This is a genomic window from Bartonella sp. W8122 (assembly GCF_016102485.1).
GTDB lineage: Bacteria > Pseudomonadota > Alphaproteobacteria > Rhizobiales > Rhizobiaceae > Bartonella > Bartonella apihabitans.
The window spans coordinates 1,557,130-1,672,472 of sequence record NZ_JACFOO010000001.1 but is presented as its reverse complement, the minus strand read 5'-3'; the positions used below and the strand labels follow the sequence as shown (position 1 = coordinate 1,672,472).

General features: G+C 44.4%; 84 protein-coding genes and 4 tRNA genes (2 of these 88 only partly in view). 30 read left to right on the top strand and 58 right to left on the bottom strand.

Annotated elements, in window-relative coordinates; all coding sequences use genetic code 11:
- The 4 genes from rbbA to H3S83_RS07250 form a co-directional block, all read left to right on the top strand.
- Positions 1–2,135, top strand: the 3' portion of a protein-coding gene (rbbA, locus tag H3S83_RS07265) for a ribosome-associated ATPase/putative transporter RbbA (RefSeq protein ID WP_198239299.1). The gene continues 712 nt to the left of window position 1, outside the view; only the last 2,135 of its 2,847 coding nucleotides appear in the window; its start codon lies off the left edge, out of view; the stop codon is at positions 2,133–2,135.
- A gap of 4 nt (positions 2,136–2,139) precedes the next feature.
- Positions 2,140–3,252 carry an ABC transporter permease gene (locus H3S83_RS07260; protein ID WP_198224556.1) on the top strand — a complete coding sequence of 371 codons (1,113 nt, stop codon included), beginning with the start codon at positions 2,140–2,142 and terminating at the stop codon, positions 3,250–3,252.
- A complete protein-coding gene (locus H3S83_RS07255) occupies positions 3,249–4,433 on the top strand; it encodes an alpha/beta hydrolase (RefSeq protein WP_198239298.1) in 1,185 nt (394 codons plus the stop codon). Before H3S83_RS07260 ends, H3S83_RS07255 begins: the two co-directional genes overlap by 4 nt.
- An 86-nt stretch (positions 4,434–4,519) precedes the next feature.
- Positions 4,520–5,710, top strand: a complete 1,191-nt coding sequence (locus H3S83_RS07250) for a hypothetical protein (protein WP_198239297.1) — start codon at positions 4,520–4,522, stop codon at positions 5,708–5,710.
- A gap of 453 nt (positions 5,711–6,163) precedes the next feature.
- Here H3S83_RS07250 and H3S83_RS07245 read toward each other — a convergent pair.
- The 4 genes from H3S83_RS07245 to H3S83_RS07230 all read right to left on the bottom strand — a co-directional run bounded on the left by H3S83_RS07245 (position 6,164) and on the right by H3S83_RS07230 (position 11,196).
- Positions 6,164–6,239, bottom strand: a tRNA-Ala gene (locus H3S83_RS07245).
- A 155-nt stretch (positions 6,240–6,394) separates the two neighbouring features.
- The gene (gene torA / locus H3S83_RS07240; protein ID WP_198239296.1) at positions 6,395–8,899 is read right to left on the bottom strand and encodes a trimethylamine-N-oxide reductase TorA; all 2,505 of its coding nucleotides are present in this window, start codon (positions 8,897–8,899) and stop codon (positions 6,395–6,397) included.
- Positions 8,900–8,908: 9 nt separating this feature from the next.
- Entirely contained in the window at positions 8,909–9,574 is a 666-nt protein-coding gene (locus tag H3S83_RS07235; protein WP_198232022.1) for a molecular chaperone, read from the bottom strand.
- Positions 9,574–11,196 (bottom strand): c-type cytochrome, encoded by a 1,623-nt coding sequence (locus H3S83_RS07230; protein WP_198239295.1) that lies wholly within the window; start codon positions 11,194–11,196, stop codon positions 9,574–9,576. Before H3S83_RS07230 ends, H3S83_RS07235 begins: the two co-directional genes overlap by 1 nt.
- 1,416 nt (positions 11,197–12,612) lie before the next feature.
- Here H3S83_RS07230 and adhP point away from each other — a divergent pair.
- The 3 genes from adhP (at position 12,613) to H3S83_RS07215 (ending at position 16,991) form a co-directional block, all read left to right on the top strand.
- Positions 12,613–13,647 carry an alcohol dehydrogenase AdhP gene (gene adhP / locus H3S83_RS07225; RefSeq protein WP_077971564.1) on the top strand — a complete coding sequence of 345 codons (1,035 nt, stop codon included), beginning with the start codon at positions 12,613–12,615 and terminating at the stop codon, positions 13,645–13,647.
- 1,023 nt (positions 13,648–14,670) lie between these two features.
- The gene (locus H3S83_RS07220; RefSeq protein ID WP_198237376.1) at positions 14,671–16,716 is read left to right on the top strand and encodes a carbon starvation CstA family protein; all 2,046 of its coding nucleotides are present in this window, start codon (positions 14,671–14,673) and stop codon (positions 16,714–16,716) included.
- Between the two features lie 77 nt (positions 16,717–16,793).
- Complete coding sequence (locus tag H3S83_RS07215; protein WP_078040385.1) at positions 16,794–16,991, top strand: YbdD/YjiX family protein; 198 nt, start codon at positions 16,794–16,796, stop codon at positions 16,989–16,991.
- 703 nt (positions 16,992–17,694) lie between these two features.
- Here the strand turns inward: H3S83_RS07215 and H3S83_RS07210 are convergent.
- Positions 17,695–19,113, bottom strand: coding sequence for a virulence factor family protein (locus tag H3S83_RS07210; RefSeq protein ID WP_198239294.1), 1,419 nt, complete (start codon positions 19,111–19,113; stop codon positions 17,695–17,697).
- The gene (gene mprF / locus H3S83_RS07205; RefSeq protein ID WP_198239293.1) at positions 19,110–21,734 is read right to left on the bottom strand and encodes a bifunctional lysylphosphatidylglycerol flippase/synthetase MprF; all 2,625 of its coding nucleotides are present in this window, start codon (positions 21,732–21,734) and stop codon (positions 19,110–19,112) included. Before mprF ends, H3S83_RS07210 begins: the two co-directional genes overlap by 4 nt.
- Before the next feature lie 195 nt (positions 21,735–21,929).
- Between mprF and H3S83_RS07200 the strand changes: the two genes are divergently transcribed.
- The 3 genes from H3S83_RS07200 to glmS all read left to right on the top strand — a co-directional run bounded on the left by H3S83_RS07200 (position 21,930) and on the right by glmS (position 26,072).
- Entirely contained in the window at positions 21,930–22,718 is a 789-nt protein-coding gene (locus H3S83_RS07200) for a cytochrome c biogenesis CcdA family protein (protein ID WP_198239292.1), read from the top strand.
- Between the two features lie 15 nt (positions 22,719–22,733).
- Positions 22,734–24,092: a bifunctional UDP-N-acetylglucosamine diphosphorylase/glucosamine-1-phosphate N-acetyltransferase GlmU gene (glmU, locus tag H3S83_RS07195; RefSeq protein ID WP_198239291.1), complete on the top strand. Its 1,359-nt coding sequence runs from the start codon at positions 22,734–22,736 to the stop codon at positions 24,090–24,092.
- A 156-nt stretch (positions 24,093–24,248) separates the two neighbouring features.
- Positions 24,249–26,072: a glutamine--fructose-6-phosphate transaminase (isomerizing) gene (gene glmS / locus H3S83_RS07190; RefSeq protein WP_198239290.1), complete on the top strand. Its 1,824-nt coding sequence runs from the start codon at positions 24,249–24,251 to the stop codon at positions 26,070–26,072.
- 59 nt (positions 26,073–26,131) lie between these two features.
- Here glmS and H3S83_RS07185 read toward each other — a convergent pair whose 3' ends face one another.
- Complete coding sequence (locus tag H3S83_RS07185; RefSeq protein WP_246741721.1) at positions 26,132–27,037, bottom strand: phosphodiester glycosidase family protein; 906 nt, start codon at positions 27,035–27,037, stop codon at positions 26,132–26,134.
- A gap of 3 nt (positions 27,038–27,040) precedes the next feature.
- Positions 27,041–29,149: an ATP-dependent DNA helicase RecG gene (gene recG, locus H3S83_RS07180; RefSeq protein WP_198239289.1), complete on the bottom strand. Its 2,109-nt coding sequence runs from the start codon at positions 29,147–29,149 to the stop codon at positions 27,041–27,043.
- Between the two features lie 1,044 nt (positions 29,150–30,193).
- Between recG and dnaE the strand changes: the two genes are divergently transcribed.
- The gene (dnaE, locus tag H3S83_RS07175) at positions 30,194–33,682 is read left to right on the top strand and encodes a DNA polymerase III subunit alpha (protein WP_198239288.1); all 3,489 of its coding nucleotides are present in this window, start codon (positions 30,194–30,196) and stop codon (positions 33,680–33,682) included.
- Between the two features lie 112 nt (positions 33,683–33,794).
- On the opposite strand, the gene H3S83_RS07170 is transcribed toward dnaE, so the two are convergent.
- Complete coding sequence (locus H3S83_RS07170) at positions 33,795–34,964, bottom strand: cystathionine beta-lyase (protein ID WP_198224579.1); 1,170 nt, start codon at positions 34,962–34,964, stop codon at positions 33,795–33,797.
- Positions 34,965–35,146: 182 nt separating this feature from the next.
- Here H3S83_RS07170 and H3S83_RS07165 point away from each other — a divergent pair, with 182 nt between their 5' ends.
- Genes H3S83_RS07165 through H3S83_RS07150 form a run of 4 tightly spaced genes read left to right on the top strand, consistent with a single transcriptional unit; the run spans position 35,147 to position 39,327 of the window.
- A complete protein-coding gene (locus H3S83_RS07165) occupies positions 35,147–36,178 on the top strand; it encodes an amino acid ABC transporter substrate-binding protein (protein ID WP_078039538.1) in 1,032 nt (343 codons plus the stop codon).
- Positions 36,179–36,226: 48 nt separating this feature from the next.
- Entirely contained in the window at positions 36,227–37,402 is a 1,176-nt protein-coding gene (locus tag H3S83_RS07160) for an amino acid ABC transporter permease (RefSeq protein WP_198239287.1), read from the top strand.
- Position 37,403: 1 nt separating this feature from the next.
- The gene (locus H3S83_RS07155; protein WP_198239286.1) at positions 37,404–38,564 is read left to right on the top strand and encodes an amino acid ABC transporter permease; all 1,161 of its coding nucleotides are present in this window, start codon (positions 37,404–37,406) and stop codon (positions 38,562–38,564) included.
- A 49-nt stretch (positions 38,565–38,613) separates the two neighbouring features.
- On the top strand, positions 38,614–39,327 hold the full coding sequence (locus tag H3S83_RS07150) for an amino acid ABC transporter ATP-binding protein (RefSeq protein WP_198232035.1): 714 nt from the start codon (positions 38,614–38,616) through the stop codon (positions 39,325–39,327).
- Between the two features lie 5 nt (positions 39,328–39,332).
- Here H3S83_RS07150 and H3S83_RS07145 read toward each other — a convergent pair whose 3' ends face one another.
- Positions 39,333–40,562 carry an FAD-binding protein gene (locus H3S83_RS07145; protein ID WP_198239285.1) on the bottom strand — a complete coding sequence of 410 codons (1,230 nt, stop codon included), beginning with the start codon at positions 40,560–40,562 and terminating at the stop codon, positions 39,333–39,335.
- A 35-nt stretch (positions 40,563–40,597) separates the two neighbouring features.
- Complete coding sequence (locus tag H3S83_RS07140; protein ID WP_198224584.1) at positions 40,598–40,855, bottom strand: zinc-finger domain-containing protein; 258 nt, start codon at positions 40,853–40,855, stop codon at positions 40,598–40,600.
- A gap of 611 nt (positions 40,856–41,466) precedes the next feature.
- Here H3S83_RS07140 and H3S83_RS07135 point away from each other — a divergent pair.
- Together H3S83_RS07135 and ppx are read left to right on the top strand one after the other, a co-directional pair.
- Positions 41,467–43,695 (top strand): RNA degradosome polyphosphate kinase, encoded by a 2,229-nt coding sequence (locus tag H3S83_RS07135; protein ID WP_198224586.1) that lies wholly within the window; start codon positions 41,467–41,469, stop codon positions 43,693–43,695.
- A gap of 7 nt (positions 43,696–43,702) precedes the next feature.
- The gene (ppx, locus tag H3S83_RS07130; RefSeq protein WP_198239284.1) at positions 43,703–45,217 is read left to right on the top strand and encodes an exopolyphosphatase; all 1,515 of its coding nucleotides are present in this window, start codon (positions 43,703–43,705) and stop codon (positions 45,215–45,217) included.
- 499 nt (positions 45,218–45,716) lie between these two features.
- Here ppx and H3S83_RS07125 read toward each other — a convergent pair whose 3' ends face one another.
- Together H3S83_RS07125 and rnd are read right to left on the bottom strand one after the other, a co-directional pair.
- The gene (locus H3S83_RS07125; RefSeq protein WP_198224590.1) at positions 45,717–46,685 is read right to left on the bottom strand and encodes a 1-phosphofructokinase family hexose kinase; all 969 of its coding nucleotides are present in this window, start codon (positions 46,683–46,685) and stop codon (positions 45,717–45,719) included.
- Positions 46,686–46,751: 66 nt separating this feature from the next.
- The gene (rnd, locus tag H3S83_RS07120; protein ID WP_198239283.1) at positions 46,752–47,903 is read right to left on the bottom strand and encodes a ribonuclease D; all 1,152 of its coding nucleotides are present in this window, start codon (positions 47,901–47,903) and stop codon (positions 46,752–46,754) included.
- 149 nt (positions 47,904–48,052) lie between these two features.
- On the opposite strand from rnd, the gene aspS reads away from it, so the two are divergent.
- Positions 48,053–49,843, top strand: coding sequence for an aspartate--tRNA ligase (aspS, locus tag H3S83_RS07115; protein WP_198239282.1), 1,791 nt, complete (start codon positions 48,053–48,055; stop codon positions 49,841–49,843).
- Positions 49,844–50,628: 785 nt separating this feature from the next.
- On the opposite strand, the gene H3S83_RS07110 is transcribed toward aspS, so the two are convergent.
- Positions 50,629–51,915 carry a hypothetical protein gene (locus tag H3S83_RS07110; RefSeq protein WP_198239281.1) on the bottom strand — a complete coding sequence of 429 codons (1,287 nt, stop codon included), beginning with the start codon at positions 51,913–51,915 and terminating at the stop codon, positions 50,629–50,631.
- A gap of 135 nt (positions 51,916–52,050) precedes the next feature.
- On the opposite strand from H3S83_RS07110, the gene parC reads away from it, so the two are divergent.
- A complete protein-coding gene (parC, locus tag H3S83_RS07105) occupies positions 52,051–54,300 on the top strand; it encodes a DNA topoisomerase IV subunit A (protein WP_198239280.1) in 2,250 nt (749 codons plus the stop codon).
- Positions 54,301–54,391: 91 nt separating this feature from the next.
- Here parC and queF read toward each other — a convergent pair whose 3' ends face one another.
- From queF to lexA, 6 genes are all read right to left on the bottom strand, one after another.
- Complete coding sequence (gene queF / locus H3S83_RS07100; protein ID WP_198239279.1) at positions 54,392–54,862, bottom strand: preQ(1) synthase; 471 nt, start codon at positions 54,860–54,862, stop codon at positions 54,392–54,394.
- Between the two features lie 39 nt (positions 54,863–54,901).
- A complete protein-coding gene (gene queC / locus H3S83_RS07095; protein ID WP_198239278.1) occupies positions 54,902–55,606 on the bottom strand; it encodes a 7-cyano-7-deazaguanine synthase QueC in 705 nt (234 codons plus the stop codon).
- Between the two features lie 83 nt (positions 55,607–55,689).
- Entirely contained in the window at positions 55,690–56,304 is a 615-nt protein-coding gene (locus tag H3S83_RS07090; protein ID WP_198239277.1) for a YrbL family protein, read from the bottom strand.
- 28 nt (positions 56,305–56,332) lie between these two features.
- On the bottom strand, positions 56,333–57,079 hold the full coding sequence (locus tag H3S83_RS07085) for an arginyltransferase (protein WP_198239276.1): 747 nt from the start codon (positions 57,077–57,079) through the stop codon (positions 56,333–56,335).
- Positions 57,080–57,192: 113 nt separating this feature from the next.
- Positions 57,193–58,506 carry a 30S ribosomal protein S12 methylthiotransferase RimO gene (rimO, locus tag H3S83_RS07080; protein WP_198239275.1) on the bottom strand — a complete coding sequence of 438 codons (1,314 nt, stop codon included), beginning with the start codon at positions 58,504–58,506 and terminating at the stop codon, positions 57,193–57,195.
- Between the two features lie 417 nt (positions 58,507–58,923).
- Positions 58,924–59,643, bottom strand: coding sequence for a transcriptional repressor LexA (gene lexA / locus H3S83_RS07075; RefSeq protein WP_077971517.1), 720 nt, complete (start codon positions 59,641–59,643; stop codon positions 58,924–58,926).
- 2,825 nt (positions 59,644–62,468) lie between these two features.
- Here lexA and hpaR point away from each other — a divergent pair.
- Positions 62,469–62,957 carry a homoprotocatechuate degradation operon regulator HpaR gene (gene hpaR, locus H3S83_RS07070; RefSeq protein ID WP_078040382.1) on the top strand — a complete coding sequence of 163 codons (489 nt, stop codon included), beginning with the start codon at positions 62,469–62,471 and terminating at the stop codon, positions 62,955–62,957.
- A 97-nt stretch (positions 62,958–63,054) separates the two neighbouring features.
- Here hpaR and H3S83_RS07065 read toward each other — a convergent pair whose 3' ends face one another.
- The 15 genes from H3S83_RS07065 to H3S83_RS06995 all read right to left on the bottom strand — a co-directional run bounded on the left by H3S83_RS07065 (position 63,055) and on the right by H3S83_RS06995 (position 79,653).
- A complete protein-coding gene (locus tag H3S83_RS07065) occupies positions 63,055–63,258 on the bottom strand; it encodes a hypothetical protein (protein WP_198237348.1) in 204 nt (67 codons plus the stop codon).
- A 908-nt stretch (positions 63,259–64,166) separates the two neighbouring features.
- On the bottom strand, positions 64,167–64,784 hold the full coding sequence (locus H3S83_RS07060) for a TetR/AcrR family transcriptional regulator (RefSeq protein ID WP_198239274.1): 618 nt from the start codon (positions 64,782–64,784) through the stop codon (positions 64,167–64,169).
- A gap of 437 nt (positions 64,785–65,221) precedes the next feature.
- The gene (locus H3S83_RS07055) at positions 65,222–67,339 is read right to left on the bottom strand and encodes a TonB-dependent receptor (protein ID WP_198239273.1); all 2,118 of its coding nucleotides are present in this window, start codon (positions 67,337–67,339) and stop codon (positions 65,222–65,224) included.
- A 98-nt stretch (positions 67,340–67,437) separates the two neighbouring features.
- Positions 67,438–68,400 (bottom strand): ABC transporter substrate-binding protein, encoded by a 963-nt coding sequence (locus H3S83_RS07050; RefSeq protein ID WP_198239272.1) that lies wholly within the window; start codon positions 68,398–68,400, stop codon positions 67,438–67,440.
- 11 nt (positions 68,401–68,411) lie between these two features.
- Entirely contained in the window at positions 68,412–69,473 is a 1,062-nt protein-coding gene (locus H3S83_RS07045; RefSeq protein WP_078039515.1) for an iron ABC transporter permease, read from the bottom strand.
- Positions 69,470–70,480, bottom strand: a complete 1,011-nt coding sequence (locus H3S83_RS07040; RefSeq protein ID WP_198234182.1) for an iron ABC transporter permease — start codon at positions 70,478–70,480, stop codon at positions 69,470–69,472. Before H3S83_RS07040 ends, H3S83_RS07045 begins: the two co-directional genes overlap by 4 nt.
- Before the next feature lies 1 nt (position 70,481).
- Positions 70,482–71,282: an ABC transporter ATP-binding protein gene (locus H3S83_RS07035; RefSeq protein WP_198239271.1), complete on the bottom strand. Its 801-nt coding sequence runs from the start codon at positions 71,280–71,282 to the stop codon at positions 70,482–70,484.
- Positions 71,283–71,887: 605 nt separating this feature from the next.
- The gene (locus tag H3S83_RS07030) at positions 71,888–72,700 is read right to left on the bottom strand and encodes an MBL fold metallo-hydrolase (RefSeq protein ID WP_198239270.1); all 813 of its coding nucleotides are present in this window, start codon (positions 72,698–72,700) and stop codon (positions 71,888–71,890) included.
- Between the two features lie 10 nt (positions 72,701–72,710).
- A complete protein-coding gene (locus tag H3S83_RS07025; RefSeq protein WP_198239269.1) occupies positions 72,711–73,484 on the bottom strand; it encodes a TatD family hydrolase in 774 nt (257 codons plus the stop codon).
- A 2-nt stretch (positions 73,485–73,486) separates the two neighbouring features.
- Positions 73,487–75,034: a methionine--tRNA ligase gene (metG, locus tag H3S83_RS07020; protein ID WP_198239268.1), complete on the bottom strand. Its 1,548-nt coding sequence runs from the start codon at positions 75,032–75,034 to the stop codon at positions 73,487–73,489.
- 80 nt (positions 75,035–75,114) lie between these two features.
- On the bottom strand, positions 75,115–76,158 hold the full coding sequence (locus H3S83_RS07015) for a DNA polymerase III subunit delta' (protein WP_198239267.1): 1,044 nt from the start codon (positions 76,156–76,158) through the stop codon (positions 75,115–75,117).
- Entirely contained in the window at positions 76,145–76,798 is a 654-nt protein-coding gene (gene tmk, locus H3S83_RS07010) for a dTMP kinase (RefSeq protein WP_198232065.1), read from the bottom strand. Before tmk ends, H3S83_RS07015 begins: the two co-directional genes overlap by 14 nt.
- 30 nt (positions 76,799–76,828) lie before the next feature.
- Positions 76,829–77,995 (bottom strand): D-alanyl-D-alanine carboxypeptidase family protein, encoded by a 1,167-nt coding sequence (locus H3S83_RS07005; protein WP_370541342.1) that lies wholly within the window; start codon positions 77,993–77,995, stop codon positions 76,829–76,831.
- A gap of 49 nt (positions 77,996–78,044) precedes the next feature.
- Positions 78,045–79,181 carry a septal ring lytic transglycosylase RlpA family protein gene (locus H3S83_RS07000; RefSeq protein ID WP_246741720.1) on the bottom strand — a complete coding sequence of 379 codons (1,137 nt, stop codon included), beginning with the start codon at positions 79,179–79,181 and terminating at the stop codon, positions 78,045–78,047.
- Positions 79,182–79,577: 396 nt separating this feature from the next.
- Positions 79,578–79,653, bottom strand: a tRNA-Lys gene (locus tag H3S83_RS06995).
- Between the two features lie 526 nt (positions 79,654–80,179).
- On the opposite strand from H3S83_RS06995, the gene gpt reads away from it, so the two are divergent.
- Positions 80,180–80,677, top strand: a complete 498-nt coding sequence (gene gpt, locus H3S83_RS06990) for a xanthine phosphoribosyltransferase (protein ID WP_078039507.1) — start codon at positions 80,180–80,182, stop codon at positions 80,675–80,677.
- Between the two features lie 594 nt (positions 80,678–81,271).
- Here gpt and H3S83_RS06985 read toward each other — a convergent pair.
- Positions 81,272–81,886 carry an invasion associated locus B family protein gene (locus H3S83_RS06985; protein WP_077971483.1) on the bottom strand — a complete coding sequence of 205 codons (615 nt, stop codon included), beginning with the start codon at positions 81,884–81,886 and terminating at the stop codon, positions 81,272–81,274.
- A gap of 364 nt (positions 81,887–82,250) precedes the next feature.
- On the opposite strand from H3S83_RS06985, the gene H3S83_RS06980 reads away from it, so the two are divergent.
- Both H3S83_RS06980 and H3S83_RS06975 read left to right on the top strand, forming a co-directional pair.
- Entirely contained in the window at positions 82,251–84,035 is a 1,785-nt protein-coding gene (locus H3S83_RS06980) for an extracellular solute-binding protein (RefSeq protein ID WP_246741781.1), read from the top strand.
- Positions 84,036–84,047: 12 nt separating this feature from the next.
- Positions 84,048–84,722, top strand: a complete 675-nt coding sequence (locus H3S83_RS06975; RefSeq protein ID WP_198239266.1) for a DsbA family oxidoreductase — start codon at positions 84,048–84,050, stop codon at positions 84,720–84,722.
- A 123-nt stretch (positions 84,723–84,845) separates the two neighbouring features.
- Here the strand turns inward: H3S83_RS06975 and mfd are convergent, their stop codons facing one another.
- Both mfd and H3S83_RS06965 read right to left on the bottom strand, forming a co-directional pair.
- Positions 84,846–88,349: a transcription-repair coupling factor gene (gene mfd / locus H3S83_RS06970; RefSeq protein ID WP_198239265.1), complete on the bottom strand. Its 3,504-nt coding sequence runs from the start codon at positions 88,347–88,349 to the stop codon at positions 84,846–84,848.
- Between the two features lie 3 nt (positions 88,350–88,352).
- On the bottom strand, positions 88,353–88,646 hold the full coding sequence (locus H3S83_RS06965; protein WP_075870685.1) for a succinate dehydrogenase assembly factor 2: 294 nt from the start codon (positions 88,644–88,646) through the stop codon (positions 88,353–88,355).
- A gap of 156 nt (positions 88,647–88,802) precedes the next feature.
- Between H3S83_RS06965 and H3S83_RS06960 the strand changes: the two genes are divergently transcribed.
- On the top strand, positions 88,803–89,522 hold the full coding sequence (locus H3S83_RS06960) for an AzlC family ABC transporter permease (RefSeq protein WP_198224624.1): 720 nt from the start codon (positions 88,803–88,805) through the stop codon (positions 89,520–89,522).
- A complete protein-coding gene (locus H3S83_RS06955) occupies positions 89,522–89,836 on the top strand; it encodes an AzlD domain-containing protein (RefSeq protein ID WP_198224625.1) in 315 nt (104 codons plus the stop codon). The genes H3S83_RS06960 and H3S83_RS06955 overlap by 1 nt, the downstream gene beginning before the upstream one ends.
- 55 nt (positions 89,837–89,891) lie before the next feature.
- On the opposite strand, the gene H3S83_RS06950 is transcribed toward H3S83_RS06955, so the two are convergent.
- From H3S83_RS06950 to H3S83_RS06855, 20 genes are all read right to left on the bottom strand, one after another.
- A complete protein-coding gene (locus tag H3S83_RS06950; RefSeq protein ID WP_198239264.1) occupies positions 89,892–90,572 on the bottom strand; it encodes an ABC transporter ATP-binding protein in 681 nt (226 codons plus the stop codon).
- The gene (locus tag H3S83_RS06945) at positions 90,572–91,852 is read right to left on the bottom strand and encodes a lipoprotein-releasing ABC transporter permease subunit (RefSeq protein WP_078039501.1); all 1,281 of its coding nucleotides are present in this window, start codon (positions 91,850–91,852) and stop codon (positions 90,572–90,574) included. The genes H3S83_RS06950 and H3S83_RS06945 overlap by 1 nt, the downstream gene beginning before the upstream one ends.
- A complete protein-coding gene (gene proS / locus H3S83_RS06940) occupies positions 91,852–93,177 on the bottom strand; it encodes a proline--tRNA ligase (RefSeq protein WP_198239263.1) in 1,326 nt (441 codons plus the stop codon). The genes H3S83_RS06945 and proS overlap by 1 nt, the downstream gene beginning before the upstream one ends.
- Positions 93,178–93,454: 277 nt before the next feature.
- Positions 93,455–95,131: a ribonuclease J gene (locus H3S83_RS06935; protein ID WP_198239262.1), complete on the bottom strand. Its 1,677-nt coding sequence runs from the start codon at positions 95,129–95,131 to the stop codon at positions 93,455–93,457.
- 55 nt (positions 95,132–95,186) lie between these two features.
- Entirely contained in the window at positions 95,187–95,927 is a 741-nt protein-coding gene (locus tag H3S83_RS06930; protein WP_335617871.1) for a biotin--[acetyl-CoA-carboxylase] ligase, read from the bottom strand.
- 62 nt (positions 95,928–95,989) lie between these two features.
- Positions 95,990–97,447: an NADH-quinone oxidoreductase subunit NuoN gene (gene nuoN / locus H3S83_RS06925; protein WP_198239260.1), complete on the bottom strand. Its 1,458-nt coding sequence runs from the start codon at positions 97,445–97,447 to the stop codon at positions 95,990–95,992.
- Positions 97,448–97,461: 14 nt separating this feature from the next.
- The gene (locus tag H3S83_RS06920; protein WP_198234200.1) at positions 97,462–98,931 is read right to left on the bottom strand and encodes an NADH-quinone oxidoreductase subunit M; all 1,470 of its coding nucleotides are present in this window, start codon (positions 98,929–98,931) and stop codon (positions 97,462–97,464) included.
- Entirely contained in the window at positions 98,931–100,895 is a 1,965-nt protein-coding gene (gene nuoL / locus H3S83_RS06915) for an NADH-quinone oxidoreductase subunit L (RefSeq protein WP_077971460.1), read from the bottom strand. Before nuoL ends, H3S83_RS06920 begins: the two co-directional genes overlap by 1 nt.
- 6 nt (positions 100,896–100,901) lie before the next feature.
- Complete coding sequence (gene nuoK / locus H3S83_RS06910) at positions 100,902–101,210, bottom strand: NADH-quinone oxidoreductase subunit NuoK (RefSeq protein ID WP_075870696.1); 309 nt, start codon at positions 101,208–101,210, stop codon at positions 100,902–100,904.
- 13 nt (positions 101,211–101,223) lie between these two features.
- Positions 101,224–101,844, bottom strand: coding sequence for an NADH-quinone oxidoreductase subunit J (locus H3S83_RS06905; protein WP_077971459.1), 621 nt, complete (start codon positions 101,842–101,844; stop codon positions 101,224–101,226).
- A gap of 96 nt (positions 101,845–101,940) precedes the next feature.
- Positions 101,941–102,432 carry an NADH-quinone oxidoreductase subunit NuoI gene (gene nuoI, locus H3S83_RS06900; protein ID WP_077971458.1) on the bottom strand — a complete coding sequence of 164 codons (492 nt, stop codon included), beginning with the start codon at positions 102,430–102,432 and terminating at the stop codon, positions 101,941–101,943.
- A gap of 11 nt (positions 102,433–102,443) precedes the next feature.
- The gene (gene nuoH / locus H3S83_RS06895) at positions 102,444–103,484 is read right to left on the bottom strand and encodes an NADH-quinone oxidoreductase subunit NuoH (RefSeq protein WP_077971457.1); all 1,041 of its coding nucleotides are present in this window, start codon (positions 103,482–103,484) and stop codon (positions 102,444–102,446) included.
- A 24-nt stretch (positions 103,485–103,508) separates the two neighbouring features.
- The gene (gene nuoG / locus H3S83_RS06890; RefSeq protein WP_198239259.1) at positions 103,509–105,578 is read right to left on the bottom strand and encodes an NADH-quinone oxidoreductase subunit NuoG; all 2,070 of its coding nucleotides are present in this window, start codon (positions 105,576–105,578) and stop codon (positions 103,509–103,511) included.
- Between the two features lie 66 nt (positions 105,579–105,644).
- Entirely contained in the window at positions 105,645–106,952 is a 1,308-nt protein-coding gene (nuoF, locus tag H3S83_RS06885) for an NADH-quinone oxidoreductase subunit NuoF (protein WP_077971455.1), read from the bottom strand.
- Positions 106,953–107,054: 102 nt separating this feature from the next.
- Positions 107,055–107,714 (bottom strand): NADH-quinone oxidoreductase subunit NuoE, encoded by a 660-nt coding sequence (nuoE, locus tag H3S83_RS06880; RefSeq protein WP_077971454.1) that lies wholly within the window; start codon positions 107,712–107,714, stop codon positions 107,055–107,057.
- A complete protein-coding gene (locus H3S83_RS06875) occupies positions 107,714–108,904 on the bottom strand; it encodes an NADH-quinone oxidoreductase subunit D (protein ID WP_198224638.1) in 1,191 nt (396 codons plus the stop codon). Before H3S83_RS06875 ends, nuoE begins: the two co-directional genes overlap by 1 nt.
- A 117-nt stretch (positions 108,905–109,021) precedes the next feature.
- The gene (locus H3S83_RS06870; protein WP_198239258.1) at positions 109,022–109,633 is read right to left on the bottom strand and encodes an NADH-quinone oxidoreductase subunit C; all 612 of its coding nucleotides are present in this window, start codon (positions 109,631–109,633) and stop codon (positions 109,022–109,024) included.
- Between the two features lie 14 nt (positions 109,634–109,647).
- The gene (locus H3S83_RS06865) at positions 109,648–110,229 is read right to left on the bottom strand and encodes an NADH-quinone oxidoreductase subunit B family protein (protein WP_077971448.1); all 582 of its coding nucleotides are present in this window, start codon (positions 110,227–110,229) and stop codon (positions 109,648–109,650) included.
- Positions 110,220–110,585, bottom strand: coding sequence for an NADH-quinone oxidoreductase subunit A (locus H3S83_RS06860; RefSeq protein ID WP_198239257.1), 366 nt, complete (start codon positions 110,583–110,585; stop codon positions 110,220–110,222). Before H3S83_RS06860 ends, H3S83_RS06865 begins: the two co-directional genes overlap by 10 nt.
- A 609-nt stretch (positions 110,586–111,194) precedes the next feature.
- Positions 111,195–111,271: transfer RNA gene (locus H3S83_RS06855), tRNA-Asp, on the bottom strand.
- A gap of 237 nt (positions 111,272–111,508) precedes the next feature.
- Between H3S83_RS06855 and H3S83_RS06850 the strand changes: the two genes are divergently transcribed.
- The 5 genes from H3S83_RS06850 to lipB form a co-directional block, all read left to right on the top strand.
- A tRNA-Val gene (locus tag H3S83_RS06850) sits at positions 111,509–111,584 on the top strand.
- A gap of 703 nt (positions 111,585–112,287) precedes the next feature.
- A complete protein-coding gene (locus H3S83_RS06845) occupies positions 112,288–112,902 on the top strand; it encodes a LemA family protein (protein WP_198239256.1) in 615 nt (204 codons plus the stop codon).
- Positions 112,899–113,759: a YgcG family protein gene (locus tag H3S83_RS06840; protein ID WP_198239255.1), complete on the top strand. Its 861-nt coding sequence runs from the start codon at positions 112,899–112,901 to the stop codon at positions 113,757–113,759. Before H3S83_RS06845 ends, H3S83_RS06840 begins: the two co-directional genes overlap by 4 nt.
- Positions 113,759–114,406: a TPM domain-containing protein gene (locus H3S83_RS06835; RefSeq protein ID WP_198232079.1), complete on the top strand. Its 648-nt coding sequence runs from the start codon at positions 113,759–113,761 to the stop codon at positions 114,404–114,406. Before H3S83_RS06840 ends, H3S83_RS06835 begins: the two co-directional genes overlap by 1 nt.
- A gap of 421 nt (positions 114,407–114,827) precedes the next feature.
- On the top strand, positions 114,828–115,343 hold the 5' portion of the coding sequence (lipB, locus tag H3S83_RS06830) for a lipoyl(octanoyl) transferase LipB (RefSeq protein ID WP_370541341.1). 219 nt of this gene lie beyond the right edge of the window; the window shows 516 of its 735 coding nt (coding positions 1–516); it begins with the start codon at positions 114,828–114,830; its stop codon lies beyond the right edge, outside the window.

Genomic DNA, 115,343 nt, shown 5'->3' with positions numbered 1-115,343 from the left:
AATTGCTTGAACAGACCAAGACAAAAAACCTTGACGAAGCTTTTATAGCTCTCATGCCGACGGAAGAACAGAAAGGCCACGTCGAAGTTGTTATTCCGCCTCGCAAAGAAACCGGAAATGAAGAAATAGCGATAGAAGCTGACGGCCTTACACAGCGTTTTGGCGATTTTACCGCAGTTGATCATGTAAGTTTCCGCATTAAAAAAGGCGAAATTTTCGGATTCCTCGGCTCTAATGGATGCGGCAAAAGCACGACAATGAAGATGTTGACGGGACTGCTTCCGGCAACAGAAGGCACCGCCAAATTGTTTGGACGACAAATCAATGCCAATGATATGGAGACGCGTCGTCACGTTGGATATATGAGTCAGGCGTTTTCACTTTACGCTGAATTGACGGTTCTTGAAAATCTGCAACTTCATGCAAAACTGTTTGAAATTCCGGAGGAAAAAGTCAAGGCACGTATGCAGGCAATGATTGACCGCTTCGAGCTTAAGGATGTACTCGATGCGATGCCGGATTCGTTGCCGCTTGGTATCAGACAACGTATGTCTCTGGCCGTTGCGTTGCTGCACGAGCCGGAAATTCTTATACTTGATGAACCGACCTCCGGTGTTGACCCCATTGCTCGTGACCAGTTGTGGCAGCAACTTGGTGAGTTGTCGCGTAATGATAATGTTACCATTTTTATTACGACACACTTCATGAATGAAGCCGAGCGCTGTGACCGTATTTCTCTTATGCATGCCGGCAAAGTTTTGATTACCGATAAACCTTCGGAAATTGTAAAATCGAAAAATGCCGATACACTTGAGGAAGCTTTCATAGAATATCTGCAGGACGCTATAGATAAGCAGAATGCCGAGAAAAAAGCCAAAGTCGATGCATCTTCAACTGTCAAAAACGAGGCAAGTGAAAAATCCGCGAAAGCGGACGTTAAAAAACAAAAATCCGATGATAATGGAAATCCGGAGATTAAACGGTCGCATGGAAGCCGTTTTAAACGACGTTTCGATTTTATGCGGATGATGAGCTATGCCAACCGTGAAGCATTGGAATTGCGTCGCGATCCTATCCGCGCAACGATGGCTTTACTTGGCAGTGTCATTTTGATGTTTGTTATCGGTTACGGAATCAATACCGAAGTTGAAAATTTGACTTTTGCGGTGCTTGATCACGACCAGTCGGTTATCAGTCGCGATTATGTCCAGCAGATTTCGGGATCCCGATATTTTATCCAGAAGAAAGATATTGTCGATTATGACGACCTTGATGCGCGTATGCGCTCGGGCGAAATAAGTCTCGCTATCGAAATACCACCCGAGTTCGGGAAAGATATGGAACGGGGCCGCAATGTCGAGGTCGGTGCCTGGATTGACGGCGCAATGCCGCTACGTGCCGAAACAGTACGCGGTTATGTTCAGGGTATGCACGCCTTGTGGCTCCAGAATAAAGCTAAAACGCTACAGGGAAAAGCGGCCACTATGGGGGATTATCGCCTGGAAGTCAGATTCCTCTATAACCCCGGCATTGAAAGTCTTACTGCAATGGTGCCCGCTGTTATACCGATTTTGCTTTTAATTATTCCGGCCATGCTTGCAGCTTTATCCGTAGTGCGTGAAAAGGAAATGGGCTCCATCATCAATCTTTACGTTACACCGGTCACAAGGCTCGAATTCCTGGTTGGTAAACAACTGCCTTATATCGGGCTAGGACTTATCAATTGTATTTTACTGTGGCTGTTCGCCATTTTTATATTCAGAGTGCATTTTACGGGCGGCATTTTGACATTCATGTTGGCGGGTTTGCTTTATGTGGCATTTTCAACGGCATTCGGATTGTTGATTTCAACCTTTATGAATAGCCAGATTGCCGCAATTTTTGGCGCTGCAGTCCTCACTATACTACCCGCAACACAATTTTGCGGATTGATGGATCCGGTGAGCTCCCTTCAAGGAGCCGGTCGATTGATCGGCGATATTTATCCGACGACATATTTTATTCTGATTTCACGTGGCACTTTTGCTAAAGCACTCCAGTTCCATGACCTTGTCGGTTCATTTATTCCGCTGATACTGGCAGGTCCGATTTTGGTCATCATAGCCTCGTGGCTTACTAAAAAACAGGCGAAGTAAAGTCATGAAGTTAAATCATATTCTGGATTTGGGAATTAAAGAATTGCTCGGCGTTTTCCGTGACCCGATGCTATTGGTCCTGATTGTTTACGCATTCACAATATCCATTTATATATCGGCTAATGCGACGCCTGAAACTTTAAACAAGACACCTATAGCAATTGTTGATGAAGATAGTTCACCTTTGTCGACACGTATTGCCACGGCATTTCTTCCGCCTTATTTCATTACGCCCGAAGATATAAACCAATCCGAACTTGATTCCCGCATGGATCAGGGGATTGATACTTTCGCTGTTGATATTCCACCAAATTTTCAGCGTGATGTTCTTGCCGGCCGGTCTCCCGCAATACAGCTTGATGTTGATGCGACACGTACAACGCAGGCTCTCACCGGTTCACAATACATTCAGCAGATTGTCGACGCCGAAGTGAAAGAGTTCGTTTCGCATTACCGCACGAAAGAACCACAACAGGTTTCGCTTACCCTACGCGCACGTTTCAATCCCGAATTGGAAAAATCATGGTTCGGTTCGATTATCAATGTGATTGATAATGTGACAATGCTCTCCATCATTTTGACGGGGACTGCGCTTATCCGTGAACGCGAACATGGAACTGTCGAGCATCTTCTTGTTATGCCGGTCACACCGACCGAAATTATGATTTCGAAGGTGTGGTCAATGGGGGCAATCGTTCTCGTTGCAGCAACGTTTTCGTTGGTCGTTATTGTGCAAGGCCTGCTAAAAGTCCCGATCGAAGGGTCGGTTGCGTTATTCCTTGCGGGAACCTGCCTACATTTGTTCGCCACCACATCAATGGGCATTGCACTGGCAACGGTTGCAGGGTCCATGCCACAATTCGGCCTTTTGCTTATGCTTGTTCTGATGCCGTTACAAATCCTGTCAGGCGGTGTTACACCGCGTGAAAGTATGCCGGAATTTATACAGAATATCATGCTTGCAGCTCCGAATACGCATTTCATTATGATGGCTCAATCAATTCTTTATCGTGGAGCCGGTTTTTCGGTTGTTTGGGTAAATTTTGCTGCTTTGGCAGTGATAGGTTCTGTACTATTTGTCTTCTCGCTCAATCGTTTCAGGGCTACACTTAAATGAGAATAAAAACACTGGGCCGATATATATCGTTTTGCGTTTGTCTGATCGCCCTTATAAATTGTGGTGGTCCACGTGCTGTTTTATGGCATGGAAAAAATGCTACACCGGCAACTGTTGCGGCTCAAAATGCCGCTATTCACAAACCCGGTAAAGCCAAGGCAGTGGTTCCTGTCTATGTTGCAACGAGCAGACAAGCACAAGATGATTATTCCGAACCTTTTGGCACAAAGAGGTCGAAAAACCTGAATTACGCACGTGTTGATGTGGGAATACCACAAGAACACAAAAAAGGATTGGTTGAAACAAACGGTTATAAGCCGGATTTGAAGAAGTATTTTTCTGCGGTTAGTATGGTTAAATATAATGGCCGCGAGGAATTCAAGAAAGAGCTTAATAAAGCGCTTGATCAGAAACCTAAAGGAAAGCGCGAGATATTTCTTTTTATCCATGGCTACAACAACAATTTTGCCGATAGTACCTTTAGAGCAGCGCAATTCTCTTACGACTATTCATTAAAAGCGGTTACCGTGCATTATTCATGGCCTTCGGGCGGCTCTATCCCGCTATATGTCTACGACCGTGACAGCGCGGATTTCGCGCGTGATGGCCTCGCTGATCTGTTAACATTGCTAAGCGAAACTGATGCCAACGAAATTACTGTTGTCGCTCATTCCATGGGAAATTACGTAACAATGGAGGCGTTACGTAGCCTTTCGCTTCAAGGTAAACGTTATCCGATCGACAGAATATCAAGTTTCCTTATGGCCGCGCCGGACATTGATGTCGACGTTTTCGAGCGTCAGCTCAAGGATGTTAAAAAAATGCCACAACCGACTGCGGTTCTGGTATCACGGAAAGACAAAGCTTTGGCAGTATCAGGGCGATTGGTCGGTGGACATGCGAGAGTAGGGGATGGTTCAAGTATACCGTTATTACAAAAAAACGGTATTGCGGTTCTGGATTTGTCCGATGTTGACGGTGGTGCCCATAATGTGTTTGCTTCTTCTCCAACGCTCATGGCTCTTGCCCATGATGGTTCGCTTTCAACTTCCATGATGAAAGAAACGAGCGAGACAAACGGGCAGCGGATGATGGACGATAGTGGAAACATCTTGCGCGGCACAACCAATCTTATTTTCTACACTCCGGCGAGAATAATTTCGGCTGTAAGTCAGGATTAAGGTCGTGCAGGGTTGAAAACCCGGCACAATGATCAAAAATAGATGCTAGAGGTTTCGTTGGAGTGCAATCTTGCAGGTTGATTAAGGTGTTTTTAAAAATATACCGGTTGCTTTCACTTGCTTTCGTTCTAACAATCGCCACCTCTCTTGTAGCGCATTCAGCTTATGCGATTGATAGAGATGCTTTCGTTAAACGTTTTTCGGAAGCTTTCGGAAAATCTGTGACGGTTTCCTATGGCGCAGTTCTTGGTGATGGCGATCATGTTATACTTGATAATGTGCGGGTAACGGGTACGCCGATTTCACCGGATTCATCACTGGGTAAAGTCGAATTTTCAGGTATCAAGCAAGAAGATCATGGCGGTTTTTCTGTTGAAAAAGTGGTGATGCCGCAAATTTCCTACGTTTACGAAGGTAACACAATCAAAGTTGCCGATGTAAGCTTTAACAATGTAATACTGCCCCCGAACAAGGGCATTTATAACCAGAACATCGGTTTCCGGTACCAGAACGGGCGATTCAGCAAGTTAGAGTTGCAAGATAATTCCAAAAAACGTTTGGCGTTGCTCGAAAAAGGCTCTGTTTCTCTTCGCCCCTCTATTCGTGAAAATCCTGTTGATTTTACAATCAATATTCAGAAAATAACCGTTTTTGTTGACAATTTTCCGGATGGCTCGACCAGAAAAGACTTTATTGCGATGGGCTATAAAAATGCGACCGGACGATTGGACATCTCCGGAGCATATGGCGGTTATCTTGCTATGATGGATTTGAAACATTTCCATCTTGTGCTTGATAAAGGTGGGGTGCTCGATGTCAGCCTGAAAATGGATGGTATGACGCTTGACTCACTTTTAACCGTTGTGACACTTCAGCGCGAAAATGAACGCGGTCATATCAAGTCTACCCAAATGTGGCTTGGTATGCTTGCTCAGGTTCAGCGTTATAATTTTTATGGTGGTAAATTAAAGTTTGAAGACCGCTCCATTACCCAAAAGCTTGTTAATACCGAAGCAAAGAGAATGGGAATAAGTGCTGATGCGCTTAAAGCAAAATGGAAAACGGGTCTTCCTGGCTGGCTTTCATTTGCAAAGGACACCAATTTTGAAAATGAAGCCCAAAAAGCCGTAACAGCTTATCTGGACATGCCTCGTTCATTGGAAATTTCATCCACTCCGCTGGATAAATTACCTGTCATTATGCTTGCCATTTCAGGAAAGCTCAGTCCGAAAGAATTCGTGCGCGAGCTTAACCTTGCAATTTCGGCAAATAAATAGCCCGAAATTGGCACATAGACCATCATACTATTGACGGTCTAAGACTTAGGTAATTCGTGTTTTTCTCTTTCGACACCAAGCCGGAGCCAATTTTATATCACAAACTGTGTCAGCTTTCTTCATTGAAATAGACGGTTGTTGACTGAAGACGTCAATGAATCCGAGAAAATTTCAATCGTTATTGAACGTCGGCTGTTTTTGATCACGAATATTTTTTGAAAATAAATAGCGCGATAATTCAACAGTGAGCGAGCAATTCAAGCATGCAAATTTTTTGAGCAATGAAATTTCAAAACCTTTACAGAAAATGGATTTTATTGATTACGTGCTCAACTTATGTTTTTCGCTAACAATGCATTTGCCGAGTTATTCTTAAACCGGAAACCATTAATGATTTAGATTCCGGCATAAACGCTCAATCCTATCTGATCAATATAGTTGTAAGAGGAAAATTGGTGGAGCTAAGCGGAATCGAACCGCTGGCCTCTTGCGTGCGATGCAAGCGCTCTCCCAGCTGAGCTATAGCCCCTTGGCGAATGGAACGTCCATTACATTGTAGGCGGTATTAAAGTGCAACGCCTAGAAGATCAAGAGCGTTTTTCAATTCAGTTAAATTATCGCCTTAATTCTTTAAAAACAAACAAAAAAGGAGGCGAAATTCGCCTCCTTTTACTTTTATTGCATTCAGCCTGCTTTACGTGGCTCAACGAAGACTTCAACCGGGGGAAGTGTACCGGTGAATTTTTCGATTTCTACCACGGCAGTTTGACCGCAGTTCGCCTGAGCCAATTTTGAAGTCGATACACTGGTTGTCAAGTTATTAACGTCGCCATATCGACAGAGCGAATGAGGCTCTCTCGGATTTACCGGATCATACCAGCCGCCTTCATTGATACGGATAACACCGGGGCGGATAACATCGGTTACTTTGATGCCGACCAAAATCTGTCCACGATCATTATAGGCACGAGCAATGTCACCATCTTTCAAACCACGTGCTTCTGCATCTTTCGGGTTGATCCAGCATGGTTCTCGTCCACCGATTGCATATTTCTCTCTCAATTTGGTGCCGCACAATTGTGAGTGCAAGCGATAAATCGGGTGATTGGATGCAATGTGCAGCGGATATTTGGTTGTCGGTCCGTCAAGACGTTCAATCGGCTCCATCCAGGTGGGGTGGGGCGGGCAATCGTCATAATGCATCTTCTCGATGTTGAGCGAGTAGATTTCGATTTTTCCGGAAGGTGTGCCCAAAGCATTGAGCAGCGGATCTTCACGGAAATCGGCATAACGGACAAACTGTTTTTGCGCTTCCTTTACAGGAAAACCGAGTGCTTCTTCACTTTGCCAGAAAGTGTCGAATACGGGCATTTCCATTCCCTTGGCACGAGATTCCAGACGGGCTGATTCATAGAAGCTCTTGATCCAGTCCATTTCGTTCATGCCTTCAGTGTATTCTTCACGTTTACCAAGACGTTCACAGATATCGCTAAAAATATCGAAGTCGGAACGTGCTTCATACATCGGTTCGACAAGTTTCTTCATCGGAACAATATGGCTTAACGCATAGTCACCCAATTGTTCGATGTCGTTGCGTTCATAGGAAGTTGTTACCGGCAAAACGATGTCGGCGTGACGTGCCGAGGCAGTCCATTGGAAATCATGAACAACAAATGTATCCAGTTTTTTCCAAGCCTCCACCATTTCATTGCGGTCCTGCTGGTGCGAGAACGGATTGCCACCAGCCCAATAGACCATATGGATTTCAGGCAGAACAATGTCCGACCCGTTATACTTTATGGTTCTGCCAGGGTGAAGCAGCGCTTCCACAAGGCGACAAACCGGAATGGAATTGGATTTAGGTTGGCAAGCAGATTCGGTAGAGCCGGGGTGACAACCGGCAGGCAAATCTGTTACGGGAGCTGCAGGTCCATCGGTAATACCACCGAGAATTGGACTCGTAGCCGTTGGTGAACCACCACTGCAGTAGTGGTAGGAAAAGCCGAATCCGCCTCCGGGTAAACCAATTTGTCCAAGCATCGAGCAGAGGGTGACCAACATCCAGTGGGATTGTTCACCATGGTGTTGACGCTGGATAGACCAACCGGCGGCAATCATTGTGCGGTTCTTAGCAAAATCCCGAGCAAGCTGTTTAATTATGTTGGCATCAATGCCGCAAATTTTCGAAGCCCATTCGGCGGTTTTCGGAGTTCCATCTTCCTTTCCAATTAGATAGGCGAGGAACTTGTCAAAACCGACGGTATACTTTTTCAGAAACTCTTCATCGTGAAGTTTTTCCGCATAAAGTGTGTGGGCAATACCGAGCATCATGGCAACATCGGTTTGCGGGCGGGGAGCTAGCCACTCGCCGTCAAGATATTGACAGGTTTCCGTTTTGATCGGATCAATACAGATAACGCGGATGCCGGCTTTCTTGACCTCTTCCAGACCAACAAATGCTCCATGGTCGGCAATCAACCAACCAATCTGGTCTGTATTCACAGGATTACATCCCCAGAACACAAGCGTCTTTGTGTTGTCACGTACAACATCCCATGATGTGCATTGTTCGTAGACTTCCAAAGACCCGACAACGTGAGGCAAAATAACCTGAGCAGCACCGGTTGAATAATCGCCGAGCGAGTTTACAAAACCGCCGGTTGTCTTCAACATTCTGCGCAACAATGTTCGGCAATTGTGGAACTTGCCAACGCTTTTCCAGCCGTATGAACCGCCGAAAATTCCGTTAGAGCCGTATTTCTTACGAACGCGGGTTAATTCGCCGGCAACAAGATCAATGGCCTTATCCCAGCTTACACGGACAAAGTCACCGGTTCCACGCCCTTCAGGGTCGGCGCCGGGACCTTTTTCCAACCAGGCACGACGGACCATCGGATATTTAATGCGCGAAGGTGAATAGATCGAATCCATCATACCTTCCAACATCGGCGTCGGATGAGGGTCATGTTCCCAAGGTGTAACTTCAACCAGGCGGCCGTGGTCAACACGTCCCCGGAAAACGCCCCAGTGACTGCCGGACATAGTCAATTTGGAGGCTGATTGAGCCTGTGCACCGCGGCTGAGAAGCGAACCGCTCGCGGCACCGACCATGGTCAACATAGCACTACTTTTGAGAAATGAACGGCGGTTCATTTCCGGTAGGGTAATTTTTGTTTTGTCGAATGACATAGCATTCTCCTAGTGTTTAATGTTGTCTTGGTTGCCAAAGAGGCGACTGAAAGACGAAAGATAAATAATAAGCAACTCGACCAAATGGGTATAAAGGCTATGACTAGCCACTTTACCCAATGCAGCATGCATTTCGGGAAGCCATGAAGCCAGACGAGATGTCATGTTGCGAATGGCGTCTTGATCATGTTGACGGAAAGCTTCAGCCAAAGCGGCCAATTCCAGAGCAATATGATCGGCCGGTTCTTTGCAAGATGCAGCAACCGAAACATCAAGTCTGGTCAATACATCCAGCATTTCGACATATGGGGCCTGGAATAATCTTCCGTTTTCATCCCGATAGTAACTTTCATAGGGAGGAACAGAGAGCGGTCCAAGAGCTCCGTCAAACAAACTTATATATTGCTGCGAAATCAAATGATTGAGCTCTTCCGGAGAATGATTGCGGAAATAATCCGCAATCATTGTGGTTAACTCCGTAGCTTTGAGCTCTTCACCGAATTCTTCCAGAAAAGTCATAACGGGAAGCGAACTACATTCCTCAAGCAATTCGATCTTCGGCGGGGCGATGAATAAACGGGCGAACCAATCGATTATTGTCGCTTGAGCCTGATCTTCCCGAGAATTCGGTTGCTTGTTTCCGCTATATGACGTTTCTGATTGAACAACAGCCATCAGTGTACCTCTTGACCGTCATTGACATCTTTCGAATGGTTCTGGAGATAGCTCAAGAGCAAACGATATTGGTCAGGTGTCAAAGACGTATAACGTTTCATTGCATTCAGGTTACCGATCCACTGATTGGCCAGCAAATGGCCGGATTCAGGGAGTGAATGGCAAACGCTACAGGTTGCACTGAAGAGATCGGATGTGTACGACCACATGTCACCAATTGAAACGTTGACATCCTTATCGCTTGTCCACAATTCGAGACTTACAGGATACCAGGTTTGTTTGGTTTCCTCATCAACAACTGCTTTGCCAAGTTTATAGGAGGCCATGGCCTTGTCGCCCAACACGGCATACATAATGCGTTGACCTTTCAGCGCATAGACTACTGAGGGAGCACCGTCCATTTGCCAACCATCAAGACGAACTTTCAACTTATTGCCTTTGTGGTCAAGAACCGCGAGCTTGGCTGCTGCCAATAACTTACCATCCTCGTCACCTGAACCATTTTCATCGACATAAAACGGTTTTGTATAGACAGTATAAACTGTGTCTGCACCTTTAACCGCATTATCCGATGACGTTGGCAAAGTAACGTCGAGTTTGTTTGTTGTGGGCAACATTACAAGCTTCGAAGTATGGTTTGACTTCGGCTGTCCGGGAGCGGGCAGATCAACGCCTGGCAAGGTTTTGATATAGGCAGCCATCGCACGAAGATCCTCATCGGGAAGTTGCTTCGTATTTTTGATGACTTCCGCCATATCGCCGCCAGCGACCTTGTTAATCGGGCTTTTGCCGGTCTTCAAATAATTGAAGATAGAATTTTCAGCCCAGAATTTGATGCCGGTATCGTCCTGACTGATATTCGGGAAATGACCGTTGCCATCCGGAGTAGCACCACCGCCATAACGCAGATTGCTTTTTATCACGCCTATAAAATTTCGTGTGGAGTGACATTCGGCACAGTGACCGGCTCCTTCAACAAGGTAACGTCCGCGTTCAAGCAGTGCTTCTTCATCTTTGGTGTCTTTTGTGTCTGTCGTCGGTGTGACGGCCATGGGTGACAGTGCTTTACCGTCAAGAAATGCCAAACGCCACACACCAATGCCGCGACGCATATTGAACGGGAATTTCAAATCATGATCAGGTGCAACACCTGATACCGGTTCGAGCGATTTGATGTAGGCAAAAAGATCACGAACATCATTTGCTGTCAAACGCTGATATGATGTGTAAGGGAAGGCCGGATAAAGGTTTTGTCCATCGGGCATGATACCATTTGGCCCTACACCTTCGCGTACTGCTTTAGTGAACTCGGCAAGTGTCCAATTACCAATGCCGTCCTTTTTATCCGACGAAATATTAGGCATATAAAAACGCCCGAATTCTGTGTCCAATGCACGCCCACCACCAAGCTTTAGCGGGTTATCCTGATTGGGCGAAGCATGACAGGTCGAGCAATCACTGGCAACAAATACAACGCGACCATTTTCCAGATCAGGCGCGGTATTATCAGCAACGTCTCGAGTGGGATGAGTAAGTGACCAAGTGATCGGGGAGGTAAGAACAAAAAAACCTACGATCCCTATAACAACAAGGACCAAAAACCATCGGGTTAGCCGTTTCATATTTTTGGCATCCTTCTATGCAATTTTATTCCAATTTTCTTTGTCGACATTTTTCTCCTGTTTCTACCTCCGCAACAGGAATGCCTTCGGGTTGAAGTTAAAATTAAACGTGACAATCTATTCATAGTTGCAAAATATCACTATTTCGTGACAGAAAAAATATTTTTGGAAAAACCGAAAAAAAGGAAAATCTACTGGAAAAACAGCAAGTTGAAGGTTGATATTTATCAAATAGTGATAAATAGGCCACTTTCTGTTCCTATTTTGAAACAGCCTCCGTTAAAAAACTAGCCAAATAAATAACATGATAGATTAAGACAGGTTTTAAAAAACAGGAATCGAGAAGAAGCGATTCCGTTTAAATTTCAGTGATGGTTGCCTCTGCCGTTTCAAGATATTGGTTGCGGCCATTCACGATGACACTTTGGAAGGACCGCCATGCTGTCAAAAAATTGACCGGTTTTTTGTATTTTAGATTAAGGAAATACAGGTTAATCGATTTGGTGGCTGAATAATCGCATCGGTTTTTCGCTCATGAGGCGCCTATTGTCCGGAAAGACAATTCGGCATCAGACACCGGGTATTATGAGGCCAAACTTTCTACTCCTCGTCAGACAATAGTGATTGTGCATGTAAGAGATGGAGTTATGCGGTTGGTCATTCAATAATTATCACAAACCGGAATGCAAAATTGTTCCGGAAATGGATAGGATTATGGCAACGATCCAGTTGTGAACGGCAGTTCTCGTTTTTCATTGCCAGAAAAACCTTATTTTACGGAACTTTCCGATACACAATAGATAAGATATAATAATTTAATTATTTTAACAGATATTCCATAATTATTAAAGATAATTATATAATAAAGTCTCTTTAAATTATTGTAGCGTATCATTTTTAATTATATTAAAACAGTCAAATTCTTTTTGTTATCGAACCAAAAAATAAAAACGACTGTACAACTATGCATAATCATGCGAAAAAATATGTCATATATTTTTCGGTCATGTTTAATTCTAACGACAAAAAAATTATATTTTTTAACAAACATATGTCAATTCATGACCATAAAAGTTCTGACAACATTTGGTAAATTTAGCTTGTTATTTTTCGTATAACGTGGAAAATGAACTTACACGGCTATATTTATATGTGCGAATAGGAAACAGTAGAGTGGATAAATAAGTATAGTATTTTTTTGAACATTCTTGAATGTTATAGAAATAGCAAATATTAACTTCGAGAAGCGAGAAAAAATCAAAAACAAGCTTGTTCAAAAAGAAAATTCTTCCATATTTCAAAAGGCGTGCGGTTACCGCACCAATTTAGAATTCGTCAAATACAAATACAGAATATGTGAATTACCGGACTAATCCGTAAAAGCTCATATATTCCTAGCCAATGAAGGAGACCATCATGGCAAAGACGATGCAAGCCGCAGTAGTGCGTGAATTTGGAAAGCCGCTTACCATCGATGAGGTACCTATTCCCGAACCGGGAGAAGGAATGATTCAGGTAAGTGTGCAAGCCTGTGGTGTTTGTCATACAGATTTACATGCTGCACATGGCGATTGGCCGGTGAAACCGAACCCGCCCTTTATTCCCGGACATGAAGGTGTTGGCTATGTCTCAGCTGTGGGGCGTGGTGTAAAACATGTGAAAGAAGGCGATCGGGTGGGCGTTCCCTGGCTATATACGGCCTGTGGATGTTGCTCGCATTGTCTGGCCGGATGGGAAACGCTTTGTGAAAATCAGCTTAACACAGGTTATTCTGTTAATGGTGCATTTGCCGATTATGTTGTGGCTGATCCGAATTATGTTGGACATCTACCAAAAAATATCGGGTTTAACGAGATAGCACCCATTCTGTGTGCCGGTGTCACAGTTTATAAAGGTTTGAAAGTAACAGACGCAAAACCGGGCAACTGGGTTGGTATTTCCGGCATTGGTGGCCTTGGTCATCTCGCCGTACAATATGCAAAAGCAATGGGCTACAATGTTGCGGCAATCGATGTTGCCGATGACAAAATCGAACTGGCAAAACAATTAGGGGCAGATGTCGGAATCAATGTAACAAAATACACTGATGCGACTGCCGAATTGCGTAAGCTTACCGATGGTGGCGTGCATGGCATGCTCGTTACGGCTGCGTCTCCAAAAGCGTTTGAACAGGCGCTCGGTATGGTTCGTCGTGGCGGCACTTTGTCCATGAACGGGCTACCGGCGGGCAGTTTTCCGGTATCGATCTTTAATATGGTGTTGAATGGAATAACACTGCGTGGCTCCATTGTTGGTACGAGGTTGGATCTTCAAGAGGCATTGGATTTTGCCGCTGCCGGAAAGGTCAAATCACATATTTCCACCGATAAGCTGTCTGACATCAATCATATTTTTGATAATATGATAGCAGGCAAGATTGAAGGCCGCGTTGTCCTTGATATGACTAAATAAACATATGCCAAGCAAACGTTTTTCGGGTCTGATTATTCAGGCCCGATTATATTAAGGGCTATATTTTTGACGAATTTGGAACCGCATTCGGATGTTTTTCTGGAGCCATGTGTTCTCTAAATTTATGCCGTATTGTCCAAAGGGGGCAATCGCCAGATCAAGCGTTTATCAGCTCTTTCTGATTGTTCGATATGTTCAGAAAAATGGGCGTTAAATGATCTTGAAGTGACATTAGGAAGCTCGATCAATTCCGCTTCCTGCCATATGTAAGCGCTGTGAATCTTGTCGGACAATGATTTTCGGTAACCTACTGCTTTTATAAAGCTGCTTTAATGTGACTAAACGTTTAACGCATGAATCATTATAATCTTGTCTTGTGGAAACCCGTTCGTTTTTTTCCATCAGCGCAGATTTCATAAGAAAAAACGTACCTGTTTTTTGGCAATCAATTTCAATTTTCTTTTGTCTAATCGTAATTACTCAAAAACCACCCATATAGCTTCGATTGAAGTCAAATTAGTCTTGGTCGGGCACAAATTGGTATTAATCGATTTTTGTTCGAAGTTTGCACAAAAAAGAGTTTGGCTAAACAAGATTGAAAGACAATTATCGATCAAAATCGGAGTTTTATGACTTTTTGCTAAACCCGCATTTGCAGTGGGCACTCTATTTATAAAATACGGTTTGAACCCGGGGATTTCATTTTCGTGAATCGAAAAAGTTGTAAATTTACGTTCCTAAATGTGGGGGGAAAAAAGCTTTCGTAAACTGGAAACCACTTTTCTTTTCTGATGCCAGCGGTGCTGTTTGGCGGTGTCAGATTGTAAGACATAAGTACTTTTAACCAAATGTCCGGGTAAAGTACGGGTGCGTCAGATATTCACAGGTAATTTTATTGTGTTGATTAATGCAGTAGACAAAACTTTATAAATAATAATAGAAATTTGAAGGAGGGCTTTTGTTGGCGGTGGAGGCCACAAAGCAAGTATTTTTCATTGTGAGGATTTTCAGGAGGAGGGGCATATGGCGACCATAAGAAAACCCTTAACCACAACTCAAATCATAATTTTGATCATCTTGGCGGTACTGGGAGCCTTTTCATTGGGCTATATCGCGCTTCAACGGGGTGAAGCAATCAACGCCATGTGGATTGTTGTGGCGGCAGTTTGTGTCTATCTGGTTGCCTACCGGATTTACGGGATTTTTATATCCAGTGTTGTTTTAAAAGCGGACAGCACGCGTATGACACCAGCCTATCGGCGTAATGACGGGCTTGATTACGTTCCCACAGACGAGAAAATTCTTTTTGGGCATCATTTTGCAGCAATAGCGGGAGCAGGGCCTCTTGTTGGGCCGGTACTAGCTGCGCAAATGGGGTATCTACCGGGCCTCTTGTGGATTCTGGCCGGATGTGTTCTGGCGGGAGCCGTTCAGGATTTTATGGTATTATTTATATCCACGCGGCGCGATGGACGTTCACTCGGCGAGCTGGTTCGTGAAGAAATGGGGGATGTTGCCGGTGTAATAGCCTTGATTGCCTGTTTCATGATTATGATTATCATCCTCGGCGTGTTGGCAATGGTGGTCGTAAAGGCTTTGGCGGGAAGTCCATGGGGAACATATACAGTCGCTTTCACTATCCCTCTTGCCTTTTTTATGGGGATATATCTGCGCTTTATCCGGCCTGGCAGAATAGGTGAAGTTTCCGTTATTGGTCTTGTCCTGCTTCTATTCGGCATTGTTTCAGGCGGCTGGATAAAAGACAGTTCTTATGCATCCTGGTTCAATTATGAAGCAACAACATTGACGTTGATGATCATCATCTACGGATTTATTGCAGCGGTTTTACCTGTGTGGTTACTGCTTGCACCACGCGATTATCTGTCTACTTTCTTGAAAATCGGTACGATTGTTGCTCTTGCAATTGGTATTGTTGTGGTTCGGCCGATGCTCGAAATGCCGGCTTTAACCAAATATGTGGATGGCTCCGGACCGGTTTGGGGCGGTAACCTCTTTCCATTTCTTTTTATTACAATTGCCTGTGGGGCAGTCTCGGGTTTCCATGCTCTCATTTCATCGGGAACGACACCGAAAATGTTGGCTAATGAAGACCAAGCCTGTTTCATTGGTTACGGTGGCATGTTGATGGAATCTTTTGTTGCCATCATGGCTCTGATTGCTGCGAGCGTCATCAATCCCGGTGTCTATTTTTCAATGAACGCACCATTGAGTGTGCTTCTTCCATCTGGAACCGGCGATCTTGTGCAATCGGCTGCAACAGTTGTTTCAGGATGGGGATTTCAGGTGACACCTGAAATGTTGACAAATATCGCTAACGAAGTGGGCGAAAAATCCATCATTGCCAAAACAGGTGGTGCACCTACCCTTGCCGTGGGGATGGCGCATATTTTGCATAATGCCTTAGGCGGCTGGATGGGCATGTCCTTCTGGTATCATTTTGCAATTTTGTTTGAAGCATTGTTTATCTTGACGGCGGTTGATGCCGGTACACGTTCGGCCCGTTTTATGCTTCAGGATCTCCTTGGTATTGTGGTTCCGCATATGCGAAAAACAGATAATCTTTTCGCCAATTTGGTTGCTACCGCACTGGTTGTGCTGATGTGGGGATATTTTGTTTACCAAGGTGCGGTCGATCCCAAAGGCGGTATATATTCGCTTTGGCCGTTATTCGGTATAGCAAATCAAATGCTTGCAGCTGTCGCTCTCCTGCTATGTGCTGTTGTGTTGTTTAAAATGAAACAGCAACGTTATGCCTGGGTGGCGATCGTTCCGGCGGCATGGTTGTTTATCTGTACGATGACGGCCGGTTGGCAGAAAGTGTTTGATGCCAAGCTTAGCTTTTTTGTTGCTGCCGGAAAAGCGGCTAACAAACAATTGGCAGTTGGTAATTATATCAACGGTATCTTGACGGCATTATTTATGGTTGTCGTTGTTACGTTAACCTTATTCACGATCAGATCGGCCTTAAAGTCACTGAAAAGCGATAAACCCACTGTACATGAAACGCCTTACGAACCGTTTCCGACTGAACCTATTAAAGTCAGATAAAAGTGGCGGGTACAAATGACGTTATGGCGTTACCGGAAGGTAGCGCTATAACGTTAAAAATATGGAGGATGCTGAATATGTGCTTGAATTTCCTTAGTGTTGGCAAGTTTCTTGGACAAACGGCGAAGTTGATGGTCGGAGTACCCGATTATGACACTTACGTTCAACATATGAAGAATGTTCATCCTGACCAGACGCCCATGTCTTATAATGATTTCTTCCGGGAGCGTCAGGAAGCAAGATATGGAGGGAAGGGCGGTTTCAAATGTTGCTGACATGAAAGGCAAAAAGAAGGGGCTTACCGGTTTTTTACAAAAACGAATAAAATTAGAGAATAGTGAAATCAATGGATTCAAAAGATTTCAATTGGTTTTTCCTATTTTTTAAGGACGCAATCTTTTAATTGCACCGTCATATTTCATGTTGATGTTCTTTATCGTAAGCGAGGCGAATTAATAATTAAACTGCTGTAAAGACTTCCGGATTTGAAACGCAATTCGTCCGATAATAACGTGGCTGGCTTTATGATTATGCCTTGAATATGCTTGTTCTATTCACGGGGCACGATGCCCTTTCTTGCTCCCTTCAAATAGCTCATCGAGAAGGCAAGCAAACTCACGATTGACGATGGATTTCAATTGGCAGGTTGGTTGCGAAGTTTTGAATAATGGCAGAACATTGTCTGCTTAATTGCCGAATTTTACGTGGCTGTTTCGATTTTTAGAATGTGGTTAACCTGTTAAAATTCTAAATTTGTCTCCTTTATTGCTTTGATAATCGTAGTACTCAAAGTTGTTTGAGCCGGTTTTTACAAAACGAGATATCTGCAACAATATTTTTTATTCTGTGTGAAAAGGTCCGCTTGAACATCCAGACGGGCATTTTGGCAAAAATTAATCTACAATTACAATTTTTAAATCACCGTGCAAAAGAAGTCAGTATCCGACAAATTCGAGAAAGACGGGTATCCTCATTTCTCTATCGGTTTGATGACTTATGGTCATTTTTTTCTGCCTGTATCTTGTCAATCAAGATTGCATGAAGAGATTTTGCAAGACTTTTATAATCTTCATCAAAATGATGTCCGCCGGGCAGTTTTAAACGTTTTGTTGCATCAAGCGCAGGATCTGTACAAGCAGTATCATCTTCGTCCTCCCCATAGACACAGACCGTTTTATCTGCAGGCACGTATTGCATCTGATCAAGAACAGGTGTGTCACCCGAACCGCCGAGCCAACCATCAATGGAAATCTGAAAATCCGCTGTTTTGGACAAGCCCATGAGCGCTATCATAACCGTTTGGTCTTTGACCGTTTCATCGAGTACTTCCCAAGCAAACGGTAAAACATCCGCTCCGAACGAATAGCCGAACAGTGCAACCGGTAACCGTTGTTCGGGGTCAGCCTCCTGAACAAGTTGCTCTATATCTTTGGCAATTTCTTCCGGTGTGCGTGTGCTCCAGAAATAACGTAACGAGTCGATGCCGATCACATGAATATCCTGGCTTTGCAAAAGATCGCCAATTTCCATATCGATATCACGCCAACCGCCATCGCCAGAGAAGAAAATAACCAGTGCCTTTGCCGGGTTTTTGGACGGCATATCAATAATGGGCAGGTCGGCATCCGCCGCATCGCGAATAGCATAATCAAGCGCTGTATCAACAGTTTCCTTCATTCGCGATTCAAAAGCCGGGTCCTTGATGATTGCGGCAACTTTATCCCGTGCCGCCTGCTTTACGTCATTACCGGCCAATGAATTACTGATAATCGTCACCGGAGAGGGGACTTTTACACCTGTTTCATAACTATAGCCGCCGTCGGGCATTTTTGTTGCGTCAGCCTCTTCCGTGCAGGAAGGTAATCGTGTGTGCGACGATTGCGACGGATCAAGGACTACAGTGCCGGCTAATGTATTTTCCGGAGAATCGGCGGCCGCTGCATAGGAAACCGTGCCTCCTTCACCTATTCCCACCACAACAGGATGAAAATAAACGTCAAGATCCAACCGGCGCAAAATGTCTTTTGACAGAGCTTCAAGATCGGATACGAGATAAACACAATCGCCATCTTCTTTATCCAGTTCCTCGCGCCAGTTATCAAAATTGACAGATGCCACAATAAGGTTCCGTTTCAGCAATGCGGCAGTCATATCTGTTTCCCGTGTTTTTGGACCACCGGTATCGGAAACGAGTATAACAAGACCTCTGATATCTCCTTGCGGCAAATAAACCGGTATATCGGTGAAACGTTCTCCTTCTGCGTAAACAACAGGAGATGTGGAGCCGATGAAGCTTGCCCATAGCCGGTTAACCTTCCCCCGATGCAAAACACCATAAGCAGCGGCTGCGATAATAAAAACGGCCAAGAGCAATAAAATTATACGTCGGATTGTCATTTGCGTAAAAACTCCAGCGGGTTGCCGTTGATAAGTGTTGTGACATCAAAAAGAACTTTAGCAGTTTCAAAACCACCGGGGCAGATCAGATAATGCGGTGACCAAACCGGATCGAACTTATCCTTGAACGCTTTCAAGCCATCAAAATGATAAAGATCACGTCCGCGCCGATAAATAAAAGAGCCTATACGTTGCCACCTTGCAGCCAGACGGTTGGTCGACAGACCAGCGAGAGGAGCAGCTCCCAAATTGAACCACTGGAATCCTTGTTCTTTGCCATAAAGCAACAGATTGGCAAATAATGCATCCATCATAACTTTGGATACATTGGGCAGGTAACGCATCATATCGACTGTTATTTCATTTTTGTTACCACTTTTCCAGACATTGGCAAAAGCGACAATCTGATCATCTTTGGTCATGACTGCGACATCGTAACGTTTTAAAAATTCGTCATTGAAATAACCGATTGAAAAACGTTTTTCAGCTCCGGATTTCGAGGCAAGCCACGTATCAGACACATGTCGCAGTGCTAACAAATGATTTTCTACTTCATTTGCCGGAATAATGGAAAACACCAAGCCCTCGCGGGTCGCTTTACGTTCAGCATAACGGAATGGTTGGCGTTTTGGCCCGTCAAGTGAAAAATCGGGGAGGTAGACTTTGGCGACCTCGCCCAACTTGATTGCGGTTAACCCCATATCGAGATAAAGCGGCAAATGACGCGGACCTACACCGTAAAAAACAGTGCGCAAGGCTGCATCATCGGCATGTTTACGAAATTCCCAAGCGAGATCGTTAAAAACCTTTTCGTCATTGCTTACGGGTTCACCTAAAGCAATCAAGCTACCACCGGATTTACTGTACATAATAAAGCCGTCCTCGTTGGGAGAAATCAGAAACTGTTTATCTCCAAGTAGCGCTAATGCAGTATCCGACAAAGGTGATTGGGCAACGAGCTTAGGGATACAATCAGGAATCGTCGTCGCGCGTTTTGAACGCTTGCGCAGTGGTCTATGGATAATATTGTAAAGCGCTGCAATAAAGATAACGGAAAATATGACAACGCTTGCTCTTAAAAAACGCGGTGCATTGGCGTTCCAGGCGAAGCTCCACCACAATTCATTTGAATATTCGACGTGACGGTAAACAAAAAAGCCAAGCCATATAACCGCACATGCAAAGGCGGCAATACTGGCAAGCCAACCCCAACTTATGGTCAAACCATTATTCAATGGCCGACGATAAAACGAGCGTTTGAACCCCCATAAGATTAATGCAAATATGCACAGAATAGTTGCTTCTTCCCAATCAAGTCCTTTGGTCAGACAAAAAACCGCACCTGCAAGCAAAAGAAAAATGGTAACAAACCATGCATTGACGAGCCGTCGCGCCAATCCGTAGGAAACGACAAGAAGTGTTACACCGATAAGACTGGCAGCCAGATTCGACGTCTCGATAAAAATTAGTGGCAATATATCCGACAGGACATCAAGTCTTATCCGGCGCCCGGGAGTGACAACCGATATCAACATTACGACACCGGCCAGAAAGGTCAGACCGGCCGATATGAACGGTATCATCGGTTCGATAATGCGCGAAACCTGTGCGGCACGTGCCGAAACACGTTTGCGTTGCCGGAACATTTCCCAGAATGCAATGCCGACAATTGCAATGACAAGCGGCAATATTGTGTAAATCAACCGGTAAGTCAACAGAGCAGCCACACCTTTTGCGTTTCCGGCAAGGCCCAAACCACCAATGAGAATGGCTTCAAAAGCGCCAAGGCCACCCGGTGAATGGCTAACCACACCTATAACAATGGCAACGGCGAAGACCAGATTGAAAGCGAGAAAACCGGTTTGTAAATCGGCAGGCATGAGCACATAAAGCGTGGCAGATGCAGAGGTAATATCAACCAGACCTGCAAAAATTTGCATCAAAGCGCCGCGGGAGCCCGGAAGTTTCAAGGAAAGAGGCCCAATTTTCAGCTCTCTTGCTCCGCCGTAAAGCCACAATATCAAGGCAATCAATGTGAGAATAATGGCGATGCCGGCAATCCTGTCAGCCGTTAAATTTAAGGTGCCAAGAAGGGGAAGATTTTCAGGTTCGAACGCAAGCGCAAATCCGATAACGGTAAGCAAAGCAAACCACATTGAAAACCAGGACATGCTGATGATACGCCCGATATCGGCAAGACCGACACCTTCTCCCGCATAAACGCGGTAACGGAGTGCTCCTCCTGTAAGAAAGGAAAAACCGAGAGCATTGGATACAGCATAACCGGCAGATCCAGCGAGAGCTGCGACCGGCATTGTGATTTTACCAGGTGCTATTGTGCGAGCCGCTACGACATCATAAAGCGCAATGCCGCAAAAACTTAGCGCGGTGAAGAACAATGCAAGCAACAATGTCGGTGTTGTATAACTTTTGAAAGCCTCGATTGTGTCGTGTCTGGAAGTCGTTTTCAAAAGTTCCCAGAGAACAAAAAATGAAATTGCAGCGATTGTCAGTCCTAATAACGGAACAATCGATGTTTTTGCCAGATGCAAAAGGCGCGAGGGCTGCTTGCGAGCGTTTTTGTCAACGGTGTTCTCGTTCAGTTCATTTTCGCTTGTCATTTTTATCCTTTTAAACCGTTGGTCAATGCGCCTATCGGGACTGTTTAGAACCAGTATTGCAAAACTCTATGGATTTAATTTGTCATATTTATACGAAGGAACAGATTTTTATAAGTGTAGCTTTTCGTAAGGTTGAAGGTTTTCATTGAGATTAATATAGGATAGAACTGTTACAAAATTTACGGAACGAGACAGTTGTTTTCAGAATTATCGACATTCGGGGTATTTTTAGGCGGCGCACTATCATTTTTATCGCCTTGTGTATTGCCGCTGGTGCCTCCTTATCTATGCTATATGGCCGGTGTTAGCGTCGAAGATTTTCGCAATAGCGACATGCAAAACAAACAGCCCGTCCGTCTAGCATTGTTTGTCGCGGCAATCGCCTTTTCATTGGGCTTTTCAACAGTTTTTATCGCACTGGGTGCAACAGCCAGCACCGTCGGGCATTTTATCGGTCAATATCGTGACATATTGGCGATGGTTGCCGGGATTATTATTATAATCTTCGGACTTAATTTTTTAGGTGTATTCAGAATCGGAATTCTCGCGCGGGAAGTTCGCTTCCAGACGAGAAAAACACCGGCGGGCCCATTGGGTGCCTACATTATTGGTCTGGCGTTTGCTTTTGGATGGACACCATGTGTGGGACCGGTCCTTGGACCGATTCTTACTTTTGCCGGATCAAAAGAATCGGTTGGTGAAGGCGCATTACTGCTCGGTATATATTCGCTCGGTCTTGCTATTCCTTTTATTCTGGCGGCCTTGTTTTCAAACTTCTTTATGTGGTTTTTAAGCTCGTTCAGAATGCATTTGGGAAAAGTCGAAAAGATCATCGGTATATTGTTAATTATCGCCGGTATCCTTTTTTTAACCGGCGATATGCAAAATGTTTCATTCTGGTTGTTGGAAAAATTTCCGTCTTTGAGCAGTGTCGAAGCATTGGGCTGGTCGGACATTGTCGATTTTTTCCGTAATCTCTTTTGAGGATTTAAAAGGCAAATGATTAACCGTAGCTGTCTCTCAATAATTCTAGCAGCAGGCGAAGGCACGAGAATGAAATCGGATTTGCCGAAGGTGCTGCATAAAATTGCCGGTTTGCCTCTGGTCTGCCACGTCGTTCGGCAAGTTCAGGCACTTGAAAATAGTGAAATAGCAGTTGTTGTCGGGAAGGGAGCCGAAGAGGTATCTTCGGTGGTGAGAGACTTTTCCAAAAGTGCCCGAATATATGTTCAAAAAGAACGACTTGGAACCGCGCATGCAGCACTGGCAGCACGCGAAATGCTGGCGAAAAATTTTGACGATGTATTGGTTGTTTTTGGCGACACACCACTCATCGAGTTAGCTTCACTTAATCGTGCGCGTGATGAGCTCGCGAACGGTGCCGACATTGTTGTAATGGGGTTTGAGACCGAAAATCCGTCAGGCTACGGTCGTTTGATCGAAAAAGCCGGAAAACTTCAAGCAATTGTTGAAGAAAAAGACGCAAACATTGAACAGAAAAAGATAAAATTCTGTAATGGCGGTGTTATGGCGTTGAATGGCAAACGTGCTCTTTCATTGCTTGAACAAATTAAAAATGAGAACGCCAAAAAAGAATATTACCTCACGGATGTTGTTACAATCGGTGTTTCTCAAGGACTGGATGTCAGAGCAATTACTATACCGGTCGAGAATGTTCTGGGTGTGAATACACGCGTTGAACTCGCCGAAGCCGAAGCGTTGTGGCAAAAACGTAGGGCCAAAGAACTCATGTTATCCGGCGTAACAATGCTGCGACCGGAAACCGTTTATTTTTCATATGACACCGAAATTGCCCGCGATGTCATTATTGAACCGAATGTTTTCTTCGGTCGTAATGTAAAAGTGGAAACCGGCGTTGTAATTCATGGCTTTAGCCATTTGGAAGGGGCAATTGTCAAAACGCATTCGGAAATCGGGCCTTATGCGCGTTTGCGTCCCGGAGCGATTCTCGAGAATTCTTCAAAAGTCGGTAATTTTTGCGAGATAAAAAATGCAAAAATTGGTGAAAAGGCCAAAGTCAACCATCTTACTTATATTGGGGACGCAGAAATTGGTCGCGGCACCAATATCGGCGCGGGAACCATAACCTGTAATTACGACGGCTTTAACAAGTGGAAAACGATTATCGGCGAGAATGCATTCATCGGGTCAAATTCCGCTCTGGTCGCGCCTGTTGAAATTGGTAAAGGTGCTTACGTTGCGTCGGGCAGTGTAATAACCGAAGCGGTACCAGAAAATTGTGTGGCCTTTGGTCGCGCAAGGCAGATAAACAAAGAAGGACGAGCGGATTTGTTGAGACAAAGGTTCTCGTCAATGAAAACAAAAAATAGTTTATGACAGAAAAAAAGCCATTTTTGACATTTAAAAAAAGGGAATTATTTTCTATCTAGAACTAACCCAGGCCAGAAAAGTCAGGAACAAAAACACTTTTAAATTGGTTATTCTGTTCTAACTCTTCTAATAAACAGATTAATACCCGGAGCGAAGTTTTATATGTGCGGAATTATTGGAATCCTTGGTAAAAGGGACGTGGCACCTTTGCTGCTTGACGGTTTGAAAAGGCTTGAATATCGGGGCTACGATTCTGCAGGCATTGCTACTGTCTACCAAGGTCATCTTGGACGCTTACGAGCCCCCGGTAAGCTCGTCAATCTCGAGGAAAAACTGAAAAAAACGCCGCTGAAGGGCGAAATTGGCATTGGACACACCCGCTGGGCTACCCATGGCGCACCGATTGAACGTAATGCTCATCCGCAGATGACTGAAAAAGTAGCTGTGGTTCATAATGGCATTATCGAAAATTTCGCCGAATTACGTGACGAACTTATCGCTGATGGCTGTGTTTTTGAATCTGATACCGATACCGAGGTTCTGGCTCATCTCGTGACCAGAGAAATAAAAGGTGGATTGACACCGGTCGAGGCAATGCGTGTTAGCCTCAAGCGGTTGCGCGGTGCCTATGCCGTTGCCCTTATTTTCGAAGGCGAAGAAGACCTGATGATTGCGGCTCGCTTTGGCCCGCCGCTTGCTATCGGTTACGGTAAAGGCGAGATGTTCGTAGGGTCGGATGCGATAGCACTTGCTCCATTCACCGATCGGATTTGCTATCTTGAAGACGGTGATTGGGTTGTACTCACCCACAATAGTGCAACAATCTATGATGCCGATGACCGGATTGTCGAACGTGAAATATCGACATCTTCAGGTAATGCTTTTCTTGTTTCGAAAAGTAATCATCGCCATTTCATGCATAAGGAAATGTTCGAACAGCCTGAGGTCATTTCGCACACTCTGGCCCATTATGTCGATTTGGGGGGTGGCAAGGTCAATGAATCTGCCAATCCGATCGATTGGGCCAATATTGATCGTTTGGTCTTTGCAAGTTGCGGAACAGCCTATTATTCGACATTGGTAGCACGTTATTGGTTTGAAAAATTATGCGGGCTGATTGTCGAAAATGATGTTGCTTCGGAATTCAGATATCGCGAGCCGCCTATGACCGATAAAACCTTGGCGATGTTCGTGTCACAGTCGGGGGAAACCGCTGACACACTTGCATCCTTGCGATATTGTCGGGCCAAAGGAATAAACACAGCAACTGTTGTCAATGTTCTGGAATCGACCATGGCAAGAGAAGCGGATTTTATGTTTCCCACGCTTGCCGGCCCTGAAATAGGTGTTGCCTCGACAAAAGCTTTTACCTGTCAATTGTCTGCTCTGGCCTCGGTTGTTCTGACTGCTGCCAAACACCGAGGTATGCTTGACCAGAAAACCGAACAGAAAATGGTTCAACAGCTTTCCGAGCTTCCCAGAATTATTACGGATGTTCTGAAACTTGATAGCGATATTGAAGAAATATGTCGTGATCTTATGAGTGTTAGGAACATTCTCTATATTGGTCGCGGCACGTCCTATCCAATTGCTTTGGAAGGCGCTCTCAAGCTCAAAGAGCTGTCCTATATCCACGCCGAGGGGTATGCAGCCGGTGAATTGAAACACGGGCCAATCGCACTTATTGATGAAAACATGCCCGTTATTGTAGTCGCACCACATGATAGGTGGTTCGACAAAACGGTTTCCAATTTGCAGGAAGTGGCAGCGCGCGGCGGACGCATTATTCTGATTACAGATAAGGATGGTGCGGCTAAAGCAGGGGTGAATAGCCTGTCGACGATTGTTATGCCGGACGTTCCGGAATTCATTGCACCGATTGTTTATGCAGTTCCGGTCCAGTTGATTGCTTATCACACGGCAGTACTGCTTGGTACAGACGTAGATCAGCCACGCAACCTCGCTAAATCTGTAACCGTTGAATAGACCGATATTCAACTTGCTAAAAAATAATCATTCCTCCTCGTTTATGGGGAGGAATGATATTAATTGCCGGATTTTGAATCCTGCGTCTCCAAAGGAATAGCAACAGCAATAATAGGACCAAGCCCATACCACCAATCATAACGTTTCATTTCGGGGGCGTAGAGGCTTGAGATTGACCCGTCAAGGAAAAGCGCGTTCGGGGTTTTCATTTCATCACGAAAAAACCGCGCGAATTCTTCAAAATTCACTCGTCCTTCGGAATTGACAAAAACAACAGTTCCATTTGTTCTGATGCCAACGCCATTGCGATATTCAAGGTAAGGCGAGTTGACAATAAACCGCGGATGAATTTTGTTTTCGATGACGAGCATCGGCCCGGATTGTGTTGCAATATCCGGTTTGATTGTCGATTTCAGAAATCTATCCGTATCCATAACACCGGCTTTTTTCCCCTCGACAAAGAAAATACCGTTCGGCTTCATATGAAAATTTCCCGGCCCATCCTTGGTAGAAACGGGATGAAGCGTTTTGCCATTTTCAATATAAAGGCCGACCGCTGAAAAATCCTTGTGGTACATGCCGCCATTGACAGCAAAAGCAATCGTTTTCCCTTGTTCCCGTAAATATTTTTCAACGTTACGAAAATATTTGAAAGGTTGACCGTTTGCATTGTTTAGAAAAAGCGAAATATCATATTTTTCGGGATCGACCTCGCAAACAATATAAGATTTATTTTCGAATTTCTGGTGGTAGCAGAAATTGTGTGTTGTGATTTTTTTTGGCGTTTCGTGAGGCTTTTGATCTTGTTGTTGTGGCTCGGTTACGATGGGCGGATTGGAACCCTGCGGGGTGCTTTCAGGCTTTTCGAACGTTGGTGTTTGTCTGAAAAACATAAAACTTCCCACTGTTACCAATATTCCGGTGAGCGTTATCAAAAGCGGCGTGATGATATGGTTCTTTTTCATGATTTAACCGGCCCGAAGTAATTTTATGGCCCCGTCCTGGCGGAAAAGGTAAAGCAACAGTCGCAATGCCCGACCGCGTTCCGACATGAGTTGCGGGTCTTTTTCCAGTATGAGGCGCGCATCCTTTCGGGCAATTGCCAATAAATCGCTGTGAACTTCAAGATCGGCCATGTGAAATTCGGGAAGTCCGGATTGTCTGGTTCCTAATACTTCACCTTCGCCACGAAGTCGTAAATCTTCCTCGGCAATACGAAAGCCATCTTGCGTTTCTCGCATGACATTCAGTCTCGCTTCTGCAATTTTACCAATCGGTGCCTTATAAAGCAAAATACAAGATGATTGTTTGTCACCTCTTCCAACTCGTCCACGTAACTGATGAAGCTGCGAAAGGCCAAATCGTTCGGCATGCTCGATAATCATGATCGATGCGTCAGGCACATCGACGCCGACTTCCACGACGGTGGTAGCGACAAGCAAACGCGTTTTGCCTTGCTTGAAATCCTGCATCGCCCGATCTTTTTCGGTGGCAGCCATTTTACCGTGAACAATTCCCACAATATTGCCAAAACGGGCATGGAGAAATTCAAATCGTTTTTCAACGGATGTGAGCTCCAGGCTTTCTGACTCCTCGACCAGTGGGCATATCCAATAAATCTTGTCACCACGTTGAAGTGCCACACTGACGCGGTCGAGAAGCTCGGCCAATCGCTCTTCCGGTAAAATAGCTGTGGTTACCGGTTTCCTCCCTGACGGCTTTTCTTTTAGTTGTGAAACATCCATGTCGCCAAATGCAGTCATAACTAAAGTTCGTGGAATAGGGGTGGCGGTCATGACAAGCATATCGGGTCGTATGCCCTTGGCCAAAAGATTAAGGCGTTGATGAACGCCAAAACGATGCTGTTCGTCAATAATTGCAAGCGAGAGATTATGATAGTCGACGCTCTCCTGAATAAGTGCATGCGTCCCGATGATAATCGCAGTTTGCCCGCTTTTGATATCATCAAGAATTTTTTCGCGACTTTTACCTTTTTCGCGGCCAGTCAACAAAACGGTTTTCAGGCCGATTTTTTCAGCCAAAGGGCTGATTGTTGCAAAATGTTGCTGTGCCAGAACTTCAGTAGGCGCCATGAGTGCGGATTGACCGCCATTTTCGGCAATTTGTGCCATTGCCATAAAAGCCACCACAGTTTTACCTGATCCGACATCACCTTGTAACAATCTCAACATTGCCTCGTTCGAGGCGAGGTCTCGCGATATTTCGGCAATGGCCGCTTCTTGACCTTTCGTCAAAGTGAAGGGTAGGACGTGCAGGAGTTTTTTTGTATATGTGCCTCTTGGGGGATTGGCTTTACCAGCCAATTTCTTGGTTTTGTGCCGGACTAACCCCAGCGCTAATTGACCGGCCAGAAATTCATCATAAGCAAGGCGTTTTCTGGGCACACTGTCGACACTAACATCGGCGGGGTCTACCGGTGTGTGAATTCGGCGCAAAGCGACGCCGAAGGATGGAAAGCCGGATTGTTTGAGCATTGTGTGATCAATCCATTCCGGTAACAAGGGTAACCGGTCAAGTGCTTCACCTATTGCACGGCCTAAAGTTTTTCCCGACAAACCTGCCGTTAGCGGGTAAACGGGCTCTATAAGTGGCAGTTTTTCACTCTGTGATGACAGAACAATATAATCGGGATGAACCATGGTAACATGGCCGTTAAATCGTTCCACTTTACCGGAAACAATAACTTTTTCGCCCTCGGGCAATTGGCTTTTTAGCCAGCTTGGTTGAGCATGAAAAAACACCAAGGTAATTTCCCCCGTTTCGTCATGACCGAATATCCTATAGGGAAGGCGTTTATTGTTGCTTGGAGGAGCCTGATGATAATCGACAACTATCTCGGCAGTTGTGACAGCACCGTCTAACGCAAAAGCAACGCCGGGGCGCTGTCTGCGGTCGACAACAGAGTGTGGCATTAACTGGACAAGATCAATAAGTCGCGGTTCGTCTTGTGCCGGATCGATGTTCAGGAGTTTGGATATCGTTAAGCCGACCTTTGGCCCTATGCCGGAAAGGCTTCGTATCGTCGCAAAAAATGGGTCAAGTAATGTCGGTCGCATGACTATGAATTTAGCGGCGGGAAACCATTTTTACCAGTATCAAAATCATGTTCATCAGCTAAAACTTTTTGAAGTTGAAACGGTTTTGAAAATAGCAGACAAAGTTTTGAGCAAGGCCAAAAAAACGAACAAATTTAAATCCTTTTGAAATAACCAAAATTCTCTTGGTCTCTGACTGCATATGCTGTTTCGGCTGGTCGTTTGACTATTATCCTATTCGACGTGGGGCATAACAATTCGAAACCTCGAACAGGTGGTAGCAGGAGTTCCTCGAAGATCTCACTCCATTCAACAACAACGGAATTTTTTTAAATTCAAAAGAATGATTGCAGAAAAAGCATGTTCGACTATTTTGACCTTTAACATGCATCTTGAGGACCGGATAGGCGCCTGTTTTTTAAAAGCCTGATAGTTTGAAACATTCGTATTGTCGTTTTGTGCGGATTGGCTATTTTAAGCCTTGAAACAATCGGCCGATCATTGCGAAAGTGCTGACGGATGCCGCTTGAGCGAAACTTCTCATTTAAAAATTCAGGACTGGGCGGGATCGGAAACCCTGTATCGGTCGAATATCTGGGAAACGATAACGTGTAACCGAACCTTGATTGCCAGATTAAAGTCCTGACGAGAATATTTCTCTCTTTTGAAATTGTGAGAGGAAATATCATTCATGGAAATAAATCATTAACTATGGAAAGCATGGAGAAAATAAAAACTTGAAAACAGAACAAAACAAGAACATAAAGGATACATAACAAGAAAGGAAAAGCTGATGTCCGAAATTTTATATGATGTGTTGTCCTTTGTTTCTGTGAGTTTGTTCGTGACAACGGTAGGAATCTGGTTAATAACGTTCTAAAACAAAAGCGTGATTTTGCGAGTAGGGGCTGATGTCGCAAGCCGGGGCCTTCGCCCAAAGCTATGAAAGCCTTTCCGAACCCGTCGTGATGATGATTGAGACATGCATTGATCACGATAACGTCTGGCAGAATCATTGACATTTCTTGTCGTGGCAATCGCGAATAATTATTGGAAAGATTGAACGTGTCTGACGGTAGTACTGAAAAACAAAATGAGGAAATTGAACGCCCGCGGTTTATCCATTTGAGGATTCACTCGGCCTATTCATTGTTGGAAGGTGCAATAAAGGTCAAAGAAGTCATAAAATATGCTCTTCATGACCATGCTCCGGCTATCGCGATTACCGATACAAATAATCTCTTCGGTGCACTCGAATTCACCCAATATTGTTTTGCCGACGGTATTCAACCGATTATCGGTTGCCAATTGGCTATCGACTTCGAAGATGTGGGGTACGACCCACGTGTCACAAAATGGCGTTATCCTTCGGACTTTACGTCAATTGTACTGCTTGCGGCCACAGAAACGGGCTACAAGAATTTGGTGCATCTTGTAAGCCGTGCCTATCTCGATAAAAGCGAGACTGACCCCGCAAATGCGAGAATAGAATGGGTCGAAGAACTGAGTGAGGGCATTATTGCCCTGACCGGTGGACCGAACGGTCCGATAAACAGCTCGATTGTTGCAGATAAAAAAGATCGTGCTATCGAACGTTTGCAACGTCTGCAAAAAGCATTCGGCGACCGGCTATATATGGAACTACAGCGGCATGGCAATTATGATCGCGCAACGGAAGCGGAAATTGTCGAACTCGCCTATAAATATGGCATACCGTTGGTAGCGACTAATGAAGCTTTCTTCAAAGATAAAAGCGGTTATGAAGCGCATGATGCGTTGTTGGCGATTGCCGAAGGACAAATTGTATCCAATCCGGATAGACGACGCGTCACACCCGACCATTACCTGAAATCGCAAGATGAAATGGTCGAGCTGTTTTCCGACCTTCCGGAGGCAATCGACAATACCGTTGAAATTGCGATGCGCTGTCACGCCTATACGCCGACGAGAAAACCGATTTTGCCACGTTTCACCGGTCAATCGGATGATCCTGCAGCAGCTGTCAAAGCGGAAGCTGACGAAATGATACGTCAGGCAAGAGAAGGGCTGAAGATGCGCCTTGAAACGGCCGGTCCTTCGGAAGGTTATACGCCTAAGGATTACGAAGAACGACTGGAATATGAAATATCCATTATTACAAAAATGCAGTTTCCGGGCTACTTCCTGATCGTTTCTGACTTCATCAAATGGGCAAAAGCGCATGATATCCCCGTAGGGCCAGGACGCGGATCAGGTGCAGGCTCGCTTGTTGCCTATGCTTTGACAATTACCGATATAGACCCGTTGCGCTTTTCATTGCTGTTTGAACGTTTTCTCAATCCGGAACGCGTATCCATGCCGGATTTTGACGTGGATTTCTGTCAGGATAGACGCGAAGAAGTTATCCATTATGTGCAATCCAAATATGGCAACGAACAAGTTGCACAAATTATTGCACTCGGTAAATTACAGGCTCGAGCAGTTATTCGCGATGTCGGTCGCGTCCTTGAAATGCCTTATCGTCAGGTAGATTATCTTTCCAAATTGGTTCCGCAAACGCCCGGAAACAACGTCGAGCTTGCAAAAGCCATCAAGGATGAACCAAAATTCGAGGAAGAAAAGAAAAAAGATCCAACGGTCGGTCATCTCCTTGATATTGCACTTCAGCTTGAGGGACTTTATCGGCATACATCCACACATGCCGCCGGTATCGTTATCGGTGACCGGCCTTTGTGGCAATTGGTGCCAATGTATCGTGATCCGCGCTCGAATATGCCGGTTACGCAATTCAATATGAAATTTGTTGAAAAAGCGGGGCTGGTCAAGTTCGACTTTTTGGGTTTGAAAACCCTTACAGTTTTGAAGACGGCTGTCGATTTTGTCGCGCGCAAAGGAATAAAGATCGATCTTTCCCATATTCCGCTTGATGACAAACCGACTTATGACATGCTGACGCGGGGCGAAACAGTCGCCGTATTCCAGGTTGAAAGTACGGGCATGCGCAAGGCGCTTATCGGGATGAAGCCTGACCGTATCGAGGATATTACCGCCCTTGTCGCACTTTACCGGCCGGGTCCTATGGAGAATATCCCGACCTATATTGCCCGTAAACACGGTGAAGAAGAGATTGCCTCCATTCACCCGAAAATAGATTATCTTGTGAAGGAAACCCAAGGCGTCATCATCTATCAGGAACAGGTGATGCAGATCGCGCAGGTGCTCGCGGGATATTCGCTTGGACAAGCGGACCTTTTGCGCCGCGCCATGGGTAAGAAAATTCATGAAGAAATGGAGCGCCAGCGTGTCCACTTCGTTGCCGGAGCTGTTGAACGGGGCGTGGATAAAAATCAGGCAAATTCGATCTTCGATTTGCTGGCAAAATTTGCCGATTATGGTTTCAATAAATCCCATGCGGCAGCTTATGCTTTTGTTTCTTATCAAACGGCCTATATGAAAGCCCATTATCCGGTTGAATTTTTAGCCGCTTCCATGACTTACGAAATGGGAAACACCGAAAAGCTTAACGATTTTCGGCGTGAAGCAGAGAGGCTCGGAATTGAAGTCGTCGCCCCTTCGGTCCAGACATCCTATCGTGCGTTCGAGGTCGGCGAAAATCGTATTTATTATTCACTTGCTGCGATCAAGGGGGTTGGCGACCCTGCAGTCAATCACATTGTGGAAAAACGCGGCGACAAGCCGTTCAAAGATCTGGAAGATTTTTGCGAACGCACGGATCCACGTATTGTCAATAAGAGGGTGATGGAAAGCCTTATCCATGCTGGCGCATTCGACTGCTTCCATATTCCGCGTGAAGTGCTCGTGGCAGGAATTGATGTCATCAATGCCCGTTCAATGCGGGTGCTTGACGATAACCGGAGCGGCCAGACCGATATTTTCGGAATGAGCGACGGACCGAAAGAACCACTTTTATTGCCTGAGGCAAAGCCATGGTTGCCGGCTGAAAAGCTTCATCACGAGTTTCAAGCCATCGGTTTTTATCTATCTGCCCATCCATTGGATGAATATAAGGATGTTTTGCAAAAACTCCGCGTTCAAAACTGGAACGATTTTTCCAATGCTGTGCGGCGAGGGGCAAATGCCGGTCGTCTTGCCGGAACGGTCAGTGCAAAACAGGTAAGAAAGACAAAATCGGGAAAGAAAATGGGGATTATCCAGTTTTCCGACCCGACCGGACAATTCGAAGCGATCCTTTTTTCGGAAGGATTGGCGGCCTATGGAGATATGCTTGAACCGGGGCAATCGGTCGTCATAACAGTTAATGCCGAAAATCGTCCGGAAGGTATCAGTTTACGGATAGAAACAGTTCAGTCATTGGAACATGAAGCAGAACGTATTCATAAAACAATGCGTATTTTTGTTCGTAATGCCGATATGGTAGAAGAAATCGGCGGTAGCCTCGAGCGTGGCGGCGACGGGGATGTAGGATTCATTATCATCAAGGATAATGGTGCCCGCGAAATAGAAGTTTCACTTCCGCATAAATATCGCGTAACTCCGCAGGTAGCAGGTGCTATGAAAGCCATTCGCGGTGTTGTTGATGTCGAACTTGTATAGAACTATAAAATGGTTTAACAAAAACATACAACCGATTGATATTTAACAAAAAAGAGGAAGGTAAATCTATTACCTTCCTCATATTGTAATTTCGTTAGTTTTTGAATTATCTTCAGAGTTTTGTCGCGATTAACGCCTGTTCAAGATCAGCTTTCAGGTCGTCAAAATCCTCAATGCCGATTTGAAGCCTCAGAAGTGAACCTAAATATTGGTGTTTGAAAACGCGGTCTTCCAAGTGGACTTCGACAGCGAGACTTTCATAGCCACCCCAGGAATATCCGAGTTTGAAAATTTTAAGTGCATTCAAAAAAGCGTGGGCTTCTTTTTCGCCGCCGCCTTTCAAAACAATCGAAAACAATGACGAAGCGCCTTTGAAATCACGTTTCCAGATTTCATGGCCTTTATGGCTTGGAAGTGCCGGATGAAGCACTTCTGCAACCTGCGGCATAGTTTCCAACCATTGGGCGAGAGCTAAAGCAGTCTTGCTTTGATGGGCAAGTCTTATTCCCATAGTGCGCATCGAGCGCAGAGTATTGTAAGCATCATCACCGGAAACGCTCATTCCAAGAAACATATGGGCGTCTTCGACAATTTTTTTTGTCCGTTCATTTGCAGAGATGAAACCGATCAGAATATCGGAATGGCCGGCCGGATATTTTGTTCCTGCGGTAATTGAAATATCGACGCCATGGTCAAGAGGTTTGAAATTAACAGGTGTTGCCCATGTATTATCCATCAGTACAACTGCGCCATGTGCGTGTGCAACCGAGGAAATTGCCGGTATATCCTGAATTTCGAATGTATTTGATCCCGGTGACTCGGTAAAAACCACCTTGGTGTTCGGCTTCATCAAAGTTTCTATAGCTCTGCCGATTGTCGGGTCATAATATTCTACCTCTACCCCCATTTTCCGGAGCATATTATTGGCAAAACGACGTGTCGGTCCGTAGACAGAATCGGCAATCAATGCATGGTCACCTTGTGCCAATACACCGAGGAGCGGAACGGTAATTGCGGCAAGCCCCGAAGGCACCAGAACGGTTTTTTCCGCTCCTTCAAGCATGTTGATCGCCTCGCAAAGAGCATCGGTTGTGGGCGTTCCATGCGTGCCGTAGGTGTAACGTTGATTTTCGGATTTTAAAGTCTTCGCATCGGGAAACAACACCGTTGAAGCATGAACAACCGGTGGATTGACAAAACCGAAATAATCGGCCGGATTATTTCCACAATGAGCAAGTTTGGTATTGATGCCGGACGGATTTGAATGTTTATTTGAGGTCATCAACTGTACTTTCCAATTTTTTATTCCACTTTATATTTTACCTTTGATAAAACATGATAAAGGTCAAGCAAAATCTGTTCGCTTTTCATTAGAATGATAGCACGCTATTTGCTTGACGTTATCGGGATAATGCTTTTCGATAGCGATCAGGACAAGTTTTTGCAAAAGCAGGAGAGGACATTATGTTTTTCAACACTTACATCGCTGCTGTCGGCGTTGCTGTTGCGGCCTTAAGCGCTGTTTCGGCCTCTGCAGGCACTTTGGATGACATTAAGGCGAGGGGATATCTGCAATGTGGCGTAAGCACGGGACTTGCCGGTTTCAGCATTCCCGATGAAAAAGGCCATTGGACAGGTTTTGATGTTGATTATTGTCGTGCCGTTGCTGCCGCTGTTTTCGGAAGTGGTGACAAAGTAAAATTTGTTCCCTTAAGCTCTAAAGAGCGTTTTACAGCACTTCAATCAGGTGAAATCGATGTTTTGATCCGCAATACCACTTGGACAATCAATCGGGAAACAGCCTTGGGACTGGATTTTGTCGGTGTCAATTATTACGATGGACAGGGCTTCATGATTAACAAAAAGAATCTTGAAGGTGTGACATCAGCGCTTCAATTATCGGGTGCATCAATATGTGTTCAGTCTGGCACATCAACCGAACTGACACTTGCCGATTATTTCCGTAATAACAAAATGGAATATACGCCTGTTGTTTTTGATAAATTTACCGAAGTCAATCAAGCCTACGATGCAGGGCGTTGCGATGTTTACACAACCGACCAGTCGTCACTTTATGGCTTGCGCTTACAGCTTAAAAATCCGGAAGATCATGTTGTTTTGCCGCAGATCATTTCGAAAGAACCTTTCGGTCCGGCCGTTCGTCAAGGTGATCCCCAATGGGCCGATGTTGTGCGTTGGACGCATAATGCACTGTTGAATGCTGAAGAATTCGGCATAACACAGGCAAATGTCGACGATATGTTAAAATCCGACAATCAGGATATCCGGCGTCTTCTCGGAGTGGAACAGGGTAATACAATTGGTAAAGACTTGGGGCTTGATAATGATTGGGTCGTAAAAATCATTAAAGCGACCGGCAATTATGGTGAAATCTTCGAGCGTAATATCGGGCAGAACACACCTTTGAAAATTTCACGCGGCATCAATGCCTTGTGGACGAAAGGCGGGCTGCAATACGGTCTCCCTATTCGTTGATGGTCTTTTATAGCGTCAATTTTCCTAATGACTAAACACCCGCTAATAATGTCCGAGCGCTCCCTGAAGGCAGAATTGGCTGCCTTTTTCAATATGCGTTCGCTTTTATCTTTTGGCCTTCAGTGTTTGGTCATTTTGGGCCTTTTTCTCGTCATTCGATGGATAGCCCACAATACCATTGTCAACCTGCGTGCTTCCAATATTGCTTCCGGTTTTGATTTTCTGGATAAACGTGCCGGATTTAACCAGCCATCAAGCATCATTCAATATGATGATAACGCAACCAACGGCGAAGTTATTGCAGCAAGTCTCGTCAATCTGGTGTTCATTTCGGCAATAAGTCTGGTAACAGCTACGCTGATCGGGCTTTTTATCGGTATTGGCCGTTTGTCGCAAAATTGGCTGGTTGCCAAGCTCTCGCTCTGTTATGTCGAATTTTTTCGTAACATACCGCCGCTCGTCCTGTTATTTTTCTGGTCAATCGGCATTATGCAGATTTTACCGCCGGCAAGACAAAGTCTTCATTGGGGTGATTTAGCAATTAATATTCGGGGAATTTATCTTCCACGGCCGGTTTGGGGTGAACATGTATTATTATTTGTAGTTTTATCCGTTATATTGATGGCTTTAGCGTTCGTTCTCCATTTCCGTGGCCGTTATATGATAAAGGAAACCGGTGCCACACCGATAAAATGGTGGTATGGCCCCTTTATTGGTATTTTTTGTCCGATCATTCTATTTCTGTTATTTGCCTATCCCACGTCGTGGGACATTCCTACATTGAAAGGTTTCAATTTCAGTGGCGGGTATTATATTTCGCCGGAATTCCTTTCGCTTTATCTTGCACTATCAATCTATACGGGTGCATTGATTGCCGAGACAATTCGTGCAGGTATTCAAGGTGTGGATAAAGGCATGTCTGAGGCCGGTGCATCGCTCGGTCTTTCCGACGGCCTGATTATGCGTCTCGTTATATTGCCGCTTGCCTTGCGTATCATTATTCCACCGCTTGCCAGCCAATATATGAACCTGATCAAAAATACATCTCTCGGCGCAGCCGTCGGTTATTCCGAACTTATGATGGTCTCAAGCACCATTATGGAAAGAACCGGACAGTCCGTTGAACTGGCGGTTATCTGGATTGAAGTTTATCTGGGCTTGAGCATTGTCGTTTCGCTTTTTATGAACTGGTTCAACCGACATATGGCTTTGGTGGAGCGCTAGAATGACCGAGCGTTATGTCCAGACGAAGTTTATATCGGCGTCTCCTCCTCCTATACTCGATAGGGGAATATGGCATTGGTTGAGGCACAATCTTTTTTCCACACCTCTAAATTGTGTAGTGAGCATCATACTTGTGCTCGCAGTCATCTATTTTGCCGTTCCGCTTATTAATTGGCTCATTATCAAAGCTGTATGGAGTGGTAGCGACCGCAAGGCCTGTACAACAATCACCCAAGGCGGAGTAATGCCGGATGACTGGAGCGGGGCGTGTTGGGCTTTTGTGAAAGCGAATTTCTGGCAATTCATTTACGGGCGTTATCCCGATAGCGAACGTTGGCGTGTCGATCTCATGGCATTGATCGTGGTTATCATAAATTTGCCATTACTTATTCCCTCTTGCCCGCTAAAAATAGCCAATGCACTTGTATCGCTCTTTGTTGTTCCGCTTATCGGCTATTTTTTGCTTTTTGGTGGGTATTTTCATTTACAACCAGTCGCAACCCAATTGTGGGGCGGATTGCTTGTGACTTTGACGATTGCCTATTGCAGTATTACCATTTCACTTCCCCTAGGGAGCCTATTGGCACTTGGCCGCCGTTCGAAGATGCCCGTTATCCATACGATCTCGTTGATTTTTATAGAGACTGTACGAGGCATACCTTTGGTTGCCGTGTTATTTATTGCCAGCGTTATGCTTCCTTTATTTCTTCCGCCGGATATAACCTTCGACAAATTTTTGCGCGCTTTGATTGGCGTTGCATTATTCACCTCCGCTTATATTGCCGAAGTCGTTCGTGGCGGACTACAAGCAATACCGCGCGGACAATATGAGGCGGCAGAAGCGCTTGGTCTTGGTTATTTCAAAACAATGGGTCTTGTTATCTTGCCCCAAGCCTATAGCCTGGTCATACCCGGCATTATAAATGTGCTCATCGGGATGTTTAAGGAAACAAGCCTTGTCTATATTATCGGGATGTTCGATCTTCTGGGGATTGTACGACAGGCAATTCAACAGGCCCAGTGGAGCACTCCCCAGACGCCCCTTACAGGAATGGTGTTTATAGGACTGGTTTTCTGGGTATTTTGTTTTGGCATGTCAAGATATGCACATTTTATTGAAAGGCGCTTGAATGCTCCGAAGACTAACGGTGCGGAAGGATAAGTATTTGCGGAAAAATCCCGATATAATTGATGAAAATTTGGATGTATCGATGCACCATGTCAACAAATGGTACGGCAGGCTTCATGTTTTGCGCGACATCGAACTCGAAGTCAAACCAAAAGAGAGGGTGATAATATCCGGTCCATCAGGGTCGGGAAAATCCACATTGATACGGTGTATCAACGGTCTGGAAAGGGCGGAAGAGGGGGATATTACGGTAACGGGAATTCCTCTCAAGCATGGAATGTGGAGTTTGAACAAAATACGCCGGAATGTCGGCATGGTTTTCCAGCATTTCAATTTGTTTCCTCACCTGACGGTTCTCGAGAATTGTGTGCTTGCGCCTATCTGGGTAAAGCATGTAGGCCGGCGCAGAGCAGAAGAGCAGGCAATGCATTATCTCGAACGTGTCAAAATTCCGGATCAGGCCCATAAATATCCCGGACAGCTATCAGGTGGACAACAACAACGTGTTGCTATTGCCCGTTCTCTTTGTATGGAACCGCGTGTCATGTTGTTTGATGAACCAACCTCGGCTCTGGATCCGGAGATGATCAAAGAGGTTCTGGATACAATGATTGATCTTGCCGAAAATGGCATGACGATGCTTTGTGTCACCCACGAAATGGGCTTTGCCAGACAAGTTGCCGATCGGGTGATTTTTATGGATGAGGGGCAAATTCTCGAAGTTGCCCCACCGGATGAGTTTTTTGACCATCCGGTGCATGAAAGGGCGAAGGCATTTTTAAGCCAGATTTTATGATTGTGCTATTGGTTTTTGGCAAAACCGGTAGCGTCATAGCCATAAAGCCAATCAAGATTTGCCATAAAACTTTCTGACGGACGTACCTTCATGACCAAATTGCGTGCAATAGCAACTGGTCCGGTGGCATGGTATACAAACCGGTTGAACGCACCCCTTTTATTGACTGCTGCAACGCGTGGCGTGCGAATATTACTGTAAAGCCTCATGGCCGAAGACAAGTCCATGTCTTCATTAGATAAAATTTCAGCCAGAGTGGCTGAATCCTCAATGGCCATAGCAGCACCTTGCGCTGCAAAGGGTAAAAAACCATGCGATGCATCGCCAACAAAAACGCGGAATTTATTATCGGTGAAACGATGCGGTAACATTTGGAACAATGGCCAGAACGTCCATTTATCGACCAGAGTAAAAATATTCCTTATCGCCGGATGCCAGCTTTTGAAATGCTTGAAAAGCTCGTTTTTATCGCCATCACGTGACCAGATTTCACCCGGGTTGTTTCCCTGCGTGATAGCAACAAAATTAAATGACTTACCTGCTTTCAACGGGTAAGCGACGAGATGATTGTTCGGTCCCATCCATGCGGTTACCGTCTTTACATCCTCAAAAGAACGCAGAAATTCTTTCGGAAGAGTATCAACATCAATTGTAGCTCTCCAAGCAATATAGCCGCTAAAACTGGCTTGGTCGTTTAATGGTGGGAATTGTCTCAACTTCGACCAAACGCCATCACACCCGATGACAAGCGGTGTTACAAAGCGTTGTTCGAAACCCTGATGATCAGACCGGATTTCTGCCAAGTCATTGGTTTCCTTGGAAACAGCAATCACTTTTTCGTCCAATTTAATCTCGATCAAAGGATTATTGCTTGCTTTTTCGTAAAGTACATTTTGTAAATCGGCACGGTGAATTGTAATATAAGGAGCATGCCAACGTCGCTCCGAGATATCCTGCAAGTCGACATGGAGAAGTGTCTTGGCTGATGAACCGTCTCTGAGCTCAAGGAATTTGGCTTTGACGCCAACGTCCAATAATTGATCCAGAACGCCCCAGCGCTTTAATAATCGGGTCGCATTTGGTGCCAATTGAACACCGGCGCCGACTTCTTCCAGATGATCTCGACTTTCAAGAACAAGGGTGCTTATTCCCTTTTGAGCTAATGCCAATGCCGAACTTAACCCGGCAATTCCTGCCCCCACTATGATTGGTTTTTCCTGGTTCTGCCAATTCATAGTTTATTCCTTATTCAATATTGATAGATTGACAATCAACCCGCGATTTTGAATTGCTCCACGTCAAATGTGCAACCGGCAGGTTTCGTTTCTGTTTCAGAAAGAGACGGGTTATATCTGTACAATGTCGAGCAATATGAGCAAATTTTTTCGTCATCGGCTCCCATATCTATAAAAATATGCGGATGATCGAACGGAGGATTGGCTCCGACGCACATGAACTTCTTCACGCCGATTTCTATCATTTTATATCCACCATCATTTTGAAAATGAGGAATGTTATGATTAGCCATGCCCGAACTCCATGTCGTTATTGAAACCCTGTGCATTTTACGCACTTCTACTGATAACTTTCTCTCTATAACCTAATTGTTCAATAATGGCTAATAATTTGTACGAGAGAGCCGACACGAAAACTCGATTATCCATTTTTCATGGTCGATAGGAGAAGAGAGCTATTTAAAACCAGCTGCGATTTTTGCGGTTATCTGAAGTAAAATGATCAAATTTTTCAGCAAGCTGAACAACCATTCAACTACAAGTTACGATATCACAATATTTTTGGCTAAAACCGACGTTTAGTGTTGCAATTTCGTAGAGTTTTTGATGCGGTATACCGAGCTTTTTCTGGCCGGCTTCAAAACTGTTAAATCAAAATAAAACCGGCTAATTGTGCTAGCTACCCAGTTGTATGTTTTCCGAAAAAAAGAGCCAGAAACACTGGATAAAACGAATATTGGTATCAAAAAATTGATATTGGATTTGTCATAGCGGTATCCGAGTTGTAAGCTTGAAGTTGTGACTAAACCGGAACTTGATGACTCGAAACGTTTTCGCCGGAAGCGGACTAATGTGATTATTTCGGTTGCAGCATTAAAACAATAAGGATGAAGGGAAAAGCAATATGGCTTTACGTACAAAAAACTCATCAAATTCCGAGGCAAAACAGCCTAATGCTGATACAATCAATATGGAAACTCCGGAACGTTTTATAAATCGCGAGTTTTCGTGGCTTCAATTCAACAATCGTGTGTTGATGGAAGCTGCCAATAAAAAACATCCCTTATTGGAACGTCTACGTTTTTTATCCATATCGGCAACAAATCTTGACGAGTTTTTTATGGTTCGTATTGCCGGTCTTGCCGGTCAGGTGCGTGCAGGAATTGTTACGCGTAGTGCGGACGGGCGTACACCGCAGGAGCAGCTTGATTTTGTATTGGCTGAGGTGGCAAGGCTACAAGCCAATCAACAACAAGAATTGCGTGCATTACGTCATGAACTTGAACAGGAAAAAATTGCGATTATCCGTCCTGATCGTCTGACCGAAACTGAAAAAACATGGCTTGAAAATCATTTCCTCGAGACAATATTTCCCGTCCTCACGCCTCTTTCAATCGATCCGGCCCACCCGTTTCCGTTCATTCCGAATTTAGGCTTTTCAATTGCACTTCATCTGTTACGTCGTGCAGACCATCAGCCTATGACAGCACTTTTAAGGTTACCGACTGCGCTCAAACGTTTCACGCTGCTGCCCGATGAAGGTCACGGTTATCGCTTTATTTCTTTGGAAGATGTTGTCAGTCTTTTCATCGGCAAACTCTTTCCCGGATATGAGGTGAACGGGGCAGGAACATTCCGGGTCATTCGCGATAGTGATATTGAAGTCGAAGAAGAAGCCGAAGATCTCGTTCGGCTATTTGAAACCGCTTTGAAACGTAGACGCCGCGGTCAGGTCATTCGCATAGAATTCGACGCTGAAATGCCGGATGATTTGCGCCAGTTTGTGACAACCGAGCTTGGCGTTCCGGATAATCGTATAAGCGTGCTCGATGGCCTCTTGGCGCTCAATATGATTTCGGAAATTGTTTCAATCCCGCGCGAAGATCTGAAATTTGTTCCTTATAACCCGCGTTTTCCGGAACGGATCAGAGAACATGCGGGAGATTGTTTTGCGGCCATTCGGGAAAAAGACATTGTTGTGCATCATCCTTACGAATCGTTTGATGTTGTCGTCCAATTCCTGCGCCAAGCTGCAGCCGATCCGGACGTTTTGGCAATCAAACAAACGCTCTACCGAACATCGAACGATAGCCCGATTGTACGCGCGCTCATTGATGCATCGGAAGCAGGGAAATCTGTTACGGCTCTGGTCGAACTTAAGGCCCGTTTCGACGAAGAAGCGAATATCCGCTGGGCGAGAGACCTAGAAAGAGCGGGGGTTCAAGTTGTTTTCGGGTTCATTGAACTCAAAACCCACGCTAAAATGTCGCTGGTCGTTCGTCGCGAAGAGAACAGGTTACGCTCTTATGTTCATCTGGGGACCGGAAACTATCACCCGATAACGGCAAAAATCTACACCGACTTGTCATTTTTCACGACAGATGACGACATCGGGCACGATGTTCAACTGATCTTCAATTTCATTACCGGTTACGCGCAACCGGACGAGCCGATGAAACTGGCCTTTTCACCTTTGACCTTGCGGCGTCGCATTCTTGGACATATCGAGGATGAAATTGCTCATGCAAGGGAAGGAAAACCTGCTGCAATCTGGATGAAGATGAACTCGCTTGTCGACCCGCAGATTATTGATGCTTTGTATCGAGCAGGGCAGGCCGGTGTTCAGGTTGATCTGGTGGTTCGCGGCATTTGTTGTTTACGCCCCGGTATTCCCGGTTTTTCCGATAATATTCGTGCAAAGTCGATTGTCGGGCGTTTCCTCGAACATAGTCGCATTTTCTGTTTCGGCAATGGAGAGGATTTGCCGAATGAAAACGCAATTGTCTATTTCGGTTCGGCCGATATGATGACAAGAAATCTTGACAGACGCGTTGAAACGCTAGTACCGGTCTTCAACAAGACGGTTCACCAACAAATTCTTTCCCAGATTATGCTGGCAAATATTATAGACAATCAGCAAAGTTTCGAGATATTGAGCGACGGAACCTCGCGCCGTATTACTCCGCTTAAAGGTGAAAAACCGTTCAATGCCCAGGAATATTTCATGACCAATCCAAGTCTTTCCGGACGTGGTAAATCTTTGAGGTCCTCGGCTCCTCGAATCATTGCATTACGCCGTCAACAAACTGATACAACGAACACAGATACAACCGATACATCAAAAAAAGACTGAAACATAAATGGATAGCTCCGTTGCTCAAGGCCGTTTAAAAGGCCGAAAACCTGTTGCCGTCATTGATATAGGATCGAACTCGGTCCGTTTGGTGGTTTATGAAGGGTTGGTGCGCTCCCCCACAGTCCTCTTTAACGAGAAAATTCTTTGTGGACTAGGGAAAGGAGTTGCAAAAACCGGTTGTCTTGAACCTGACTCAGTCGAAATGGCATTGCGTACTTTGAGACGCTTTCATGCCATTTGCGAACAGATCGGTGTGTCGGCAATTCATACATTGGCAACAGCAGCAGCACGTGAAGCCAAGAACGGTCCGGCCTTTATTGCAGAAGCTGAAAAAATTCTCAAAGCTGAAGTAAAGGTTCTGACCGGTAAAGAAGAAGCGACCTATTCCGCCTATGGTATCATATCTACTTTCCATCATCCGGATGGAATTGCCGGTGATTTGGGCGGAGGAAGTCTGGAGCTGGTTGATATCCATGAAACCTCGGTCGGCGATGATGGAATTACATTGCCTCTCGGAGGTTTGCGGCTTCAGGATATGTCTGACAATAATCTGGCGGAAGCTACAAAAATTGCCCGACGCTATCTCAAGAGCAGCGAGATTCTTAGCAAAAACAAGGGGAGAAACTTTTATGCTGTCGGGGGGACATGGCGAAATCTCGCGAAACTTCATATTGCAGTCAAACGCTATCCTCTTCCTGTCATGCACGGCTACCAAGTCGACGCATCCGATATGGAATCATTTCTTCACCGCGTTGCAAAGGGTGAGATCGACCAGTTAAAAAATATCTCCGCCATTTCCAAAAACCGCCGGCAACTCTTATCCTATGGAGCAACAGTTCTGACAGAACTGATGCGTTGTCTTAACCCGAAGAAAATTATATTTTCAGGTGCGGGAGTACGTGAAGGATTTATGTTTTCCGAACTAAGTACCAAAACACGGCAGGAAGATCCACTCATAGCCGCCTGTCAAGAAATGGCAACTTTACGCGCCCGTTCTCCGGCACAGGCTTATGACCTTATCGGCTTTACAAAAAATGCTTTCGATATTTTCGGCTTTCAGGAAAATGAAGAACAAAAAAGATATCGTGAAGCGGCTTGTCTTCTTGCCGATATCGGTTGGCGTTTTCACCCCGATTATCGAGGCGATCAATCGGCTAATCAGGTGGCTTTCGGGCCTTATCCCGGCATTACACATGTCGGTCGTGTCTATGTCGCATTATCGGTTTTTTATCGTAATGAAGGACTATTTGTGGACGATGACGCACCGTCAATCATAAAACTTGCGAATAAAGAAATCATAGAAAGAGCCCGTTTTCTGGGTGGGCTTATGCGTGTCGCCAATCTCTTTTCCGCCTCGACTGCCGGTATTCTGCCGGATCTGATATGGAAAACACAAGGTAAGGAAATTGTTTTAACAATACCGGAACGCCATTCCGATCTTATTGCGGAACGGCCGATAGGGCGTTTGCAGCAACTCGCAAAAGTTACGAATAAGGACTTGCGCTATTTGGTGGTTTGAAATTTTAAAGAAACCACCAGCTTTCTCATTCGGTTAGAGGATGTTTAAAGGCAAAGCATCCGCATTTAACCAAGGCTCGTAGTTCTAATTGAAAACAGAAATCAACTTTAAGACTCTCGTGTAAATTTCACGCCTTAGGTGGCCTTCAACATAGAAGTCCCAATTAGTTGGATAGACACCCAATTTTAATAAAACGGATGAACTAACATAAAACCGGAATCTGTTTGTTTTCAAATGCCGGAAAATCCATTTCAGAAGATAAATAACCGTATGTTCATAAGGCGCGCTTCCGACGTCGTTACTAATTTAACAAACGTTGGATAGTTGTTATTATTTCCCTGAATAAAGCTCACGGGAATGCAGCAGTTAAACGCGCTGCGATCTATTTTTATATGACTAGTGCTAAAACCCGTGCATCAATCCAAAGAAAACATCCAAATGGTTGCCGAAACTAGATCTATAATGTGCCGATGGAGGGGCTTATAGCCCCTCGACTTTTTTAGTCTTGTGATAGGGTTGCCGGACCGATATTTTTACCTTTGCGGGCAAGATAATTATAAAGGCGTTTGATATTTGGAAGCTGGCACAAACCGTTTCCTTTTTCAGCCACAGCAGCAGTGCCACAGGCTGTTGCCAAACGAAAAGCATCCTCGGCCTCCCAACCAAGAGCCAATCCTTGCACCATACCTGCAACAAAGCTATCACCGGCGCCAGAAGCACTGATAACCCGCACATGAGGTGAGGGCAGATAAAGTGTTTTATCCTTTGTGGCCAACACTGCCCCCTGATGTCCCAGCGTAACAGTGATAATTTCGGACGCGCCCTTGATGCAATATTCCTGAGCAGCTTTGGCAATATCGTCGGTAAGATTATAGGTTTTTCCGGTACAAGCCTCGAACTCGCCCTGACTAGGTTTTACGAGTGTTACTCCGCCTTTATCAAGGACATGTTTAAGAGCCTCGCCAGAGGTATCTATTACAATACGGGCATTTCTTTTTTTAGCAATGTCTATCAACATATCGTAGACATCAATAGGAACATTTCGAGGAAGACTACCGCTTACAACAATCCAGTCCCATTCGAGTTTTTTTGTCGCATCAATGACCGCTTTCCATTCTGTCTCTTTCATGATGGGACCTTCGGCAATAAAGCGGTATTCCATACCGGAAGCCCGTTCGTGAATAACATTATTCACACGTGTATTTCCTGAAATCGCAATTTTAATGCACTGTATGCCACGGTCTTCCAGAAGATGGTTCAGAACGTTGCCCATAATGCCACCGCTTGCATAGAGCGCTTTGACATCGCCACCCAAACGATGAACCACGCGGGCAACATTGATTCCGCCGCCACCTGGATGAAAACTTTCATCAAATGTTCTGATTTTATGGGTCGGACGCACGACCTCCGCTTCGCTGGCAGCGTCAACGGTCGGGTTAAATGTAACTGTAAGGACTTTTTCCATCATCCGCCTCTGCAATAAAACTGCGTGTTTCAAGCCAAATCAGAATTTTGATAGGATATTTCTTTCTGTTCAGAGTTCTTTTGTCAATATTTTCCCGTTATGAAAATAAAAACCCAAATTGCCATTTAACAGTTTCTCTGCTTTTTCACCAAATATCTTGTAACGCCAGCCTTCTAATGCCGGGACATTATCGTCGCTCTCCTGTTTAGCAATTTTTTCAAGCTCATCATTATTCGCGATTATACGGGGTGCAATATTTTCCTCATCCGCCACAAGCTTAAGCAATACACGTAGTAGCTCGACGGCCGCTGCCGTACCATTTGCAACGGGAACATGTTTATGAATTGGCGGTAACGTACTAAGGTCTGTTGTCAGACCAGTCTGGACTGCTTTCAATAATTCTGCGGCCGCAGCCGAACGTTCCCAACCTTTCGAAATACTGCGCAATTTAGCCAAAGCATCGGCATCTTTCGGTTGTTGCGTTGCAATTTCGATAAGACATTCATCTTTTAAAATGCGTCCGCGTGGGACATTGCGATTTTTTGCCTCTTGTTCGCGCCATGCAGCAATCTGTTGGAGAACGGCCAATTCTCTTGGCTTTCTTATGCGCCCCTTAATTCTTTTCCATGCATCTTCATTTGGCATGTCATAGGTTTTTGTCGAAGTTAAAATAGACATTTCATCGTCTATCCAATGGGTTCTTCCAGTTTTTTCAAGTTTTTTATCAAGATATTTATAAACGTCTCTCAGATGGGTTACATCAGCCAATGCATATGACAACTGTTTATCGCTGAGCGGTCTTCTGCTCCAGTCTGTATAACGAGATGATTTGTCGATATGCTGACCTGTAACGCGTTCGACAATTTGTTCGTAAGATACACTTTCGCCAAAGCCGCAAACCGCGCCCGCCACCTGCGTATCGAATAACGGAGAAGGAATGATATTTCCAAGCTTGTAGATAATTTCTACATCCTGACGTGCAGCATGAAAAACTTTTACAACATTCTGGTTTTTCATGAGCGAGAATATTGGCGCGAGATCAATTTCGGGAGAAAGCGGATCAACGATGACCGCAATATCGTCTGATGCCAATTGTATGAGGCACAGTTGCGGCCAATAAGTTGATTCACGAATAAATTCCGTATCAACAGTCACAAAATCCGATTTAGAAAGTGTAGCGACAACGTCTTTTAGGTCGTCCGTATGTGTAATAAGTTTCATATTCAAGGCTATAACCCATTATATAATATTTGTCTTTTCCTATATTTTTTCATACACAATCCTTCAATAGCTTGACAAATGTGCGGCAAAATGCGCTTTTGCGCACAAGTAGACTATTTCAGAATGCATGAAACAAAAAAGGCAAGACTATGCATCGTTATCGTTCCCATAACTGTGCCGCTCTGCGCAAGAGCGATGTTAAAACAAAAGTTCGTCTCTCGGGATGGGTTAACCGTGTTCGGGATCATGGTGGGATATTGTTTATCGATTTGCGTGATAATTACGGCATAACACAAATCGTCGCCGATCCGGATTCACCGGCGTTTAAAATTGCCGAGATGGTGAGAAGCGAATGGGTTTTACGGGTTGATGGTGAAGTTCGGGCACGTTCCGATGATACCATCAATACCAATCTTCCGACCGGCGAAGTCGAAGTATTTGCCAACGAAATCGAAATTCTATCGAAATCCGATGAATTGCCCTTGCCGGTATTTGGTGAGCCGGATTATCCTGAAGATATTCGCTTGAAATATCGTTTTCTGGATTTGCGTCGCGAGACATTACATAAAAATATTCTGCAAAGAACAAAAATAATTGCAGCTATCCGTCGTCGTATGCAGGAAGCCAAATTCACTGAATTTTCGACGCCGATTTTAACTGCCTCATCACCGGAAGGTGCACGCGACTTTCTTGTGCCGAGTCGCATCCATCCCGGAAAATTTTATGCTTTGCCGCAAGCGCCGCAGCAATATAAACAGCTTTTGATGATGTCGGGATTTGACCGGTATTTTCAGGTTGCACCATGTTTTCGTGACGAAGATCCTCGTGCCGACCGGCTTCCCGGGGAATTTTATCAATTGGATATGGAAATGAGTTTCGTCGAGCAGGAAGACATCTTGCAGGTCATGGAACCCATCATCCGTGGTATCTTCGAGGAATTTTCGAACGGTAAACCGGTAACGCAAAAATTTCCTCGTATTCCATATAACGAAGCAATGAGAAAATACGGTTCCGATAAACCGGACTTGCGCAATCCGATTGTTATGGAAGAGGTTAGCGAACATTTCCGTGGTTCCGGGTTCAAGGTATTTGCCAATATATTGGAGAGCGATGCCAAAGCAGAAGTCTGGGGTATACCTGTCAAGACCGGCGGTAGCCGTGCTTTTTGTGACCGCATGAATTCATGGGCGCAAGGCGAGGGGCAACCGGGACTGGGTTATATCTTCTGGCGCAAAGAAGGTGATCATATTGAAGGTGCAGGTCCGATCGCTAAAAATATCGGGCCGGAACGGACCGAAGCTATACGCAATCAGCTTAAACTTGCGGATGGTGATGCCTGTTTCTTCGTAGCGGGAGACCCACGTAAATTTGCGCTTTTTGCAGGGGCCGCAAGAACGAGGGCAGGCGAAGAGCTTAACCTTGTTGACCGTGACCGGTTTTCACTGGCCTGGATTGTTGACTTCCCGTTCTTTGAATGGAACGAGGATGAAAAGCACATCGAATTTTCCCATAATCCTTTCTCTATGCCACAGGGCGGGAAAAAAGCGCTCGACACTGAAGAGCCGTTGAATATCAAGGCTTATCAATATGACGTGGTTTGCAATGGTTTCGAGCTTGGTTCAGGCGGCATCCGTAACCATTCGCCGGAGACTATGGTGCGTGCTTTCGAGATTGCCGGTCTGTCGAAAGAAACGGTTGAAGAGCGCTTCGGTGCACTCTATCGGGCTTTCCACTATGGCGCTCCGCCACACGGTGGCATGGCCTGTGGAATTGACCGTATGGTCATGTTGCTTCTTGGTGTCAAGAACTTGCGCGAGATTTCGCTGTTCCCGATGAACCAGCAGGCGTTGGATCTTTTGATGGGGGCGCCTTCGGAGGTGACTGCGGCACAACTAAGCGAGCTATCGCTTCGTATTGCACCTTTAAAAAAGGATAATTGATTAGAAAAACGGTTAGACAAAAAAACCCGGCTAAAGCCGGGTTTTTTCGTGAAAGATTTCGACTATTTATTCGCTTTCACTTTCAATTTTAATATAAATTTATTAACTTAACGTCGGATTTCTCACCAATTGCGCCGATAATATCCAAGGGATTGTTTTTCCCAGTGACACGCTGACGGTCATTGAAACGGGATTTTCGAGAAAATTACCTAATTGTTCGGAAGTATTTTGGACAAATTCTGGGTCTTTAATTTTTGTTCCCATCAAAGGTAGCGTCGACTTGATTTATGTTCTCGGCGTCTGGCGTGTCATCCGGTTCTTTTCTGCATTGTAATCCAAGGCCCTGTTCACGAAGCCTCTATCATCATACCGGATAGTCATATCGCCGATTTTTAATTGATCGCCAATAAGATTGAAAACAGGCAACGTAGCAAGCGGATTGATTTCGGTTTGATTAAAATGAAGTGTTCCATCATAATTTTGGTAATTCTATCGAAATTCACGCCGATCTTGCGGTTTCCAATATCATCAAGCTTGATCCCGTTGTAATCGCTAACCAATTTACCATTATTGATGTCCCAATGTGCATGGAAATAGAAAGAAGCTGAATGTTATAGGGTAACAACTTGGACGTTGTAAGTGTTTTTCCGGTTTCATCTTTCAATATATTATCTCTACGATAAAGCTTTTAATAGTCTTTTATCGCCGATTTTTTTAAAAACAATATCCAAGTTACGCAACAAATAACTTGGATATGCTTGGAATTTTTTGTGTGAGGCGATTTATTATTTATTAGCGTCTACTTTAATTTTGAACAAATCTATAAACTTTGCACCCGAGGTAACCGCGGCCATATAGGCAATCGGTAATGGAACTGCTGCTTCCGGTGTACCACTAATAGAAAGTGATTTTGGATTATGAAGAAAAATTTCTATTTGTTCCGACGTAGATTTTATAAATTCGGGATCATCAATTTTAGCACCGATCAGCGACCAACTTTCCAGAATTTGTTTTATAAAATCATCACGCGTTACGGTGTTCTGTTTTGCGTAGTAATCAAGTATCCGGTTAACGAGTGAATTATCTTCATAACGTAGGTTTATATTACCAATTTTTAGTTGTTGTACAATTCCCAAAAGAATCAACGTTTTAGCGTTATCATCGTCTGTCTGATTTGAAGTCTTTTGCTGTTTTGCATTTTGTATTTTATAGACGTTATTGATTAAATCTTCTGTAATTCCATCCAGATTTATACTGAATTCCAATTTCCCGGCGTTATCGATCGTAATCTCGTTATGGTCGGCAACAAATTTACCGTTATCGCTATCCCAATTTGCATGAAAATTTAAAGAACCGGATAGTTTGTCATATCCAAGGTCTTTTATCCATTTATACTCAACAGGTTTGTAGATCTTATCAGGCTCGTAACTGAACGATTTTACGCTGTGAACGAGATCCATACGTTTTCTGTCGGGTTGCCAAAGATATATTGCCTTGAGAGCTTCGACATTCAGAAATATCTGATCTTGATAGGACGAGTAAATCTGCCCGATAGCCAAGCTTTCATACGGGAAATATAAAAATAAAGGATCTTTGTTTTTTCCCGATACAAGCCTGATTTTATCAATAGAAATATCTTTTAGATTGAATGTAACCTCGGAGATCGTGCCTTTGAGCGCAGGGATCGAAACATTTTCTGCGTAATAATTTCCGTCCTGATCCTCTGTTACATTTTTAAAACGCAAGCTGTCAATTTTATCAAAAACTATGGCAGCAGTAGGGCTCACATTTTCGTCCGGCTCTTTTGATTGTTTGTCCGAAGGAGAAGATTGATCTATTTGGTCTCCGATATTACGTTCTCCCTGAACCTTTATTGTTACATCGCGCAAAACAATATCATTGCCGTCTGCTTCAGACTTTGTTGAAGAAATCGATAGACCTTCGGATTTTGCACTCTCTTCTAAACGGGAAGTGAAAGCATTCGGATCGACGGCCCAAGCCGATATCGGAACTGTCGTCATTGTTAAAAGAGCTAATGTCGATAGTGTTAATGCACTTTGAAATCGTCTCATCAGAAGACACCTTTTTTATTCAGTCATATTCGGTTTGGCTTTTACCGATCAGTTGGTAATCGTTATCATAGTTAAGTAAAAACGAAAACAAGTCCACCGCTTGCGGTGGATTCACCAAATTGCTATTCAACAACTATGTCAAGTAAAGTGATTCGATTATCCGAAAAAGATCATATTGAACCCATAGAACTGCGCTCTGCTTTGCAAGAGCGCTATTTGGCTTATGCACTGTCAACAATTATGGATCGCGCTCTTCCGGACGTACGCGATGGGTTGAAACCTGTTCATCGTCGTATCCTCCACGCAATGCGCCTGTTGAAGCTCAATCCGGATCAGGCTTATGCAAAATGTGCGCGCATTGTCGGCGATGTTATGGGCAAGTTCCACCCACATGGCGATTCGTCTATTTATGACGCGCTTGTGCGCTTGGCACAGGATTTTGCGGTGCGCTATCCGCTTGTAGACGGGCAGGGTAATTTCGGCAATATCGATGGCGATAATGCGGCTGCTATGCGTTACACAGAAGCACGTATGACGGCGGTCGCGACATTGCTTCTTGATGGTATAAACGAAAATGCAGTTGATTTCCGTCCCACCTATAATGAAGAGGATGAGGAACCAGTCGTATTGCCATCTGCTTTTCCAAATCTGCTGGCGAATGGTTCTTCAGGAATAGCCGTCGGAATGGCAACCTCCATTCCACCCCATAACGTTGCCGAGCTTTGCGATGCCGCGACATATTTGATTGCACATCCCGATGCGACGAATGACGATCTCGTCAAATATGTAAAGGGTCCGGATTTTCCAACCGGAGGGATTCTCGTCGAGCCTCAAGAAAGCATTCGTGAATCTTATAAGACCGGACGCGGTGTTTTTCGTTTGCGTGCACGTTGGCACAAGGAAGAGGGAAGCCGTGGCACCTATTCTATAGTTGTTACAGAAATTCCCTATCAGGTACAAAAATCGCGGCTTATCGAAAAGACGGCCGAACTATTGCTTGCCCGTCGCTTGCCGATGCTTGACGATATACGCGATGAATCGACAAAAGATATCCGTATTGTTCTGGAGCCGAAAACAAGAACTGTCGATCCGGAATTATTGATGGAATCCATTTTCAAGCTGACAGATTTCGAAGTGCGTGTGCCGCTTAATCTGAACGTTCTAACTCTCGGAAAAATACCGAATGTCCTTTCTTTGGGGCAGGCACTACAACAGTGGCTTGACCATCGGAAAGACGTTCTCGTTCGTCGGTCCAGATTTCGTCTTGACGAAATTAAGCGGCGTCTCGAAATTTTGGAAGGCTATCTCATTGCTTATCTCAATCTGGATGAGGTTATCCGGATTATTCGCGAAGAAGACGAGCCCAAGAAAAAATTGATGACGAGCTTCTCGCTAACGGAAAATCAGGCAGAAGCAATCCTGAATATGAGATTACGCTCGTTACGTCGGCTTGAAGAAATGGAAATTCGCAAAGAATTTGATGCTTTGAAAGCCGAAGAAAGCGATCTAGATGCTCTCTTGCAATCCAATACAAAGCAGTGGAAAGCAATAGCTGGTGAAATTGCAAAAGTTAAAAAAATCTTCGGTCCTGACACAGCTTTAGGTAAAAGACGTACCACATTCGAAGATGCTCCCGATCATGATGTTAAAGACATAGAACAGGCAATGATCGAAAAAGAGCCGGTAACGATTGTTATTTCCGAGAAGGGCTGGCTAAGAGCACTAAAGGGACATCTTTCAGATTATTCCACCCTTACCTTCAAAGAAGATGACAGGTTGAAAATCGCATTTCCTGCGATGACAACCGATAAAATTATTGTCATGAGCACCGGCGGGAAATTTTTCACCATTGCTGCCAATTTACTGCCAGGTGGGCGGGGGCATGGTGAACCTATCCGCATCCTAGTCGATATGGATAATGACGAAGATATCTTGACGGCATTTGTTCACGTGCCCGATCGAAAACTTCTGCTTATTTCTTATCATGCGAACGGTTTTATCGTTTCTGAAAATGATGTCATTGGAACGACGCGGAAGGGTAAGCAGGTCATGAATGTAAAATTGCCTGACGAGGCAAAATTATGCCTGCCCGTTGACGGTGATCATCTCGCGATCGTTGGCGAGAACAGAAAAATGCTTATCTTTCCTCTTGAACAGATATCGGAAATGACACGCGGTAAGGGAGTGCGCTTGCAACGCTATAAAGATGGTGGAGTGAGTGATGCAGTTACCTTTAAATTGGAAGATGGTCTCACATGGCATGATACTGCCGATCGTACCTTTAGCCGTAGTGCAGCAGATTTGATAGAATGGCAAGGAACGCGCGCCGGAGCAGGGCGGATGGTACCGAAGGGCTTCCCGAGATCCGGAAAATTTTCCGGTTAGCTCCAGAATAGCCCCAAACCTTCTATTCATTAAGTGAAGACGGAAAAATGTTATTTTTCTGTCTTCTAGAACGTTTTTTTAAAGTTATTTATCAACCACGACCACGATAATTGGAAACGTTCTGCTCGGGAATCCAAACGTCCTCAGGCGTTTTTCCTGTTTGCCAGAACACATCAATCGGTATGCCACCACGAGGATACCAATACCCTCCGATGCGCAACCAATGGGGTGACAAAAGTTCCACGAGGCGACGTGCTATCGTGACCGTACAATCTTCATGAAAAGCGCCATGATTACGAAAAGACCCCAAATAAAGTTTTAGCGACTTGCTCTCGACCAGCCATTCATGGGGCACATAATCAATCATCAGATAAGCAAAATCCGGTTGGCTTGTGATAGGGCAAAGTGACGTAAATTCAGGTGCTGTAAAGCGGACACAGTATTTTACATCGGCCTGAGGATTGGGAACGCGCTCCAATACCGCTTTATCAGGAGATTCCGGAAAAGGTGTCTTTTTTCCTAATTGCTTTAGATTCTCGTAAATAGAATGATCGGATGCCATTGAATTGTCCTTGAGGCAAAGTTAATTTAGTAAGGGATATTAACGAAGCTTTTTCGCTTTGTTGCGATTGACTGCTTTAATCCAGAATGAATTGTCCTCATATATTGTTGGATCATCTACACCCGCCAAGGCAAAGGCCTCCCGCCGTTCAACACAAGTCCCGCAACGGCCACAATGATGTTCGCCTCCTTTATAGCATGACCAGGTATCGGCAAAAGGAACGTTATATTTCACTCCATCTTTTACAATTGCCGACTTATCCTGATCAACATAAGGGGTTAGTAATCGACATTGTCCTTCCAGAGATAATTGTTCCATTTTATTGAATGCATCGATAAAATCTGCACGACAATCGGCGTAAATAAAATGGTCTCCACCATGTACGGCAATCGCGACGCTATCTCCGTGTTTTGCTGCTGCAATAGCGAACGCTATTGAGAGGAAGACAGCATTTCGATTGGGAACAACAGTCGATTTCATGTTTTCCTCGGCGTAATAACCATCAGGAACGGCGATATCATCTGTCAGTGAAGATCCGGAAAGATTTTTTCCAATTGCCGATATATCAATCGGATAATAGTCGACTCCAAGCCGTGAAGCACATTTTTGAGCGAAAACCAGCTCTTTCTTATGCCGCTGGCCATAGTCGAAGGAGATTACGCCTTTGAGGCTTTGTTCATGGGCAAGGCGATAGGCAAGTGTGACGGAATCCAGTCCGCCTGAACAGATAAGATAGGTTTTCATTTTGTCCCTTGTTTTAAAAAACCGGGTGGGCTGCGACCGGTATATGCCCTTGCTACCAAAGGCGCCGAGAACTGTAAAGCCCGTCAGTTTTTTCCGCTTTTTATTCGTTCCATAAAATGTTCAAACCGCGCATAAACTTTAAGATTTTTCTTTGTATTGACCGAAGGAAAGTAGGTTCTAACCTTCAAAGCGGATTTTTCAGATATACCGTCTATTATAACAACTTCTTCCTTGCCGTTGCGATAAGCCAGAACCAAATTCCAGGGGTTAAGGTCATATAAAACGACATTGGTTTGTTTCACCCCATTCTCGAATTCATCCAAAGCAGTGCGGATCTTACTAACATCTTTAGCAACCGGTTTAGCGTAGTCGTTGTTCTTGTCCTTTTCCGCTTTAACAACCAATCCCCAACCAAGATCGGTTTGCTGGAGTGCGACGACCGTAAACATGTGAGGCTGAATGCTTTCCGCATGGGGATTGATGCGCACAATTTCAAACAATTCATGCATGTTGACAGAGTTAGCGCCCAAAGGCTTGAACCGCTTTTTCCATTCCGGTACTTGCTTTGTTTTCGCTATCCATTCCGGTCGCAAAACCTTCACTAGCAAATCGGGGTTGTCGGGATGAATGAAGACCAAGCGTGCATTCCCCTTGAATTTCGGTTCACGCCCCTTCAGTTCAATCATCTCGTTCAGCATATGGACTTCCTCGCAGGATTAACGTTTTCTACTCTTTTGTTAACTTCCAGCCGTGTGATGTCAAATGTTCTTGCGGTTGGTAACGCGACTTATATTCCATTTTTCGGGATCCGTTCACCCAGTAACCGAGATAGACATAAGGAAGACCAAGTCGTTTTGCCCGTTTGATGTGATCGAGAATCATAAAAACGCCAAGAGAAGACCGTTTTTCCTCCGGTGAAAAAAATGAATAGACCATTGATAATCCGTCTTCTACTTTATCGGTCAATGCACCGGCTAGTAGTTTGGCCTTGTCATCTCCCTCTTCCCCGTTAGACGGCTTCTGCCGATATTCAATGAGCGATGTTTCGACTTCCGTGTCTTCGACCATCATTTGATAGTCCTGAAATGTCATCTTGCTCATTCCACCATCGTCATGGCGTATTTCGAGATAATGTTTGAAAAGCAGATATTGCTCGACCGTTGCCTTGGGAGGACGGACCTGACCAACCAGTTCGCGGTTTTTCTTGACAATTCGTTTCATCGTTTTGTCTGGGACGAAATCTTTCACGACGATACGAACGGAGACGCATGCATTACAGCCATCACAAACCGGCCTATAAGCAATATTTTGCGATCTCCGGAACCCGCTTTGCGTCAAGACAGTATTTTTTTCTATTGAATATGGGCCGACAAGATAGGTAAATACTTTTCTCTCCAAACGTTTGGCCAAATACGGGCAGGGCGCCGGAGCTGTCAAAAAAAACTGTGGTTCGTCTTTATCACTAGTTGCCATAATTATCGCATTACGAAAACACCACACAACTTTTTATACTGAAAACTATAAAGCTTGCCTCTATCATTCATCAAAACAAAAGAGCTTGTCAAATAACAACTCTAGCGCAATTTCTAGACAATCATTCCATAAAGGTCATAATCATCAGACTGTTCGATTTTTACCGTTACCAATTCTCCGGTCCGGATTGGACGACGAGATGTCAAATGTACAACGCCATCCACTTCAGGAGCATCATATTTTGTACGCCCGATGCCTTTATGTCTATCACTTTCGTCGACAAGCACCTGTAACCGTTTACCGATTTTTTTCTTCAGAAGTTGTGCGGAAATTGTTTTTTGATGTGCCATAAAACGTTTCCACCGACTTTCCTTAATTTCCTCAGGAATAATTTCCAATCCTAGGTCGTTAGCCGCTGCACCTTCTACAGCCTCATATTTGAAGCAGCCGGCACGATCTATTTTTACCTCACTCATCCAGTCCAGAAGCAATTGAAAATCTTCTTCCGTTTCGCCCGGAAAACCAACAATGAATGTTGATCGCAAAGCAATATCCGGACAGATAGAACGCCATTTTTCAATGCGTTTATTAATTTTTTCAAGATGTGCCGGGCGCTTCATATTACGAAGAACCGTAGGAGAAGCATGCTGGAAAGGAATATCGAGATATGGCAGTATCTTGCCCTCGGCCATAAGTTCAATGACGTCATCAACATGGGGGTAGGGGTATACATAGTGCATACGGATCCAGACACCCAGCTCTCCAAGTTCTTTGGCTAGATCATAGAAACGGGCCCGCACCGAATGGTCTTTCCAGACACTTTCGCTATATTTCAAATCTTGCCCGTAAGCACTCGTATCCTGCGAAATGACCAGTAATTCCTTTACGCCAGCTTGTACCAGTCTTTCTGCTTCTCGTAAAACGTTTGACGCTGGTCGCGAAACGAGCTTTCCTCGCAATTGGGGAATAATACAGAAGCTACAATGATTGGAACAGCCTTCGGATATTTTTAAATAAGCATAATGACGCGGTGTCAAACGAACGCCTTGCGGTGGAACAAGATCAACAAAAGGATCATGGACGGGTGGAGCAACCTTATGGACCGCTTCCATTACGCTTTCGTAAGCTTGTGGTCCGGTAATAGCCAAGACGTTCGGATAAGTTTTGGTCACTACCTCAGGTTCTGCACCGAGACAACCGGTCACTATGACCTTACCATTTTTGTTCAAAGCTTCACCAATATTGGCGAGCGATTCATTACGTGCAGAATCGATAAAGGCGCATGTATTGACGATCACCAGATCGGCCCCGTCATGTTTGGGAGCGATCTCGTAACCTTCAGACCGTAATTTTGTTATGATGCGTTCAGAATCTACCAGTGCTTTAGGGCACCCCAAAGATACAAAACTGACACGTGGAGCTGACATATTATTTCCTGCAAATATACGAAATTCTAAAACACGTTTTGTGTTGGCCTAATCTCTTTTACTAAAAAGGCAAGCCCCTAACGCTGAAAACACCATAAACATCATGGTCCAAAACAATCAGTCCTTGTTATTGGACATCACGACATCACCGGACTGCCACAAAGACGCATAAATTCGTACCAAATTTCAAGCTTTTTTGCCAAATTTCAAACTTTTTTGTTTGAGCAACCAATTTGTTCATAATTCCTGAATGAGACGTAATCCCTGTGTGAAACATCACTGTCAAAACCGGTCATTTTAAACCGCTTTGACAATCCTCAATATAAGCTTCCGACGATCATCAATTTTAAACAGTGTGTGCCAGATGGCGTCGTTAATGAGCTGAATTATGATAATCGATGTCGCCTTATCAAACCGTCAATAGCGTCGTATCAACCCGACGAGTTTCCCTTGAATTTTGATACGGTCAGGACCGAATATTCTTGTTTCATAAGCCGGATTGGCTGCTTCAAGAGCAATTGAGGCGCCTTTTCTTCTATAACGTTTCAACGTTGCTTCCTCGTCGTCAACGAGGGCAACAATAATTTCTCCCGGATTTGCGGTGTTTCCACGTTTGATTATCACCGTATCGCCATCAAAAATTCCGGCATTGATCATGGAATCCCCTTTAACTTCAAGAGCGTAATGTTCACCGCTCCCAACCATATCAGGAGGCAATGAAAGCATGTTGGTCTGGTTTTGAATGGCCGAGATAGGAACTCCTGCAGCAATACGCCCCATAACCGGAACATTTACGTTGGCTGCCGGACCGCTTTCGCCGTCATTGAGCTCTTTCGCAATGATATTTTTAAAGGGTTTGTTTTTCGTGCCTTCTATGACATTTGGAGAAAATTTACGCACAGTATTTATAGGAGGTACCATGGATTCGGGCAGTTTCAGAACTTCCAAAGCACGTGCGCGGTTGGGGAGGCGACGAATGAAGCCACGTTCTTCCAAAGCTGTAATCAACCGGTGAATGCCCGACTTCGATGCTAGATCCAATGCTTCTTTCATCTCGTCATATGAAGGGGGAATACCGGTTTCTTTTAGGCGGTTATGAATAAACAGAAGCAATTCATACTGCTTGCGGGTTAACATAAAACTCTCCAATAACACGAATCAATGAGAAACAAAACCAGAACATACACTATATGTTCTATTAATGTTCTACAAGCATTTAAACGTTTTTCACGCGCGATAAATTATAAAGTGGAAGTTTGTCCTGAAACAACTGGCTGGTTTTATCCATAATCCAATTGTTTTAACTTCAAATGGATAGACGATATAAACGGTCATAAATAAGCAAATGCAACAGTGTGCAATAAACTAAAATGTTTGGTCGAAAGTTCTGTTTGAATAGGATTTCGCTCGACGCCGATGAGAATTTCACTCTCCAAGCGTCTTTCGTTGTGCATTTAGATATCCTCTTAACAAAGATTGCTCAACTGATTGATTTTTCTATAAAAATAGAGCCTGATATATCGTGTCGAGCTGCGAGCGATATACGAATTGTCTTTTCATTGAAAAACCTTGCAAGCCCAATTGATCAGAGGCTCGCCTAGGTAATTTCATGCCGACGAGTTTTTACTCCTCAGATCAGTCAATTGAATGTCCTGATGGGCAACTGGCGACGAGCAAGTCTGAAATAATTGCGCCGGAACTACCCAGAATAATAAGTTTTAGCACAGCTTCGGTTTTGTCTCGGCTAATCCGCTTTGTTCATTCCAAACTTCAAAACAAAGTGTATTCTGCCGATCGGCAATCTTTGTAAGACCAAACCGCGAAAATGGTCGGTTCTTACAGTTATGTAAAATTAGGTTAAATGCTAAAAATTCCTGCCTTCAAACGTCATAATTAAAACTTGATGCGCATGATTTTCGAAAGGTCTAAAGGGAAGGGGGCAAGCGTCAGTTCGTATCAAAAGCTCGTCAAACACTCAATTATTAGCACCCCTATCTTCTATTTCGGGCTTTATATATCATAAAATTGTCTGTCTATCGCTCATACCCGCCTCATCGAAGGTGGATAGTCTCATTGCCGATTTTCATCGTATTTTTTGCTTGTAAATTTATAATTGTTCGAAATTACGGTCTTCAAGAGTTCGGACATTAATTCACGGATCAAGCCGCATTGATTTGTTATTGGCGTTGCTGCAAATTTTTGAAGAATCTGAAATGTGTTAGGCAATGAATACCGTGTCCCAATCATAATCGCGGATTTGTAGAGCATCTACTGTTACGTCCTCCAACATTTGGCCCTGGCGGTGCGTTCAAACAGCGATGCCGATAACGCATCGAATTATCTTTGGTTGGTCCAAATTCTGTTACATGTAAAATTCACATAAAGTGCCAATCTGTCTTTGTCGCCCCGGTTTTCGTGAACGTCGAAATCGGCGTTCAACATAATCGTTTATGCCTGATAACCCAAACTTCTCAAAAATTAATGAGAAACAAAATTAACGTGTAATTTGCCTTATTACCGTGCATTTACCTTGTATCTTACATCCCGATTTCTTACACAAAACCTGAAACAGCTTTGAGACGGGCACAGCGCGTAAATTTGTGGCGAGATGGTAATCAATAAAAAGCTCAATTATTTTCGGGGTTTTTATTGCAGATTTGATCAACAATCAGCTTCCCCGTCTCTCGTGCCCGATATAAAAAAGTTCCATAATATATCTTATGCAATAAACAGACAAACAAGAGAACAATCTTCTGGCACATAGTGATTACAGCACGTTGACAGAAGCCGCGTAGTTGTTACGGCTGTTTGATAAGCCAAATAATGGTTCCGACATGTCGATAGCAATTGCAAGATAAATCGGAAAAAGCCAAAACGACGTGTCATAACGACGTGATTATGTTGGCATGACTAAAACATCAGAGTACCGAACCTACATTTTTTCTAATATACAATGGTTACTACCGCAACATCCGTATAAGTTCCCTCAGCGATTTTTTTACTAGGCTGAGGTTGCACCTGCCCTGTAAAAAATGATCCATTGTGCCAGTGTGTGCCCAGCGAATTTTATCGGCTCTTGCTCAATAAAGATTTTTCCCGCATCAGAAATTAAGAATAACTCAAAGGGTATATTATATCCCGAAGCCGATTTCATTCGGCGTTTTCCAGCTAGTCCATTTTGTCCCATGTTGAATATGAGAGTATAAGATATGGGGGCATTTTGTAGACTATTGAAGTTATTAATAATAATCGACCCATTATATGTAATAAAATCTATTATCGTAATATAAATAAACGATATGAATATTGACGATTTCTCTTTTTTCGAAAAAGAGTAAAACAAATGACAATGCGCCATAATACAAATTCTCGAATGTTGTTTTTTTACAATAAAAATTTTAAATGTAATTCATAACAATGAAATCGCGGCACCCTCACCCCATCTTTATCGGAGTATAACTGTAACATTCAATATCTAAAAAACCGGGTAATCTTGAAAACATAAAGTCCGTTTTCGGTCGGTTATATTAGCTAGCAAGGCACTGCTAAATGGCAATTTTCTAAAGGCTTGAGCCTATTGCGTAATGTAGCCGGATGGATGTCGACCATGGAGGTTCGCAAGAAGGAGAGCAAAAATATTCGACAGTCTCCCGAATGAAGATGCAAAATATGAGTTAAAATAACCACGAGATCTGAAACAGAATTGGGACGGTGGGTGTTATTTTTCTGCAGAGGTTAATTGGATGACTTTTACCGCTTTTAAATGAATTTACGAAAAACCTTTTCATCAAGCAATCGGTAATAACAATCGAAATATTGCTATCAAGGGACATAACGAAAAATATTGGCCTGTCAGTAAAAGCCTTATTTATAGAACAAGACCTTCTTCTGACCGATCTAACAATTTGCAATTTTATTGTTCGCAATTTATATGCGTGCAATCCAACATCGAGATTACGAAAATGACACTTCGATCATTCCAGAGATCGACTCCTATGGCGCTCCTTTCAGCACGTGAAGCGATTATGGAGTATCTCCGGCCGCATTTGAGGAATTTCAATCTAACAGAACAGCAGTGGCGCGTGTTGCGAACCTTAACGGCAGTCGATGAAATTTCTACCACCGACTTGGCTGACGCTACTGTCATTCTGGGTCCTTCGCTCACACGCATTTTACGTGATCTTGAAGACAGGAAACTGATAAAAAGGTGGACTAGCCCGGAAGACGGACGACGTTCAATGGTAATGATAAGCAAAACCGGTTCCGACCTCATCGGGGAAGTCGGGGTTGGTTCCGAAGTGATATATAACGAAATAAGTCGGGCTTTCGGCCGAGAGAATTTGTCAGAATTGCATAAATTGCTTGGTGAATTTATAGAAAAAGCTAAACTGGCTGGTACCATTATCCATAAAATATTGGAAGAAAACGCTGGCCAGCCCGAAGAAAAGTAGCTTACCGATTTTGAGTTTTGTTTTCCGACAAGGAAATATCGTTAATCCAGTCGGTAGTCATCCTCTTTCTCGTATCTGGCTGGTTCTTCAACTTCTATTAGTCAAGCGACATAACGGCATTTACCTGCCCTGTTCCGGAAATAGCAAAGAGTTCGGTAACAAACTCCGCTTTCCCTTTGTAGGTTTCTCCACCTAATACGCCTAACATCATAGACGTGTCATGCATAGAACCTTCGCCAAAGCAGACAAGAGAATATTGAGAAGCTTTCGCAATAATTTCAAGATCAACCTGTGAAATCACATTGAAAGCCGTTCTTCCATCATCTGCGGCTACCGAATGGTCATTGACTTGGTTAAGTACTCCATCACGACGAAACCGTTCAAAATCTTTATTCGCCTTTTCAATCCGCTCTCTCAGTGTATTTTTGCCATCTGTCCTCTACCCTTGCTATGCATTATTTTTCAAACGTGAACGGATGGAATTTTCTTTCGGAAAGCGTTTTTATTGATTTTGTTAATCTCGAATGAAAGCGTGAAATTTGGTTCGCTAAAAAGCTCGGCGCAAAATTTGCTTGCAACTAGAAAATTTTGTTACCGGCATTAATGATTTGTTGCTTTGTGTGCCCTGCTCCGATGCCTAGCGTCAGCGATATAAAAGCGCACAATCGGCTATGCGATAAATTTCTGTCTGTTAAACCCGAACCCTTATACCGCCTAAAGTGAATATCGGGTTCGATTTAAGAACTCACCATAGCGAGTCACACAACACATCAATATCAATGCGATTTTCAAAATTCGCTGAATATTCAACAATCATATGTGGCACGATAAAATTTACTAGCACAACCGATCTATTGGTTACTATAATATTTAATACGTTAAATAGTTTAATAAATATCAAGAATTGATTTCAAAAACCGATTGCGAGGTGAGTGAAACTTGTTTAACCCAGCGGCAAAATAAAAATCCAGAATTTCAAGGAACACATGTTGAATCGAAGCGAGGTGCCTTGATATCAATGTCGATTTTGTCGGCTACTTACCTCAAGATTTGAAGGAATGTTTACTGCCGATGAGCTAAGTTTCAATTTCTCTTTTTTTAGTTTTGCATCAATATTCACATACCGCGGACTTTTAACCAAATATAGAATCGATGAACGTTATCGCATCAATGGAATAGAGATTTTTGGTAGCTCTCAAATATTTTTATTTATTTTCGTTCGGAAATTTCATCAAGAATAGAAAGGCTACCCAATATAAGTGCACGAATGCCAATGGCATATTCATCATCTATACCCGGAATGCCGAGGTTTGATTGATAACGGGTTAAATCCTCTTCATCTTTATTATCCGGCAAAACGCTATCAGCTACCGAAAGTGTGTGATAACAAATGGTAAAAGCCAGCCAATGCGACTGAATGAATGAAAGATGGTAGGTTTCAGCGAGTTTCTGTTGATGTATAAAAATGCGCTGTTCGATTGCGGGAGTAATCATATCGCGGCGAAGCAGATAAGGCGTTATACCTTGATGGGTTTCGACGAGTTTCCACAATGAAGAAGCAAGTGTTACAAGATAATCATGCAAACTAACGTTTGACGTTATTTGAGGTAATTTCCACTTCAAGAAAATGGTTTCTGCAGCAAGAGTTTTTAAAGCCTCCAATCCGTTAACGTGATTATAGAGAGCCATATGGCTCACACCTAATTTTTCAGCAACGCCAACAAATGTAATTTTGGGTAGCCCAATTTCAATAGCGGCTTCCAGTATTCTATCTTTGTTGATTGTAGGCGGTCTTCCCCGTGAAAGTTTTTTGGGCGGTTCAGTCATTAGAGCCAATTTTGTTCGAGTTTTAAGAAAGAAATTTGAAAAAATATATCACGAACAATTGAATGGAACAATCAGATGGCTTCCGGGCCTAACAACTTTTTGTCTTTAAATTCTGCATCTTATGTGACGTAAGCATTTTTAACGAGTGAAAATTTATCGAGGCGAAACTGCCCAACCAATATGCACCCATTATGTATCGTCATCTCATCTGTTTTAATGGTCTTATTAACCCGAAATGATGGTTAGCTAACTTAATTAGGCAAGCTGCTCACGCATTTTATCCAACTCAACGGACCAAAAGAACAAGTGTTGCGCTATATGATTTTTGTAGTTTTTTGAAAACTAATATCCGGTTCGATAAATGGCTAACAAAAAAGCCATATAGAATGCTATATGGCTTTTTCCTGATTTGACTGGTCAATGTGCAATAAGGACTACTAAAATTTCATTTTCAAACCAACACCGAATTCACGTGGTTCGGTAATATAAGCTTGAATGCCTGCTATACGATCGCGATTTTTTTCTGTTGGAACACGCTCATCAAACAGATTTTTTGCATAGCCAAATATTTCCATATGATCATTCGGTTTATATGATAGCTGCATATTGGCAATTGCATAGGATCCCACGCGTAAAGCCGGATCATTATCATCTGTTGAATAGTAGTCATCTGTGTAGCGCACATCGCCACTCAACCGAAGGTTTTCTATGATATCCCAATCAGCACCGACATTGAACATGTAACCCGGTGCTTTTGCAAATTTCTTACCATCAAACACATTGCCGCGTGTGTCACCGAATTCACTTGTATCGGTATGGAGAAGCCCGAGGCCTCCGCGCAACAGAAGATTGTCAAGCAATTGATAATCGGCTCCCAATTCCGCACCGTAAGTTTTTGCTTCATCGGCATTGACGATGATTGAACCGAATTGTTTGCCGTTCATGTAATCGGTGACAGAACGTTGGGAATCTGTGTAGCGGGTGTAGAAAATATTCGGAGTAATAGAGAGTTTGCTGTCAAGCACGGTGATACGCGAGAAAATTTCATAGTTCCACGCTTTTTCAGCATCAAAATCATAATACCGCTTACCGGAAAAATTAAGTCCGGTTCCGCCCGGCAAATAACCGCGAGAAGCCATAACACCAACAGTTATATCGTCGCGAATATCGTAAGAGAGTGAAATTTTCGGAAGTACAGCATCAAAACTTTCATCATAAATGTGGCGAACACCCGGAACATAGCTTGCAACACCGTCGTGCCGGATACCGTCATATTGATAACGCAAACCTCCGGTCAACGCCCATTTTTCAGCAAAACGATATGTCAGTTCGCTGAAAACACCGACACTGTCCTGATCAACGGTAAAATCGGTTGATGCAAAGTCGTGCAACATATGGTTGTCCGAATTGCTTTTTGAATAAAACACGCCGCCAAGACCACTTAAAGTCGTTGTTTCGTCGCCAAAATTGACGCGAAATTCGTTCGAAACATTATCATAGTCTTTTGAAGCGGTACCGTTAAACGAACGACCGAAGTTATAATCATATGTGCCGTTTGAATATTGTAACTCGTTAAACAGAATAACCGTGTTTCCCAGATCGTATTTCATGTCAAAAATACCGGCATCGGTTTTGGTCTGGATATTGTCTGTACTATCACGTGTATCGTGAAGTTGGTCATAGGGGTGTGAGGCAATTTCGAAAGCAGGCCGCCGTGAATCCATGTGTGAATAGGTAAGCTTGCCTTCCAATCCGGGTATTTCGGAAGGTTGCCAAAGCAGCTTTACACGGCCGTTGACATTACGCGGGTCGTTATCCATATCCGAATCCAGAAACTGGGGATTTGTATATTTGATAAATGTATCGCGCCCGCTATAATCAAGTGCGATACGACCAGCGAGTTCTGGTGTTATAGGCCCCGAAGCCATAAGAGAGCCGCGTTTTTGTTGTCTGGTGCCATAGAGAGTTTGTATTTCTGCCTCTGGCGTAAAAGTAGGATCTTTTGTCTTGATAACAATCGCACCGGCGATCGCGTTTGCACCTTGCGTTGTCGTTTGCGGACCGCGGAATACTTCAACAGATTCGACATCCCAAATCGGTGCAGCGCCAATACCGAATTCGCCCGCACTCAGATAACGTCCATCTACGCTGATTGTCGCACGGGGAATTGGGTTGGCTAAATAGGCATTACCTTTTACCAACGGACCTTTGGTATCAACACCGCGGATAATCGGCGCATCACTGTCATTTGTATAAAGAACGTTCGGCGTTCCTTTGAGAAGATCGGTCAGCGTTGTCACAGCAGGCCGTTCCGCGATACGGTCACCGCTGAGCACCGTCACCGAACTTGCGGTATGCTGAAGCGATCGCAAAGATTTTTCACCGCTAATGACGACTTTTTCCAATACAGTATTATTAGACGTTGTTTGTTTCTGATCCTCTTTTTCCTCGGCAAAAGCAGAAGGAACCGCAGAAGATAATACAATCAAACCACAAATGATCTGATAATGGGCTGACGATAGGAAAAACCGGTTTTTCGATAGCGTTTTTGACATCAGATGAGACCTTTTAGGGAAAACGAAGAAAATATGAGTTTATTACTCATGATATAAATTAAGTCAATATTTATTTTATATAGTGAAACAAAATATCCTCATTTTGTTTTGGCCCATTTTCTCACTTCGCCCAGCGTGTAACGGGCACTCAAAAAACTGGGCGTAAAAACCTTTGAGCCATCAAGATAAATGACACGTCCCTCGCGCGCCGGTTTCATATAAGTTGCCCACCCTGGTACCAGTTTATTCAAAGCTTCGTTTGTCGCTTCAACGCTTTTGTCAGGAGCTCCCCAATTAATGATTACAACAAGAATATCCGGATTAAGGGAACCGAATGTTTCTGCACTGATTGGCAATACTATTTTTGGAGATCCGTCTGAATGGGTCTTGTCGTTCGAAACTTCAAAAGGTTTCATTCCCAAATCATTAAGAGGTTGAGAAACGCCAATCCCCTCTCCCACAATGTTGATCTGATCCATTATGATGACAGGTAAATATGTCTTGTTTTCGAGACTTTCCGGAAGCTGTTTTTTTGTTTCCTGAACATCTTCAAGATATTTTTCTTTTAGAGTTTGGAATGCGGTTTCTTTACCGAAAAGTTTTGCAAGGTTTTCTTCAATGACAAAATTATCAAGATGACCGGTCGTGTAATGCTGCATATAGACGGGCGCAACGGTAGAAAGCTGTTTGACCTTATCGACATCGAACTCCGTACCAATAATAAGATCCGGTTTCATTGAATAAAGTTTTTCAAGATCAACTTGACGGTTATTCCCTATTCCTTGAGGTTTTTTCTGGTTCGGCCCGAACAGAGTATCAATGAAATCGGCACCGACCTGATATGTGCCGTCATCGGCGCGGCCAAAACTGCCAATCGGATTGACGCCAAGCTCGATCATCGGAATGGCGATTGCTGGCTCACTCATTACAACGACCCTCTCGGGATGATCCGGAATATCGACTGTGCGCCCCATAGTATCAACGACTTCCCGAGCCTCGGCGGTTGCGGAAATTGCGAGTAGAACAGTGCTGATTAACAAAGTTGAATATTTGATACGCATGAAATATTTCCTTATTTTTGAAAATACTGACGAAGGGTTTTTAGGCGTAAAACGATAATGAACAACGGAACACCGATAATGGTGGTTGTTAATCCCAAAGGCATAGCAATGGTTGTTGCGTTTTTCGAAATGATGTCGGCCCCGATGACGAGATTTGCCCCCACAAGACCCGAAAGATAAAGTCTGGCACTCCCATTCGCACCACTCATAAATTGTGCAAGTTGCGGTGCCAGAATGCCTAAAAAAGCGAGCGGCCCCACAATTGTTACAGAAGCGGCACTTAACAAGACAGCGAATAATAATAATAGGGGACGGGAAATGATAACCGGTTCACCGAGCGATTGCGCAAGCTCGTTTCCCAAGTCGTACCGGTTGAGAGAATGTCCGGAGAGAAAAATTCCGACGAGGCTGAACACAAAAAGCGGTAGAAATGCCGAAACGCTTAACCAGTTGGCCTGAAAAAGAGAACCGGCCATCCAGCTTGATGCATTGTAGGAGGCTTCGGTTGGCAGATAAAGTATCAGGAAAGAATTGATTGAAGCAAGGACCGTTGCAACGGCAATCCCCATTAAGAGAATGACCAGACCGCCTGAATGCCGGTTACCAACCAGAGCAAGCAACACCAATGCCGTGCCCAAGCCTCCGGCAAGAGAAGCAAATGTAATGAGAACACGGGAGGCTGTAGGAATGAAAGCAAGCAAAACAATTGTCGTTGTCAAGGAACCGTGACTAATACCGAACAAACCCGGATCAGCCAAAGGATTACGGGCAATCGGTTGTAGAATAGCTCCGGAAACTGCCACACTCCAGCCAATCAAAAATGCCAAAGCCAAACGTGGAAGGCGCACATCCCATAAAGCAAAATAGGATTGGTGATTGATCTCTTCGCCCGAGACAAGTTTCAAGAAATCGTAAAGGCCGGTATCGATTGTTCCTAAATTCAAGGAAATGAGAAAAAGAAAAAATGCGGACAATAAAAGCAAAATCCCGACCAGGAAATTGCGGATGACAAGCTCTTTTCCATTTGCAAAGCGGATCGAAAGCCGTTCGTCAAGTGTGCGCGATATCTTCATATGTCGTTCCTGTTCTTTGGAGAAACATAGAATTTTCGGATCAATAAAATGAAAACGATACCGCCGAATAGATCCAGAATAATTCCGGTATTGACGACATAGGGTTGAAAAGCATTTTGCGAGATAGTACTCGCCAAAAGACATAGAGTTGCTCCCGTTAATGCCGAAGCCGGTAAAGTTACTTTAAAATCCTGTCCGACAAGCGGTTTTATCATATGTGGTACAATCAGACCGATAAAACTGATTGGTCCGCAGACGGCTACAGCGGAACACGAGGCGACAATTGCGCATGCCAGAGCGAAGCGGGAAACAGCGACCGTTCTTACCCCCATTGAAGAGGCTTTCTCACTGCCAAGGAGAATGAGGGTTAGCGGCTTCGACAACATAAAAATCAATGCGAGCGCCAAGATACCAATCCACCAGAATTGATACAGCCGATCAATATAGGCATGGTTGATATTACCGGCAATCCATGACAGGAACTCGCCTCTTCTATCGGCATAAGACAGTAAAAGTGCATTGCTTAGGCCGATGAGCAGCATGGATACAAGCGAACCGGATAAAATAAGCATGAGACCGGTGGTCTTTTCGTTGCCGCCGGCTATACGTGCAATGATTGTACAGAGAAGAAAACCGAACAGCCCACCACATAAAGCGGCTAACCCCTGCTCTGCCAGATTTGCGCCGAAAACGAGCGCACCACCCACGACAAAAAGCGTCGCTCCTGCATTGATTCCGAGTGAAGAAGCCGAAGCGAGAGGATTACGGATAAGCCCTTGAAATACCAATCCCGAGCTTGCCATAATCAGACCTGCATAAATAGCAATAATTGCGCGTGGGAGGCGCTGGTAAAGGATGGATGCCTGACCATAATTGTTCGGCTCTCGCCATACCAGAACTTGAAAAACATCAGACGGCGAAGAAAATGTGCCACCCCAAGCTATTCCGAAATAGAAAACAAATAAAAAAAGAACAACACTCCCGGCCCAGAACTTGGAAAAAATCATTTTATTCTTCCATGTACCGAACAGACTGGGCCGCGTCGGGATAAGGCTGACAAATGAGATGCCCGTTATGAACAAACAATTCTGCCGGAATTCCGAAGACTTGCTGTAAATTTTCTTCCGTAACAACATCTTGCGTTCGGCCGTGAGCATGAATTTTGCCCGCTTTCACCATCACGACATAATCGGCAAAATAGGTCGCCAGATTGATATCGTGCAAAACGACGATGACAGTCTTTTTCAGCTCGCAACTCAATTCCCGAACGAGCTTCAAAATAGCGTACTGATATTTGACATCGAGATGATTGACCGGCTCGTCAAGCAATATCATATCGGTTTTTTGCGCCAATACGAGCGCGAGCCAGGCTCTTTGCTTTTGTCCGCCCGAAAGAGAATTAACAGGTAAATGCGCCTTGTCAGCTAGCCCGACAATCTCGAGAACCTGATGGAAATATTCGCGATCTTTCGCTGAAGGGCCGGAAAATAAAGAATTACGTGCATAAGAGGAGAGCTCGATAAGTTGTCCCAATGTCAGATAATCGGGACAAAAACTCTCCTGAGGAAGATACGAAACGAGTTGTGCAAGTTTTTTTCGATGAAAACTTCTGATATCGCGCCCATCCAAGGTGATATTACCACCTTGAAGACCCAAAAACCCCATGATCGCTTTGAGAAGCGTTGATTTGCCACAACCATTTTGACCAATAAGAGCTGTAACTTCACCAGGAATAAAATTGACGGAAATATCGTGCAAGATTGTCAACTTGCCATATCCGGCTTTTACGTTGTGTAAATCCAGTTTCATATCGCCCTCAATTTATTTTAGGGCGTAAACTATATAAAATTTCTCAAGTTTGCAATCTCAAAAAATAAGGGAATATTTTCGGATATTACCTGTTTTCTATAAGATCATACGGATATTAAGTCGAGTAGACACCGTCATGATAAAATTGAGCGCTCCACCTGCCCTTGTTGTGGTTGCGGAAATGCTAAAAACTTCGACATTTTGAACTAATAGATTTCCGTATGCGATGAAGCTAACAAATTTTCTCACTATCCACTTTAGTAACGAGATAGCTAATCAATCAATATAACCCATTCGATATGCCGGATAATGGGTTAAAACCCAATATTCCGAATTTGTCCGGCGCACTCTTTTCAGCCTCTCAAATTCATGATCTTTGGGAACAAAAAACTGAAAAGATGGCCAGTTTCAAAGCTGTTTGTTAACTGGAGTCATTGATTAGTCGACAGGATTTTGGGCTCATTCCAAAACTGGGAAGTTTTCACAGTGCCATGTAATCATCACCGTAATATGTGATTATATTACCCGACATCTTGCAGAAAAAATGCCGACATCTGGATGTTTTTTAACCGAGAATATTGTGCCGGCATTTTTATTCAATGGGCCTATTTTGCGTCGACCTCGAAAGTTAGTCCTTGATAGGCTGGTTCGACATTGTCGGGCGTATATTTCGCCACCTCGTCGTAATCCAGAGCAATATGCATATGTGTCAAGATAACCCGCTTGGCATTGAGTTTTTTACCCCATTCAACCGCTTGGTCGACGGAAAAATGACTTGGATGAGGGCGATATTGAAGAGCACCGATAATCAACACATCAAGGTTTTCGAGATATTGTGGGGTCTCTTCAGGAAAAGCATTCACATCGGTACAATAGGCGACGTTATCCAGCCGGAAACCGAGCGAGTGGATATCCCCGTGTATTTGTAAAACAGGCATAAGGGTTATCGGCCCGCCCGCACCATCTATCGTGAATTTGTTGTAAGGGGTAATTCTTATACGGTTTAATATTGGAGGATAATTCGACCCTTCCGGCGTTTTGAAACAATAGCCAAATGCTTCGTCCAGTCTTTGGTATGTCTCATCATCGGCATAGATATTCATAAGATGATGTTGGGTTATTGCATAAGTCCTCAGATCATCAATTCCGTGAATATGATCTGCATGAGGATGAGTATAGACGACAGACGTTATTTCATGAACATGATGGTCAACCATCTGCGAACGGAAGTCTGGCCCTGTGTCGACAACAACGGTTGTTCGATCTCCATTTTCCTTGATACGTTCAATCAATATCGATGCGCGATAGCGATAATTTTTAGGATTATCGGGGTTGCATGCCCCCCAATCACCATTAGCACGGGGAACCCCCGGCGAGGAGCCGCAACCAAGTATTGTAAACTTGTAGCGATCTTGCATAAATCTTGTCCTATTTCATCTTGGAGAAAATACGGTAAGCATTTTCCGTGGTGTGCTTGGCTATTTCATTAAACGGGACACCAAGAACATCAGCCAATACTAACGCAGTCTGTTTGACAAAGGAAGGTTCATTTGTCTTGCCCCTGAACGGCACGGGCGCGAGATAAGGTGAATCGGTTTCGACCAACACTCGTTCTATTGGCACGGTTTTGGCAATCTGGCGGACATTTTCAGCATTTTTGAACGTCAATATGCCTGAAAACGAGATATATCCGCCAAGTTCCAGTGCCGTTTGTGCAAGCTCACCTCCGGATGAAAAACTATGAAGGATGAAAGGAAATCTTCCTTTTTTTGTTTCTTCAACCAGAATGTCGCGTGTGTCATTGTCGGCATCGCGTGTATGGATAACAAGTGGCAAAAGGCTTTCGCGGGCGGCAACGATATGTTCGTGAAAATTACGTTTTTGCTCCGCGGGTGTAGCATCGTCATAATGGTAATCGAGCCCCACCTCGCCTATCGCCACAACTTTCGGATTTTTTGCAAATTCCAGAAGTTTTTCAGCTGTCGTGTCATTTTCGTCATGAGAAGAACTTGGATGTGTGCCAACCGAGCAATACACATCCTCGAACCGTTCTGTTATATCCAACAGCTTGTCCATATCCCGAACAAGCGTGGAAATAGTGATCATCCGAGCCACGCCGGCCTTATGAGCACGATCGACGACTTCATTGAGCTCTTTGCTGAAAGTCTCGAAATCCAGATGGCAATGTGTATCGACAAGCATGGTCAATCTTCGTCTTCTGTGGGAACGTAACGTGGAAATACCGGCTCTGGTGCCGGCAATTTCGTTTCCGGAACAATTTTCCGGCTAACTATATCATCAAGCATACGTTCGTTTTGATCAATTGCCAGCAAATCAAGGAGTTTTGAAGCTGATTGCGGAATGAAAGGACAAAGCAAAATGCCAACTTCTCTCAGTACTTCAACTGTTACATAAAGAACCGTCGAGAAGCGTTTGAAATCCGTCTTTTTTAGTGCCCACGGTTCTTCCGTAGCAAAATAACGATTCGCATCCGAAATAACTGCAAAAATGGCACTTAAAGCCAAATGCGGTGCTTGCTTTGCCATTGTTTCACGAGCTGTTTGAAGCGCGTTTTTGCATTTATCCAAAAGCTCGTTATCCTGCTTAAGAAATTTGTCAGGAACCGGCACAAGGCCATCACAGTTTTTCATAATCATCGAAAGTGATCTCTGCGCGAGATTACCAAGATCATTGGCGAGATCAGCGTTTGTCCGATTGACAATAGCATCGTGACTATAACTTCCATCCTGACCGAACGGCACTTCCCGCAGAAAGAAATAGCGCACCTGATCAAGGCCGTAATGTTCAACCATCTTGAACGGATCAATAACATTTCCGACTGATTTCGACATTTTTTCCCCACGGTTCAATAAAAATCCGTGTGCAAAAACACGCTTCGGAAGGGCAATCCCCGCCGACATTAAAAATGCCGGCCAATAGATTGCATGAAAGCGAATAATATCTTTACCGATGATATGGGCATTCGCAGGCCAAAAATCCGACCTTGGCGTATTCTTGTTCGGAAAGCCGGTGGCTGTCAGATAGTTTGTCAGTGCATCCACCCACACATACATGACATGTTTGGGGTTACCCGGTACCGGTATTCCCCAATTGAATGTTGTACGGGATATAGAAAGGTCTTTCAGACCGGATTTCACAAAACTGATAATTTCGTTCCGGCGCTCATTCGGACCAATGAAGTCGGGATTTTTTTCGTAAAATTCCAATAAACGATCTTCATATTTAGACAGACGGAAAAAATAGCTTTCCTCTTCATTCCATTCCACCGGTGAACCGACTTCTTTCTCCCGCCGGACTCCATCTTCCCCTACTTCAGTGTCGCTCTCGTCATAGTAAGCTTCCTGACGCACAGAATACCAGCCCGAATAACGATCAAGATAAATGTCGCCGTTTTCTTCCATCAACTTCCAGATGGCCTGACAGGCACCATAATGGCGCTTTTCGGTTGTGCGAATAAAGTCATCATTCGAGACATTCAATGTCTTGAGCATTTTTTGAAACACGGCACTGTTGCGGTCCGCCAGCTCCAGTGGCGTCAATCCCAGTTTTTCGGCAGTCTGCTGCATTTTTAAACCATGCTCGTCGGTGCCGGAAAGAAAAAACACATCCTTGCCATTGGCTCGTTCAAAACGTGCCATAGCATCTGTTGCAATAGCGTTATAGGCATGACCTATATGGGGATTGCCATTCGGATAAAAAATCGGTGTTGTTATATAAAATTTTTCACGCATCGGATATCCAACTATATCAATATCAGCTTTTCATCTGACATAGCGATAGTTGAGGCACTTGTCACGGAAAAACCAAATAGTCAGACATCTTCCGCAATCAATTTATGAAGTTTATAAAGAACATTAATCACAAATTGTTTTTTATCCAGATTAAATGCTTCTGTTTTTGCGACCTCGTCAGCAATATTCTTCCAAGCATCGGCATAGCGGTTACTTAGCAACGAATTCCCGCCAAGCCCTGCATTCATCGCTTTTGATGAGATAATAGAAAGCAAATTATCGCAAAACTGGTGAAATTGAATGATAGCGTCGCGCCCCGATAAGGCTTGCGCAATTGTCTGAGCTTTAACGACATCAAAGACCGACCCATTCAATATTTCTCGTTGAACGCGGATAATTTCCATTCCGCCATAACATATCAATAGAGCTGCTTTTCTGACACTTCCCTCGGATTCTGCTATGATTGCGTCCAATTCAGATGTCTGTGGTAACTGGTTTACCAGAATATGGTGGAGCGCTTTTTCCATATTATCGTAATCAAGTGGACGAAATTTGACGAGATGACAGCGCGAACGGATTGTCGGTAATAAACGTCCCGACGAATTCGATATAAGAATAAAAAGCGTTTTTTCCGGTGGTTCTTCAAGGGTTTTCAAAACGCCGTTTGCGGCAGCCCTATTCATATCGTCAGCGGTATCGATGATCACGACTCGCCAGCCACCATTATAGGAGGTTTGACCTAAAAACCGGTTGATTTCTCTTATATCGTCAATCGTTATACCGGTATTGAAGCGTTCTGTTTTGTTGTCATATCGCCTTGAAATATGGATAACGGAAGGATGACTGCCTTGAGCAATTTGCCGCCAAATCGGCGAGCTATCATCGGGTGCTATAAAATCTCCGGAAGCCGAGGAAAGAATATTCCATGCCAGATGGTAAGCTAATGTTGCCTTTCCGATACCAAGCGGGCCTTCAAACAACAGGGCGTGATGGAGACGCCCCTCTTTGCGCATATTGCCGAGCGAGCTTATTACGCTGTTGTGGCCAAAAATATGTGTGTTTTGCGAAGGACGGATAACGCCATCAATGTCATCATATTGTCTTGGCGTTTCAAGTTCTGGCATCTTTTTTCCTGTCCAAAAAAAGCAAAGTTATATTTTCTATTTTTTTCGCGATGTCATTAATATCCCGGGTTGCATCGATAACATAACATCTTTGCGGTTCTGCTTCCGCTATTTTGAGGAAGGCTTGCCGACGCGCTTCTTGAACTGCAAGAGCGTCTTTTTCAAAACGGTCCACTTTTACGGCCTTTCCACGCCGCTTATTTGCCCTTTCCATACCCGCTTTTGCCGGTAAATCCAGTATAAAAGTGATATCGGGCATATGCCCATGAATTGCCGATTTCTCGAGTATCTCGAGATATTGATTGATATTCTCGCCATTTGCCCCCTGATAAACTCTGGTCGAATCAATGAACCGGTCACACAAGACAATTTTTCCTTCTTTTAATGCCGGTTCGATGACTTCGTTCACATGATCAATGCGTGCGGCGGCAAAAAGTGTGGCCTCAAAAAGCTTACCGGCTTTTAAAGCGCTTCCCGAAAGAAGGACATGCCTTATTGCCTCGCCACCCTCAGTGCCACCGGGTTCGCGGGTAACAACCACGTCATAACCTTTTTGTTTAAGGAATTGTCCTAATAGATTGATTTGAGTAGACTTTCCAGCACCCTCCCCACCCTCGAATGTAAAAAAATAGCCACTCACTTTGAAATCCTGAATATTATTTATGACAGATCAAATATATTTTCTTAGCCAACCGATTGTCAGTTCATATAAGGCATCTTTGGCTTTTCCGACAAGTCCTGTCTCATGAACTTCATCAGCAGTAAAAACCGGCTTTTCCAGAAGAACGGTTTTATTCGCCAATATTTGTAATTTACCGACTTCAACATTAGGCGATATAGGCGCGTCCAGTGGTCCATGATAAACGATCCTGGCCGATATGACCGGTTTTTTTTCGACATTCATCAAAATGTCGACAGGTTCCTTGACAGAAAGCGGGACAACCGGCTTCACGCCACCAAAAACACGTGCGTAACCAACAATTACATCTTTCGGAAAAACCTGTTTGAATTCGAATGCATTCATTCCCCAGTTCAATAATTTCGCGGCTTCGGTCGGCCGATCTTTTTCTTTTTTAATACCGTTTAAAACCAGAAAAAGTTGTCTGTTATTATTCTCGATAACTGAAGATGTAGAAAATCCTGAATTGTCGCTATAGGCATTTGCAAAGCCTTGAGCACCAATATCCAAAGCAAAAAGCGGATTTTTATTACGTTGGGTAATTCTGCTCCAGGTTATTTCCGGCTCGGAATAAATTTTGAAATATTTCGGATAATGCGTCGCGATATATCGTGATAATCTTACAATATCGCTGGCGGTGGTATATTGGCCATTTTGCGGTAATCCGGTTGCATTTACAAAATGGCTCGAGTTCAGCCCCAATTCTTTGGCTCGTTCATTCATAAGATCAGCAAATTTTTCTTCACTGCCGGAAATACCTTCCGCCAAAGCAATTGCCGCATCATTGCCGTTTACGATAATCATGCCGCGCAGCAAATCAAGAACGCTTATATCACTATTAACCGGAGCAAACATTGTATTTGTCCGCGATGGTGCACCTCCGGTCCTCCATGCGTTAATGCTGATGTGAAAAAGCTGGTCTTCACGCAATGCGCCACTATCGAGCAGATGAAAAACCACTTCCGCAGTCATCAGTTTGGCAAGAGATGCAGGTTCAAATTTCGTGTGAGGGCTTTTCTGATAAAGTATCGACCCTGTCTCACCGTCGATCATGATCGCTTGTGTGGCTGAAACTTCAAAATTTTGACCGAAAGATTTCGACGTTACAAAAGCGAAAAAAATGGACAATAAGATTTTGATAAGGGTTGAGCGCATCATTGATCTCCGTGATTTGTTTTCAGCACAAACCCGCGGTTCACTCAAGTGCTTAACGGAGACTACCAAAACTGAAAGCTTCACTCACACCTGTTGCCCAAGCCAGTTCAAGACTATCATCCGGTGTTCCAACGGCTGCTTTTCCACGTCTTGCAGCCGACTTTACCTGTACTTTCGCAAAATCTTTTCCAACAGTTGTTTTTGCGCTCTCTTTCATGTTGTTTTTGTCGGCCGGTTTTCCGGCTTTATTTGCAGAAGAGTCCTTCGAAACAGGAACAGATTTTAAATTGTCATTGTGATTGAGAACGGTATTGAAAACGTCATCTTTAGAGTTCTTGATCGCCTGATCAGCAAAGGCCACCAATTGGGAGTTTTCCGGCTTGAAAGCAGGAAGAGGTCCAACGTCCGGTAAATCCGGATAAGTCGTTCCAATTGTCGTCTGCTCATTAAATTGTGGAACAGCATCTATGTTGGAATTTTCCGATGCATTCTGTGTTGTCGGCAAATTAAAGTTTACCCCGGCCATAGCGAGCAATGTCTCAGGAGTTATGTTGCCTGGCTTGTAAGATGCCATAAGGAACTCGTTATCATTTCCCTCAATTGGAGCGCGCCCGACATATTCCACTTTTACGTCAGCCAAACCGTCATCTTTATAATCGAGCATTGTTGCTGCTTGTTTAGAGAGGTCAATAACCCGGTCAGCGGCAAAAGGTCCCCTATCATTGACGCGAACAATTATGGAAGCGCCATTTTCCAGATTTGTTACGCGTGCATAACTCGGGAGAGGCATTGTCGGATGGGCCGCAGTCAAATTATGCATATCATAAATCTCGCCATTCGCCGTCAAACGACCGTTGAAAGCTGCTCCATACCATGACGCACGACCTACTTTTTTATATGCCCGTTCGGATGTTGAAAGATAAGCAATGGGCCTTGCGGTCTTGCCTTCTTTATAGAAGCTATTTTCGGCCTGTACTGCTTTTCTCAAATGCGGTGTTGCCGGTTTTGCAGCAGGTATTACTGTATAAGCTTTGACTTGGCTGCTTTCGGGTTTGACAGGCGTTGTGCCTGCTACTTCTTTTGCATGATTGGCACACGCTGAAAGCATTATTGCGACGATTGAAACAAAAAAACCATGAGCAAAAACGTTGCTTTTGTTCTTTGTATTCTTTTCAACTTCTAACAGCATCAACTAACCCGTCTGATTTAACCATCAATAAGAGAAGGTGACGTGAGGCGGTCATTAACCTTGACATATTTACCCACGTTCCCGAGCCTTATCGTGTTGGATAAGATTTCATGCCGTTTCGATTAACACATCTTTAATAATTCTTTAAGAAGTGTATACGCGCGTGAGCCGACTTTCTTAAAATATCGTTAACAAACGCGCTTTTCCAATCCGGTCGTCCTTCTTAATTTTGCAATACCGACCAATGTGAAAACGAGGCTGACGGACAAGCGGATAGCGCGTAAAAACAAGAATTTGGAAACCTATCCAGACCGGGTGGATTTAAAGAACTAATTTTGTTAACCGGAAAAGAATGTAAATCAGACCAGTTTTATAAAAACAAACTTTTTGATGAACTGGTGAGCGCGCAGGGATTCGAACCCTGGACCTACTGATTAAAAGTCAGTTGCTCTACCGGCTGAGCTACGCGCTCTTTCACTAAGGTGATTACCTGATGAAAGTGGGCGGAACATACGGGCGAGATCGCGTCAGGTCAACACCTTTTAGCAAAAAATTTTCAACTCGTTTAAAAATTCTTGCTTTTCCCGACGTAAGTACGCCAGCTAAATACATATTTTTGCTGATCCCTCAAACGCCAAAAAGCGCGATCTTGTTTGACTTTTTACGGTACTGCCGAACGTTGATTGCCAATAATTGTCTATTGTAACGGAACAAAAAGCCGGTTTAACCGGTTTCCGGTTTATCGTTTCGGTGAATTAAAACCCATATCGTAAATTCGCTGTCGCGATGCAGATTCTAACCGTCAATCGTTCATCGCTTTGTTCAATGTCTATTCTTGCGAATCGCAAACATCTGATTGCGGTGACTTTATGGTTGCGAGCCGATCTGACACAGATTCTAATCGGCAAATGATATAACTGATGGCTAACTGCTTGATATGGACGGTAAAAAAGGATTACAAGGCACAATCAAAATTTTTGGAAATTTAGGAGCTTGGTATGTCGCTTCCGGATAAAGCTTTTCCCGTAAGCTGGGATCAATTTCATCGTGATGCACGCGCCTTGGCGTGGCGCATTGCTGACCAGAAAAAGGAATGGCGTTCTATGGTTGCCATCACCCGCGGCGGTTTGGTTCCCGCTGCTATTATCTGTCGTGAACTTGGGATTCGCCTTATAGAAACTGTATGTATTGCATCTTATCACGATTACCGACACCAATCGGAAATGGAGATACTTAAGGGAATTAGCGACAACGTCAAAGTCGATGATGGAGAAGGAGTTCTCGTTGTCGACGATTTGACTGACACGGGTAAAACAGCAAAAATCGTCCGTGACATGATTCCGAAGGCCCATTTCGCAACAGTTTATGCAAAACCGAAAGGCCGCGCACTCGTTGACACTTTTGTGACCGAAGTCAGTCAGGATACATGGATCTATTTCCCGTGGGACATGGGATACGCGTTCCAAAAACCGATAGCCGATTCACATGCAGGTTAATGGCAATCTAAAAAAAGATTCATCCTATCTCTTTCTAATCCGATTTGTATTACAAATCACCTTGATGGATTGACCCGACATAGGCTCCAGAAAAACGAATTCTGGAGCTTAATTTATTTGTACCTTACAAAAAACTGCTGCAGACAGAGAAGAATAGACATGCAGATCGATTTTAAAACCTGTTTTCTTAACAAGTTAGGCTTTTTAGAAAACCGTTAGCGGGTTTTCAATTGGAAGCAAAATCGGCTCAACAAAATCGAGCACATGCCCGCCCCCAAATACTTTTTCACTTTTTCGTTGCCACTCCACATTTCCTCGCCAATTGAGCTTTTTATTTAATTCAACAATTGGTCGGCGGAGCTCGATGCCCGAACCTTCAAACTGAAAACACTCGATTATTCGACACCCTTTGAGGCTTTGAGGCTTTGAGGCTTTGAGGCTTTGAGGCTTTGAGGCTTTGAGGCTTTGAGGCTTTGAGGCTTTGAGGCTTTGAGGCAAACTCGAATTGGTTATCTATTAGTTAAATAATCTATTTTTTCAGGCAAAATAAAAGGCCGCAAGCGGCCTTTCATTATTTCAATAATGAGTGAAGCATCAATTGCCGGACTTGGCTTTTTCCTGTTCGGCGCGCATTTTGTCTTCAAACTGTTTTTCCTTGGCTTGAACGGCTTTCTGGAGCTTCATCTGTTCTGCTTCAAAATCTTTTTCCTGCATACCCGGACCGGTATAGGCAGCGCTGAAACCGTCTAGCGAAATTTCAATCGGGTTAGGAGTGCCGCGGAAATTGATGGTTGTTACCACCAATTTCTGACCGGTCTTCATAGCATTGATGAGCTTGTCATCAAATGTATCATTAGCAATACAGCTCGGGCCGTTGCAGATAACATAAGGTATCTTCTTCACAGGGCCATCACCGACCTGAATGTGGACGCCTTCAGGAATAAAACGGCCTGTCGGTACCTGAATACCGATACGCTTTTCGTTCTGCTTTCCTTTGACCTCAACCAAATTTACAGCCGTCAGCGGTTGTCCGGTGTTGGAAACAACGGTATTCATTGTGTTACAAACATCAACATCCTGTTGCTTGCTGCAAACCTTATACCACCCCTGAGGCATGCCCTGAGCATTGGCGATGCTATGTGACGCAACGAGTAGAGCAGCAGCGCCAGCCAATGCGGAAATAGCAGCGTAGGTTCTTTTATGGGACATGATCAGGCAAATCCTTTCAATGCGCAAATAAATAATCCCGAAAGGTAAATATCAACCTCTTTAATAACAGCTCTACGCAGAATTAGGGCAACAGGATGACGTTTCCTTCCTTTACAGCCGCATTTACACAAGATTAATCAAAAAATCCAGCGTTAGAAGCGAACAAATTATAAATTGCACCGATCTTTGTGTTTTTCCAATCACACTCCATTTAATGAACCACGGTTAAAAATGGTATTTTTTCTTGTAATTGATTATAAATCACACCCAAATAGTCGCTGACAGGTTAAAACTGGGCGAATCGGAATTATTCGGCTCCCAAGGGTTTCACATGAACATTGTCTATAAACTCGGTCTGTTCTTTATGATTCTCTGTTTGAGTTTCGGGCAAAATTGTCAGGCAAACGAAAACGGAATAGCAATGCACGGAACGCCCGCTTTACGTGCCGGTTTCGATCACTTTCCCTATGCCAATCCCGATGCTCCCAAAGGTGGCAAGATCACATACGGAGTGGTCGGTACATTTGACGGACTCAATCCTTTTGTTATTCGCAGTTTCCGGACAACTGCACGCGGTTTGTTTGCCGACGAGCAATTTGGCGGTCTCGTTTACGAAAGTTTGATGGTTCGTACGCGTGATGAACCATTTACGCTTTACGGTTTAATTGCTGATAACGTTATTTTGAATGACGATCGTACCGAAATCACATTTCATCTCAATCCCAAGGCCAGATTTTCTGACGGTACTGCAATTACGGCAGACGATGTCTTATTTACAGTCGATCTCTTAAAAAATAAGGGACGACCACCTTTCGACCGCTATATGAAGCGCATCGAACATATTGAAAAGCTCGACGAGCAGACAGTAAAAATGGAATTTCCACATTCGAAAGATCGTGAATTTCCTTTTATTTTGGCAAGCAGCATGCCTGTTCTTCCAAAACATGCAATCGACGTAGAAAATTTCGAAAAAAATGGTCTTACCCCAATTCCGGGAAGCGGCCCCTATATCATCTCCCATATTGATGCAGGCGAGCGCATAATTTACGAACGTGACCCCAATTATTGGGGAAAAGATTTGCCAGTAAACCGCGGTTTGAACAACTTTGATACGGTTCAGATCGAATATTTCCGTAATGACAATACCCGTTTCGAGGCTTTCAAAAAGGGGATTTTGGACGTTTTTCTTGAAGAACCGGCCAATCCGAACCGCTGGCGGTTGTCCTACAATTTTCCGGCTGTGCATCATGGCGACGTTATCAAAGAAAGTTTTAAAAAAGGAACACCGGCCGATATGATTGGCTTCGTGTTCAATACCAGAAAGCCTATTTTTAAAGATCGTAAAGTAAGGCAGGCACTTTCGCTTGTGTTTGACTTTGAATGGGTCAACCATAATCTCTTTAACGATGTCTATAGCCGCACGGAAGGTTTCTGGTGTGGGTCGACACTTTCTGCCGTGGGACGGCCGGCGTCAGACAAAGAAAAACAACTTTTAAGCCCCTACCCCGATGCTGTTTTACCCGAGGTCATGGACGGAACATGGCATAATATAAAAACCGACGGTTCCGGCATTGATCGGGCCTCTGCCGAAAAAGCTTGGCAGTTACTGAAAGAAGCCGGTTATAAACTGCAAAATCGGCAAGCAATTGGCCCGGACGGTCAACCGCTTCACTTTGAAATTATGACCCAGTCGTTGGAAGAAGAAAAAATCGCACTTGCCTATCAGCGTTCGCTTGAGAGAATTGGTGTCGGGGTAGACGTGCGAACGGTTGATGACACACAATATCAAAACCGGTTAACCTCTTTTGACTACGACGTGATTGTCGGAAAATTAAAAGCGTCGCTCTCGCCCGGTAATGAGCAGCTTAATCGTTGGGGTTCTTCTTCGCGCGACCTTGAAGGTAGTTTCAATTTTTCCGGAACATCCGATCCGGCAATTGACGCCATGATTTCAGCTTTGCTCGATGCCCGCTCGAATGAAGATTTTACAGCAGCCGTCAGAGCTCTTGATCGTGTACTCATCTCGGGGAGTTACTATCTTCCGCTTTATCATTTACCTGACCAATGGGTTGCACATTGGTCACGTATAGAATATCCGGCCTATACCCCGCTTTATGGATATCGCTTGCCGGCCTGGTGGCACCGCTAAAGGAAAAATACCGTGAGTTCTCCTGTAATTTATATCAATATGATTTCGGATCTTGTTTGCCCTTGGTGTTTCATTGGGCGCAAGAGACTTTTCAAAGCAATAGCAGCACTACCGGAAATCACGATAAAACTTTCATGGACGCCGTTCCAACTTTATCCAAATATGAAGCCAGAAGGCATTCCCTATCCAATTCATATGAAGAAAGTCCTAGGCAACCAGAACGCAATTGACGAAACCGAACGGACATTACTCGACCTTGGCAAACAGGAAGATATCGAATTCGATTTTGCTGCTATCAAAACCGAGCCTAATTCTCTTGATGCCCACCGTGTGGTTTATTGGGCTTCTCAGGATAAAGCAGGTATGCAGGACAAACTGATTGCCGAACTTTTTTCCCGTTTTTTTGAACAAGGCCAGAATATTGGTGATCATGCCGTATTAGTTGACGCAGCTAAAAGCGCGGGAATGCGTTTCGACGTTGTCGAAAAATTGCTTGAAACCGACATTGATAAAGACACCATCAAACAAGACAGCGCCCATTCCTATTATATCGGTGTACGTGGCGTGCCATCATTTATTATCGACAAAAAATATGTGGTTATGGGTGCGCAACCAACCGAGGTTTTAATCGACACCATTGAACAAATTGCCGACGGCTATGAACCAGGAGCAAGTGAAGATCGATAAAATCGGGTTCGGTTGTAATCCTACAAGTCGTTTTAATTAAATAAAATTCAAAAACATTTTAATGCGGGATCAACAGCACCGGTAAATCACGGTTGAAACCGCTTACGAATGAAGACGCAAAGTCTATTTCTTTGCGCCTTCTTTTGAAAGTTTTACGAGTTGGGTCATGACGGTTGCAGCGCCGTTCAACCGCTGATCGGCATTCGGCCAATCACGAATAAAGACAACGCTTTGGTCAGGACGTATTTTGGCCATGCTTCCTTGCTCGCCAATCCATTTGATGAGTCCGACACCATTGGCAAAGTTGTTTTCTCTGAACTGGATAACAACGCCTTTCGGACCGGCATCCAGTTTTTCAACATTGGCTTGTCGACATAGAGCCTTGATATAAACGACTTTGAGCAAGTGCTGTACAGGAACGGGCAAGGGGCCGAACCTGTCAATCAGTTCGGCACCAAAAGCATCAATATCACCCAAATCTTCGATTTCTGCGAGCCGGCGATAAAGCGAAAGGCGCAATGGAAGGTCGGGAACATAATTATCCGGTATCATAACCGCCGTCCCTACCGAGATCTGCGGTGACCATTGGCTTTCACTCACAGCCGTACCGTCTTTCAATTCGGCAACCGCTTCTTCCAACATTTGTTGATAAAGTTCGAAACCGACTTCTTTGATATGCCCTGATTGTTCTTCACCAAGAAGGTTGCCAGCACCCCTTATATCCATGTCGTGACTTGCAAGCTGGAAACCGGCTCCAAGACTATCAAGAGATTGCAAGACTTTCAGCCGCCGATCGGCACCCAGTGTCAAAACTTTCTGGTTGGGAAGCGTGAACAAAGCATAGGCTCTCTGCTTTGAACGCCCTACCCGCCCACGTAATTGATAGAGAGCGGCAAGACCGAACATATCGGCACGATGGACGATCAATGTATTGGCCGAAGGAATATCAAGACCGGATTCAACGATACTGGTTGAAAGTAATACGTCATATTGCCCGTCATAAAAGGCATTCATAATATCATCAAGCTGGCCTGCAGGCATTTGACCATGAGCTGCTGTAACTTTCAGTTCGGGAACATGATTGCCGAGAAACTCCTGAACATCTTTCAAATCCGATATTCGCGGGCAAACATAGAAGCTCTGGCCCCCGCGATAATGTTCACGCATCAACGTTTCGCGCACAATCAGTGGATCAAACGGCGAAACAAAGGTTCTTACCGCCATACGATCAACCGGTGGCGTTGTAATAAGGGATAATTCCCTGACACCCGTCAAAGCCAATTGCAAGGTCCGTGGAATCGGGGTTGCCGAGAGGGTAAGCACATGAATATCGGTTTTCAGCTCTTTCAGACGTTCTTTCTGTTTAACGCCAAAGTTCTGTTCCTCGTCGACAACCAACAAGCCAAGTCGTGAAAACTGCATTGTCGACCCAAGCAGTGCGTGCGTACCAATAACGATATCGATTGTACCTTCACGCACACCATTTTTAACGGCTGCAAGTTCTTTGGCTCCGACAAGCCGCGATGCTTGTCCGATTTTTACCGGCAACCCCTGAAAGCGGGCTTGAAATGTTTTATAATGCTGGCGTGCCAACAGCGTTGTCGGTACCACAACGGCAACCTGATAACCATTTAATGCAGCAACAAATGCGGCTCTGATTGCAACTTCTGTCTTGCCGAATCCGACATCACCACAAATCAGCCGATCCATCGGTTTTCCCGCCGCAAGATCGCCAAGAACCGCGTCAATAGCGCGCAATTGGTCATCCGTTTCATCATAAGGGAAACGGGCAACAAATTCATCGTAGCTACCAGTCGGAGGTACAAGAACGGGGGCATTACGCATCTCGCGCTCGGCCGCAATGTGAATAAGATGGCCGGCGATTTCAAGCAAACGTTTTTTAAGTTTTGCTTTTCTGGCCTGCCATGCAACGCCGCCAAGTTTATCAAGAACAACATTTGTTCCCTCACCGCCGTAGCGTGAAAGAAGTTCGATATTTTCGACGGGAAGAAAAAGCCGGTCTTCATCGGCATAGTGAATTTCCAGACAATCTCGAGGAACTCCGGCTGCTGTAATCGTCTTCAAGCCGATAAAACGACCAATACCGTGATCAACGTGAACAACAATATCACCGCTGTTCAATGTGGTCATATCCGAAATGAAATCGGCATTGCGTTTACGCCGACGGGCAGAGCGCACGAGCCGGTCACCCAATATATCCTGTTCGGCAACAACAACCAGATCGTCGGCAACAAATCCGTGCTCCACAGTTACTACTGCTGCAGTGATATGATCGCGTGGTGTGACTTTTACGGAATGAAGAGATGTAACCTTCTCTATTCCTTTAAGACCATGTTCATCAAGCACCTGTAACAGGCGCTCCAACGATCCTTCACTCCAGCCGGTAAGGAGCACCTTGTGACCCTTCGAGCGGAGTTCCGCAACATGATCGACAACGCTTTCAAATAAATTCTTGTTTTCGGAGGTGCGTTCTTCAACAAAATCCCGCCCGATCGTAACATTGCTATGAAGGACCAGATGACCTGACGATTCCGGTTTGTTAAACGGCGTAAGGTCAATCCGGTGTCGCACTTTTTCAGATAATGACGCAATATCTTCAGGCGTCAGATAGAGCTCTGCCGGTTTTACCGGATTATAAGGTGTCGAAGAGTCTTTAGGGTCATGTTGTTCCAAGCGGGCCTGATAATAATCTTCAATAAGCTTATTACGTTCGACCATTGCCTCTTCGGCAAGATGATCAAACACCACCGGAATATCACCAATATAATCGAAAATCGTATCAAGATGATCGTAAAAAAGCGGTAGCCAATGTTCCATTCCGGAAAAACGTCGGCCTTCCGAAATCGCTTCATAAAGTGCGTCATTCGGACTGGCTGCACCGAAAGATCTAATATAATTTGTGCGGAATTTGCTAATCAATTCAGGCGTTAAAGTGATCTCGCTCATCGGCTCCAGCGAGAATTCTTTGAGCGTTTTCGTTGTTCTTTGGCTTGCCGGATCAAACGCACGTACTGTTTCAAGCGTATCACCAAAAAAATCCAGTCTTACTGGCGCATCACTTCCCGGTGCAAACAAATCGACAATTCCGCCTCTCACAGCAAAGTCGCCAATTTCACGCACGCTCGACACCCGTTCGAAACCATTATGCTCAAGGTGATGAACAAGTTTGTCCATGTCGAGGCTTTGGCCTGGTTTCGCCGTAATCGATTGGCCTTCAACCATGGAACGCGGAGGCAGCTTCTGCATAATTGCATTGGCAGTAGTCAGGATAATTGCCGGATGAGGGTTTCTTAACAGAGCAGAAATATTTGTAAGCGCTGACATCCGCTTTGCCGAAATTGCAGGATTTGGCGAAACACGGTCATAGGGAAGACAATCCCATGAAGGCAGCTGAACAACCGGCATTTGCGGCTCGATAAAACTTAAAGCATGCGTCAAATCATCAAGTTTCTGCCCTTCACGTGCGATATACAGAATTGGCCCCTTACCGCCGATTTCAGCCGCAATTTTATATATCGCAAATGGTTCGTATCCGGAGACGACACCATCAAAACTCAGATATTGTGGTAAATTTTCAGTAGCGAAGTTTTTTTTGAATATCGACATAACTTAAGCGTTAAAATCCATGCGCGTGCGGTAATCCAGAATATCGCGGAAAAGCGGCGAATCCACATCATAAGGTACAGGCACTTCACCTGTTACCCAGGTCAATAAATCCCTGTCTTCAAAGGACATGATATATTCAAGCTCATCCATGGCTTTTTCATCAAGTTTCATAATATGGGCATCGACATATTGTCCAAAGACCAGATCCATTTCACGGATTCCGCGATGCCATGCTCGAAACACAAGCCGGCGTTGTCTTGCATTCAGCTTACTGTTATCGACTTTCGAGCCTGTCATCACATCCTCCGGTTCAACACAATATGGGCATTTGTTCTATATTACGCTTGCGATCAGCTTTCAATAATTCGTTGTTTGACAATAGTCGAAATATGTAAACATGTATATGAAGACGTCATTTCAAAAGACGTTGAATATCAATTGAGTCTTTGAACGATGGATAAAAACCACTGGCGTCTTTTCAAACAGGGTGTCGTTGCCTGCATTCCGACCTTGCTCGGATATTGGGCAATCGGTTTTGCTTGCGGCGCTATTGGTGCGGTATCCGGCTTTACGATATTGCAGATTTTCTGTTTAAGTACATTTGTCTATGCGGGTTCCGCGCAATTTCTGTTTTATTCAATGGCGTCCACAGGTGCCGGATTGGTGCAAATCGCATTAGGTGTATTATTCATCAATATGCGTTATCTTTTAATCAACACCTATATGGCGCAATATTTTTCTCACGCCAATCGGCTTGAAAAGCTAGTTGGCGGTTTTTTGATGACCGACGAAACCTTTGGCGTTGCGTCACAATACGCACGTACTCACGGTAATGTTCTCCCGTTTTCATGGTTATTGGGACTTAATATCACAGCATGGCTAAGCTGGATTGTTGCAACAGTTGTCGGAACTATATTTGCGGCATCCCTACCCGATTGGTTAAAAGACAGCCTGAGTTTCAGTCTTGTCGGTATGTTTATCGGTCTTCTATTGCTTGGATGGTATGCAAGCCAGACCAAAAAAATCGATATTGTTGTGATTATTGTTGCAATGGCAATTGTTACCTTTTCACACGGCATAATTGCGGCAAATCCATCGTCAATTATCGCTACCCTCATTGCGGCAACCATTGGCATGTTTATGCTTCTCAAGTCGGGGAGTAACAAAATATAATGATGGAAAATATCGGATTGGGAATTGCGGTAGCAACTGCGGTAACCGCGATCATCAAAATTGTGCCGATCATGGCTTTGGCTCACAGGCCGTTTCCCAGACTCTTTCGTTATTGGCTGAATTTTGTTCCGGCGGCTGTGCTATCTGCTATTATCGTTGCTGAAATTCTTGAAAAACCGGAAACGACCAGTTTCGGTATTTCGGTCGCTCTTTTGAGCACAATTATTTCGCTCATTGCAGGTATGCTAACACGAAGCCTTTTTGTGACAGTCGTCGTCAGTATATTAGCTTATCTCGTATTCCAAAATATTTAGCAGGATTTCTTTTTCACAAAAAATATATGGATATCCGTGATTTACGAAGATAACTTCAAGGAAGTTCGATAATCTTGCCGCCCTTAAGGGTTATGCGCCTGTCCATTTGTTTTGCAAGTGACAGATTGTGCGTCGCAATAAGAGCAGCGAGCCCCGATTGACGAACCAAAGCAGCCAGTGCTTGAAAAACATATGCCGAGGTAACAGGATCGAGGTTTCCTGTCGGTTCATCTGCCAAGAGAACTGACGGTGCATTGGCAACTGCTCGGGCAATAGCCACACGTTGCTGCTCGCCACCGGAAAGCTCCGATGGCCGGTGTTTGGCACGATGCCCCACGCGCAGGTAGGTCAATAATTTCAATCCCCGGTCAGCCGCTTCGGAACGCTTAAGTCCGGCGATCATCTGCGGTATCATCACATTTTCCAAAGCTGTAAATTCCGGCAACAAGTGATGGAACTGATAAACAAAACCGATGTCGTTACGACGTATTGCAGTACGATCGTTATCGGACAAATTGGAACAGGAATGCCCACGTAAAACGACATCCCCGCCATTAGGCCGTTCAAGAAGTCCGGCAATATGCAACAAAGTGGATTTACCGGCACCGGACGGTGCAACCAATGCAACAGTCTGCCCCTGCTCGAGTGAAAAATTGGCTTTATCCAGAATGACAAGGGGTTTGTCATTATCCAGATAACGTCTATCAATATTCACGAGTTGTAATAACGAGGCCATTATTCATACCTCAACGCTTGCACCGGATCCAGTTTGGCAGCGCGCCAGGCCGGTATCAATGTCGCAAGGAAAGAGAGGAAAAGTGCCATAAATACAACAATCAACGTCTGCCCCCATTCCAGACGAGCCGGCAATTTGGTAAGAAAGTAAAGTTGGGGATTGAAGACATCGACATTAAATAGCCATGAAATAAAATCCTGAATATGTCCTATATTCTCGCATGTCAGAACACCTAACAAAAGCCCGAGAACCGTACCGATCACACCGATTACCATACCGGTCATAATGAATATACGCATAACTGCACTTTGTTTGGCACCCATAGTACGCAAAATGGCAATATCATGCCCCTTATCCTTGACCAACATGATCAATCCGGAAATGATATTCAGAGCTGCTACCAACACAATAAGCGACAATATGAAAAACATGACGTTGCGTTCAACTTGTAACGCAGAAAAAAACGCCTGATTTCTTGAACGCCAATCAATAGAATAAACTTGCCGCCCGACAGCTTTTTCGATTTCCGGACTTATTTTGTCAACTGCATCGGGATCGTTCAAAAATATCTCGAGTGATTGGACTTTATTGCCTAAATTGAAAAAAGCCTGAGCTTCTTTTAAAGGCATAAAGACGAAAATCGTGTCATATTCCGACATTCCCACGGTGAAGATAGCAGCGACTTTGTAAGCTTTGACACGCGGGGTTACGCCAAAAGGTGTCACATCCCCATCGGGAGTAACAATGCGGATATCGCTTCCCACAGAAAGACCCAATTTTTCAGCCATGCCGCTTCCAATCGCAACGCCGTCCTGCTTGTCAAAGTCGTCAAGACTACCGGATTTGATATTTTTTGTAACGGTCGTGAGTTTATCCAGATCTTGCTTACGAAGTCCACGAACCAGTGCTCCGGTCCCGCCTGCGGCTTCTCCTTGTGCCATAGCTTGCCCTTCAATTACAGGAAGCGCAAATTTGACACCGTCGACACCTTCAATACGTGGAATGAGCGTATTGTAATCGGTAAAATCGCTATCAATTGCTTGAATTACGAGATGGCCGTTCATACCCAAAATGCGATCGAGCAATTCAGTTCTGAAACCGTTCATAACGGCCATCACTACGATTAATGCAAAAACACCAAGCATAATGCCAATCAGCGATATGATTGATATCACCGATGTAAACATCTGTTTCCGGTTAGGAAGCATATAACGAAATGCGATCATCCATTCATAGGACGAAAATCTTAACCGGCTTACACCCTTGGCTCTCGTACTCATCAGGCCTCCGTCAGACGCCTTAAAGCCGCATCGAATGGAAGTATTTCTTTATGACCGGTTTTACGATCTTTTATTTCGACTTCGTTTTGAGCGGCGTTTTTGGGACCAATGATAATTTGTGTCGGAAGTCCGATAAGATCCATTGTCGCAAATTTCGAACCCGCACGTTCTTGTGTATCGTCAAGCAGTGGATCAAAACCGGCATTAATGAGTGATTGATACAATTTTTCACTCAAATCATCACACTTCTGATCGCCGGGCTTCATATTTATGATGCCAAAATCGAATGGCGACATTGCACGTGGCCAAATGATACCGTTTTCATCATGAGAAGCTTCGATAGCTGCGGCTACCAACCGTGATGGACCAATGCCATAAGATCCCATCGACACCGGATGTTCCTGCCCGTCAGGGCCCATAACTGTAGCATGCATCGGCAGCGAATATTTTGTACCGAAATGGAAGATATGACCAACTTCAATTCCCCTTGCCGCTATTTGATCGGATTGTGGAACTTTCGCCCAAAGCTTTTCATCATACATTTCGTCGGTTGCGGCATAGGGTGTGGTCCATTGTTTGACAATGTCAGCCATAGCGGCATCGTCAGAAAAATCGACATCAGCCGGAGGAATGGTCATGTCCAGAAAATGCTTATCGCAATAAACGGCACTTTCGCCGGTATCGGCCAGAATGATAAACTCGTGGCTTAAATTACCACCAATCGGCCCTGTATCAGCGCGCATAGGAATTGCTCTAAGCCCTGTGCGGGCGAAGGTGCGTAAATAGGAAACAAACACACGATTATAAGCGGCTTTTGCGCCTTCATAATCAATGTCGAAAGAATAGCCGTCTTTCATCAAAAATTCACGTGATCGCATAACGCCAAAACGTGGCCTTATCTCGTCACGGAATTTCCATTGAATATGATAAAGATTTAAGGGAAGATTTTTGTATGACTTTACATGAGCCCTGAAAATATCCGTAATCACTTCCTCATTGGTCGGACCATAAAGAAGCTCACGTTCCTGACGGTCCTTGATGCGCAACATTTCCAGCCCGTAAGCGTCATAACGCCCGCTTTCACGCCATAAATCGGCCGATTGTATGGTTGGCATCCAAATTTCAAGGGCGCCCGCGCGGTTTTGCTCCTCACGAATAATGGCACAAACTTTGTCAAGAACCTTTTTGCCAAGCGGTAGCCAGGCATATATTCCCGCAGCCTGTTGGCGGATCATACCGGCACGCAACATAAGACGGTGAGAAGCAATTTCAGCTTCTTTCGGGTTTTCCTTCAATATAGGCAAAAAATAACGAGATAGACGCATCGACCATTAAAATCCAACTAAAGCTCTTCGAATCGGAGCAGAATTATCAATATTTATTAACCATAGCGGCTAAACTAACGCTTGAAAATAGAAACAATCCACGATCAAAAAGTTTTCGCAAGAAATATGTTTTCTGTTTTCTCTGGCGCCAATTGAAGCGACCTTTCAATATCGCACATATTTTATTCAAGTGTCATAAAACGGTTGCACAATTCAAATCATTGACGAAAACAATCAATGACCGTCAAAAGTTGACTTCAATTATTACGAATTCAGTTTACTTCGAATGATGTATAAACACGGTACAAACCGGCTTTTTACCCCATTTTTCATTAATTGTAGCTCTGATTGAACGACGGACAGCCTCATGAATGACTTCGTCGTCTTTACGTCTTGCACGCGGGATACTGTCAATCGTCGTTTCAATCGTATTCGAAATAATATCGTCAAAAAGCTCACCCTCATTGTCTGTCTCGGGTAAACCGAAAGTAACGACTTCGGGCATTTCCACCAGATTATAATGTTTGTCGAGAAGAAATGACACAGCTACATGCCCTACATAGCTTAATTTGCGGCGTTCGCTAATGCCCATCTCATCTTCATTGCCAATGAGATTTCCGTCTTTATAAATTTGCCCGACAGGAACTTCGTCGATGATTTCGGCCGGTTCGGGAGCAAGTTTAAGCATGTCACCATTGCGGATTTCTGCCACCGTTTTAATTCCTGCCTGCCGTCCTAAAACGGTTTGTGCAGCCAAATGAAGCGCTTCGCCATGAACCGGAACCAATATTTTTGGCCTAACCCATTCATACATTTTTTTAAGGTCACTGCGCCGCGGATGACCTGAAACATGAACAAGTGCGTCGTGATCGGTAATAATTTTCACACCCATATCGATCAAGCGATTTTGTGTATCAATAATCGACCGTTCATTACCCGGTATGCTCCGCGATGAATAGATGACAGTATCACCGGCTGTCAGAGCCAGTGAACGCATTTCATCACGTGACAATTTGGCTAGAGCTGCTCTTTGTTCGCCCTGACTTCCGGTCAAAACCATGACAATTTTATCACGTGGAATATAGGGATAATCTTCTTCATTCAGAAATGGATCTATACCTTCAAGATATCCTAGTTCTTCCGCTACAGTAACACTGCGTTTTATCGACCGGCCAACCAATAGCACTTGTCTTCCGGCTTCTTTTGCTGCACGAGCTATCGAAATAATTCTTCCAACATTCGAGGAAAAGGTTGTAATTGCAACACGCCCCCTCTCGTTCGCGATTATTTCTGTCAGACTTTTTAAAACGTCATGCTCCGTGGGCGAAACCCCTTCCCGCATAGAATTGGTCGAGTCACAGACAAGAGCAAGTACACCCTCATCACCCAATTCGCTAAACCGCTTCTCGTCAGTCGGTGCGCCTAAAGATGGTTCATTGTCTATTTTCCAATCACCAGTGTGAATGACAGTGCCAAGTGAGGTTTTGATTGCCAACGAAACCGGTTCAGGAATGGAGTGTGCAACGGCTATAGCTTCGATTGCAAACGGCCCCAGTTCGAATTGATCACCCGCTTTAAAAAGTGTGACTGGAACATCATAAGAACTGTAATCCAATTCACGTTTTGTTTCCAGCAATCCGGCAGTAAAAGCGGTACAGTAAACCGGTATCTTAAGCTTCGGCCACAAATCCAGTATAGCACCGAAATGATCTTCGTGGGCATGTGTGACAACCAATCCCAATATATTCGGTCTTTCGTTTTCCAAAAATCTTATATCCGGCATTACAAGATCTACACCGGGCAATTCGGGGCCTGCAAAACTGACACCGAGATCAACCATCAACCATTGTCGGTTACCTTCCGGACCAAAGCCATAGACGCCGAGATTCATACCAATTTCGCCTACGCCTCCAAGTGGTAGAAAAACCAGCTCGTTATTTTTGCCTGATGCCATTAAAGACTCCCTGATAAACGACTTTTAGGGCCGTAATTGTCTGAATTTAATTCTTTTATCGACCTGCACTTGAAGATGCAACGTTACCGAAATGTACGTCGCCCGCGGAAACCGTTATTTCATCACCTCGATCATTGGTAATAATGCAATTGAATTTGTCGTCGAGGCCTGAAAAGATTCCCGAGATCGTTTGATTATTACCGGTGATTGTCAGCTCTTCGCCAAGATGGGCAGCATAATCGAGCCATTTTTTTCTAATGATTTCCGGTCCTTCGGGAGAAAGAAACAAATCATAATTCAACGCCCAATATTCACTAAGTAACTTGAAAATTGTTGCACTATCAACGGCTATTCCCATGTTTATGAGTGCTTCAGTCGGATAAGGAGCGTCTCGAAACGGGTGAATAATATTAACACCGATGCCAATCACCAATGCATAACTGTTTTCGCTCATCCGCTCCAGTTCAAGCAATATTCCGGAAGCTTTTGCGCCCTTTAACAGCATGTCGTTTGGCCATTTAAGGCGAATAACATCCTCGGTAATTCCATTTTTTCTCAAAAAAGCTGTTACTGCATCGGCAAGGGAAACACCGGCAACAAAACCCAACTGGGCAGCATTCATGGGATTGATATTCCGGGTTAAAAGAAGGCTCGAATAAAGATCACCTTTCGGGCTATTCCATTGGCGCCCGCGTCGGGCCCTTCCCGAAGTTTGTTCTTCGGCAACGACCCAAAGTCGATCCTTGCCTTCATGAGCTTGTGCCAAAGCAACGCGATTGGTGGAGTCCACGCTCACGTAGGACTCCAGCTTATAATGATGTTTCTGAGCAAGAAGAGAAAGTGAAAAATCCATCTCGCTCAGAAGAGTGATGCAGCAGCCTTCTCTGCCAATTGAAAGAGACAACTGCCAAAGAACACATAAAACAAAACAAAAATGCCGCTAATGGTCAATACGAACTTCAGCTCACCTGTGAGTGGCAGAAAGAGCGATTGCTGGGCTTCATCGAACCACATAATTTTTATCACACGAAGGTAATAAAAAGCACTGATAACCGAGGCGATCATACCAACAACCACAAGCGGTACCAATCCGGCATAAACTGCGGCAGAAAAAGCGTACCATTTGGCAAAGAAGCCGGCCATTGGCGGAACGCTTGCCAAAGAAAATAACATAATTGTCATTATCGACGCCATAAACGGCCTGCTTTTTGCTAATCCTGCGAGATCATAGATATTTTCTACATTGCCATCACGTGTCCGCATTCCGAGGATGAATGCAAAAGACCCTAAAATCATTGCGACGTAAACCGTCATATAAAGGATCACTCCGGTAATGCCGAATGATGTTCCGGCGGAAAGACCAACAAGCGCATAACCCATATGGCTGATTGATGAATAAGCCATAAGCCGTTTTATGTTTGTCTGGCCGATGGCGGCGAATGCCCCCAAAACCATAGAAGCAATCGACATGAAAACCAGAATCTGCTGCCAAGCGGCCAGAGCGCCGTGCATACCCGATAGTGGAAGAAAAGCTTCAACAATGACACGAATAATAAGTGCCATGGCTGCAACTTTCGGAGCACTCGCAAAAAATGCTGTAATTGGAGTCGGAGCACCTTCATAAACATCGGGTGTCCACATATGAAACGGAACGACCGAAATTTTGAACGCAAGACCTGCAAGGACAAAGACAATGCCGAAAATGATACCGAGCTGCGGAACCTGACCATTAAGAACCGATGCCAATTCATGAAAACCGATTTGACCGGTAAAGCCATAAATCAAACTAATTCCATAAAGAAGCATACCTGAAGACAAAGCGCCGAGCACAAAATATTTCAATCCGGCTTCCGATGATTTTACGTTATCCCGGTTGAAAGCAGCAAGCACATAAAGAGCCAAGGAATGAAGTTCCAAGCCCATATAAAGTGTGAGCATATTTCCGGCTGAAATCATGAGCATCATGCCGAGAACGGCAAAAAGCATCAGAATTGGATATTCAAATTTGGCAAGCTTATCCGAACGAGCAAATCCGACCGACATAATCAAGGTAAATATTGCGCCGGCGAGCATGAGAACTTTCATGAACCGGGCAAAATCATCAATGATAAGAGCATTGGTAGCAAATGCGCTATCTTTCGGTGACAGAATTATTACAAAAATTGTCGCGACTAAAAGTGCAATGGATAAGCCGGTGATCGTTACATAAGAACGTGCGCCGGAATATACACCGATCAAAAGCAGCACCAAAGCTCCTATAACAATGAGGAGTTCGGGAAATATCAGCGGCAATTGAGCCATTAAATCAGTATGCATGGACCTTCGCCTCTTTAGTGCAGCTGGTTAACAAGAGCTTCTACTGCCGCAGCCGTAGTGTTGAGAACCGGCGTCGGATAGAAACCGAAAAATACGGTAAGAGCAATCATCGGATATAGGATGAATTTCTCCCGTGGTGACAAATCAAGAAGAGCCTTCAAACTTTCCTTGTCGAGTTTTCCAAAGATAACACGGCGATAAAGATAAAGCGCATAAGACGCAGACAAAATAACGCCGGTCGTAGCAATGATAGCAACCCAGCTATTGACCTGAAATACGCCGATCAAGGTCAGGAATTCACCGAGGAATCCCGATGTACCGGGAAGAGCTATATTAGCCATTGTGAAAACCATGAACGCAACAGCATATTTCGGCATATTGTTAGCAAGACCACCAAATGCTGCAATCTCTCTGGTATGGAGCCTGTCGTAAATAACACCGACACACAGGAACAGAGCAGCGGAAACGATACCATGAGAAAGCATCTGATAGATCGCGCCTTGAATACCTTGTTCATTGGCCGCAAAAATACCCATTGTCACATATCCCATATGGGCGACAGACGAATAGGCAATCAGCTTTTTCATATCTTCCTGAACGAGTGCAACCAGAGAAGTATAAATAATAGCTATCAATGACAAAGTGAAAACAAAGGGCGCCAGATCGGCCGAAGCAACCGGAAACATTGGCAATGAAAAACGTATGAAACCGTAACCGCCCAGCTTCAACAGGATACCGGCCAAAATTACCGATCCGGCTGTAGGAGCTTCAACGTGGGCATCCGGCAACCATGTATGAACCGGCCACATTGGCATTTTTACAGCGAAAGATGCAAAGAATGCGAACCATAACCAGAATTGCATATGAGCTGGAAATTTATAGTGCAGAAGCGTCGGAATATCGAGTGTACCAGCTTGCCAGAACATCACCATAATGGCGACCAGCATGAGCACCGATCCCAAAAATGTATACAAGAAGAATTTCAAGCTTGCATAGACGCGCCGCGGACCGCCCCAGACACCGATGATAATGAACATCGGTATCAGGCTTCCCTCGAAGAATACGTAGAACAAGACAGCATCAAGAGCGCAGAAAACGCCAATAACCGCAACTTCAAGAAGAAGAAATGCAATCATATAAGCTTTTAAACGGTCTTTAACTGTTTCCCAGCTTGCCAGAACGCAAAGCGGCATAAGAAAACCGGAAAGGACAACGAACAAAACCGAAATTCCGTCAACGCCCATATGGTAGTTTATGCCACCACCAAGCCAACCGATCCGCTCTTCCATCTGGAATCCGGAGTTATTGTTATCAAATCCAGCCCAGATGATCAGGGACAATACAAATACGAACAAAGTCGTAAAAAGTGCCACATTACGAATATTGCGTTTTGCTGTTTCACCATCGTCCTTGATCAAAAGGATCAGAACAACGCCAACAAGCGGCAAAAATGTGACCGTAGAAAGAATAGGCCAGTCGGTCATCAGTTTAAGCTCCCGATCATCATCCAGGTGATGAGCGCAGCGATACCGATCAGCATCGCGAATGCGTAATGATACAGATACCCAGTCTGCATACGAACCACCTTATTGGTTATGTCTACAACGCGGGCCGCAACGCCATTCGGGCCAAGGCCATCAATAATCTTTCCGTCTCCCACCTTCCAGAAGAAGCGACCAATTACAAAAGCCGAGCGGACAAACACTACGTTATAAAGTTCATCAAAATACCATTTGTTGAGTAGAAAACGGTAAAGGAAGGGAAATGCATTGGCCAATGCCTTTGGAATGGCAGTTGCAACAATGTAAAAAAGATATGCCAATACAAACCCGACAACCATTACTACGAATGGCGACCATTTCACCCATACCGGAACGCCATGAGCGTCATGAAGGATATGATTTTCAGCACCGGTAAATATCGCGCCTTTCCAAAAAGCATCGTATAACTCGCCGGAAAAATATGGCTGGAAAATAACACCGGCAAAAACTGCACCGATCGCCAAAACAATCAACGGCACGATCATCACCGATCCCGATTCATGCACATGGTGCATAATGTCTGCTGTTGCCCGTGGCTTGCCGTGGAATGTCAGGAAAATCAGACGCCACGAATAGAAGCTCGTAAACAACGCAGCGATAACAAGCAACCAGAATGCATAGCCGCTAGCGACATTATGAGAAGCAAATGCCGATTCAATAATACCATCTTTTGAGAAAAAGCCGGCTGTACCGAAGACCGTTCCTGGAATACCGACGCCGGTCAGAGCGAGCGTTCCGATAATCATCATCCAATAGGTAGTCGGAATAAACTTACGCAAACCACCCATTTTCCGCATATCTTGTTCGTCAGAAACTGCGTGAATGACCGAACCTGCACCGAGAAAGAGCAATGCCTTGAAAAATGCGTGAGTGAACAAATGGAAGACACCAGCACTGTAAGCACCGACACCAAGTGCCACAAACATATAACCCAATTGAGAACAGGTAGAATAAGCAATGACACGCTTGATATCGTTTTGTACCAAACCGACAGTGGCGGCAAAAAATGCGGTTGTCGCGCCGATAATCACAATAACGGTCTGAGCGGTCGGAGCAAGCTCGAAAATCGGCGACATACGCGTAACCATGAATATGCCGGCGGTAACCATCGTGGCGGCGTGAATAAGCGCCGAAACCGGTGTTGGCCCCTCCATAGCATCAGGCAGCCATGTATGCAGGAAGAATTGTGCCGACTTGGCCATTGCACCGACAAAGAGAAATAGACATGCAACTGTTATTGCTTTGTTGCCATCAACTTGCCAGCTGAGGAAAGTCATTTGTTCAACGAAACTCGGATCAGCGGCTCGTGAAAAAATCGTATTGAAACTGACCGATTTGAACAGAACGAAAACGCTGAATACACCTATCAGGAATCCGAAGTCCCCTACCCGGTTTACGACGAACGCTTTGATTGCCGCAGCACATGCCGAAGGACGTTGATACCAAAAACCGATCAACAGATATGATGCTAAACCGACACCTTCCCATCCGAAGAAGAGTTGAACCAGATTGTTAGATGTGACCAGCATCAACATCATGAACGTAAAAAACGACAAGTAGGCAAAGAATCTTGGTCGCGACGGATCGTTATGCATATAGCCGATAGAATAAATATGAACCAATGCAGAAACTGTGTTGACAACGATCAGCATCACCGCCGTTAGAGCATCGATGTGCAAAGCCCAATCAAATTGCAAGCCTCCCACTCTAATCCAATGGAATATTGGAACATCAACAGTTTGCCCGCTTCCAATAGCAATATCGAAAAATGCTATCCATGAAAGAACAGCGACAATTACCATAAAGGTACAGGTCACCAGTTCGGCGGCGCGGGCTCCCAGCGTTTTTCCACCCAATCCGGCAATGAAAAAGCCTAAAATAGGTAGGAAGACAATAGCGTAAAACATAACGCGTCAGCCTTTCATCACGTTAACATCTTCGACCGCAATCGAACCGCGATTACGATAGAACACAACCAGAATAGCCAAGCCGATTGCAGCTTCTGCTGCAGCAACGGTCAACACAAAGAGCGCGAATACTTGCCCTACGAGATCGTGCAAGACCGAAGAAAAGGCCACAAAATTTAAATTGACTGAAAGCAATATGAGCTCAATCGACATCAGTATAATAATGACGTTTTTTCTGTTCAGAAAAATGCCAAAGACACCAATTGTGAACAACAATGCAGAAACGGTCAGATAGTGAGCAATTTCAATGTGCATATTATTCTTCCCGTTAAATACCCTTACCAGATTCAACTTTTTTAATTTCCATCGTGTCTTCAGGCATTCTGGCAACCTGTTTCGAGATTGATTGCCTTTTTACGCCTGCACGATGTTGCAATGTCAAAACGATCGCCCCAATCATCGCCACCAGCAATACCAAGCCGGCGAGCTGGAAATAGAACACATAATCCGTGTAGAGAATGTCACCCAATGCCTGCGTATTTGTACGCTCTGCCAAACTTGGCATTGGTTCGGTAACATGTTCTGCCAGTGTCGGAGAGAAATACGAACTTCCAAAAACCACAATAAGTTCTACAGCGATAATTATTCCGACAAGAGCGCCGATGGGAGCATATTTCAACGCGCCACTTTTCAATTCGGCGAAATCCACATCAAGCATCATCACGACGAACAAGAACAACACAGCGACCGCGCCGACATAAACAACCAATAAGATGAGGCCCAGAAATTCTGCTCCGGTTAAAATGAACAATGCTGCCGCGTTAAAGAACGCAAGAATAAGAAACAACACTGAATGCACCGGATTACGCGCGGCAACAACCATAACTGCGCTAGCCAGCATAATGAAAGCGAACAAATAAAAGAATGCCGCTGCTATACCTGTTAACATTGGTTTCCCCTAAGTTAAACCAAACGATGACGCAAAAAATTACGCCGATTTATCTTCTGCCGCGTCAATAAACGCGACCACACGATTTCTCTAAACTCACCGATAAGGTGCATCCATAGCAATATTTCGTGCTATTTCACGTTCCCAACGGTCTCCGTTCGAAAGCAGTTTTTCTTTGTCATAATAAAGTTCCTCCCGTGTTTCGGTAGCAAACTCGAAGTTCGGACCTTCAACAATTGCTTCAACCGGACAGGCTTCCTGACAAAAGCCACAATAAATACATTTAACCATATCTATGTCGTAACGAACAGTGCGACGGGTGCCGTCATTACGACGAGGTCCTGCTTCGATGGTAATAGCTTGTGCCGGACAAATAGCCTCGCATAATTTACATGCAATACAACGTTCTTCGCCATTCGGATAACGGCGCAATGCATGCTCGCCACGGAACCGGGGAGAGACAACTCCCTTCTCATAAGGATAGTTGATCGTCGGTTTTGGAGCGACAAACTGGCGCATCGACAGCCAAAACGCACTCCAGAACTCTAACAGAAGAAGTGACTTGGCAGCTCTAAAAAGACCAGACATATTCTTCACCTTCAACTTACAAGTTTCAAATAAGCTGCCGTAATAACAACCATTGCGAGTGAAATCGGCAGGAATACCTTCCAACCCAATCTCATTAGCTGGTCATAGCGGTAGCGAGGAACGAATGCTTTCACCATGGCAAACCAGAAGAAAACAAAGCATACTTTGAGCACAAACCAGATGATCCCCGGCACCCAATTTAGCCACCAGACATCAAGAGGCGGTAGCCATCCACCCATGAAAAGAATGGTTGTCAGCGCGCACATAAGGACGATTGCGACATATTCCCCAAGGAAAAACAACATGTAAGGCGTTGAAGAATATTCAATCATATGGCCGGCAACAAGCTCGGATTCTGCTTCTACCAAATCGAACGGTGGACGATTTGTTTCGGCTAAGGCAGAAATAAAGAAGATGATAAACATCGGAAATAGCGCCAACCAATTCCAATCAAGGAACGTATTGAACGGCAGTCCGATATTTGTACCCAGCCCCGCTTTCTGTCCATTAACAATTGTTGTCAGGTCAAGCGAACCGCTCACCAGAATAACAGTTACCAGAACGAAACCTATCGAAACTTCATAAGAGACCATTTGGGCGGTAGAACGTAAAGCACCCAAGAAAGGATATTTCGAGTTGGAAGCCCATCCCCCCATGATCACGCCATAAACTTCAAGTGAAGATATAGCTAGAATATAAAGTAGTCCGATATTGATGCTTGCAACTGCCCAACCTTCACTCACTGGCACAACAGCCCACGCCGATAACGCCAATGTAGAAGAAATAAACGGCGCAAGCAAAAACACGCCCTTATTTGCTCCTGCCGGAATGATCGGTTCTTTAACAACGAATTTGATCAAATCCGCAAAAGATTGGAACAAGCCCCAAGGCCCTACAACATTTGGCCCACGCCGCAATTGAACGGCGGCCCAAATCTTTCTATCGGCATAAAGCAGATATGCGATAATAATCAACAAAACTACCAAAAGCAGTACCGCTTTGCCGACGATAATCAGCAGGGGAAGCAGCCAGGTCATAAAGAAATCACCCATCGTCTTTATTTTTCCTCTCTACCTTCATTCTGCCGCTTCTGTCAGTCGGGCTTTTGCAAGGGCTGAACATTCAGCCATTACAGCCGACGCACGGGCAATCGGGTTTGTCAAATAGAAGTCTTTTATCAAAGAAGAAAAGGTTTGCTTGCCAAGTTTGGCAGTCTGCGAACCGAGCTTTTCAATGTCTTTGATATCCCCGGTTTTAATTGCGTTTATATTGGCCATATGCGGGAAGTTTTCAAACAAGCTACGGCGCAATTCAGCCAATGTATCAAACGGCAACTTATGCCCCAAAACTTCCGACAGGGCCCTTATAATCGCCCAATCTTCTTTGGCTTCTCCCGGTGCAAAGGCTGCACGTGCAGTCATTTGAACGCGCCCCTCTGTATTGACATAAATACCGGATTTTTCGGTATAGGCCGATGCAGGCAAAATGACATCCGCATTGAGTGCGCCATTGTCTCCATGGCTACCAATGTAGACGGTAAATCCTCTCTTTTTATCAAGATCGATTTCGTCAGCTCCGAGAAGGAACAATACATCAGAGTTTTGAACAATGTTTTCTGCACCAAGCTGCGAAGAAAAACCGATATCCAACCCGCCTACACGTGAAGCTGCTGTTTGGAGAACGCCCAAACCGTTCCATGTCTCCGAGAGAGCGCCTACTTCAACACAAAGCTTGGCAACCGACTTCAACACGGCTTCGCCAGTTTCTCCAACCAAAGCGGCCTGCCCCACGATAATCAACGGTTTTTCCGCTTTTTTCAAAACTTCAAAAAATTCGTTTTTACCGTTGACCACTTGCGCAAGAGTATCGGCACCTGCACCAAGATAAGTATAAGGATAACGTAGTTCCCACTTATCTCCGATAACGCCAATCGGGAAATTCCCCTGACGTTCGCGTTTGCGAATTCTTGCGTTCATTACCGCCGCTTCAAAGCGTGGATTGGAGCCAATAATCAAGAGCGCATCGGCTTCTTCAATTCCGATGATCTTAGGATTGAACATATAGGACGAACGCCCGTTTTCAGCCGAAGGGAAGCTCCCGTCCTGCCGACAATCCACCGCGGTAGAACCAAGAGATTTCAGCAACATTTTAAGCGCATACATCTCTTCTACAGTAGCAAAATCGCCGGCAATAGCACCGATCTTGTCAGCCGAAGCAAATTCTACGGCCGATTTGATAGCTCCGAATGCTTCTGCCCAGCTTGCTTCGACCAATTTGCCTTCTTTCCGGACATATGGCCGATCAAGTCTTTGGGTGCGCAAACCATCCCAGATAAAACGCGTTTTATCGGAAATCCATTCTTCGTTAATATCGTCGTTGACACGTGGCATGATACGCATAACTTCCCGCCCGCGTGTGTCAACCCGAATGGCACTCCCCAACGCATCCATCACATCGATCGTTTCAGTCTTTGTAAGTTCCCACGGACGAGCGTGGAAAGCATAAGGCTTCGACGTCAAAGCTCCAACGGGGCAAAGGTCAATGACATTGCCTTGCAATTCGGATGTCATGGCTTGCTGAAGATAAGTGGTAATCTCTGCGTCTTCACCACGTCCAATCAATCCAAGCTCCGATATTCCGGCTACTTCCGTTGTAAAACGCACACATCTTGTACAATGGATACAACGGTTCATCACCGTCTTTACCAATGGCCCGATATACTTGTTTTCAACAGCACGCTTGTCTTCTGTATAACGAGAGAAATCGTGACCATAAGCCATTGCTTGATCCTGAAGGTCGCATTCACCCCCCTGATCACAAATCGGACAGTCAAGCGGGTGATTGATGAGGAGGAATTCCATCACACCTTCACGTGCCTTTTTGACCATCGGAGTGTTGGTAAACATCTCCGGCGGCTCCCCATTGGGACCAGGACGCAAATCGCGCACACCCATTGCACATGAAGCTGTCGGCTTGGGAGGACCACCTTTTACTTCAACAAGGCACATGCGGCAGTTACCAGCGATCGATAACCGCTCATGGAAGCAGAAACGCGGAACCTCGGCTCCAGCTGCCTCGGCAGCCTGAAGAAGCGTATAGTGATCCGGTACTTCGATCTCTTTTCCGTTAATTTTGATCTTCGCCATTGTTATTCCAGTCCGCGGATAAACCGCCTAACCTTTAAAACTCTAAATTCTCGAACACTGCCGTCTTTATTCTGCTGCTTCCAAAGCAATATTCTTACTCTGAACCGCATTGCGCGTATAATCATCAATACGTTTTTCTATTTCAGGACGGAAATTTCTGATAAGGGCCTGAACAGGCCAAGCGGCCGCATCCCCCAATGCGCAAATTGTATGTCCTTCAACGTGTTTTGAAACGTCAAACAAAAGATCTATTTCACGCTTTTGTGCCCGTCCTTCGACCATGCGTCCCAAAAGACGCATCATCCAGCCGGTGCCTTCACGACAAGGGGTACATTGTCCGCAACTTTCATGTTTGAAAAACGCAGAAATACGCCAAATCGCTTTGATAATATCTGTCGATTTATCCATTACAATTGCACCACCTGTGCCGAATGAAGAACCGATTGCCTTCATGCCATCAAAGTCCATTATCGCATCCGGCATTTTTTCTCCTGGTACGACCGGACAGGAAGCACCACCCGGGATAACAGCCAGAAGATTATCCCAGCCGCCGCGAATTCCGCCTGCATGTTTCTCGATCAATTCCCGAAATGTAAGTCCCAAACTTTCCTCAACAACACAAGGTGTGTTAACGTGTCCGGAAAACATAAAGAGTTTCGTGCCCACATTATTTGGCCGGCCAATAGACGAAAACCACGATGCCCCACGCCGCAAGATCGTCGGAGAAACAGCAATTGACTCGACATTGTTAACTGTCGTTGGGCAACCATAAACCCCCATATTGGCAGGGAAAGGCGGCTTCAACCGCGGTTGACCTTTTTTACCTTCCAAGCTTTCCAAAAGGGCCGTCTCTTCACCACAAATATATGCACCTGCACCATGGTGAACGATGATATCGCATGCATGACCGTGTTTTGTCTTTTTACCGAGAAGACCGGCGTCGTAACATTCGTCAATCGCTGCCTGCAGAGCCTCACGTTCACGAATATATTCTCCGCGAACATAGATAAAAGCGGTATGCGCGCCCATAGCAAAAGTCGCAATAACACATCCTTCGATCAGCGTATGAGGATCGTGGCGTAATATTTCACGGTCTTTACAAGTTCCCGGTTCCGATTCATCAGCGTTGACAACCAGATAATGCGGACGCCCATCATTCTGTTTAGGCATGAAAGACCACTTCATACCGGTCGAAAATCCCGCGCCACCTCTTCCGCGCAAACCGGACGCTTTCATCTCGTTGATGATCCAGTCACGGCCCTTCTCAAGAATGGCTTTGGTTCCGTCCCAACAACCGCGAGACATCGCGCCTTTGAGAGACTTATCTTTTAAACCGTATATATTGGTGAAGATGCGATCACTATCAGCCAGCATTTCTCACCTTTTCCTTCGTTTCAATACCTTATTCAGCTACTTCAGACTGCTTTACCGAAAATCTTCCAACCTTGATTAAACAGTCCAACCTCAACCAATGCCTCATTCTTCTGCCTTCTTTGCGGAAGACTTTTTCTTGGTTGTTTTTTGTTCTCCATCCAGCAATGACGTAAGACCGGTAATCGGTTCCGACGTCTTACGCCCATTTTGTGGGCCTACCGGAATGGTATCACCCTTACCTGCCTCGAATGCGTCAATAATTTCTTCCAAACGCTCTGGCGTAAGATCCTCATAAGTATCTTTAAAGATCATAACCATCGGCGCATTTGTACATGCCCCCAGGCATTCGACTTCTTCCCAAGAAAGAGTTCCATCCTTATTGGTCACAAAAGGAGCTTCATTTATTTTGTTTTTGCAAACTTTAATAAGGTCCCCCGCGCCCCTCAACATACAAGGAGTGGTTCCACAAACTTGAACATGGGCTTTTGTCCCAACCGGCTTCAATTGGAACTGGGTATAGAATGTCGCAATTTCCAACACCCTGATATAGGCCATCGAAAGCATGTCCGCGACATATTCTATTGCCGCACGGGTAACCCATCCCTCCTGCTCCTGAGCGCGCATAAGCAATGGAATGACAGCAGACCTTTGCCGCCCTTCCGGATATTTAGCAATAGTCTTTTCTGCCCATTTTAAATTCTCCTTATTAAAGGAAAATGAGCTGGGTTGTATGGCTTCATTGGCAAGACGGCGCACAGACATCAGCGATCAACCTCTCCAAAAACAATATCAATAGAACCCAGTATTGCAGTAACATCAGCCAACAAATGACCCCGTGCAAGAAAATCCATTGCCTGCAAATGTGCATAACCGGGAGCACGCAACTTTACACGGTAAGGTTTATTTTTGCCTTCCGAAACTAGATAAACCCCAAATTCACCTTTTGGCGCTTCAACAGCAGCATAAACTTCTCCGGCAGGAACATGAAACCCTTCCGAATAGAGTTTAAAATGATGAATAAGAGATTCCATCGAACTTTTCATAGCAGCTCTTCTGGGCGGAGTGACTTTATGGTCAACGGCCAGAACAGGTCCACTTTTTTCAGTGCTCAATAAGCGTTCTACGCATTGACGCATAATTTTGGCAGATTGACGCATCTCTTCCATACGGATGAGATAACGATCGTAACAATCACCGTTTTTACCGATCGGTATATCGAAGTCCATTTCGTCATAACATTCGTAGGGCTGGCTCTTACGCAAATCCCAAGGAATGCCTGCACTGCGAATCATTACACCAGAAAAACCGCGAACCCATGCATCTTCAATTTTCACAACACCGATATCAACGTTACGTTGTTTGAAAATACGGTTCGGTGTGACAAGCTCATCAAGTTTATCAAGCGCAACCAAAAACGGGTCAATAAATTCGCCGATATCTTCTACCAGTTTTTCCGGTAAATCCTGATGCACACCACCCGGTCTGAAGTAATTTGCGTGTAAACGAGCCCCACAAGCACGTTCATAAAAAATCATTAGTTTTTCGCGTTGTTCGAATCCCCACAATGGAGGCGTCAATGCGCCAACGTCCATTGCCTGTGTCGTAACGTTCAGCAAATGATTGAGAATACGACCAATCTCGGAAAACAGAACACGAATAAGCTGTGCCCGTTTGGGAACTTCCAATCCCAACAATTTTTCGACTGCAAGAACAAATGCATGTTCCTGATTCATCGGGGCAACATAATCCAACCTGTCGAGATAAGGGGTAGCCTGCAAATAGGTCTTCGTTTCCATGAGCTTTTCGGTGCCACGGTGAAGCAGACCGATATGCGGATCAACACGTTCGACGACTTCGCCGTCAAGCTCCAGAACCATACGCAAAACACCATGCGCAGCAGGATGTTGCGGACCAAAGTTTATATTGAAGTTACGGACATTGACCTCAGCCACGATCAACTCCTCTGTCTCGAAATGGTATGAATTTTATGATCTGATCGTTCATAATGCTTGGCAACGAATGACAGCCGAAATTCGTAACGTTCGACTTTAAACGGGATGGATAGCAATTCATTTCGCACTCCCCGCTTTTTCGTCACCCGGCAGAACATATTCGGTTCCTTCCCATGGAGACATAAAATCGAAATTACGCATTTCCTGACGAAGCACAACCGGCTCGTAAACAACCCGTTTTACTTCATTATCATATCGGCATTCGACAAACCCTGACGTTGGAAAATCTTTCCGCAAAGGATGACCTTCAAAGCCGTAATCTGTCAAAATACGGCGTAAATCCGGATGACCGGAAAAAAGAACACCGTACATATCGTAGGTCTCGCGTTCATACCATTCCGCACCTGGATATATACTGCATACAGAAGGAACCGGCGTATCTTCGTCCGTACGAACCTTCACACGTATCCGAAGATTGTGACGGGGCGACAAAAGATGATAGACAACATCGAAGCGCTTTTCCCGTTCTGGATAATCGACACCGCATATATCAATCAGACCAACAAATTGACAATGTGAATCATCTTTCAAAAACGACAGAACATCGACGATTGCATCAAGTTTCGATACGAGTGTGAGTTCATTATAGGCAAAAGTGGAATCCTCAATCACCGTTTCCAAGCGTTCGGTAACATAGGATTGCAATTCCTTTAGCGCTTCAGTAGTCATCAACCACTCTCCCCTCACCGCTCGATCGAACCGGTGCGACGTATCTTTTTCTGTAACAGAAGCACACCATAAAGCAAAGCTTCAGCCGTTGGTGGGCAGCCAGGAATGTAGATATCTACAGGCACTATCCGATCACATCCTCTGACAACAGAATAGGAATAATGATAATAGCCACCACCATTTGCGCATGACCCCATCGAAATCACATAACGGGGTTCCGGCATCTGGTCATAAACTTTTCTCAGTGCAGGTGCCATTTTGTTCGTCAATGTGCCAGCGACCATCATCACATCAGATTGACGCGGTGAAGCACGCGGTGCATAGCCAAACCGTTCATTATCATAATGTGGCATGGAACATTGCATTAATTCGATTGCACAGCATGCCAGACCAAAACTCATCCACATAAGCGAGCCGGTTCTTGCCCAGGTTACAAGTGCATCAACCGAGGTCACCAAGAAACCTTTATCAGAAAGCTCACCGCTTATATTTTGGAAAAACTCGTCATCCGATCCAATCAGTTTTCCTGTATTTGGATCAATTATGCCTTTAGGCTTAGGAGCGACCAAAGCCGAATTGTCATGAATCAATCCCATTCAAGTGCTCCTTTTTTCCATTCATAAATAAAGCCGACGGTCAACACAGCAAGAAACACCATCATCGAGAGAAAACCAAAACAGCCGATCGCGTCAAATGAAACAGCCCACGGAAAAAGAAAGGCTACTTCCAGATCGAAAATAATAAATAGAATTGAAACCAGATAAAATCTGATATCGAATTTCATACGTGCATCATCAAATGAGTTAAAACCACATTCATATGCAGATAATTTTTCCGGATCAGGGGAACGATAAGCCACAATGTAAGGCATTATCAAAAGTACGCCGGCGATCAACGCCGATACTATGATAAAAATCAATACTGGCAAATAAGAACTAATAAGATTAGCCATGGTTCACTTCTGCCTTTAATTAGGTGCCGAACTAACACAACCAACGTCGGTTAAATCGACGACTTTGCTGGTTGATAAGTTAATCCCGCCCGTGCAGCTTAAAGGGCATGCCGTGCGACAAATCTGCGCTAAGCGTTACCCCACCAAACGCTCCTGCGCAATAGCTAACGCTATCATAAAATCACAAGCTGTGCAAAAATCCAGCATGTTAAAAAAAGCATCAATGTGTAAAACATTCTTGATTATTCAAAAAAACAATTAGAAAACAATGTATTGGTAGGATTTTTACGTATATTATTCGAGATAAAATATAGAAAGTTTCCCATTTTATTCATCTGGTCACGTTTTGGCGAGCAACGATATTTACGTCATCGTTGAGCCAAAACGACACATTTTTCCTTTTTTATCGGAAATTTCGAGCATAGCGACGCTTGATCAGATTCTATCATGAAACTTTAAAACGCCGCTGGAGAGCACGAAGGAACAGATTTTACCGGACGGATTCCCGACGGAATATAGAGAGATCTTTTATTATCGGGAGATTTAAAAAATAATGGATATTTTAGGAAAAATGCCAATTCCAACGAGCTTTTAAAAGCTGTTTGAAAATGGCGCGAGTGACGGGACTCGAACCCGCGACCTCCGGCGTGACAGGCCGGCGCTCTAACCAACTGAGCTACACCCGCGCACTTTTCAGTTCAGTCATTGTGACTGTGTGCGGTCGTTTAAGGTGTTCGTCTGCATCTGTCAAGCGACAAGAGTTGAGTTTTTTTATAAAAATTGTTTTTTTCACGAAAAATGGCGGAAAACCGCGATTTTTAATTTTTTCGGTAAAAAAAACTAATTGGATGCGATCTTTCTCTTGCGTTTAGGAAAACTTTTGCCTAAAGAGAGCTGCAGTTGTTACCGACCAAGGTAACGGCGGGCGATTAGCTCAGCTGGTAGAGCGCCTCGTTTACACCGAGGATGTCGGGAGTTCGAGTCTCTCATCGCCTACCATTTTTTCTCATTCAATGATAAAGTTTTTGAGCCCTTTCGGGCGTTTCGATTTGCGCTTTAAAACGCAGAAGAGCTGGATATCCTCTTTTAAGTGATTGAGGAAGCTGGGAAGAGCGAATTTGTTTACAAGAATTCGTCGATCGGGAATTCGTGAAAATAGGATCCGACTTCGTAAAAATTGCATATAATAAAGAATATCAAGACCATAACATGAAGTTTTTGCGTTACATGTGGCTGACGATCACTTGTCCATTGTCTAAAGCCAAGATTGAATAGTTTTGTCATTTCGTTAAATAGGGCTTAAAGTCGTCATAATCTTCACTATTTGACTTAAAGAAATCGCCCTTTGGGTTCTATTAGTCGCTGATCAAACAAACTTATAACATGTATCGGTTTTACCGTTATCTACTTATCAACGAAGCCATAAAACACCTGACAAGCCCACTCACTAAAATTATTTGGCTTCAAGTTGATCACGATTGATCATGATTCCTTGCCGGTTTTTCACAAAACCAGGATATCAGCCATAGAATCAGCGTGCCATCGAAAACCAAACATCTGGTAAGTTGCGTGAATCAATTTTTTCTTGTCACCGACAAAAAGCCATAAAAAGCGCGATAAAGATCTTTTCAATATCAAAGTTTTTCCTATCTGCACCTTTATGGTGTTTTTATATGGAGATGATTTTATGCAAGCGGCTTATATGAAAAACGACTCTCATTCCCTCAAACTGCCCTTTATTTTTCTACTATTTTCATTTCTTCTGCCCGTCCTGTCCGGATGCGGATTTAATACAATTCCAACCAACGAAGAAAAAGCTCACGCCGCTTGGAGTGAAGTTCTCAACCAATATCAGCGGCGATCAGATCTGATACCGAATCTCGTTGAAACGGTGAAGGGATATGCACAGCATGAACAGGCTGTATTGACCGGCGTTGTCGAGGCACGTGCAAAGGCAACGCAGACAAACATTAATGCCGATATGCTCAATAATCCCGAGGCAATGCAACAATTTATCAACAACCAGTCCAATCTCACCGGAGCACTCTCCCGCTTGATGGCAGTGGCTGAAAATTATCCAGATTTGAAAGCGAATCAAAATTTTCTCGCTCTACAATCGCAACTGGAAGGAACAGAAAATCGGATTGCTGTTGCACGACGTGATTATATAGAAGCGGTCCGTGTCTACAACACTGCACTCAAAACCATGCCAACTATGATTTGGACTTGGTTGTGGTATCGCGACGCAAAGCCCATGCCGACATTCTCAATCGACGAAGCAGCCGAGAAAGCACCTAAGGTCGAGTTCAACAAATGAATCATTTTCGTTGGCCAATCAACTGGACACTATTTTTTCTAGGATTGGCCTTCATCTTCATCCCACCGTTTTTGTGTGTCGACACGTTAGCAGAAGATTCTCTGCCTGCCCTTTCTGGTCGGGTAGTCGATAATGCTAACCTGATAAGTCCAACGGGAAGAGCCTCTTTAACTAAGAAGCTCGCTTCTCTGGAGGACAAAACAGGCGACCAAATTGTCGTTGCTACATTACCTACCCTATCAGGACATGATATCGAAACCTATGCAAATACCTTGTTCAGGCGCTGGGCATTAGGGCAAAAACAAATGAATAATGGTGTGTTGCTGCTCATAGCTCCAAGCGAGAGACAAGTTAGAATCGAGGTCGGCTATGGTCTGGAAGGAGTTCTGACCGACGCTCTCTCTTCGACTATTATTAATGCAATTATTTTACCGAATTTCAGGCAAGATAATTTTGAAAAAGGTATTGTTGAAGGAGTTGCAGCTATCGCCGATCTTTTGACAGGTAGCAAAGCAGATTTTGACGCACGCGTTCACGACTACCAACAGATTGAACAGGAAAGACTTAAACAACAAAAAAGACAGGACATGATTGCGAATACCGTTGCCGTTCTAATATTTTTACTCTTTGTTGTACTTCCGGTACTTGCATCGATTTTCGGTACAAAAGTCGGACCAAGACGTTACCGCTGGCTTGGCATCGTGTTTGTTCTCTGGTTCTTAGGGAGTGGCAAAGGCGGCGGCTTCGGAGGAGGCGGATTCGGCGGTGGATTTGGAGGGGGTTCCGGCGGCTTTGGCGGTGGCTTTGGCGGCGGCGGTGGTTCATCGGGAGGGGGTGGAGCTTCAGGGCGATGGTGATGCAAACAAACTCTGCAAATCATACAAATATTCTTCAACGTGATCAAATTGGTGCAGCTATTTGTTCCGCAGAAAAGTCGACGAACGGAGAAATTTTCGCGGTTTTTGCAAAAGAAAGTGACAATTATTTTTTTATTTCATTTTTCATTTGGACTGTAGCGATTTTTTTTACTTCAATCATTGCGGCCTATGGAATTCATTGGTTTTGGCATGATGTTCCCCTACATTATTTTGCCTCCACCGTCCTTGCCATCCACCTTCTGGGCTTATTTTATTTGTCGATTCTACCGCAGTTACGGCTTCTCATAACACCGGCCGCAATTAAAAATCGCATTTGTCATGCGAATGCAGTGCGGCAATTTCTTGCACAAAATATCAATCATACAAAGAAACGGACAGGTATCCTGCTTTTCATTTCGCAAGCTGAACATTATGCGGAAGTTATATCGGATATCAAAATTGTCGAAAAAGTACCTGCAGAAATCTGGAATGATATCGTCAAAGGAATGATGACCAAGGCAAGGGAAGGTCATTTGACCGAAGCTTATGTCGACGCCATAAAAAAGTCGGGCGAAGTACTGACACACTATTTTCCACGGAACGCAACTACCGAAAACGAATTACCCGATCATATCATCGAAATATAAACGATAAAAATATCCATTATCTTTATAATCCCCCTATCACTAAAAATTATTATAAAACAATTGTATTAAATTGTAATGTGAAATTATTTTTATAACTATGGATAAGGTGTTTATTTTTGTTTGTTTGATAATTTTATTCATTTTAAGAAATTAATTTAATTTATAAAATTTTTAAATTAACAATTTTCTTTTTTATATCAATGATATACTTTTTAACTAAAATCTTAGCTTTCCCAAGCTTCGTCTTTTCACATAGCCCGACTATTTTTGGCATTCAAGACTGTTTTTGGCATTCAAATTTGGCACTAAAATTGGCCGTCGATCCCTGCGCGTTGGTGTGGCGATTGGACTAAGGCTTTACCTTGATTTAATTGATTGAAGCTTATAAATTGCGCAAGTTGAAGTTTTTTCTTCTCAGGATATGATGAATAATAACATACGTCAAAATCTCAATCATATTTTTTTGCCCAGCGTTTCCCCTGCCCGTCCGGTAGAATGGTTGGTTAGTGATGGATTGACGCCTTACCCCTACGCTCTTCATGAAATGGAAGAACGCATTGCTAAAATTGCTTCAGGTGAAGCGGATGAACGCATCTGGTTGTTGGAACATCCACCTATTTATACCGCTGGAACCAGTGCAAAAAAAAGCGATCTACTCGCCCCCGACCGTTTTCCTGTTTACCAAACGGGTAGAGGTGGCGAGTTTACCTATCATGGCCCTGGACAGCGTGTCATTTATGTCATGCTTGACTTAAAGAGACGAAAGGAAGACGTTCGCGCATTTATCGGAGCTTTGGAAGAGTGGATTATACAGACTCTTGCCGCATTCAACATTAAGGGTGAACGTCGGGAAGACAGGGTTGGCGTATGGGTCGTAAGACCAGAAAAACCATCGACAATAAAAAACGAACCGGCTGAAGACAAAATTGCAGCCATT

Coding starts and splice junctions, on each gene's coding strand:
- H3S83_RS07260 (WP_198224556.1), top strand. CDS start 2,140: ATGAAGTTAAATCATATTCTGGATTTGGGAATTAAAGAATTGCTCGGC.
- H3S83_RS07255 (WP_198239298.1), top strand. CDS start 3,249: ATGAGAATAAAAACACTGGGCCGATATATATCGTTTTGCGTTTGTCTG.
- torA (WP_198239296.1), bottom strand. CDS start 8,899: ATGTCATTCGACAAAACAAAAATTACCCTACCGGAAATGAACCGCCGT.
- H3S83_RS07235 (WP_198232022.1), bottom strand. CDS start 9,574: ATGGCTGTTGTTCAATCAGAAACGTCATATAGCGGAAACAAGCAACCG.
- H3S83_RS07230 (WP_198239295.1), bottom strand. CDS start 11,196: ATGAAACGGCTAACCCGATGGTTTTTGGTCCTTGTTGTTATAGGGATC.
- adhP (WP_077971564.1), top strand. CDS start 12,613: ATGGCAAAGACGATGCAAGCCGCAGTAGTGCGTGAATTTGGAAAGCCG.
- H3S83_RS07220 (WP_198237376.1), top strand. CDS start 14,671: ATGGCGACCATAAGAAAACCCTTAACCACAACTCAAATCATAATTTTG.
- H3S83_RS07215 (WP_078040385.1), top strand. CDS start 16,794: ATGTGCTTGAATTTCCTTAGTGTTGGCAAGTTTCTTGGACAAACGGCG.
- H3S83_RS07210 (WP_198239294.1), bottom strand. CDS start 19,113: ATGACAATCCGACGTATAATTTTATTGCTCTTGGCCGTTTTTATTATC.
- mprF (WP_198239293.1), bottom strand. CDS start 21,734: ATGACAAGCGAAAATGAACTGAACGAGAACACCGTTGACAAAAACGCT.
- glmU (WP_198239291.1), top strand. CDS start 22,734: ATGATTAACCGTAGCTGTCTCTCAATAATTCTAGCAGCAGGCGAAGGC.
- glmS (WP_198239290.1), top strand. CDS start 24,249: ATGTGCGGAATTATTGGAATCCTTGGTAAAAGGGACGTGGCACCTTTG.
- H3S83_RS07185 (WP_246741721.1), bottom strand. CDS start 27,037: ATGAAAAAGAACCATATCATCACGCCGCTTTTGATAACGCTCACCGGA.
- recG (WP_198239289.1), bottom strand. CDS start 29,149: ATGCGACCGACATTACTTGACCCATTTTTTGCGACGATACGAAGCCTT.
- H3S83_RS07170 (WP_198224579.1), bottom strand. CDS start 34,964: ATGACCTCAAATAAACATTCAAATCCGTCCGGCATCAATACCAAACTT.
- H3S83_RS07165 (WP_078039538.1), top strand. CDS start 35,147: ATGTTTTTCAACACTTACATCGCTGCTGTCGGCGTTGCTGTTGCGGCC.
- H3S83_RS07160 (WP_198239287.1), top strand. CDS start 36,227: ATGTCCGAGCGCTCCCTGAAGGCAGAATTGGCTGCCTTTTTCAATATG.
- H3S83_RS07155 (WP_198239286.1), top strand. CDS start 37,404: ATGACCGAGCGTTATGTCCAGACGAAGTTTATATCGGCGTCTCCTCCT.
- H3S83_RS07150 (WP_198232035.1), top strand. CDS start 38,614: ATGCACCATGTCAACAAATGGTACGGCAGGCTTCATGTTTTGCGCGAC.
- H3S83_RS07145 (WP_198239285.1), bottom strand. CDS start 40,562: ATGAATTGGCAGAACCAGGAAAAACCAATCATAGTGGGGGCAGGAATT.
- H3S83_RS07140 (WP_198224584.1), bottom strand. CDS start 40,855: ATGGCTAATCATAACATTCCTCATTTTCAAAATGATGGTGGATATAAA.
- H3S83_RS07135 (WP_198224586.1), top strand. CDS start 41,467: ATGGCTTTACGTACAAAAAACTCATCAAATTCCGAGGCAAAACAGCCT.
- ppx (WP_198239284.1), top strand. CDS start 43,703: ATGGATAGCTCCGTTGCTCAAGGCCGTTTAAAAGGCCGAAAACCTGTT.
- H3S83_RS07125 (WP_198224590.1), bottom strand. CDS start 46,685: ATGATGGAAAAAGTCCTTACAGTTACATTTAACCCGACCGTTGACGCT.
- rnd (WP_198239283.1), bottom strand. CDS start 47,903: ATGAAACTTATTACACATACGGACGACCTAAAAGACGTTGTCGCTACA.
- aspS (WP_198239282.1), top strand. CDS start 48,053: ATGCATCGTTATCGTTCCCATAACTGTGCCGCTCTGCGCAAGAGCGAT.
- H3S83_RS07110 (WP_198239281.1), bottom strand. CDS start 51,915: ATGAGACGATTTCAAAGTGCATTAACACTATCGACATTAGCTCTTTTA.
- parC (WP_198239280.1), top strand. CDS start 52,051: ATGTCAAGTAAAGTGATTCGATTATCCGAAAAAGATCATATTGAACCC.
- queF (WP_198239279.1), bottom strand. CDS start 54,862: ATGGCATCCGATCATTCTATTTACGAGAATCTAAAGCAATTAGGAAAA.
- queC (WP_198239278.1), bottom strand. CDS start 55,606: ATGAAAACCTATCTTATCTGTTCAGGCGGACTGGATTCCGTCACACTT.
- H3S83_RS07090 (WP_198239277.1), bottom strand. CDS start 56,304: ATGCTGAACGAGATGATTGAACTGAAGGGGCGTGAACCGAAATTCAAG.
- H3S83_RS07085 (WP_198239276.1), bottom strand. CDS start 57,079: ATGGCAACTAGTGATAAAGACGAACCACAGTTTTTTTTGACAGCTCCG.
- rimO (WP_198239275.1), bottom strand. CDS start 58,506: ATGTCAGCTCCACGTGTCAGTTTTGTATCTTTGGGGTGCCCTAAAGCA.
- lexA (WP_077971517.1), bottom strand. CDS start 59,643: ATGTTAACCCGCAAGCAGTATGAATTGCTTCTGTTTATTCATAACCGC.
- hpaR (WP_078040382.1), top strand. CDS start 62,469: ATGACACTTCGATCATTCCAGAGATCGACTCCTATGGCGCTCCTTTCA.
- H3S83_RS07060 (WP_198239274.1), bottom strand. CDS start 64,784: ATGACTGAACCGCCCAAAAAACTTTCACGGGGAAGACCGCCTACAATC.
- H3S83_RS07055 (WP_198239273.1), bottom strand. CDS start 67,339: ATGTCAAAAACGCTATCGAAAAACCGGTTTTTCCTATCGTCAGCCCAT.
- H3S83_RS07050 (WP_198239272.1), bottom strand. CDS start 68,400: ATGCGTATCAAATATTCAACTTTGTTAATCAGCACTGTTCTACTCGCA.
- H3S83_RS07045 (WP_078039515.1), bottom strand. CDS start 69,473: ATGAAGATATCGCGCACACTTGACGAACGGCTTTCGATCCGCTTTGCA.
- H3S83_RS07040 (WP_198234182.1), bottom strand. CDS start 70,480: ATGATTTTTTCCAAGTTCTGGGCCGGGAGTGTTGTTCTTTTTTTATTT.
- H3S83_RS07035 (WP_198239271.1), bottom strand. CDS start 71,282: ATGAAACTGGATTTACACAACGTAAAAGCCGGATATGGCAAGTTGACA.
- H3S83_RS07030 (WP_198239270.1), bottom strand. CDS start 72,700: ATGCAAGATCGCTACAAGTTTACAATACTTGGTTGCGGCTCCTCGCCG.
- H3S83_RS07025 (WP_198239269.1), bottom strand. CDS start 73,484: ATGCTTGTCGATACACATTGCCATCTGGATTTCGAGACTTTCAGCAAA.
- metG (WP_198239268.1), bottom strand. CDS start 75,034: ATGCGTGAAAAATTTTATATAACAACACCGATTTTTTATCCGAATGGC.
- H3S83_RS07015 (WP_198239267.1), bottom strand. CDS start 76,158: ATGCCAGAACTTGAAACGCCAAGACAATATGATGACATTGATGGCGTT.
- H3S83_RS07005 (WP_370541342.1), bottom strand. CDS start 77,995: ATGATGCGCTCAACCCTTATCAAAATCTTATTGTCCATTTTTTTCGCT.
- H3S83_RS07000 (WP_246741720.1), bottom strand. CDS start 79,181: ATGCTGTTAGAAGTTGAAAAGAATACAAAGAACAAAAGCAACGTTTTT.
- gpt (WP_078039507.1), top strand. CDS start 80,180: ATGTCGCTTCCGGATAAAGCTTTTCCCGTAAGCTGGGATCAATTTCAT.
- H3S83_RS06985 (WP_077971483.1), bottom strand. CDS start 81,886: ATGTCCCATAAAAGAACCTACGCTGCTATTTCCGCATTGGCTGGCGCT.
- H3S83_RS06980 (WP_246741781.1), top strand. CDS start 82,251: ATGATTCTCTGTTTGAGTTTCGGGCAAAATTGTCAGGCAAACGAAAAC.
- mfd (WP_198239265.1), bottom strand. CDS start 88,349: ATGTCGATATTCAAAAAAAACTTCGCTACTGAAAATTTACCACAATAT.
- H3S83_RS06965 (WP_075870685.1), bottom strand. CDS start 88,646: ATGACAGGCTCGAAAGTCGATAACAGTAAGCTGAATGCAAGACAACGC.
- H3S83_RS06960 (WP_198224624.1), top strand. CDS start 88,803: ATGGATAAAAACCACTGGCGTCTTTTCAAACAGGGTGTCGTTGCCTGC.
- H3S83_RS06955 (WP_198224625.1), top strand. CDS start 89,522: ATGATGGAAAATATCGGATTGGGAATTGCGGTAGCAACTGCGGTAACC.
- H3S83_RS06950 (WP_198239264.1), bottom strand. CDS start 90,572: ATGGCCTCGTTATTACAACTCGTGAATATTGATAGACGTTATCTGGAT.
- H3S83_RS06945 (WP_078039501.1), bottom strand. CDS start 91,852: ATGAGTACGAGAGCCAAGGGTGTAAGCCGGTTAAGATTTTCGTCCTAT.
- proS (WP_198239263.1), bottom strand. CDS start 93,177: ATGCGTCTATCTCGTTATTTTTTGCCTATATTGAAGGAAAACCCGAAA.
- H3S83_RS06935 (WP_198239262.1), bottom strand. CDS start 95,131: ATGGCATCAGGCAAAAATAACGAGCTGGTTTTTCTACCACTTGGAGGC.
- nuoN (WP_198239260.1), bottom strand. CDS start 97,447: ATGCATACTGATTTAATGGCTCAATTGCCGCTGATATTTCCCGAACTC.
- H3S83_RS06920 (WP_198234200.1), bottom strand. CDS start 98,931: ATGACCGACTGGCCTATTCTTTCTACGGTCACATTTTTGCCGCTTGTT.
- nuoL (WP_077971460.1), bottom strand. CDS start 100,895: ATGTTTTACGCTATTGTCTTCCTACCTATTTTAGGCTTTTTCATTGCC.
- nuoK (WP_075870696.1), bottom strand. CDS start 101,210: ATGCACATTGAAATTGCTCACTATCTGACCGTTTCTGCATTGTTGTTC.
- H3S83_RS06905 (WP_077971459.1), bottom strand. CDS start 101,844: ATGTTAACAGGTATAGCAGCGGCATTCTTTTATTTGTTCGCTTTCATT.
- nuoI (WP_077971458.1), bottom strand. CDS start 102,432: ATGTCTGGTCTTTTTAGAGCTGCCAAGTCACTTCTTCTGTTAGAGTTC.
- nuoH (WP_077971457.1), bottom strand. CDS start 103,484: ATGGGTGATTTCTTTATGACCTGGCTGCTTCCCCTGCTGATTATCGTC.
- nuoG (WP_198239259.1), bottom strand. CDS start 105,578: ATGGCGAAGATCAAAATTAACGGAAAAGAGATCGAAGTACCGGATCAC.
- nuoF (WP_077971455.1), bottom strand. CDS start 106,952: ATGCTGGCTGATAGTGATCGCATCTTCACCAATATATACGGTTTAAAA.
- nuoE (WP_077971454.1), bottom strand. CDS start 107,714: ATGTCTGTGCGCCGTCTTGCCAATGAAGCCATACAACCCAGCTCATTT.
- H3S83_RS06870 (WP_198239258.1), bottom strand. CDS start 109,633: ATGACTACTGAAGCGCTAAAGGAATTGCAATCCTATGTTACCGAACGC.
- H3S83_RS06865 (WP_077971448.1), bottom strand. CDS start 110,229: ATGGGATTGATTCATGACAATTCGGCTTTGGTCGCTCCTAAGCCTAAA.
- H3S83_RS06860 (WP_198239257.1), bottom strand. CDS start 110,585: ATGGCTAATCTTATTAGTTCTTATTTGCCAGTATTGATTTTTATCATA.
- H3S83_RS06845 (WP_198239256.1), top strand. CDS start 112,288: ATGAAAAACGACTCTCATTCCCTCAAACTGCCCTTTATTTTTCTACTA.
- H3S83_RS06840 (WP_198239255.1), top strand. CDS start 112,899: ATGAATCATTTTCGTTGGCCAATCAACTGGACACTATTTTTTCTAGGA.
- H3S83_RS06835 (WP_198232079.1), top strand. CDS start 113,759: ATGCAAACAAACTCTGCAAATCATACAAATATTCTTCAACGTGATCAA.